The organism is Arthrobacter sp. P4_F11 (genome assembly GCF_056401395.1).
In genome coordinates this window covers 55,668-171,010 of the sequence record NZ_JBFUJK010000001.1, presented here as the reverse complement: position 1 = coordinate 171,010, position 115,343 = coordinate 55,668, and the positions used below count along the sequence as shown (strand labels likewise).

Annotated in this window: 101 protein-coding genes (1 of these 101 only partly in view); 36 read left to right on the top strand and 65 right to left on the bottom strand. The window is 67.5% G+C overall.

Translation table 11 applies throughout. The features are described 5' to 3' along the window. Positions 1-144 precede the first annotated feature (144 nt). A complete protein-coding gene (locus AC1DRO_RS00765) occupies positions 145-795 on the top strand; it encodes a hypothetical protein (protein ID WP_476949432.1) in 651 nt (216 codons plus the stop codon). Here AC1DRO_RS00765 and AC1DRO_RS00760 read toward each other — a convergent pair. From AC1DRO_RS00760 to leuS, 3 genes are all read right to left on the bottom strand, one after another. After that, positions 779-964, bottom strand: a complete 186-nt coding sequence (locus AC1DRO_RS00760; RefSeq protein WP_243177393.1) for a hypothetical protein — start codon at positions 962-964, stop codon at positions 779-781. The two genes, AC1DRO_RS00765 and AC1DRO_RS00760, sit on opposite strands and share 17 nt — an antisense overlap. 113 nt (positions 965-1,077) lie before the next feature. Next, positions 1,078-2,154, bottom strand: a complete 1,077-nt coding sequence (locus tag AC1DRO_RS00755; RefSeq protein WP_476949431.1) for a DegV family protein — start codon at positions 2,152-2,154, stop codon at positions 1,078-1,080. A 136-nt stretch (positions 2,155-2,290) separates the two neighbouring features. Next, on the bottom strand, positions 2,291-4,822 hold the full coding sequence (gene leuS / locus AC1DRO_RS00750; RefSeq protein WP_476949430.1) for a leucine--tRNA ligase: 2,532 nt from the start codon (positions 4,820-4,822) through the stop codon (positions 2,291-2,293). 877 nt (positions 4,823-5,699) lie between these two features. Between leuS and AC1DRO_RS00745 the strand changes: the two genes are divergently transcribed. Genes AC1DRO_RS00745 through AC1DRO_RS00730 form a run of 4 tightly spaced genes read left to right on the top strand, consistent with a single transcriptional unit; the run spans position 5,700 to position 13,422 of the window. Then, a complete protein-coding gene (locus AC1DRO_RS00745; RefSeq protein WP_476949429.1) occupies positions 5,700-8,849 on the top strand; it encodes an efflux RND transporter permease subunit in 3,150 nt (1,049 codons plus the stop codon). Beyond that, entirely contained in the window at positions 8,846-9,304 is a 459-nt protein-coding gene (locus tag AC1DRO_RS00740) for a hypothetical protein (RefSeq protein ID WP_028276449.1), read from the top strand. The genes AC1DRO_RS00745 and AC1DRO_RS00740 overlap by 4 nt, the downstream gene beginning before the upstream one ends. Before the next feature lies 1 nt (position 9,305). Beyond that, on the top strand, positions 9,306-12,452 hold the full coding sequence (locus AC1DRO_RS00735) for an efflux RND transporter permease subunit (protein ID WP_476949428.1): 3,147 nt from the start codon (positions 9,306-9,308) through the stop codon (positions 12,450-12,452). A 31-nt stretch (positions 12,453-12,483) separates the two neighbouring features. Then, positions 12,484-13,422, top strand: a complete 939-nt coding sequence (locus AC1DRO_RS00730) for a hypothetical protein (RefSeq protein WP_476949427.1) — start codon at positions 12,484-12,486, stop codon at positions 13,420-13,422. A 75-nt stretch (positions 13,423-13,497) separates the two neighbouring features. Here the strand turns inward: AC1DRO_RS00730 and glpK are convergent, their stop codons facing one another. The 3 genes from glpK to AC1DRO_RS00715 form a co-directional block, all read right to left on the bottom strand. Next, entirely contained in the window at positions 13,498-15,012 is a 1,515-nt protein-coding gene (glpK, locus tag AC1DRO_RS00725; protein ID WP_476949426.1) for a glycerol kinase GlpK, read from the bottom strand. 52 nt (positions 15,013-15,064) lie between these two features. After that, positions 15,065-15,817 carry an MIP/aquaporin family protein gene (locus AC1DRO_RS00720; protein WP_476949425.1) on the bottom strand — a complete coding sequence of 251 codons (753 nt, stop codon included), beginning with the start codon at positions 15,815-15,817 and terminating at the stop codon, positions 15,065-15,067. 156 nt (positions 15,818-15,973) lie between these two features. Next, positions 15,974-17,761, bottom strand: a complete 1,788-nt coding sequence (locus AC1DRO_RS00715) for a glycerol-3-phosphate dehydrogenase/oxidase (RefSeq protein ID WP_476949424.1) — start codon at positions 17,759-17,761, stop codon at positions 15,974-15,976. 123 nt (positions 17,762-17,884) lie between these two features. Between AC1DRO_RS00715 and AC1DRO_RS00710 the strand changes: the two genes are divergently transcribed. From AC1DRO_RS00710 to AC1DRO_RS00695, 4 genes are all read left to right on the top strand, one after another. Further along, on the top strand, positions 17,885-18,847 hold the full coding sequence (locus AC1DRO_RS00710) for a sugar-binding transcriptional regulator (protein ID WP_476949423.1): 963 nt from the start codon (positions 17,885-17,887) through the stop codon (positions 18,845-18,847). Positions 18,848-18,929: 82 nt separating this feature from the next. Then, positions 18,930-19,799 (top strand): aldo/keto reductase, encoded by an 870-nt coding sequence (locus AC1DRO_RS00705; RefSeq protein ID WP_476949422.1) that lies wholly within the window; start codon positions 18,930-18,932, stop codon positions 19,797-19,799. 11 nt (positions 19,800-19,810) lie between these two features. Then, on the top strand, positions 19,811-20,737 hold the full coding sequence (locus AC1DRO_RS00700; protein ID WP_476949421.1) for an alpha/beta fold hydrolase: 927 nt from the start codon (positions 19,811-19,813) through the stop codon (positions 20,735-20,737). Further along, positions 20,734-21,825, top strand: coding sequence for a glycosyltransferase family 4 protein (locus AC1DRO_RS00695; RefSeq protein ID WP_476949420.1), 1,092 nt, complete (start codon positions 20,734-20,736; stop codon positions 21,823-21,825). The genes AC1DRO_RS00700 and AC1DRO_RS00695 overlap by 4 nt, the downstream gene beginning before the upstream one ends. A gap of 58 nt (positions 21,826-21,883) precedes the next feature. On the opposite strand, the gene AC1DRO_RS00690 is transcribed toward AC1DRO_RS00695, so the two are convergent. The 13 genes from AC1DRO_RS00690 to pyrR form a co-directional block, all read right to left on the bottom strand. Continuing rightward, positions 21,884-24,073 (bottom strand): primosomal protein N', encoded by a 2,190-nt coding sequence (locus tag AC1DRO_RS00690; RefSeq protein WP_476949419.1) that lies wholly within the window; start codon positions 24,071-24,073, stop codon positions 21,884-21,886. A gap of 197 nt (positions 24,074-24,270) precedes the next feature. Further along, a complete protein-coding gene (metK, locus tag AC1DRO_RS00685; RefSeq protein ID WP_028276457.1) occupies positions 24,271-25,506 on the bottom strand; it encodes a methionine adenosyltransferase in 1,236 nt (411 codons plus the stop codon). Between the two features lie 77 nt (positions 25,507-25,583). Beyond that, the gene (locus tag AC1DRO_RS00680) at positions 25,584-26,888 is read right to left on the bottom strand and encodes a bifunctional phosphopantothenoylcysteine decarboxylase/phosphopantothenate synthase (RefSeq protein WP_476949418.1); all 1,305 of its coding nucleotides are present in this window, start codon (positions 26,886-26,888) and stop codon (positions 25,584-25,586) included. 51 nt (positions 26,889-26,939) lie between these two features. Beyond that, complete coding sequence (gene rpoZ, locus AC1DRO_RS00675) at positions 26,940-27,200, bottom strand: DNA-directed RNA polymerase subunit omega (RefSeq protein ID WP_018773134.1); 261 nt, start codon at positions 27,198-27,200, stop codon at positions 26,940-26,942. 39 nt (positions 27,201-27,239) lie between these two features. Further along, positions 27,240-27,812: a guanylate kinase gene (gene gmk / locus AC1DRO_RS00670; protein ID WP_028276459.1), complete on the bottom strand. Its 573-nt coding sequence runs from the start codon at positions 27,810-27,812 to the stop codon at positions 27,240-27,242. 40 nt (positions 27,813-27,852) lie between these two features. Continuing rightward, positions 27,853-28,170 carry an integration host factor, actinobacterial type gene (gene mihF / locus AC1DRO_RS00665; RefSeq protein ID WP_028276460.1) on the bottom strand — a complete coding sequence of 106 codons (318 nt, stop codon included), beginning with the start codon at positions 28,168-28,170 and terminating at the stop codon, positions 27,853-27,855. 189 nt (positions 28,171-28,359) lie between these two features. Continuing rightward, on the bottom strand, positions 28,360-29,226 hold the full coding sequence (pyrF, locus tag AC1DRO_RS00660; protein ID WP_476949417.1) for an orotidine-5'-phosphate decarboxylase: 867 nt from the start codon (positions 29,224-29,226) through the stop codon (positions 28,360-28,362). After that, positions 29,219-32,518: a carbamoyl-phosphate synthase large subunit gene (carB, locus tag AC1DRO_RS00655; RefSeq protein ID WP_476949416.1), complete on the bottom strand. Its 3,300-nt coding sequence runs from the start codon at positions 32,516-32,518 to the stop codon at positions 29,219-29,221. Before carB ends, pyrF begins: the two co-directional genes overlap by 8 nt. Then, the gene (carA, locus tag AC1DRO_RS00650; RefSeq protein ID WP_476949415.1) at positions 32,518-33,729 is read right to left on the bottom strand and encodes a glutamine-hydrolyzing carbamoyl-phosphate synthase small subunit; all 1,212 of its coding nucleotides are present in this window, start codon (positions 33,727-33,729) and stop codon (positions 32,518-32,520) included. Before carA ends, carB begins: the two co-directional genes overlap by 1 nt. Positions 33,730-33,796: 67 nt before the next feature. Continuing rightward, positions 33,797-34,318 (bottom strand): PH-like domain-containing protein, encoded by a 522-nt coding sequence (locus AC1DRO_RS00645; protein ID WP_243177376.1) that lies wholly within the window; start codon positions 34,316-34,318, stop codon positions 33,797-33,799. Then, entirely contained in the window at positions 34,315-35,703 is a 1,389-nt protein-coding gene (locus AC1DRO_RS00640) for a dihydroorotase (protein WP_476857077.1), read from the bottom strand. Before AC1DRO_RS00640 ends, AC1DRO_RS00645 begins: the two co-directional genes overlap by 4 nt. Continuing rightward, entirely contained in the window at positions 35,703-36,773 is a 1,071-nt protein-coding gene (locus tag AC1DRO_RS00635; RefSeq protein ID WP_223916685.1) for an aspartate carbamoyltransferase catalytic subunit, read from the bottom strand. The genes AC1DRO_RS00640 and AC1DRO_RS00635 overlap by 1 nt, the downstream gene beginning before the upstream one ends. After that, on the bottom strand, positions 36,770-37,381 hold the full coding sequence (gene pyrR, locus AC1DRO_RS00630) for a bifunctional pyr operon transcriptional regulator/uracil phosphoribosyltransferase PyrR (protein ID WP_476949414.1): 612 nt from the start codon (positions 37,379-37,381) through the stop codon (positions 36,770-36,772). Before pyrR ends, AC1DRO_RS00635 begins: the two co-directional genes overlap by 4 nt. A gap of 136 nt (positions 37,382-37,517) precedes the next feature. Here pyrR and AC1DRO_RS00625 point away from each other — a divergent pair, with 136 nt between their 5' ends. After that, positions 37,518-38,792 carry a PrsW family intramembrane metalloprotease gene (locus AC1DRO_RS00625; protein ID WP_476949413.1) on the top strand — a complete coding sequence of 425 codons (1,275 nt, stop codon included), beginning with the start codon at positions 37,518-37,520 and terminating at the stop codon, positions 38,790-38,792. Positions 38,793-38,893: 101 nt separating this feature from the next. Here AC1DRO_RS00625 and nusB read toward each other — a convergent pair whose 3' ends face one another. The 15 genes from nusB to AC1DRO_RS00550 all read right to left on the bottom strand — a co-directional run bounded on the left by nusB (position 38,894) and on the right by AC1DRO_RS00550 (position 53,396). Further along, positions 38,894-39,304, bottom strand: a complete 411-nt coding sequence (nusB, locus tag AC1DRO_RS00620) for a transcription antitermination factor NusB (RefSeq protein ID WP_476949412.1) — start codon at positions 39,302-39,304, stop codon at positions 38,894-38,896. Beyond that, the gene (efp, locus tag AC1DRO_RS00615; RefSeq protein WP_018773146.1) at positions 39,304-39,867 is read right to left on the bottom strand and encodes an elongation factor P; all 564 of its coding nucleotides are present in this window, start codon (positions 39,865-39,867) and stop codon (positions 39,304-39,306) included. The genes nusB and efp overlap by 1 nt, the downstream gene beginning before the upstream one ends. A gap of 153 nt (positions 39,868-40,020) precedes the next feature. Beyond that, on the bottom strand, positions 40,021-40,539 hold the full coding sequence (locus tag AC1DRO_RS00610) for a tetratricopeptide repeat protein (RefSeq protein WP_476949411.1): 519 nt from the start codon (positions 40,537-40,539) through the stop codon (positions 40,021-40,023). Beyond that, the gene (gene aroB / locus AC1DRO_RS00605; protein ID WP_079554549.1) at positions 40,539-41,630 is read right to left on the bottom strand and encodes a 3-dehydroquinate synthase; all 1,092 of its coding nucleotides are present in this window, start codon (positions 41,628-41,630) and stop codon (positions 40,539-40,541) included. Before aroB ends, AC1DRO_RS00610 begins: the two co-directional genes overlap by 1 nt. Further along, positions 41,630-42,184: a shikimate kinase gene (locus tag AC1DRO_RS00600; protein ID WP_476949410.1), complete on the bottom strand. Its 555-nt coding sequence runs from the start codon at positions 42,182-42,184 to the stop codon at positions 41,630-41,632. The genes aroB and AC1DRO_RS00600 overlap by 1 nt, the downstream gene beginning before the upstream one ends. 65 nt (positions 42,185-42,249) lie before the next feature. Continuing rightward, the gene (gene aroC / locus AC1DRO_RS00595; protein WP_028276469.1) at positions 42,250-43,449 is read right to left on the bottom strand and encodes a chorismate synthase; all 1,200 of its coding nucleotides are present in this window, start codon (positions 43,447-43,449) and stop codon (positions 42,250-42,252) included. Between the two features lie 26 nt (positions 43,450-43,475). After that, positions 43,476-44,387: a shikimate dehydrogenase gene (locus tag AC1DRO_RS00590; RefSeq protein ID WP_476949409.1), complete on the bottom strand. Its 912-nt coding sequence runs from the start codon at positions 44,385-44,387 to the stop codon at positions 43,476-43,478. Next, the gene (gene mltG / locus AC1DRO_RS00585; RefSeq protein ID WP_476949408.1) at positions 44,384-46,192 is read right to left on the bottom strand and encodes an endolytic transglycosylase MltG; all 1,809 of its coding nucleotides are present in this window, start codon (positions 46,190-46,192) and stop codon (positions 44,384-44,386) included. Before mltG ends, AC1DRO_RS00590 begins: the two co-directional genes overlap by 4 nt. After that, the gene (gene ruvX, locus AC1DRO_RS00580; protein ID WP_476949407.1) at positions 46,189-46,773 is read right to left on the bottom strand and encodes a Holliday junction resolvase RuvX; all 585 of its coding nucleotides are present in this window, start codon (positions 46,771-46,773) and stop codon (positions 46,189-46,191) included. The genes mltG and ruvX overlap by 4 nt, the downstream gene beginning before the upstream one ends. Positions 46,774-46,783: 10 nt before the next feature. Further along, a complete protein-coding gene (gene alaS, locus AC1DRO_RS00575) occupies positions 46,784-49,462 on the bottom strand; it encodes an alanine--tRNA ligase (RefSeq protein ID WP_243177366.1) in 2,679 nt (892 codons plus the stop codon). A gap of 175 nt (positions 49,463-49,637) precedes the next feature. Then, positions 49,638-49,904: a DUF6167 family protein gene (locus AC1DRO_RS00570; RefSeq protein ID WP_253906754.1), complete on the bottom strand. Its 267-nt coding sequence runs from the start codon at positions 49,902-49,904 to the stop codon at positions 49,638-49,640. Between the two features lie 20 nt (positions 49,905-49,924). After that, positions 49,925-50,299, bottom strand: a complete 375-nt coding sequence (locus AC1DRO_RS00565; RefSeq protein ID WP_476949406.1) for a DUF948 domain-containing protein — start codon at positions 50,297-50,299, stop codon at positions 49,925-49,927. A gap of 167 nt (positions 50,300-50,466) precedes the next feature. Continuing rightward, a complete protein-coding gene (gene rpsD / locus AC1DRO_RS00560; RefSeq protein WP_018773157.1) occupies positions 50,467-51,093 on the bottom strand; it encodes a 30S ribosomal protein S4 in 627 nt (208 codons plus the stop codon). A 186-nt stretch (positions 51,094-51,279) separates the two neighbouring features. Then, the gene (locus AC1DRO_RS00555; protein WP_476949405.1) at positions 51,280-51,678 is read right to left on the bottom strand and encodes a cupin domain-containing protein; all 399 of its coding nucleotides are present in this window, start codon (positions 51,676-51,678) and stop codon (positions 51,280-51,282) included. A 242-nt stretch (positions 51,679-51,920) separates the two neighbouring features. Continuing rightward, positions 51,921-53,396, bottom strand: a complete 1,476-nt coding sequence (locus AC1DRO_RS00550) for a replication-associated recombination protein A (RefSeq protein WP_476949404.1) — start codon at positions 53,394-53,396, stop codon at positions 51,921-51,923. A 64-nt stretch (positions 53,397-53,460) separates the two neighbouring features. On the opposite strand from AC1DRO_RS00550, the gene AC1DRO_RS00545 reads away from it, so the two are divergent. Then, positions 53,461-54,108, top strand: coding sequence for an acVLRF1 family peptidyl-tRNA hydrolase (locus tag AC1DRO_RS00545; protein WP_476949403.1), 648 nt, complete (start codon positions 53,461-53,463; stop codon positions 54,106-54,108). A gap of 61 nt (positions 54,109-54,169) precedes the next feature. Here AC1DRO_RS00545 and AC1DRO_RS00540 read toward each other — a convergent pair whose 3' ends face one another. The 3 genes from AC1DRO_RS00540 to aspS form a co-directional block, all read right to left on the bottom strand. Then, positions 54,170-55,915: an HNH endonuclease signature motif containing protein gene (locus AC1DRO_RS00540; RefSeq protein WP_476949761.1), complete on the bottom strand. Its 1,746-nt coding sequence runs from the start codon at positions 55,913-55,915 to the stop codon at positions 54,170-54,172. A gap of 135 nt (positions 55,916-56,050) precedes the next feature. Then, positions 56,051-56,893, bottom strand: coding sequence for a GNAT family N-acetyltransferase (locus AC1DRO_RS00535; RefSeq protein WP_476949402.1), 843 nt, complete (start codon positions 56,891-56,893; stop codon positions 56,051-56,053). Positions 56,894-56,988: 95 nt separating this feature from the next. Beyond that, positions 56,989-58,773: an aspartate--tRNA ligase gene (gene aspS / locus AC1DRO_RS00530; RefSeq protein WP_476949401.1), complete on the bottom strand. Its 1,785-nt coding sequence runs from the start codon at positions 58,771-58,773 to the stop codon at positions 56,989-56,991. A gap of 123 nt (positions 58,774-58,896) precedes the next feature. Here aspS and AC1DRO_RS00525 point away from each other — a divergent pair, with 123 nt between their 5' ends. Next, a complete protein-coding gene (locus tag AC1DRO_RS00525) occupies positions 58,897-60,312 on the top strand; it encodes an APC family permease (RefSeq protein WP_476949400.1) in 1,416 nt (471 codons plus the stop codon). Here AC1DRO_RS00525 and hisS read toward each other — a convergent pair. Next, the gene (gene hisS, locus AC1DRO_RS00520) at positions 60,309-61,649 is read right to left on the bottom strand and encodes a histidine--tRNA ligase (RefSeq protein ID WP_476949399.1); all 1,341 of its coding nucleotides are present in this window, start codon (positions 61,647-61,649) and stop codon (positions 60,309-60,311) included. The genes AC1DRO_RS00525 and hisS overlap by 4 nt on opposite strands. A 278-nt stretch (positions 61,650-61,927) precedes the next feature. On the opposite strand from hisS, the gene AC1DRO_RS00515 reads away from it, so the two are divergent. From AC1DRO_RS00515 to AC1DRO_RS00505, 3 genes are all read left to right on the top strand, one after another. Then, positions 61,928-62,734 carry a peptidylprolyl isomerase gene (locus AC1DRO_RS00515; protein WP_476949398.1) on the top strand — a complete coding sequence of 269 codons (807 nt, stop codon included), beginning with the start codon at positions 61,928-61,930 and terminating at the stop codon, positions 62,732-62,734. A gap of 61 nt (positions 62,735-62,795) precedes the next feature. Further along, positions 62,796-64,463: a DUF349 domain-containing protein gene (locus tag AC1DRO_RS00510; RefSeq protein WP_476949397.1), complete on the top strand. Its 1,668-nt coding sequence runs from the start codon at positions 62,796-62,798 to the stop codon at positions 64,461-64,463. Between the two features lie 95 nt (positions 64,464-64,558). Beyond that, positions 64,559-65,239 (top strand): hypothetical protein, encoded by a 681-nt coding sequence (locus AC1DRO_RS00505; protein WP_476949396.1) that lies wholly within the window; start codon positions 64,559-64,561, stop codon positions 65,237-65,239. Positions 65,240-65,280: 41 nt separating this feature from the next. Here AC1DRO_RS00505 and AC1DRO_RS00500 read toward each other — a convergent pair whose 3' ends face one another. From AC1DRO_RS00500 to pdxT, 9 genes are all read right to left on the bottom strand, one after another. Further along, the gene (locus AC1DRO_RS00500; RefSeq protein WP_476949760.1) at positions 65,281-67,599 is read right to left on the bottom strand and encodes a RelA/SpoT family protein; all 2,319 of its coding nucleotides are present in this window, start codon (positions 67,597-67,599) and stop codon (positions 65,281-65,283) included. A 215-nt stretch (positions 67,600-67,814) separates the two neighbouring features. Further along, positions 67,815-68,834 (bottom strand): protein translocase subunit SecF, encoded by a 1,020-nt coding sequence (gene secF, locus AC1DRO_RS00495; RefSeq protein ID WP_476949395.1) that lies wholly within the window; start codon positions 68,832-68,834, stop codon positions 67,815-67,817. Then, a complete protein-coding gene (gene secD / locus AC1DRO_RS00490) occupies positions 68,835-70,610 on the bottom strand; it encodes a protein translocase subunit SecD (protein ID WP_476949394.1) in 1,776 nt (591 codons plus the stop codon). Positions 70,611-70,713: 103 nt separating this feature from the next. Then, positions 70,714-71,136, bottom strand: a complete 423-nt coding sequence (gene yajC / locus AC1DRO_RS00485) for a preprotein translocase subunit YajC (RefSeq protein WP_476949393.1) — start codon at positions 71,134-71,136, stop codon at positions 70,714-70,716. 214 nt (positions 71,137-71,350) lie between these two features. Next, positions 71,351-72,475: a Holliday junction branch migration DNA helicase RuvB gene (gene ruvB / locus AC1DRO_RS00480; RefSeq protein ID WP_476949392.1), complete on the bottom strand. Its 1,125-nt coding sequence runs from the start codon at positions 72,473-72,475 to the stop codon at positions 71,351-71,353. Further along, positions 72,468-73,112, bottom strand: a complete 645-nt coding sequence (gene ruvA / locus AC1DRO_RS00475) for a Holliday junction branch migration protein RuvA (RefSeq protein WP_018773177.1) — start codon at positions 73,110-73,112, stop codon at positions 72,468-72,470. Before ruvA ends, ruvB begins: the two co-directional genes overlap by 8 nt. 125 nt (positions 73,113-73,237) lie before the next feature. Beyond that, the gene (gene ruvC, locus AC1DRO_RS00470; RefSeq protein WP_476949759.1) at positions 73,238-73,825 is read right to left on the bottom strand and encodes a crossover junction endodeoxyribonuclease RuvC; all 588 of its coding nucleotides are present in this window, start codon (positions 73,823-73,825) and stop codon (positions 73,238-73,240) included. 48 nt (positions 73,826-73,873) lie between these two features. Next, positions 73,874-74,629 (bottom strand): YebC/PmpR family DNA-binding transcriptional regulator, encoded by a 756-nt coding sequence (locus AC1DRO_RS00465; RefSeq protein WP_079554202.1) that lies wholly within the window; start codon positions 74,627-74,629, stop codon positions 73,874-73,876. A 3-nt stretch (positions 74,630-74,632) separates the two neighbouring features. After that, positions 74,633-75,343 carry a pyridoxal 5'-phosphate synthase glutaminase subunit PdxT gene (gene pdxT / locus AC1DRO_RS00460; protein WP_476949391.1) on the bottom strand — a complete coding sequence of 237 codons (711 nt, stop codon included), beginning with the start codon at positions 75,341-75,343 and terminating at the stop codon, positions 74,633-74,635. Between the two features lie 102 nt (positions 75,344-75,445). Between pdxT and AC1DRO_RS00455 the strand changes: the two genes are divergently transcribed. Genes AC1DRO_RS00455 through AC1DRO_RS00445 form a run of 3 tightly spaced genes read left to right on the top strand, consistent with a single transcriptional unit; the run spans position 75,446 to position 78,023 of the window. Continuing rightward, a complete protein-coding gene (locus AC1DRO_RS00455; protein ID WP_476949390.1) occupies positions 75,446-76,735 on the top strand; it encodes a MurT ligase domain-containing protein in 1,290 nt (429 codons plus the stop codon). Beyond that, complete coding sequence (locus AC1DRO_RS00450; protein WP_476949389.1) at positions 76,732-77,529, top strand: type 1 glutamine amidotransferase; 798 nt, start codon at positions 76,732-76,734, stop codon at positions 77,527-77,529. The genes AC1DRO_RS00455 and AC1DRO_RS00450 overlap by 4 nt, the downstream gene beginning before the upstream one ends. A gap of 5 nt (positions 77,530-77,534) precedes the next feature. Beyond that, positions 77,535-78,023, top strand: a complete 489-nt coding sequence (locus AC1DRO_RS00445; RefSeq protein ID WP_476871607.1) for a GNAT family N-acetyltransferase — start codon at positions 77,535-77,537, stop codon at positions 78,021-78,023. Between the two features lie 34 nt (positions 78,024-78,057). Here AC1DRO_RS00445 and AC1DRO_RS00440 read toward each other — a convergent pair whose 3' ends face one another. Genes AC1DRO_RS00440 through AC1DRO_RS00430 form a run of 3 tightly spaced genes read right to left on the bottom strand, consistent with a single transcriptional unit; the run spans position 78,058 to position 81,065 of the window. After that, positions 78,058-78,894, bottom strand: a complete 837-nt coding sequence (locus tag AC1DRO_RS00440; RefSeq protein ID WP_476949388.1) for an alpha/beta fold hydrolase — start codon at positions 78,892-78,894, stop codon at positions 78,058-78,060. A 9-nt stretch (positions 78,895-78,903) separates the two neighbouring features. Continuing rightward, positions 78,904-79,779 carry an alpha/beta fold hydrolase gene (locus AC1DRO_RS00435; protein ID WP_476949387.1) on the bottom strand — a complete coding sequence of 292 codons (876 nt, stop codon included), beginning with the start codon at positions 79,777-79,779 and terminating at the stop codon, positions 78,904-78,906. 11 nt (positions 79,780-79,790) lie between these two features. Next, positions 79,791-81,065, bottom strand: coding sequence for a CapA family protein (locus tag AC1DRO_RS00430; RefSeq protein ID WP_476949386.1), 1,275 nt, complete (start codon positions 81,063-81,065; stop codon positions 79,791-79,793). Positions 81,066-81,147: 82 nt separating this feature from the next. On the opposite strand from AC1DRO_RS00430, the gene AC1DRO_RS00425 reads away from it, so the two are divergent. Continuing rightward, positions 81,148-83,160: a M3 family metallopeptidase gene (locus AC1DRO_RS00425; RefSeq protein ID WP_476949385.1), complete on the top strand. Its 2,013-nt coding sequence runs from the start codon at positions 81,148-81,150 to the stop codon at positions 83,158-83,160. Between the two features lie 168 nt (positions 83,161-83,328). Here the strand turns inward: AC1DRO_RS00425 and pdxS are convergent, their stop codons facing one another. From pdxS to AC1DRO_RS00395, 6 genes are all read right to left on the bottom strand, one after another. Continuing rightward, a complete protein-coding gene (gene pdxS, locus AC1DRO_RS00420) occupies positions 83,329-84,255 on the bottom strand; it encodes a pyridoxal 5'-phosphate synthase lyase subunit PdxS (protein ID WP_476949384.1) in 927 nt (308 codons plus the stop codon). Positions 84,256-84,463: 208 nt separating this feature from the next. After that, complete coding sequence (gene pgsA, locus AC1DRO_RS00415; protein ID WP_243177342.1) at positions 84,464-85,102, bottom strand: phosphatidylinositol phosphate synthase; 639 nt, start codon at positions 85,100-85,102, stop codon at positions 84,464-84,466. Beyond that, the gene (locus AC1DRO_RS00410) at positions 85,095-85,715 is read right to left on the bottom strand and encodes an HIT family protein (protein WP_476849327.1); all 621 of its coding nucleotides are present in this window, start codon (positions 85,713-85,715) and stop codon (positions 85,095-85,097) included. Before AC1DRO_RS00410 ends, pgsA begins: the two co-directional genes overlap by 8 nt. 19 nt (positions 85,716-85,734) lie before the next feature. Continuing rightward, positions 85,735-87,744: a threonine--tRNA ligase gene (gene thrS / locus AC1DRO_RS00405; protein ID WP_476949383.1), complete on the bottom strand. Its 2,010-nt coding sequence runs from the start codon at positions 87,742-87,744 to the stop codon at positions 85,735-85,737. A 129-nt stretch (positions 87,745-87,873) separates the two neighbouring features. After that, positions 87,874-91,386, bottom strand: coding sequence for a DNA polymerase III subunit alpha (locus AC1DRO_RS00400; RefSeq protein ID WP_476949382.1), 3,513 nt, complete (start codon positions 91,384-91,386; stop codon positions 87,874-87,876). Next, entirely contained in the window at positions 91,383-91,718 is a 336-nt protein-coding gene (locus tag AC1DRO_RS00395; RefSeq protein ID WP_476949381.1) for a DUF6504 family protein, read from the bottom strand. The genes AC1DRO_RS00400 and AC1DRO_RS00395 overlap by 4 nt, the downstream gene beginning before the upstream one ends. Before the next feature lie 246 nt (positions 91,719-91,964). Between AC1DRO_RS00395 and AC1DRO_RS00390 the strand changes: the two genes are divergently transcribed. Next, positions 91,965-92,351, top strand: coding sequence for a hypothetical protein (locus AC1DRO_RS00390; RefSeq protein WP_018773194.1), 387 nt, complete (start codon positions 91,965-91,967; stop codon positions 92,349-92,351). 7 nt (positions 92,352-92,358) lie between these two features. Here the strand turns inward: AC1DRO_RS00390 and AC1DRO_RS00385 are convergent, their stop codons facing one another. Further along, complete coding sequence (locus AC1DRO_RS00385) at positions 92,359-92,685, bottom strand: chorismate mutase (RefSeq protein ID WP_028277548.1); 327 nt, start codon at positions 92,683-92,685, stop codon at positions 92,359-92,361. A gap of 14 nt (positions 92,686-92,699) precedes the next feature. Here AC1DRO_RS00385 and AC1DRO_RS00380 point away from each other — a divergent pair, with 14 nt between their 5' ends. Further along, complete coding sequence (locus AC1DRO_RS00380; RefSeq protein WP_476949380.1) at positions 92,700-93,122, top strand: VOC family protein; 423 nt, start codon at positions 92,700-92,702, stop codon at positions 93,120-93,122. Between the two features lie 70 nt (positions 93,123-93,192). Here AC1DRO_RS00380 and AC1DRO_RS00375 read toward each other — a convergent pair whose 3' ends face one another. After that, positions 93,193-93,939 carry an SOS response-associated peptidase gene (locus AC1DRO_RS00375; protein ID WP_459384961.1) on the bottom strand — a complete coding sequence of 249 codons (747 nt, stop codon included), beginning with the start codon at positions 93,937-93,939 and terminating at the stop codon, positions 93,193-93,195. A gap of 287 nt (positions 93,940-94,226) precedes the next feature. On the opposite strand from AC1DRO_RS00375, the gene AC1DRO_RS00370 reads away from it, so the two are divergent. From AC1DRO_RS00370 to AC1DRO_RS00345, 6 genes are all read left to right on the top strand, one after another. Continuing rightward, positions 94,227-94,484, top strand: a complete 258-nt coding sequence (locus tag AC1DRO_RS00370; protein WP_011692168.1) for a mycoredoxin — start codon at positions 94,227-94,229, stop codon at positions 94,482-94,484. Positions 94,485-94,623: 139 nt separating this feature from the next. Next, complete coding sequence (locus tag AC1DRO_RS00365; protein ID WP_476949379.1) at positions 94,624-95,709, top strand: S-(hydroxymethyl)mycothiol dehydrogenase; 1,086 nt, start codon at positions 94,624-94,626, stop codon at positions 95,707-95,709. Then, entirely contained in the window at positions 95,706-96,368 is a 663-nt protein-coding gene (locus tag AC1DRO_RS00360; protein ID WP_476949378.1) for an MBL fold metallo-hydrolase, read from the top strand. The genes AC1DRO_RS00365 and AC1DRO_RS00360 overlap by 4 nt, the downstream gene beginning before the upstream one ends. A gap of 67 nt (positions 96,369-96,435) precedes the next feature. After that, positions 96,436-96,936 carry a DinB family protein gene (locus tag AC1DRO_RS00355; protein ID WP_476949377.1) on the top strand — a complete coding sequence of 167 codons (501 nt, stop codon included), beginning with the start codon at positions 96,436-96,438 and terminating at the stop codon, positions 96,934-96,936. Positions 96,937-97,861: 925 nt separating this feature from the next. Beyond that, entirely contained in the window at positions 97,862-98,620 is a 759-nt protein-coding gene (locus AC1DRO_RS00350; protein WP_476949376.1) for a VOC family protein, read from the top strand. Between the two features lie 56 nt (positions 98,621-98,676). Beyond that, the gene (locus AC1DRO_RS00345) at positions 98,677-100,119 is read left to right on the top strand and encodes an AAA family ATPase (RefSeq protein ID WP_476949375.1); all 1,443 of its coding nucleotides are present in this window, start codon (positions 98,677-98,679) and stop codon (positions 100,117-100,119) included. A 28-nt stretch (positions 100,120-100,147) separates the two neighbouring features. On the opposite strand, the gene AC1DRO_RS00340 is transcribed toward AC1DRO_RS00345, so the two are convergent. Continuing rightward, a complete protein-coding gene (locus AC1DRO_RS00340) occupies positions 100,148-100,936 on the bottom strand; it encodes a GNAT family N-acetyltransferase (protein ID WP_476949374.1) in 789 nt (262 codons plus the stop codon). Positions 100,937-101,109: 173 nt separating this feature from the next. Here AC1DRO_RS00340 and AC1DRO_RS00335 point away from each other — a divergent pair, with 173 nt between their 5' ends. Both AC1DRO_RS00335 and AC1DRO_RS00330 read left to right on the top strand, forming a co-directional pair. Next, positions 101,110-102,741, top strand: a complete 1,632-nt coding sequence (locus AC1DRO_RS00335) for an FAD-dependent oxidoreductase (protein WP_476949373.1) — start codon at positions 101,110-101,112, stop codon at positions 102,739-102,741. A gap of 54 nt (positions 102,742-102,795) precedes the next feature. Further along, on the top strand, positions 102,796-104,136 hold the full coding sequence (locus AC1DRO_RS00330) for a cytochrome P450 (protein ID WP_476949372.1): 1,341 nt from the start codon (positions 102,796-102,798) through the stop codon (positions 104,134-104,136). 99 nt (positions 104,137-104,235) lie between these two features. Here AC1DRO_RS00330 and AC1DRO_RS00325 read toward each other — a convergent pair whose 3' ends face one another. Continuing rightward, the gene (locus AC1DRO_RS00325; protein ID WP_476943489.1) at positions 104,236-104,547 is read right to left on the bottom strand and encodes a hypothetical protein; all 312 of its coding nucleotides are present in this window, start codon (positions 104,545-104,547) and stop codon (positions 104,236-104,238) included. Positions 104,548-104,756: 209 nt separating this feature from the next. Then, the gene (locus tag AC1DRO_RS00320; protein WP_476949371.1) at positions 104,757-107,312 is read right to left on the bottom strand and encodes an AMP-binding protein; all 2,556 of its coding nucleotides are present in this window, start codon (positions 107,310-107,312) and stop codon (positions 104,757-104,759) included. A gap of 214 nt (positions 107,313-107,526) precedes the next feature. Here AC1DRO_RS00320 and efeO point away from each other — a divergent pair, with 214 nt between their 5' ends. From efeO to AC1DRO_RS00300, 4 genes are read left to right on the top strand one after another with little or no spacing between them, the layout of a single operon-like run. Then, positions 107,527-108,447: an iron uptake system protein EfeO gene (efeO, locus tag AC1DRO_RS00315; protein WP_476949370.1), complete on the top strand. Its 921-nt coding sequence runs from the start codon at positions 107,527-107,529 to the stop codon at positions 108,445-108,447. Beyond that, on the top strand, positions 108,444-109,856 hold the full coding sequence (gene efeB, locus AC1DRO_RS00310; protein ID WP_476949369.1) for an iron uptake transporter deferrochelatase/peroxidase subunit: 1,413 nt from the start codon (positions 108,444-108,446) through the stop codon (positions 109,854-109,856). The genes efeO and efeB overlap by 4 nt, the downstream gene beginning before the upstream one ends. Before the next feature lie 15 nt (positions 109,857-109,871). Then, positions 109,872-110,351 (top strand): metalloregulator ArsR/SmtB family transcription factor, encoded by a 480-nt coding sequence (locus tag AC1DRO_RS00305; RefSeq protein ID WP_476949368.1) that lies wholly within the window; start codon positions 109,872-109,874, stop codon positions 110,349-110,351. After that, on the top strand, positions 110,351-110,800 hold the full coding sequence (locus tag AC1DRO_RS00300; RefSeq protein ID WP_476949367.1) for an SRPBCC family protein: 450 nt from the start codon (positions 110,351-110,353) through the stop codon (positions 110,798-110,800). The genes AC1DRO_RS00305 and AC1DRO_RS00300 overlap by 1 nt, the downstream gene beginning before the upstream one ends. 90 nt (positions 110,801-110,890) lie before the next feature. On the opposite strand, the gene AC1DRO_RS00295 is transcribed toward AC1DRO_RS00300, so the two are convergent. Both AC1DRO_RS00295 and AC1DRO_RS00290 read right to left on the bottom strand, forming a co-directional pair. Beyond that, positions 110,891-111,424 (bottom strand): N-acetyltransferase family protein, encoded by a 534-nt coding sequence (locus AC1DRO_RS00295; protein ID WP_476949366.1) that lies wholly within the window; start codon positions 111,422-111,424, stop codon positions 110,891-110,893. 23 nt (positions 111,425-111,447) lie between these two features. Continuing rightward, positions 111,448-111,645 (bottom strand): hypothetical protein, encoded by a 198-nt coding sequence (locus AC1DRO_RS00290; RefSeq protein ID WP_476949365.1) that lies wholly within the window; start codon positions 111,643-111,645, stop codon positions 111,448-111,450. A gap of 244 nt (positions 111,646-111,889) precedes the next feature. Here AC1DRO_RS00290 and AC1DRO_RS00285 point away from each other — a divergent pair, with 244 nt between their 5' ends. The 3 genes from AC1DRO_RS00285 (at position 111,890) to AC1DRO_RS00275 (ending at position 113,452) form a co-directional block, all read left to right on the top strand. Next, a complete protein-coding gene (locus AC1DRO_RS00285; protein ID WP_476949364.1) occupies positions 111,890-112,147 on the top strand; it encodes a hypothetical protein in 258 nt (85 codons plus the stop codon). 256 nt (positions 112,148-112,403) lie between these two features. Continuing rightward, the gene (locus tag AC1DRO_RS00280) at positions 112,404-112,733 is read left to right on the top strand and encodes a GNAT family N-acetyltransferase (protein ID WP_476949758.1); all 330 of its coding nucleotides are present in this window, start codon (positions 112,404-112,406) and stop codon (positions 112,731-112,733) included. A 173-nt stretch (positions 112,734-112,906) separates the two neighbouring features. Then, on the top strand, positions 112,907-113,452 hold the full coding sequence (locus AC1DRO_RS00275; RefSeq protein WP_476949363.1) for a hypothetical protein: 546 nt from the start codon (positions 112,907-112,909) through the stop codon (positions 113,450-113,452). Positions 113,453-113,457: 5 nt separating this feature from the next. Here AC1DRO_RS00275 and AC1DRO_RS00270 read toward each other — a convergent pair whose 3' ends face one another. After that, positions 113,458-114,777, bottom strand: coding sequence for a carboxylesterase family protein (locus AC1DRO_RS00270; protein WP_476949362.1), 1,320 nt, complete (start codon positions 114,775-114,777; stop codon positions 113,458-113,460). A gap of 12 nt (positions 114,778-114,789) precedes the next feature. After that, positions 114,790-115,343 carry the 3' portion of a FadR/GntR family transcriptional regulator gene (locus AC1DRO_RS00265; protein ID WP_476949361.1) on the bottom strand. The gene runs 154 nt beyond the window's last position, so only the last 554 of its 708 coding nucleotides appear in the window; its start codon lies beyond the right edge, outside the window; it ends in the stop codon at positions 114,790-114,792.

Sequence of the window (115,343 nt, the reverse complement as noted above, 5' to 3'; positions counted from 1 at the left end):
CTGGACCACCCAAACGGCCGCCACCTCGATCCACGCAGTTCCGCCGCAGGGCGCCGTCGCCAATGTCACGATTGTCTACCACTGCAACGTGCAGGTGCTTTGGTGGCTGGAGCCCGGAAGTGCCCGCAGGGTGCAGGCCGCCCTGTGGGTCAACGGCTCAGGCCAGCAGCCCAGCTACACTATCGGGCCGAATCAGCCAGACCCCGGGCCAACGCCGCCGCCAACGACTCCGCCTCCAACGGCCCCGCCGGCCTCCCTAACGCCAACCACCCCACCAACGTCAGCGTCGCCACCCGCGCCCACGACGCCAACCGTCATACCGACCACCGTGCCAACGTCCGCGCCAGTCACCGTGCCGACGGTCCCGGCAACGTCCGCGCCGGCCGCGCCACCGACGGTCCCGGAAACGCCCGCCGCGCCAACGTCCGGGCCGGCCGCGCCACCGACGGTCCCGGAAACGCCCGCCGCGCCAACGTCCGGGCCGGCCGCCCCACCGACGGTCCCGGCAACGCCCGCCGCGCCAACGTCCGAGCCGGCCGCCCCACCGACGGTCCCGGCAACGCCCGCCGCGCCAACGTCCGAGCCGGCCGCCCCACCAACCATCCCGCCGACGTCCGTGCCGTCCGTCCCGCCAACGACCAGCCCACCAACCACCGTGCCAGCGACAACGCCAGAGACAGCGCCAACGGAAACAGACACTCCCGCGCTTACAGCATCGCCAACGCCCGGACGGACAACGCCCGTGCCTACCCCCTAAAACGCAGCTGCAGCCTGGGGTTCACTTCTGGTAGGTGATGTATGCCTCGTACTGAACCCGCCATTTGTCCGCGGCCTTGGGATCCGGGACCGTGGTGGTGAGGAATTGAACGCTGGTCACTTGGCCTTTGAGGTATTTCAGCCACTTGGTCACCTCTTCGGCAACGTCGCGATCGAGCTGGGCTACGTGGTGCACCTGCATTGCCATGGCGGCCTCCGGATTCGCTGGTTCTCTGGGTTCGGTGGAGTGACTTTACCGCCGCCGCCCGTTCACGGCCAGAGTCCAGCGCCGGCGCAGATAGAGCACATGGACCCGCCGCGTTAGTCGCCGGCTTCCGTCGCTTCGGCCTCCGCCCTGCCAGGGGGCGTTTCCCCGCTGTCCGGGTTGGCGATGTCCCCGGCGAAGGCATCGGGTTTCGCTGCAGCAGGGGTGCTGCCCTCCCCCACGATCACGGCGAGCACACCGAGCCCGGCGTGGGCCGCCAGGACTGCCGGGAGAGCGCTGATCTGGGCCGGCGGACATGCCGGCAATGCCACGGCCAGGCGCCGGGCAAGGTCTTCAGCTTCGGCCTGGTTGCCAAAGTGGTGCACAGCCAGCCGCGCCTGCCCGGCAGGGCGGCCGGAGGCATCCGCGGCCACGATTTCTTCCAGGCGTGCGATGGCCTTCGCCGCTGACCGGACTTTTTCCAGCGGGATGATCCGGCCGTCTTCCACCGCCAGGATGGGTTTGATGGAGAACATGGTCCCCCAGAGCGAGGCCGCCGCCCCGATCCGGCCGCCCCGGCGCAACTGCTCCAGGGTCGGGACATAGAAGTACACTTTGGTGCGGTCCAGCCGGTCCTGCGCGAAGGCCAAGACGCCGGCCGCGCTCCTGCCGTCGGCGGCCGCGACCACCGCGCCCTGCACGCCCATCCCCTGGGCCATTCCGACCGTCCGGGAGTCGAGGACCTCTACGGGTATGCCGACCCGTTGGGCTGCCAGGCGGGCGGCGTCGGCTGTCCCGGACAGCCCCGCGGAGATGTGAATGGAGACCACGGACTGGAAGCCACGCTCGCTGGCCTCCCGGTAGGCGTGTTCAAACTGCCCCGGTGACGGACGCGAGGTCTTGACGGGTTTGCCGCTGGCCAGGGCCACGGCGATGGTCTCCGCAATGTCGTCCTCACCCTCGCCGTAGATTTCGGCGCCGACCATCACGGGCATTGGGACCACGGTGAGCCGGCCATCAGCAGTGAAAGCCCGGACCCAGTCCGCGGGCAGCGCGGCGGCAGAGTCCGTGACCACCGCAACCTGCACGACGGCGGCGGGAGGCGCTTCCGGCATGCTGTCCCGGGAACCCTGCCGCAGGCGAACAAGCCGCTCGCGCAGCCATGGCCAGCCTGACGGCTCGCGGTGTGGCACGAAGGACCTCCTGCTGTGGGGACGCGTGGACTTTCTTCTCCGGCGGGGGCACTTGCGCCCGTCCCATTGTCTGCACTGGTTGTCTGCACTGGCCGCCGGGATCAGCCGGCGGCCAGTGTCAGGCTGGTACGTCCGGCTAGGCCGGGACGATGTTGACCAGTTTAGGCGCCCGTACGATCACCGTGCGCAGGGCACGGCCGTCGAGGGCGCGCTGGACATTTTCCGATGCCAGCGCCAGTTCGCGCAGGTCCTCCTCGGAGATGTCCGGGGAAACCTCCAGCCGATCCCGCACCTTGCCCTGCACCTGGACGACGGCAGTGACCGTGTCCTCCACAAGCAGTGCATCGTCGTGCGTGGGCCAGCCGGCGTTGGCGACCGATGCCGGGTGCCCCAGGACGTTCCACAGATCCTCGGCGGTATACGGCGCAAACAGGCTCAGGATGACGGCTACGGCTTCCACGGCCTCGCGGACTGCTGGGTCCGCACCGCCGGCACCGCTGGCTGCATCTATGGTCTTGCGGGTCGCGTTGACCAGTTCCATCAGCTTTGCCACAACCACGTTGAACTTGTTGTTGTCCAGCAGGGCCTGCGCATCGGCGATCGTGCGGTGGGTGACGGTGCGCAGCGCACGGTCACCGGTGGCGGCATCGACGCCGGGTGCGCTTGTGACGTCCTGGCCGAGGCGCCAGGCCCGGGCCAGGAACTTCGCGGAGCCCGACGGCGATACGTCCGCCCAGTCGACGTCGTCCTCCGGCGGGGAGGCGAAGATCATGGTCAGGCGGACAGCGTCCACGCCGAACTTGTCCAACTGCTCGCCGAGGTCGACACCGTTGCCCAGGGACTTGCTCATGGCCTTGCCGCCGTTGAGCACCTGCCCCTGGTTCAGCAGCGCGCTGAACGGCTCGTCCGCCTCAATCATGCCCAGGTCGTGGATGACCTTGGTGAAGAACCGCGCATAGAGCAGGTGCAGGATGGCGTGCTCCACGCCGCCCACGTACTGGCCGACCGGCATCCAGTCGTTGATCTTCTCCGGATCGAACGGACCGCCGGTGTACTGCGGGGAGACGAAGCGCAGGAAATACCAGGAGGAATCCACGAAGGTGTCCATCGTGTCCGTGTCCCGCTTGGCCGGGCCCTGGCAGTTGGGGCACTCGACATTGACCCAGCTTTCGACCGCGGCGAGCGGTGACGTGCCCTTCGGGGACAGGTCCTCGCCGCGCAGGTCCGCCGGCAGGGTCACGGGCAGCTGATCGTCCGGGACCGGGACCTCCCCGCAGGCCGGGCAGTGGATGATGGGGATCGGTGTGCCCCAGAACCGCTGCCGGCTGAGCAGCCAGTCACGCAACCGGAAGTTCACGAACTTCTCCCCGGTGCCCAACTCGCGCAGGATTTCGATGGCCGCCGGGATGGCCTCGGCCTTCGGCAGCCCGTCGAGGCCGCCGGAATTGATCAGGGTTCCCTCGCCGGTGGTGGCGATGCCCGTGGCAGCGGGGTCTTCCTCGCCCGTGTCCAGGACTGCCCGGACGGGCAGGTCAAAGGTCTTGGCGAAGTCGAGGTCGCGCTGGTCGTGGGCCGGGACGGCCATGATGGCGCCCGTGCCATAGTCGGCCAGGACATAATCGGCGGCCCAGACGGGCAGCTTTTCGCCGTTGAGCGGGTTGGTCGCGTAGCGTCCGGTGAAGACGCCGGTCTTTTCGCGCTCGGTGGACTGGCGCTCGATTTCGGAAAGCGCCTTGACCTGTTCCCGGTAGGCGTCCAGGGCGGCCGCGTGCTCGTCGGTGACCAGTTCGACGGCGAGCGGCGCGTCGGCGGCCACGACGAAGAACGTGGCGCCGTAGAGCGTGTCCGGGCGCGTCGTGAAGACGGTGACGTCCTTGGCGGCTTTGCCGCCGTCGGCCTCGATCACGAAGTTGACGTGGGCGCCCTCGGAACGGCCGATCCAGTTTTTCTGCATCGCGAGGACGCGTTCGGGCCAGTGCCCGCGCAGTTCGTCCATGTCATCGAGCAGGCGGTCGGCGTAGTCGGTGATCTTGAAGTACCACTGGTTCAGGGACTTCTTGGTCACGGGAGTGCCACACCGCTCGCAGGCGCCGTTGACCACCTGTTCGTTGGCCAGCACGGTCTGGTCCTTGGGGCACCAGTTGACCGGCGAATTCTTCCGGTAGGCCAGTCCCCGCTCGTAGAACCGCGTGAACAGCCACTGGGTCCAGCGGTAGTACTCCGGGTCCGAGGTGTGCAGCCGGCGGGACCAGTCCGCGGAGATTGCGTAGCGCTTGAATGACGCCGCCTGGGTGTCGATGTTGGCGTACGTCCACTCACTGGGGTGCGCGTTGCGTTTGATCGCCGCGTTTTCCGCGGGCAGGCCGAAGGAGTCCCAGCCGATCGGGTGCAGCACGTCGTAGCCCTGCTGGCGCAGGTAGCGCGCCACAACGTCGCCCATCGCGAACGCCTCGGCGTGGCCCATGTGAAGGTCACCGGACGGATACGGGAACATGTCCAGCACGTAGCGGCGTTCCTTTGAGCCGTCGTCGAGCGGCGTAAAGACCTTCAGGTCTTCCCAGACCTGCGGCCACTTGGCTTCCATTGCCGCGAAGCTGTAGGTACCTTCCTCAGGCCCCTCCGCCGCGGCTGATGGCGATCCGGTCTGTGTTTCCGGCTGAACGCTCACTGCTGGCCTCTTCTGTTCTGTGCGGCCTGTCACCCAGGCCTGTCTACCTTCAGGCCTGCCTGCCGCCAGGCCTGTTCACCATCAAGTCTGCACTGTCACCGCCGGCTGCCCGGCCCTGACTCCATACTGTCCGTACGTGGTACCCCTGCTGTTACTTCGTGCGTTTCGGACCGGAATGTACCCCGGACACACAAAAGCCCCTCGACATGGAGGGGCCGCCGCTCGGCAATCCGGGGACTCTTCGGAATCGAGGTCTCGCCGGGATGCCGGGCGGCTAGCTAAGCAGGAGCACGGCGCGCATAGGACCACTTTAGCCCCTCGGGCTGGTTCGCGCTGAACCGACGGGCCGGTTGCGGCCCGGTAGTCGCAGTCGCCTCGCGCTCCGGCGCCCTGCGCGGGCTGTTATGTCCGCAATTGTTACAAACGACATACCTATGGAATAGCGGTACTTACTGTCAATTGACCGAAGTATCAGGCACGTAACTACGACAGAAATTTGGGTAGCTCGGCACGGAAGACAGGGTAGAAAGACAGCAAGCACCCGGGTGGCCAGCCGCGGGCCTCGGTGCCCTTCCACGAAGTTTGTTCGGAGAGCGCATTGTGAGCCTCCAGGCTGGGAGAAACCCGTGAAAAGCCGGGAAGCAAACCTAAAATTTTGATCTTGCCAAACGATTCAAATGGGAACACTATTCGATAAAGATCAGCAGGAAATGGGATCTCTTGGGGGGATTCGCAAATGGTCTCGGGTTGAGGAGCCTGTCATGTATCACTTGCGCAATTATTCCGTGCACTTGCCGAAATCCACCGCCGGCCGCACCCGCGACGCCGGCTCCCTGGAACGGGGCTAGCCATGTTCGGCTGGATCACCCGTTTCAGTATGCAGTTCCGCATCCTGGTTCTCGCCATGGCGGCCGGACTCATTGCCTTCGGGGTAGTGAACATCCCCCACGTCGCCATCGACAGCATGCCCGAGTTCGCCCCGGCCCACGTCGAGATCCAGACCGAGGCCCTGGGCCTCTCAGCTGCCGAAGTTGAACAGCTCATCACTGCTCCGATGGAAGCCGACCTCCTTAACGGAGTGGCGTGGCTCGATGAAATCCGGTCCAAATCAGTTCCCGGCCTGTCCTCGATCGAGCTCGTGTTCGAGCCGGGCACCGACCTCCTGCGCGCGCGCCAGCTCGTGGCCGAACGCATGACCCAGGCCCACGCGCTGCCGAACGTCTCAGCGCCGCCGCTGATCATGCAGCCGTTGTCGTCAACCAGCCGCGTCCTTATGGTCCGGATGAGCTCCAAAGAGCTATCCGGGATCGAAATGTCGGTTCTGGCCCGGTGGAAGATCAAGCCGCGGCTGATCGGCATTCCCGGAGTCGCCAACGTTTCCATTTGGGGACAGCGCGAGCAGCAGCTCCAGGTAGAGGTGACCCCCACGCAGCTGCGTGACAAGGGCATCACGCTCGAACAGGTCATCAAGACCACCGGCAACGCAGTCTGGGTGTCGCCGCTGAGCTTCCTTGAGGCGTCCACCCCCGGCACGGGCGGGTTCGTGGAGTCGCCGAGCCAACGCCTGGGCATCCAGCACGTGCTGCCCATCCGAACGCCGGAGGACCTGGCCAAAGTCAGTGTCGAAGACGCCGGTTCTCCCATGCTCCTGGGTGACATTGCCCAGGTGAAGGAGGACCACCAGCCGCTGATCGGCGATGCCGTCGTCGGCCAGGATGCGGGCCTCCTGCTGGTCGTGGAGAAGTTCCCCGGAGCCAGCACGCTGCAGGTCACCAAGGACCTCGAGGCTGCGCTGAACGACATGCAGCCCGGGCTTTCCGGGATCCAGATGGATACGTCCGTCTTCCGGCCCGCCTCGTTCCTGCAGGATGCCGTGGACGGACTCGGCCTGGCGCTGCTCGTGAGCCTCCTGATCGCCGTGCTGCTCTTCTGGGCCCTGTTCCGCTCCTGGCGGGTGGCCGTGATCGCCCTCGTGGCGATCAGCACCACCGTCATGGCGGCGGGAGTGGTGCTCTACTTGCTCGACTCCACATTGAACATCTCGATCCTCGCCGGCATCTTGCTGGGCGTGTCTGTGATTGTCGGAGACATCGTGGAGGATGTGCAGGCGCAGCGGCGCCGGCCGCTGCGGACCACCGAGACCGAGACAGATGCCACCATCAGGTTCCGCATGGTCCAGCTTGTCCGCAGCGTCCGCACACCGCTATTCCACGGGTCCCTCATCATGGCCCTCGCGCTCGTACCGACGCTGTTCGTCACGGGAGTCGGCGGTGCGTTCTTCCAGCCCCTCTTCTGGTCCCTGGCGTTGGCGCTTGCCGTGTCAATGCTGGTGGGTTTGTCCGTGACCCCGGTCCTGGCGTATCTCCTGCTTCCCGGTGAGAAAGCCCGGCGGGCGGACTCGCCCGGTGTTGTCCGGGCCAGGTCCACCTACGACAGGGCACTCGAGGGGGCACGTTCCCGCCGCACCCTCGGCATTGTCGCTGTCGCCGTCGTTGGACTGCTGGGACTCGCCGCGGCATCGCAGCTGGTCGGGAACCGGGCGGTCGTGCCGACGATTCCGGACCGGACACTCCTGGTGCAGTGGGACTCGATGGCAGGCACGTCCAACGACGAGGTGCGTCGGGTGGCGTCCAAGGCGTCCGACGAACTGCGGACCCTGCCGGGTGTCTCGGGAGTTGGAGGCCACATCGGCCGCGCCATTTCCTCCGACCAGGTTGTCGGGAACAGTTCCGCGGAACTCTGGGTGTCCATCACCCCGGATGCCGACTTCAGCGAAACGGAGCAGGCGGTACGTGACGTCGTCCAGGGCTACCCCGGCATCGCCCACAACGTGGTGAATTACTCCCAGCAGCAGATCGGCCAGGAGCGCAGCAGCATGGATTCCGGATTCGCCGTCCGCGTCTACGGAACAGACTTGCCGGTCCTGCGCGAGAAGGCTGAAGAGGTCCGCAAGGCCATAGAAAAGGTCGACGGCGTGAAGAACCCGACGATCAACGCCAGCGCCATGACGCCCATCGTCGAAGTCGAGGTCAACCTCGAGGCGGCGCAGAAGGTCGGCATCAAACCCGGCGACGCACGCCGCGCTGCTGCCGCCCTGATGCAAGGCATCGTCGTCGGCAACCTCTTCGAACAGCAAAAGGTCTTCGAAGTGGTGGTGCGCGGCGCGGTGGACGTCCGGGATGACCTGACCAGCATCCGTGAGCTCCTGCTGGACACGCCAAGCGGCGGCCAGGTCCAGCTGGGCCAAATCGCCGACATCCGGCTCGTTCCCAATGAAGTCGTGATTCTGCACGATGACACCTCACGCCGGATCGACGTGGTGGCCGAGGTCAGCGGACGTCCGCTCGCGGATATCCAGCGCGACATCAACGCGGCGATCGAGCAGATCCAGTTCCCGCTGGAATACCACGCCGAAATCCCCACGAAGTACAGTGAACAGCTCGCCGGGGACGCCATGGTTCTGTGGATCGGCGCGGCTGCCCTCCTGGGAATCCTGCTCCTTCTCCAGACAGTGGTGCGGAGCTGGAAGCTGGCGCTTGCCATCTTCCTGTCCCTGCCGGCCGCGCTGGCCGGGGCCGCCGTGGCCGCGTGGATCGCGGGAGGCGCCATCACTGTGCTCGCGCTCACGGCCTTTGCCGCGGTGCTGGCCGTTGCCGCCCGCAACGCGGCGCTGCTCTCCGCCCGGACGGATGAACTGTGGCGGGCCGCCCCGCACGAATCCCCTGACAAGGTCATCATGATGGCGGCCCGGGACCGGGTCTCGCCCATCCTGAAGGCAGCCCTGATCACGGTGGCGATCCTGATCCCGCCGGGACTCTTCGGCGGCGCCGTCGGCGGGTCCTTCCTGGGCCCGATGGCCCTGATCATCGTCGGCGGACTCATCACGACAACTCTCATCGGGATCTTCGTACTCCCCCTGCTCGCACTCTGGTTCGGGCCCAGGTCCGCCCCGGAAGAGTGGGCCGAAGTGTACGAGGCCGAAGTTCCCGTCCAGCCCGTTACGCAGGAAAAGGTGGAAGCAAAATGACCAGCCAACAGCCCTCGCGGCGCCTGCCCCTGGCGGCCGCTGTATGCGCAGCACTTCTGTTCGCGTTGCCCGCATGTGCCCAGACGACGGCGGCGGCCCCCGCCGCCGTTTCGGCCAACGAACCCGCCAAGGTGGAAAAGAATGCCGCAACGGGCATCGCGAAACTGACGTTGACGGAGAAGGGAATCGAACGCCTCGACCTGAAGACCGACACCGTCAAGGCCGGAAAGGGTAAGGACGTCGTCGTGCCCTACTCAGCCCTGCTCTACGACGCCAGCGGAAAAACCTGGGTGTACACCAACCCGGCCCCGCGGGTCTACCAGCGGCAGCCGGTCACGGTAGCCAAGGTGGAGGACGGAGTGGTCACGGCCTCGGCCGGGCCCGCGGTCGGCACCGCAATCGTGACCGTCGGCGCGGCTGAACTCTTCGGCGCTGAATTCGATACGGCGCACTGACATGCGCCGGATTGTCGCTGCAAGCCTGAGGTTCCGGTCGATCATCATTGCGATGGCGGCCGCCCTCATGATCGTGGGCGGCGCGCAACTCAGCAGCGCTTCGGTGGATGTTTTCCCGGAGTTTGCACCGCCCCGTGTTGAGGTCCAGACGGCATGTCTGGGTCTCACTGCCTCCGAAGTCGAGGAACTCGTAACGGTTCCGATGGAGCAGGCCTTCAACGGCATAGACGGCCTGGACCAGATGCGGTCGAAGTCTGTGTCGCAGCTGTCCGCCATCGTGATGGAGTTCAAGCCCGGGACCGATCTGCTCACCGCCCGGCAGCTGGTGTCAGAGCGGATGGCAACGGTCATACCGACCCTGCCGACCTGGGCCGCGCCGCCGGTGATGCTCCAGCCGCTGTCCTCCACCAGCCGTGTCATGAAGATCGGGCTCTCCTCCGAGACCCGCTCCCTGATCGAAATGTCCATGGTTTCCTACTGGAACATCCGGGCACACCTGCTGCGGGTGCCGGGCGTGGCGAACGTCGCTATCTGGGGCGAACGCCTTCAGATGCTCCAGGTCCAGGTTGATCCGACCAAGCTGGCAGCCAACAACGTGACGCTGGACAACGTCATGAACTCCACGTCAGACGCCCTGGACGCCGGCCTGCTCAAGTACTCCCCCGGTGCCTTGATCGGCACCGGAGGGGCGCTGGAAACACCCAGCCAGAGCATGTCCATCAGGCACGTACAACCCATCACGTCTCCGGCGGACCTTGCCCAGGTGCCCCTGGAGGAACGCGAAGGGCTGCCTCCCCTGAAGCTCGCCGACGTGGCAACCGTCGTGGAGGACCACCAGCAACTGATCGGTGACGCGGTCATCAATGGCGGCCCCGGACTGATGCTGATCGTCGAAAAGCTGCCGTGGGGCAACACCCTCGAAGTCACCCGCGGGGTCGAGGAAGCGCTCAAGGAACTGCAGCCCGGCCTGACCGGAATCGCAGTCGACACCACCCTGTTCCGGCCCGCCTCGTTCATCGAGGAGTCGCTCGGCAACCTGAGCCTCGCACTGCTGCTGGGCTGCTTCCTGGTGGTCCTGGTGCTGAGCGTCTTCCTGTTCCAATGGCGGACAGCCCTGGTGAGCGTGACGGCGATCCCGTTGTCGCTGATGGCAGCGGCCCTGGTGCTGTATTGGACCGGAGGCACGATTAATACGATGGTGCTTGCGGGGCTGGTGATTGCCGTCGGGGTCGTGGTGGACGATGCCATCATCGACGTCGAGAACATCGTCAGGCGGCTCCGGCACCACCGCGCCAGCGGCGGGACCGAAAGCACCGCCCGCGTGGTCGTCAACGCCTCCCTGGAAGTCCGCGGCCCCATCGTCTACGCCACCCTGATTATCGTTGCCGCCACGGTGCCGATCTTCTTCCTGGACGGCCTGACGGGCGCCTTCTTCAGGCCCCTGGCGACCGCCTACACCCTGGCGGTGATGGCGTCCATGCTGGTGGCCCTCACGGTCACGCCGGCCATGGCGTACATCTTCCTGCGCAATGCCAAGCTGGAAGACCGCGATCCGCCGGTGGTCCGGGTTCTCAAACGCTGGTACGGCGCTGCCCTGCGTCCCATTGTGAAACGCCCGCTCCCGGGCTACCTCGCGGTGGCGGCACTCGGCGTCGTCGGAATAATAGCGGCCCCGCTCCTGGGCCAGTCACTGTTGCCCTCGTTCAAGGAACGTGACTTCCTCATGCACTGGGTCACGCAACCCGGCACCTCCAACGCCGAGGAAGTGCGCGTCAGCCAACTGGCCTGCCAGGAGCTGATGACCATTCCAGGCGTCAACAACTGCGGGTCCCACATCGGTCAGGCCTTCGCCGCCGATGAGGTGGTGGGAGTCAACTTTGGCGAGAACTGGATCAGCGTTGACCCCTCGGTCGACTACGACAAGACCCTGGCCTCCATCCAGCAGGTCGTGGACGGGTATCCCGGCATCCACCGGGACGTCCAGACCTACCTCAAGGAACGTGTCCGCGAGGTGCTCACCGGAACGGGCTACTCGATCGTGGTCCGCGTGTACGGCGACGACCTGGACACGCTGAAGAAGCAGGCGGACAAGGTCAAGACTGCCTTGGCCGGCATCGAGGGTGCCATCGGAGCCAAAGTCGCACTCCAGGTCAACGTTCCGCAGGTGGACGTCGAGGTGAACCTGGACGCCGCCAACCGCTACGGCCTGAAGCCCGGTGACGTCCGCCGTGCCGCAGCCACCCTGGTATCCGGCGAAGAGGTCGGCGACGTCTACCGGGACGGCAAGGCCTATGACGTCCAGGTCTGGAGTCCTCCGGCGATCCGGACCAGCGTCACAAGCATCGAGAACCTCCCGCTGGACACTCCCAGCGGGCAGAAGATCCGGGTGGCCGATGTCGCCAAGATCACGGTAAAGCCCACTCCCAACGTCATTGAGCGTTCGGAAGGGTCCCGCCGCCTCGATGTCAGCGCCAACGTCAAGGAAGGCGATCTGGCCAAAGTCGTCGAAAAGCTCGAATCCGATCTCAAGTCCGTGGAGTTCCCCACCGGATACAGCGCCGAGATCCTGGGCGAATACGCGGAGCGGCAGGCCGCTTCGCAACGGCTTCTCCTCTTCGCGATGGGCGCCCTGGTTGTGGTGTTCCTCCTGCTCCAGGCGGCATTCCGGAGCTGGCGGCTTGCCGTTCTGGGCATCCTGACGCTGCCGGTGGCACTGGTGGGCGGGGTGATCGCCGCGCACATGAGCGGCGGAATCCTGTCCCTCGGGTCGCTGGTCGGGTTCCTGACAGTGATGGGCATCGCCGCCCGCAACGGCATCCTGCTCATCAACCACTGCCAGCACCTGGAGCAGTTCGAAGGCGTGCCGTTCGGCCGGGACCTGGTCCTGCGGGGCGCAGCCGAACGCTTGTCACCAATCCTGATGACCACGCTCGCCACCGCCCTCGCCCTGGTCCCGCTGGTGGTGATGGGCAACCGGCCCGGCCATGAGATCGAGCACCCCATGGCCGTGGTGATCCTGGGCGGACTGGTGACATCGACACTGGTCAACCTGTTCATCGTTCCATCGCTCTACCTGCGGTTCGCCAAGAAGGGTCCGGCACGTCATGACCGTCAGCCCCGCGAGCCGGAACCTGTATCAGCCGTATAGCAACAACTACCAACAATGAGAGGCCAGTCAGATGACTCCACTATCTAAGAGATTTACCGCTTACGGATCCGCGGTCTTGCTGGTGGTGGCTTCGCTGACGGCGGCGACGGCGGCCGCGGCGACGGCAGCCACCGTGCCGGCGGCCGCCCGTTCCCAGGAACTGTGCGGCCCCGGCTCGGCGATCAAATTAGACCGCAACGCCTTCCCGTCCAGGCCGGAGATTGAGAACAAGTGGTTTCCCCTCGAACCCGGAATGCAGTACACCACCACCGGCAAAGTAGTCTCCCCGGACGGGACAATCACCCGCAAGGTTGTCAGCACGGTCACGGGGCTGACCAAGGTGATCGACGGGGTGAAGACCATCGCGATTTGGGACCGGGACTACTCCGACGGTGAGCTCGCGGAATCGGAACTTGCCTTCTTCGCCGAGACACGGAAGGGAGACGTGTGGCTCTTCGGCGAATATCCGGAGGAGTACGAGAACGGGAAGCTTGTGGGCGCGCCAAGTACGTTCATCAGCGGCATCGACAAGGCCCGGGCGGGCATCGCCATGCAGAGCCACCCGCGCCTGAAGACCCCCGCCTACCCCCAGGCCTACGCACCCAGCGTGGACTTCCTGGACTGCGGTGATGTGTTCGCGAAGGACCAACGCGTCTGCGTCGCCACGGGTTGCTACAGCGATGTGCTGGTCATCGATGAGTTCAACCCGCTGGACCCGCCAAGCGCCGGCCACCAGCGAAAGTTCTATTCCAGGCACACGGGTCTGATCAAGGTCACGGCCGTGGGCGGAGAGGACCAGGAGTTCCTGAATCTCGTCAAGATCAAGAAGCTCAGCCGCTCCGGGCTGAAGAGCGTCAACGAGCAGGCACTGCAGATCGACCGCCGGGGCTACACGGTCAGCAAGGACGTCTACGCGAAGACGCCGCGCGCTGAGGTGGCACGTGGCTACGATGGCCACCACTACCACTAAAGGCCCTGCCGCCCCAGGGCAATACACAAAGGAGCCCCGGCCGGGTTGTTCCCGGCCGGGGCTCCTTGTGCGCGCCTACTTCACGTCGTCGTCAACCCAGTCCATGGACTTGCTGACGGCCTTCTTCCAGAGACGCATCTGGCGTTCCCGCTCGACCTGGTCCATTTGCGGCTCCCACCGCTTGTCCTCGGCCCAGTTGGCCGAGCACTCGCCCAGGTCCTTCCAGAATCCGACCGCCAGGCCGGCCGCGTAGGCTGCGCCCAGCGCCGTCGTCTCGACCACCTTCGGACGGATGACCGGCACGCCGAGGATGTCCGCCTGGAACTGCATCAGGGCGTCGTTGGCGACCATGCCGCCGTCGACCTTCAGCTCCGTCAGCGGTACGCCGGAGTCGGCGTTGACGGCGTCCAGCACCTCACGGGTCTGGAAGGCGGTGGCCTCCAGCGCCGCGCGGGCGATATGGGCCTTAGTAACAAAGCGGGTCAGGCCCACAATGGCGCCACGGGCGTCCGAGCGCCAGTACGGCGCGAAGAGGCCGGAGAACGCCGGCACAATGTACACGCCGCCGTTGTCCTCCACCGAAGCCGCGAGGGTCTCGACCTCCGGGGCGCTGCTGATCATGCCGAGGTTGTCCCGCAACCACTGGATCAAGGAACCGGTGACGGCAATGGAGCCCTCCAGCGCGTAGTGCGGCGCCGCGTCGCCGAGCTTGTAGCCGACAGTGGTCAGCAGCCCGTTCTTAGAGTGGATAATCTCCTCGGCCGTGTTGAAGATCAGGAAACAGCCCGTGCCGTAGGTGTTCTTGGCTTCCCCGGCATCGAACGCCGCCTGCCCGAACGTGGCCGCCTGCTGGTCGCCCAGGATGCCGGCCACAGGAACCTCGCGCAGCAGCTGCGAGGTGTGGACTGTGCCGTAGACCTCGGAGGAGGATTTGATGGCCGGCATCATGGAGGCCGGGACGCCGAACGCATCCAGAATCTCCTGGTCCCACGACAGCGTCTCAAGGTCCATGAACATGGTCCGTGAGGCGTTGGTCACGTCGGTGACGTGCACTCCGCCGTCGGTCCCGCCGGTCAGGTTCCAGAGCACCCAGCAGTCGGTGTTGCCGAAGACGAGGTCGCCAGCCTCCGCCTTGGCCCGGGCGCCCTCGACGTTGTCCAGGATCCACTTGATCTTGGTGCCCGAAAAGTAGGTCGCCAGCGGCAGGCCCACCTTCTGCTTGAAGCGTTCTACGCCGCCGTCCTTCGCGAGTTCGTCCACGATCGGCTGGGTGCGGGTGTCCTGCCACACGATGGCGTTGTAGATCGCCTCGCCGGTGGTCTTGTCCCACACGACCGCTGTTTCGCGCTGGTTGGTGATGCCGACGGCGGCGATGTCGTGCCGGGTCAGGTTCGCCTTGGACAGGGCCGAGCCGATCACCTCGCGGGTGTTGTTCCAGATTTCAGCGGGGTTGTGCTCCACCCAGCCGGGCTGAGGGAAGATCTGCTCATGCTCCATCTGGCCGGAGGACACGATGCTGCCGCTGTGGTCGAACACGATGGCACGGGTGCTCGTGGTGCCTTGGTCGATGGCAACTACGTACTGGTTCATATTGACGTCCTTGTCTGTTTAGCGTGGCAGTTGAACTGGCAGTTAGTGACTGTTAGTGAGGGATGACGGGGATGATGAACGGCACGACTGCTGCCACGAGACCGCCGAGTCCGCCGCCGATGAGGGGTCCGACGACCGGGATCCAGGAGTAGCTCCAGTCGCTGGAGCCCTTGCCCTTGATGGGGAGCAGGGCGTGCGCGATGCGCGGGCCGAGGTCGCGGGCGGGGTTGATGGCGTAGCCGGTGGGGCCGCCGAGAGAAACACCGATGCCGACAACCAGCAGGGCGACCGCCAGTGGGCCGAGTCCGGAAGGCGTCCCGCCGAAGGTCAGGATGACGAACACGAGGACAAAGGTGCCGATGATTTCGGTGATCAGGTTCCACTGGTTGGAGCGGATTGCGGGGCCGGTGGAGAAGACGGCCAGCTTGCTGGCGGGCTCGGTTTCGGTATCGAAGTGCTGCTTGTGGGCCAGCCACATGACGACGGCGCCGAGGAAGGCACCGGTCAGTTCGCCGCCGAAGTACGTCAGGGTCGAGGCGAAGTCGACCGGGACACCGGGAGCGTACAACTTCTTGCCGTTGAGCAAAAAGCCAAAAGTCACGGCCGGGTTCAGGTGCGCTCCAGAGATGGAAGCAACATAGACACCGGAGAAGACGGCAATGCCCCATCCCCAGGTCACCATCAGGAACCCGCCGTTGTTGCCCTTGGTGCCTTTAAGCGCAACGTTGGCCACCACGCCGCAACCCAGCAGGGTCAGCATGGCGGTACCGAATAATTCGGATAGGAAAACAATTCCAAGAGACATCTTTGACTCCTCTATTTTCTGTTGTCGGCCTCCGCGAGTTTGGAAGCCGTTGGGCCGGCAGCATGTTCGTGCTGCCGGCCAGCCACTGCGCCGGCCGCCGGGGCGGACCGCGCAGTGCTTGCACCCGGGCTTCCCTGCCCGGGCACGCAAGCCGAATCAGGCGACCAGGCTGTGGACCCGGACACCGTGGAACCGCTGAAGCACCTCCTGTGCGTGGCTGATTTCTGTGGCCCGGCGTGCCGCATCCCAGCCGAGCGGGCCGGAAAGGATGTCCGCAACTTCATTCAGCAGTTCCCCGGTCACCAGGCCGCGAAAGGCCAGGGACGTGCGGCGGATGAGGACGTCCACGAGGTGCCCGATCTGCTCATGGGCGGCCATGAACTCCAGTTCCCGGGTGCTCAGCTCGCGGGTGGAATGCAGCAGCCTGTCCGGCTCGCCGGCCGCGGCCCCGTCCAGGTAGCGGATGACTTCTTCGGCGCGGGTCCCGTAGCGGGTCAGCAGCCCGGTGACGCGGGCGGCGTCGCGGCCGGCCGACATGTGGGCCTTGATCCAGCGCTGGACGCCGTCCTCGCTGTCCGGGAAGCCGGCGCCGCCGCCGATGGCGAGCTTCGCCGTCGAAACCTTCCGTTCCATACCGAGTTCGGCCAGGACGTCGTTGCTCAGGTGCTCGGCGAGGGCCCGGAACGTGGTCCACTTTCCGCCGACGAGGCTGAGAACGGCGCCGCCCGCCGCCGCACGGCGTTCGATCCGGTAGTCCCTGCTGACGAAGCCGGGCTGGGTCGCGTCGTGCTTCGGAAGCGGGCGAACACCGGAGAACGAGTAGACAATCTGGTCCCGGCCCACCGGGATGTCCGGGAACACGTGGCCGATCAGGTCAAAGAAGTAGTCGATTTCTGCCTCGGTGCACACGGCGTCCTGGGCCATGTCGGCGTCGACGTCGGTGGTGCCGACCAGGACGCGGTCCCCCATCGGGTAGATCAGCACGATCCGGCCGTCGGTGTGCTCGAAGAAGATTTCGCGGCCGTTGCACGCCGCGAGCAGCTCCGGATGGTCCAGCACGATGTGCGAACCCTTGGTTCCGCCCATAAACGACGACGCCGCCCCCATGGCCTCGTTGGTCAGGTCGACCCAGGCGCCGGTGGTGTTCACGACGACGTCGGCAGTGAAGTCGAAAACCTCACCGGTCAGTTCATCGCGCAGCTGGACAGTAGTTCCTGGAGTGCCGGGGGTTCCTGGGGTGCCGGAGGTTCCGGAGCCGCCCAGCGAGACCAGGGAGACGTAATTGCTGGCGCGGGCGTGGCTGTCCGCGCCGCCGGCTTTCTCGCCGTCCTGGAGCACGTCGAGGGTGAGTCGCTCGGGGTTGTGGACGGAGGCGTCGAAGTAAGTGGCCGCGTACTTGATCCCGGGGTGCAGCCGGGGCAGCTCGGCCAGCGCGCGCTTGCGTCCGCGGAACTGGTGGCGCGGCACCGAACCGCCGTCGCGGGAGAAGAAGTCGTACATGCTCAGCCCGAGCTTGATCAGGAACGCTCCGCGTTCGGTGTGCTTGCCCTGCTTGTGGGTCAGGAAGCGCATGGGGGCGGCCAGGACCCCGGAGAAGGTGCTGAAGATCGGGATCGTGGTCTGCAGCGGCTTGACGTAGTGCGGCGCGATCCGCAGAAGCCGGTTGCGTTCGGTCACCGACTCCTGGACAAGGCGGAACTCGCCGTTTTCGAGGTACCGGATGCCGCCGTGGATCATGTGGGAAGAGGCGCCGCTGGCACCCTGGCAGTAATCGCCGCGCTCAACGAGCGCCACATCCACGCCCTGCAGCGCCAGGTCACGGAACGTTCCGACCCCGTTGATTCCGCCTCCGATGATCAGAACCTGCGCGTGCCGCCGCGTCCGCAGCTTCTGCACCGAGGCGCGATCGTTCGCCGGTGTGCCGACTGAGTCCTTCTGTCCCAAAATTGCTCCCTTGGGTTTGATTCTGTGCGGCACGCCCGTGGCGCGGCGCCGTTCAACACTATTCTTTGGACTAATGGAAAATGGAGTCAAGCACTATGCACAAACGTGCAGATGGGAAATGTCATGATGCATTCACGCCAGTCCGACGCCCTCCGCGCGGCCCAGCTGTATTACCTGCAGGACCTGACCATGGACGCCATCGCCCGCGAGCTCCGGACGTCCCGGTCCACGGTTTCCCGGCTGTTGTCCGCGGCGCGCGATTCGGGTCTGGTGCAGATCCAGATCCGCAGCCCGCTGGACACCGGGCCCGAACTCGAGGGCATGATCCGCGCCGAATACAAGGTGGATGTCCATGTCGTTCCGGTGGTGGACACCCTCAATGAGGCGGAAACACTGGACCGTGTGGCCATGCAGGCCGCCCGAACGATCGGGCCGCTGGTGGACTCCAACGCCATCATCGGCGTCGCATGGGGCTCCACCCTGAGCGCGGTGAGCCGGCACCTGACGCGCAAGATCACCCACGACAGCGTGATCGTCCAGCTCAACGGCGCCGGGAATATGCAGACCACCGGCATCACGTATGCTTCGGACATCATGCGGCGGTTCGGCAGCGCCTACGGAGCACGGGTGGAACAGTTTCCCGTGCCGGCCTTCTTCGACCACGCCGCGACCAAAAGGGCCATGTGGAATGAGCGGAGTGTTCAGCGGATCCTGGAGCTGCAGGCCCGGATGAGCATCGCGATCTTTGGTGTCGGATCGGTCGATGCCGACTACCCCAGCCACGTCTACGCGGGAGGCTACCTCGATGAAGACGACTTGAACGTCCTGGCGAACTCCGATGTGGTGGGCGATGTTGCCACGGTGTTCTTCCGCGCCGACGGGTCCTCGGACGGCATCACGCTCAACGCGCGGTCCACCGGCCCGGACCTGGCCCAGCTCCGCCAGGTCCGGCGCCGCATCTGCGTGGTGTCCGGTGCTTCCAAAATCAACGGGCTCAGGGGCGCGCTGGCGGCAGGACTGGCCACCGACCTGATCCTGGACGAGGCCAGCGCCCGCAGGCTCGTCCGGTTCGACGGACTGGGCTGAGCGGCTGCGGGGCAGCATGACCGGTGCGGCGGCGGCAACGGCGGTCCGGCACTCGCCAGCGCCAGTGGGTAAAGTCTTTGTCATGAGACTCTCCCCCCGGCTGACCCTGAACAACGGCGTATTGATCGACCGGCTGGGGTTCGGGCTGTACAAGGTCCCCCCGGGCGACGCCGCCAGCCTGGTGACCATGGCGGTCGAGACCGGCTACCGGCACTTCGACACCGCCGCCATGTACGGCAACGAGACCGGCGTCGGCAAGGGAATCGGTGCCCTGTCCGGATTTGAGGGCACCGGAGGCGGGCCCGGGGAAACCGCACCCTACGTTTCCCGCGAGGACCTCTTCATCACCACCAAGGTCTGGAATGACGACCACGGCTACGACGCCACCATGCGTGCGTTCGACACCTCCATGTCCAACCTCGGCCTGGAATACATCGACCTCTACCTGATCCATTGGCCATGCGCGCGCCGTGGCCTCTTCCCGGAAACGTACCGGGCCCTGGAGACGCTGTACCGCGAGGGCAAGGTCCGCGCAATCGGCGTCTCCAACTTCCAGCCGCAGCACCTGGACCGGCTCCTGGAAACGGCCGAAGTGGTGCCCGCCGTTAACCAGATCGAACTTCATCCCTGGCTGCAGCAGGATGAACTGCGGGAAAAGCACGAGCTGCTGGGCATCCGCACCGAGGCGTGGAGTCCTTTGGGCCGCGGCCAGGTCCTGAAGGACCCGGTGATCCTGGCCCTGGCGGCCGAACACGACCGCACACCGGCACAGATCATCCTGCGCTGGCAACTGCAGCTGGGCAATATCGCCATCCCCAAGGCCAGCTCGTCCGGGCGGATCCGCGAGAACTTCGAGGTCTTCGACTTTGAGCTCTCCCCGCTGGACATGACGGAGGTCGGCGGCCTCGAACGCGGCCTCCGGACCGGCTCCCACCCCGACAACGTCGCATAGGATTCGAACAAATGGAACAAGTGGATACCGGGTCCTCACGCACGCCCCTCTTCAGCGGCGGACTCGACGCCCGCACCCGGGCCGCGTCCGTTGAGGTTGACGGGGCCCGGATCGCGTACTGGGTCTACGAACCCGCCGAGGTCACCACCGAAACGCGCACCATGCTGGTGGTGCACGGGTTCCGCGGCGACCACCACGGCCTGCTCCGGGTAGCCGACCAGCTGACGGACATGCGCCTGATCATGCCGGACCTGCCGGGCTTCGGCAGCTCGGCCGCCTTCGCGGGAACCGGGCACAGCGTTGCCGGCTACAGCCAGTTCCTTGGCGGTTTCATGGCTGCTCTGGGACTGGGCGCGGACACGGTCCTGCTGGGGCATTCGTTCGGTTCGATCATCGCCAGCCATTTCGTGGCGGCCAACCCGGGTGCCGTGGCCGAACTGATCCTGGTCAATCCCATCGCGGCGCCCGCCCTCGAAGGGCCCAAGGGCCTGATGACGAAGCTTGCGGTGCTCTACTACGAGGCCGCCGCACGCCTTCCCCAGCGGCTCGGGCTGGCCCTGCTGCGCAGCCAGGCGATCGTGCGGGTGATGAGCGTAACCATGGCCAAGACCGGGGACAAGGACATCCGCCGGTTCGTGCACGCCCAGCACAGTGCCTATTTTTCCTCCTTCGCGGACCGGGAGAGCCTGCTTCAGGCCTTCAAGGCCTCGGTGGGCAGCAACGTCACCGAGGTGGCCGGGGACCTGACGCTGCCGGTGCTGCTGATCGCGGGAGAGAAGGACGAGATCGCCATGCTGGCGGACCAGTACAAACTCGCGGCGCGGCTGCCGGACGGGAAGTTGGAGGTCATTCCCGGCGTCGGGCACCTGATCCACTACGAAACCCCCGAGCCCGCTGCCCGCTACATCCGACGCTTCCTAAAGGACCACGCCGCGTGAAAATTCTCATTGATGCCCGCTTCACCCGGCTGGACCACCACGACGGCATCAGCCGCTACGGCGCCAGCCTGATCGCGGCGGCCGCCAGGATCGCCGACGTCTCGATGCTGATCAGCGACACCCGCCAGCTCGCGCTCCTGCCCGACGTTCCGTACACCCTGATCAACAGCCCGCTCTCCCCGGCCGAACTCTTCGTGGCGGCCAAGGTCAACAAGCTGGGCGCCGACGTGGTGGTATGCCCCATGCAGACCATGGGCAGCTGGGGCCGGAAGTACGCCCTGGTGCTCACCCTGCACGACCTCATCTACTACGAGCACCCCACCCCTCCCGGATTCCTGCCGGCCCCCGTCAGGGTCCTGTGGCGCCTGTACCACAAGGCCTTCTGGCCCCAGCGGCTCCTGCTGAACCGGGCGGACATCGTGGCGACGATCAGCTCCACCACGGCGGCCCTGATGGCGAAGTACCGGCTCACCCGGCGTCCGGTCAGGATTGTCGGCAACGCCCCCCAGCACGGCCACACCCCGCGCGATCCCGGGGCGGGAGCCGACAAGACGCTGCTCTACATGGGTTCCTTCATGCCCTACAAGAACGTGGAGACCATGGTCCGCGGCATGGCGGAACTCCCGGAGATGACCCTGCATCTGCTCAGCCGCATCACGCCCGAGCGGCGGGCCGAGCTCGAGGCCCTGGCTCCGGACGGCGCAAGCATCGTCTTCCACAACGGGGTGACCGACGCCGAGTATGAGGCCCTCCTGGCACGCACCACCGCCCTGGTCAGCCTGTCCCGGGCCGAGGGCTACGGACTGCCGCTCGTCGAGGCCATGTCCCACGGCACGCCGGTGATCGCCAGCGACATCCCGATCTTCCGGGAGGTCGGTGACGACGCCGTCAGCTACGTGCATCCGGACTCCCCGGCGGAGTTTGCCGAGGCGGTGCGCACGCTCGAGGACCCCGCCCTGTGGAAGGCACGGTCCCGCCGTTCAGTGGAGCGGGCCGCAGACTTCAGCTGGGATGAGTCGGCGCGGCGGCTCGTGGCCGTCGCCGAAGAGGCCGTCGCGCTCCGGGACCGGCCCCGCGACCGGAAATAGCCGGAACGGCTGTAAGTCCGGTGGGGCCACGTGAGCCGCGGGGACGCAATGGAATGTCCTACAGGACGTCGACGCCGTCCAGGCGCAGTTGCACCGGGTCGTCGCTGCGCTTGGCTGCGGCCGCCGCCTTGACGGCCCGCATGGCGGCCGTGGCAGCCGCGGCCTGGGCGTAGGGGATGAACAGCAGGGTCCGGACCTCCTCGCCGGAGTCCCGCGGCACAGCATCCCGTGGCACAGCATCCCGCGGCGGCGTGCGGCCGGCCCCCGCGGCCGCCGGCAGAATGACGGGCGCGGGCCCGGCGGTCCTGAGGACGGTTCCCTGCGCCGCCAGCCGCTGCTGAATGGCATCCGTGAAATGGCCGACGGCGGTCCTGCCGCCGGTGACGGAGGCGACCCGCACGGCGGGCGGCAGCTGCAGCTCCTGCCGCAGTGCCAGTTCCCGGCTGGCGTATCCGGCGGGATCCCAGCGCAGCAGGGCGCCAACCCCGGCGGCGTCGTCGGCCGTGATGACTACCAGGCCGCCCTCGGAAGCGGGCCGGACCAGGGCCGCGGCGTTGAACCAGCGGCGGACCGCGTCCTCCCCCGCCCTCAGGTTTTCCCGGCGCAGCAGCGAGTCGCCGTCGAGCAGCAGGGCTGCGGCGTACCCGCCGAAGGCCACCGGTTCGGCACCGACGGTGGCCACCACGAGAGCCGCGGTCTCCGCAACAGTGGCCTTGATCTGGTCCCCGGAGGAGGTGATGACCGGTTTCCCCGGAAACGCACGGCCCAGCTCCTCCGCGGTGCGGAGGGCTCCCGTGGCGCCGCGCCTTAGCCTGGCGCCGTTGCACGTGCCGCAGCGCCAGGCCGGGGCCGGGGCCGAGCACCAGCGGCATTGCGGCACGGCGCTACTCCCGGCCGGGCCGGCGATCGCCAGGGGGCCGCTGCAGGCGGTGCAGCGGGCCGGTTCACGACAGGTGTCGCACACCAGCGAGGGGGCGTAGCCGGCGCGGGCCACCTGGACCAGGACCGGACCCCGTTCCAGGCCCTCCTTGGCGGCCCGCCAGGCCGCACCGGGGAGCCTGGCGATCCGGGCGAGCGGGTCATGCTCGAGTTCGTAGCTGTCGGCTGTGTTCAGGACCCGCGGGACCGTCCGCCGCACGACGGCCCGGTCAGCTTCCACGGCCTGGGCCCAGCCGGAGGCGACCAGCCGCTCCGTTTCGGTGCTGCGCGAATGGGCCGCGAGCAGGCACGCGGCCCCTTCCTGGCCGGCCCGGAGCAGGAGGACTTCGCGGGTGTGCGCGTACGGGGAGCGCTGCTCGATGTGGAGGTCGTCGCCGTCGTCCCAGCAGATGACGAGCCCGAGGTTCGGCACCGGTGCGTAGGCCGCGGACCGCGTGCCCACGGCGACCCCGGCGGCGCCGCTGAGCACGCGCAGGAAGCTGCGGTAGCGCGGCGTCTGGCCGTCGTCCGCGGTGAGCCGGGCGACGTCGCCGGCGGGAAGCAGTTCCAGCAGGGCAGATTCCACGCGGTCAAGGTCCCGGTAGTCGGGCACCACCACGACGGCGCCGCGGCCGGAGATCCGTACCGCGGCCACGGCTTCGGCGATCATCCGCGGCCAGCCGGCGGGCCCGTACCCCTGCAGGGCTGTCAGCACGGCCCGGGGCGACTCCCCCGCGGCGAGGTGGGCGAGGAATGCCGGACCGTTGCGGTACCGGGTCCAGACGCTGCCGGCGGCCGGCGACGGAAGCGACACGTCGGTCGCCAGACCGAACGTCTCCGTGCCGAACAGCGCGGGATCGAGCCGGCCGTCCGGGGCGAATTCCTTTTCCAGCTTGGCCATGCGCGGCGGCACGGCAACGCGCAGGACATCGCTGACCGTTCCGGCGTAGCGCGAGGCGATCCGGCCGGCGAGCTCGGCCACTGCTGGGGTCAGGACCGGGACGGCGGAGAGCACCTTGTGCAGCGGCACCAGGGGGTGGCCGGCGTCGGATCCGGCGGTGCGCTCCAGCAGGTATCCGGCCAGTTCCTGCCCGTTGAATTTGACCTTGACCCGGACTCCGGGCATGGCGTCGGCGTCGAGGGCGGCGGGGACGCTGTAGTCGAAAGGCCTGTCCAGGTGGGGCAGCGAGGACTCGATCAGCACCCGTGCCACCGGCAGGTGGGTCGCAAGGGCGGGGCCGGACGCTTCCGCGGCGGAGGCGGGAAAACCCTGGAGCAGGGACAGCTGCTGGGGTTCACCGGGCGCGCCGCCGGCAGGATTGGGACTCACGGCTCGCACCTCCCCTGAGGATCGTTCGACACATGCACTGTTTTCCGAAATGCACTGATTTCCGAAATGCACTGTATTCCCTAATGCACTGTAGCCAGGCCACCGGAGGGCGGCCTGGCTACAGTGCATCACGCAGGACTGACAAACTCACTGTCACAACAAACCGACAAGACAGCATCGGACGGTTTGGCCGGGCCTTAGGCGTTAAAGAACGCCTTCAGCTCGTCCACCCGGTCCAGGCGTTCCCACGTGAAGTCCGGGTCTTCGCGGCCGAAGTGTCCGTGGGCGGCGGTCTTGGCGTAGATCGGGCGCTTGAGGTCGAGGGCGTCGATGATGGCCCGCGGGCGCAGGTCGAAGATCTCGGCGATCGCGGCGCTGATACGGGCCGGGTCCACGGTTTCGGTTCCGAATGTCTCAACGTAGGTTCCCACCGGGCGGGCCTGGCCGATCGCGTAGGCGATCTGGATTTCGGCCCGCTTGGCGAGGCCGGCGGCCACCACATTCTTGGCGACCCAGCGCATGGCGTAGGCGGCCGAGCGGTCCACCTTCGACGGGTCCTTGCCGGAGAACGCGCCGCCGCCATGGCGGGCCATGCCGCCGTAGGTGTCGACGATGATCTTGCGGCCGGTGAGGCCGGCGTCGCCCACCGGGCCGCCAATCACAAAGGCGCCCGCGGGGTTGAGGATGTTGCGGGTCCGTGAGGTGTCCAGGTTGGACAGGGCCATGACCGGTCCCACCACGTGCTCGGCGAGGTCGGCCCGGAGCTGGTCCAGGCTGGTGCCTTCGGCGTGCTGGCTGGAGATGACGACGGTTTCGACCGAGACCGGGCGGTCGCCGTCGTAGCCCACGGTGACCTGGGTCTTGCCGTCCGGGCGCAGGTAGGCGAGTTCGCCGTTCTTGCGGACCTCGGTCAGGCGCTCGGAGAGCCGGTGCGCGAGCCAGATCGGCACGGGCATGTAGGACGGCGTTTCGTCGCTGGCGTAGCCGAACATGAGTCCCTGGTCGCCGGCTCCCTGGAGGTCGTAGTCGTCCTCCTGGCGGCCCTCACGCGCTTCGAGGGAGTTGAACACGCCGCCGGCGATGTCGTTCGACTGCTGGCCGATGGATACCGAGACGCCGCACCGGGCGCCGTCGAAGCCGTTGGCCGAAGAATCGTACCCGATGCCCAGGATGGTCTCCCGGACAATCTGGGGGATCTCGACGTAGGCGTCGGTGGTGACCTCGCCCGCGACGTGGACCAGCCCGGTGGTGGCCAGCGTCTCCACGGCTACCCGGGACTCGGGGTCTTTGTCGAGCAGTGCGTCGAGGATCGCATCGCTGATCTGGTCACAGATCTTGTCGGGGTGGCCCTCCGTCACCGACTCGGACGTGAAGAGCCGGAGCGCGGCGGGCGTGGACCCGTGGAAGGCGGGGATGTGCAGCGGTAAAGTCACTCAACTACCTTACTGGTTGGATAACGGACGTCCGGCGGCGTGTGTCCCCGTGCTAAGGAGATGTTGGTTACGCCGGGCTACGCCGGCGGTACAGCCCGGCTCAGCTCGGCGCTGATCCGGTCGATCACGGCAGCCGCGACGTCGGATTTGGAACCCGACGCCTCTTGGGGTTCGGAGCCGTCACGGGAAAGGATGACTACTGTGTTCGTGTCCTCGCCAAAGACCAGGTCCCGGCCCACCTGGTTGACGACCAGCAGGTCGCAGGCTTTCCGGTGCAGCTTGGCCCGGGCATAGTCCAGGACATCGCCGTCGGCATCGCCCGTCTCGGCGGCGAAGCCGACGATCAGCTGATTCCGGGACGCGGCGTCGCGGACTTCGACGAGTTCGCGCAGGATGTCGGGGTTGCGCACCAGGTTGATCACGGGATCGGCGACGTCGTCGCGCTTCTTGATCTTGGTCCCGGCGACGTCCGCCGGCCGGAAGTCCGCGACCGCGGCAGCCATGATGACGACGTCGGAGTCGGCGGCCGCGTGCAGCGCCGCCTCCCGCAGTTCCAGGGCAGTTTCGACCGGGACGAGTTCGACGCCGGCGGGCGCCGGGACTTCCATGTGGGCGGCCAGGAGGCGGACGCGGGCGCCGGCTGCGCGGGCGGCCGCGGCCAGGGCCACGCCCTGCTTGCCGGAGGAGCGGTTGCCGAGGAACCGCACGGGGTCCAGCGGTTCCCGGGTGCCGCCGGCACTGATGGTCACCGTCAGTCCGGCCAACGGCGTAAGCGCCGCTGCCGGCGCGGCAGCCAGGGCAGTGGTCACGTCCGGATCAACGGCCGGCATCGCCTCAGAAGCGGCGGCTGCGCCGGCGCCGGCGAGGGCCATGGCGGCGGTGAAGATCGCCTCGGGCTCGGGCAGGCGGCCGGGCCCGGAGTCGGCGCCGGTCAGCCGCCCGCTCGCGGGTTCCAGCACCGTGACGCCGCGGCTGCGCAGGGTTTCGACGTTGGCTTCGGTGGCGGGGTGTTGCCACATTTCGGTGTGCATGGCCGGGGCCATGAGCACCGGACAGTCGCCGGCCATCAGCAGGGTATTGGTGAGGAGGTCATCGGCCTGGCCGCTGGCCGCACGGGCCAGGAGATCGGCCGTGGCCGGGGCCACGACGATCAGTTCGGCCTCGTGGCCGAGCCGGACATGGTTGACCGTGTGGACGGCGTCGAACACGCTGTTGCTCACCGGGTGCCCGGACAGGGCCTCCCACGTGGCGACGCCGACGAAGCGGGTGGCCGCCTCGGTGGGGATGACCGTGACGTCATGCCCGGCTTCAGTAAAAAGCCGGAGGAGCGATGCCACCTTGTAGGCGGCAATCCCTCCCCCGACTCCGAGGACTATGCGCACGTGATCTCCGTCAGCAGGCAGTCTGTTTACTTGGCTCTTCCCGCGGGGGAATTACTCTGCGGTTTCGATCGGCGTGGAGACGAGCTTGCCTTCGTTGATCTCGCGCAGGGCGATCGACAGGGACTTCTCGTTCAGCTTGGTGTCGACCAGAGGGCCAACGTACTCAAACAGGCCCTCATGCAGCTGGGCGTAGTACGCGTTGATCTGGCGTGCGCGCTTGGCACCAAAAATCACCAGTCCGTACTTCGAGTCGGCGGCCTTCAGCAGCTCGTCGATCGGCGGGTTGATGATGCCTTCAAGGTTCGTGGACACGAATTCTCCAAATTCTAACGGGCCGGTACGTCCCGGCGCCTAGCGCGGGTTCGGGGTCAGCCCCATGAGTGAAACAAGCTCGTCCGCTGCCCGACGAACGTCATCATTGATGACGGTGTGGTCGAACTCCGGTTCAGCGGCAAGTTCTAGTTTAGCGGTTTCCAGCCTCTGCTGCTGTTCTTCGGCGCTTTCCGTGCCGCGGCCAACCAGCCGGCGGACCATTTCGTCCCAGCTCGGGGGCGCCAGGAACACAAACTGGGCATCCGGGACGGCCTGCTTGACCTGCCGGGCGCCCTGCAGATCGATCTCCAGCAGCACCGAGCGGCCCTCGGCGATGGCGGCGTCAACCGTGCTGCGCAGCGTGCCGTAGCGGTTCCGGCCGTGGACGACGGCCCACTCCAGCAGTTCGCCGTTTTCGACCAGGGAATCGAATTCCTCGGCCGATTTGAAGAAGTAGTGGATCCCGTCCTGCTCCCCCGGCCGCGGCGGGCGCGTGGTGGCCGACACGGAGAGCCAGACGCCGGGGTAGTTGTCCCGGATGTAGGTGGACACGGTGCCTTTGCCAACAGCCGTCGGGCCGGCGAGGACTGTCAGTCCCGGTTTCTTGCTCACATATTCCTTTGGGCGGTGGTGGGCAGCTCGGCGGACCGGGCTACTTGTCGTCAATAAAATCTACCAGCGCCCGGCGCTGGTGGATTCCCAGGCCGCGGACCCGTCGGGATTGTGCGATGCCGAGTTGGTCCATGATGGCCGCCGCCCGGACCCGGCCGATCCCGGGCAGGGCCTCGAGCAGCTCCACGATTCTCATGCGGGCAATGGCGTCGTCGGATTCGCCGGCACTGATGACATTGGCGATGGTCAGCTCGCCCGTCTTGAGCCGCTCCTTTGCCTCGGCCCTGGTGGCCCTTGCGGCAGCGGCCTTGCGAAGGGCGTCGGAACGCTCCTGAGGAGTGAGTGGTCTCAAACTCACGGAAGGCCTCCCTGCATGGCGGGACGGGGCACTCATGCCCTTGCCCCGAACCTACGCTCAGGCGGCGGCAGAAATCAATGGAAATCTGCGCGGCGGCCGGTTCGGGATCGGGAAGAGCGCAATCCCGAACGGAACAGCCCCTGGCCCGGGTCCGGCAGCTCCGGTCCCGGGCCGGCGAGGCGGCTGCCGCTAGGCCTCGAGGAGTTCGTCGAGGGTGCGCCGCGCGGCATCCCGGAGGGACTGCAGCTGCGGTCCGGCGCCGAGGATGTCCCGGCTCGAGGTGCCCAGGACCTGGGGATAGGCCGCACCGAACGTGCGGCGCAGGTCCGCGGCGGTGGCGCCCTGCGCGCCCAGCCCGGGGGCCAGGATGGGCCCGCGGACCGCCGCCAGATCGAGATCCAGTGCGGAGAGGGCCGAGCCCACTGTCGCACCGACCACCAGTCCCACGGAACCGAGCGAACCGTCATAGCGGCGGTTCTCCACCGCGGCAGCTTCCGTGATCCGCCGCGCGACGGAATCGGCCCCGCCGACGTGCTGGACCGAGGCGCCCTCCGGGTTCGAGGTCAACGCGAGGACGAACACCCCGCGCCCGGTCTCGGCCGCCAGGTCCAGGGCGGGCCGGAGCGACTCAAAGCCCAGATACGGGCTCAACGTCACCGAATCCGCGGCCAGGGCCGAGCCGTCCCGCAGCCAGGCATCCGCGTAGGCGGCCATGGTGGAGCCGATGTCGCCGCGTTTGGCGTCCGCGATGGTCAGCACGGACGCTTCTGCCGCCGCGGCCAGGGTGCGTTCGAGCACGGCGATTCCAGCCGATCCTTGACGCTCGTACAGGGCCACCTGCGGTTTCACCGCGGCAGCGAGGGAGCCCACGGCCTCCAGGACGGTCAGCGAGAAGCGTTCCAGCCCGGCGGCGTCGTCAGTGAGCCCCCAGCGCTGCAGCAGCGCCGGGTGCGGGTCGATGCCGACGCACAGCGGGCCGCGGTCCGCCATGGCCCGCCCCAGCCGGGAGCCGAAGGTCTCCCGGCCGGCCGCCGGGGCGGTGGATGCCTCAGGCATCCTGGAGCGCCTTCAGGTTCGCGGCGTGTTCCTGCAGGCTCGTGACCGACCATTCGTAGGTGCGCAGCGCCTCGATGGCCTGGACGGCGGCGTTGAACTCGGCCACGGTGGTGATGCACGGGATCCCGATCGACGTCGCGGCGGCACGGAGTTCGTAGCCGTCGCTGCGGGCCTCGCCGCCGGAGGGGGTGTTGAAGACCATGTCGATCTCGCCGGCGATGATGAGGTCGGCGATGGTGCCTTCGCCTTCGGCGCTGGAGCCTTCGGCGACTTTCCGGACCGGGGTGGCCTGGATCCCGTTGCGGCGCAGCACGTCGGCCGTGCCGCCGGTGGAGACGATCTCGAAGCCGAGGTCCGAAAGCCGCTTGACGCCCATGATGACCGAGCGCTTGTCCCGGTTCGCCACCGAGACGAAGATCTTGCCCTCGGTGGGCAGCGCGTTGTTCGCGGCCGCCTGGCTCTTGGCGAAGGCCGTGTCGAAGTGCTTGTCGATGCCCATGACCTCGCCCGTGGAGCGCATTTCCGGGCCGAGCAGGGAGTCGACCACCTTGCCCTCGGGGGTGCGGAAGCGGCTGAACGGCAGCACGGCTTCCTTGACCGAGACCGGCGCGTCCAGCGGCAGGGAGGAGCCGTCGCCGGTCTCCGGCAGCATCTTGTAGGCGCTGCGGAGCTGGTTGATGGTGACGCCGGTGCCGATCAGGGCCGCGGCCTTCGCCATCTGCACACCGGTGGCCTTGGACACGAACGGGACGGTGCGGGACGCGCGCGGGTTGGCTTCGAGGACGTAGAGCACGTCGGAGGCCAGGGCGAACTGGATGTTGATCAGGCCGCGGACGCCCACGCCCTCGGCGATCGCCAAAGTGGCGGTCCGCACCCGTTCCAGCACGTTGCCGCCCAGGGTGATGGGCGGCAGGACGCAGGCCGAGTCGCCGGAGTGGATGCCGGCCTCCTCGATGTGTTCCATGATGCCGCCGAGGTACATCTCTGTGCCGTCGTAGAGGGCGTCGACGTCGATCTCGACGGCGTCCTCGAGGAAGCGGTCAATCAGCACAGGGTGGTCGGGGGTGATCTCGGTGGCGTTGGCAATGTAGCGGGAGAGGTTGGGCTCGTCGTAGACGATCTCCATGCCGCGTCCGCCGAGGACGTAGGAGGGCCGGACCAGGACCGGGTAGCCGATCTCGTCGGCGATCTTCTTGGCGTCCTCGAAGGACACGGCGGTGCCGTTCTTCGGCGAGACGAGCCCGGCCTTGTCGAGGACGCGGGAGAAGGCGCCGCGGTGTTCGGCGAGGTCGATTGCCTCCGGCGAGGTGCCGAGGATCGGCACGCCGGCGTCGGCGAGCTGCTGGGCGAGCTTGAGCGGGGTCTGGCCGCCGAGCTGGACGAAGACGCCCATGACCCCGCCGGTGCGCTCCTCGGCCGCGATGACCTCGAGGACGTCCTCCAGGGTGAGCGGCTCGAAGTAGAGCCGGGTGGAAACGTCGTAGTCCGTGGAGACGGTTTCCGGGTTGCAGTTGACCATCACGGTCTCGTAGCCGGCCTTGCGCAGCGCCATCGAGGCGTGCACGCAGGAGTAGTCGAACTCGATGCCCTGGCCGATCCGGTTGGGGCCGGACCCGAGGATGATGATGGACGGCTTGGCGTGCAGCGCAACCTCGTCCTCCTCGTCATAGGAGGAGTAGTGGTACGGGGTGTAGGCGGCGAACTCGGCCGCGCAGGTGTCCACGGTCTTGTAGACGGGACGGATGCCCAGGGCCTGCCGGACCCCGCGGACGACGTCCTCGGAGTTATGGGTCAGCGCACCGATCTGTTCGTCGGAGAAGCCGTGGCGCTTGGCGCGGGTCAGCATCTCCGGCGTCAGCGCCGCGGCCTGGCGGATTTCGAGCGAGATCTCGTTCAGCAGCTGGAGCTGGTCCAGGTACCAGGGGTCGATCTTGGTCGCCTCGAAGAGCTGTTCCACGGTGGCGCCGCCGAGCATGGCGCGCTGCACCTGGTGCAGGCGCTCGGTGGTGGGACGCTTGGCCTTCTCGATCAGCTCCGCGACTTCCCATTCCGGGACGTGGCTGAAGTCCAGCTGGGAGCCCTTCTGCTCCAGGGAGCGCAGGGCCTTCTGCAGCGCCTCGGTGAAGTTCCGGCCCATGGCCATGGCCTCGCCCACCGACTTCATGGTGGTGGTCAGGGTGGGGTCCGCGGCCGGGAACTTCTCGAAAGCGAAGCGCGGGACCTTCACCACCACGTAGTCCAGGGTCGGTTCGAAGGACGCCGGGGTCTTCTGGGTGATGTCGTTCGGGATCTCGTCCAGGGTGTAGCCAAGGGACAGCTTCGTGGCGATCTTGGCGATCGCGAAGCCGGTGGCCTTGGACGCGAGGGCGGAGGAACGGGAGACGCGGGGGTTCATTTCAATCACGACGACGCGCCCGGTGTCCGGCTCGACGGCGAACTGGATGTTGCAGCCGCCGGTGTCGACGCCGACCTCACGGATGACCGCGATGGAGATGTCGCGCAGCCGCTGGTATTCGCGGTCCGTCAGGGTCAGCGCCGGGGCGACGGTGATCGAGTCGCCGGTGTGCACGCCGACCGGGTCGAAGTTCTCGATGGAACAGACCACCACGACGTTGTCGTTCTTGTCCCGCATCATCTCGAGCTCGTACTCCTTCCAGCCGAGGATGCTCTCTTCGAGCAGCACCTCGGACGTGGGGCTGTACTGCAGGCCCTGGCCGACAATCCGGCGCAGGTCCCCCTCGTCGTAGGCCAGTCCGGAGCCCAGGCCGCCCATCGTGAAGGAGGGCCGGACAACCATGGGGTAACCGAGGTCACCGGCCGCGGCGAGTGCCTCGTCCATGGTGTGGATGATGTGGCTGCGGGCCGACTCAGCGCCGCAGCGCTCGACGACGCCCTTGAACTTCTCGCGGTCCTCGCCCAGCTCAATCGCGGCGATATTGGCGCCGATCAGCTCGACGTTGTACTTCTCCAGGACGCCGTTCTTATCCAGCGCGATGGCCGTGTTGAGGGCCGTCTGGCCGCCGAGGGTCGGCAGGAGCGCGTCGGGGCGTTCCTTGGCGATGATTTTCTCCACCACTTCGGGGGTGATCGGCTCGATGTAGGTCGCGTCCGCGAACTCGGGGTCCGTCATGATGGTGGCCGGGTTGGAGTTGACGAGGATGACCCGCAGGCCTTCCTCCTTGAGGACGCGCAGCGCCTGGGTGCCGGAGTAATCGAATTCGGCCGCCTGGCCGATCACGATCGGGCCGGACCCGATGACCATGACGCTCTTGAGGTCAGTTCTCTTGGGCATTACTTCGTGTCCTCAGTCTTGGAATCGGTGGCAGTCTTTGTGCCGGTCTCTGTCTTTGAAGAAGCGTCCGCCATCAGCTCGATGAAGCGGTCGAAGAGGTAGGCGGCGTCGTGCGGGCCGGCGGCCGCTTCGGGGTGGTACTGCACGGAGAAGGCCGGAATGTCGAGGCAGGACAGTCCTTCGACGACGTCGTCGTTGAGGCTCACGTGGCTGACCTCGACGCGGCCGAAGCGCTCCTCGGGGGCCTGGGTGGCGCCGTTGAGCGGGGCGTCGACGGCGAAGCCGTGGTTCTGCGAAGTGATTTCGACCTTGCCGGTGCGGCGGTCCATCACGGGCTGGTTCAGGCCGCGGTGGCCGTAGCGGAGCTTGTAGGTGCCGAACCCGAGGGCCCGGCCGAGGATCTGGTTGCCGAAGCAGATGCCGAAGTACGGGATCTTCTCATCAAGCACGGAGCGCAGCAGCGCCACCTGGTTGTCCGCGGTGGCGGGGTCGCCGGGGCCGTTGGACATGAAAAAGCCGTCCGGGTTGACGGCCTGGACGTCGGCGAGGGTTGCCGTGGCAGGCAGCACGTGCACCCGGACCCCGCGCTCGGCGAACCGGACCGGGGTCATGCGCTTGATGCCTAAGTCGATAGCGGCAATGCTGAACCGCGGCTCGCCGTCCCAGCCGAAGTCCTTGGGCTCCACCGTGTAGGCGGCGTCCACGCTGACTTCCTCGGCGAGCCGTGAGCCTTCCATCGGCGCGCTGGCCAGGACGGCGCCGGTCAGTTCCTTGTCCGTGGCGCGGGCGGCGTCGCCGGAGAAGATGCCGGCGCGCATGGTCTTGTGTTCGCGCAGGTGGCGGGTGATGGCGCGGGTGTCGACGCCCTGGATGCCGACGATCCCCTGCTCGACGAGCTCGTCGTCGAGGGGACGTTCGGAACGCCAGTTGGAGGGCCGGCGCGCGGCGTCGCGGACGATGTAGCCGGCCACCCAGATGCGGCGGGACTCGGCGTCGTCGGTGTTGACGCCGGTGTTGCCAATGTGCGGCGCGGTCTGGACCACGAGCTGGCGAGCGTAGGAGGGGTCGGTGATGGTCTCCTGGTAGCCGGTCATGCCGGTCGCGAAGACTGCCTCGCCGAGGGCCGTTCCGGTGGCGCCGTAGCTGGTGCCGCGGAAAATCCGGCCGTCCTCGAGCACGAGAACTGCGGGGGTGGATGCTGCTGCTGTCACTGTTTTTTCTGTCACTGTCTCTTCTGACACTGTTTTCTCTGACACTTCGTTGGATTCCGTCACGTCGTTACTTTCCACTATCGGCTTCTGCCTGAGGGGCTGCGGAGATCAAATCTTGGAGGGTGGTGAGGAGCACGGCTTTGTCCTCGGCGCGGCGCGTCCGGTAGCCGGTGTCGAGTTCGTGGGAACCGAGCATCCAGCTGAGCACCAGCAGGCCGTCCTTTTCCACGAACTTTCCGGCCATGCCGCTTTCCTGCCGCACACCGGTCAGGCGTCCGGCCGGGATGAACACCGGGCCGGCGCCGGCGCGCTCGAACAGCACGCCTTCGGGGTGCACGGAGAGCTTGGCGTTGGTGCGGATGCCCAGATTGTGTACGGCGATCCGGTCCAGCCAGTCGCCGGCGGTGGTGGAGGCGACGTACTGGCCGTCGGCGGCGGCCAGCGGAGCGCCGAGTTCGGCGGGAACCTCGGGGAGGGGCTCGACGTCGGACTGGCGGCGCAGGCGGTTACGCCAGCCGACGGCGATGAGGGCAAGCGCGACGCCGATCAGGACGAGCGTGAAGAGCAGGGAGAGGTCCTTGACACTCACGGGCGGCGGCCCGCCGGTCCTGCGTCGAGCGCTTCGGCCGGCCACCGGTACGGGGTGTTGAGTTTTCCGTCGAGAACGGTCGGGTGGCCCTTGAAGAACGTCGCCACTACCTTCCCCGGCAGTTCCCGGCCGGCAAACGGAGAGTTACGGCCCATGGTTGCCATCTTAGAAGGGTCCACGGTCCAGCGCGCAGCCGGGTCCACGAGTATGACGTTGGCAGGCTCCCCGGCCTCGAGCGGGCGGCCCTGGTCCTGGACCCGGCCGATGGCGGCCGGCGCCGTGGAGGTCACGCGGGCAAAATCCTCCCAGCCCATCAGGCCTGTTTCGATCATGGTGTGCTGGACCACGGAGAGCGCGGTTTCCAGCCCGGTCATGCCCATGGCCGCCTGCGCCCACTCGCATTCTTTGTGTTCGCTCGGGTGCGGGGCGTGGTCGGTGCCGACGACGTCGATCGTGCCGTCGGCCAGGGCGGCCCGGAGGGCCTGGACATCGGCGTCCGTGCGCAGCGGCGGGTTGACCTTGTAGACGGGGTCGTAGCTGCGGGCGAGCTCATCCGTGAGCCAGAGGTGGTGCGGGGTGACCTCGGCCGTGACGTTGACGCCGCGGGACTTGGCCCAGCGGATGATCTCCACGGACCCGGCCGTGGAGACGTGGCAGACGTGCAGGCGGGACCCGACGTGCTGGGCCAGCAGCACGTCCCGGGCGATAATGCTCTCTTCGGCGACGGCCGGCCAGCCGGCCAGGCCGAGGACGGCGGAGACCTCGCCCTCGTTCATCTGGGCGCCGGCGGTGAGGCGGGGTTCCTGCGCGTGCTGGGCCACGACGCCGTCGAATGCCTTGACGTATTCGAGCGCGCGGCGCATCAGCACCGGATCGTGGACGCAGATGCCGTCGTCGGAGAACACCCGCACGTGGGCGCGGGAGTCGGCCATGGCGCCGAGCTCGGCGAGCTGCTCCCCCGCGAGGCCCACGGTGACTGCTCCCACCGGGCGGACGTCCACCCAGCCGGCGGTCCGGCCAAGGGTGAGGACTTGCTCCACGACGCCGGCGGTGTCCGCCACCGGGGTGCTGTTGGCCATGGCGTGCACGGCCGTGTAGCCGCCCAGGGCGGCGGCCCGGGTGCCGGTTTCGACGGTTTCGGCGTCTTCGCGGCCGGGTTCGCGCAGGTGGGTGTGGATGTCCACCATGCCCGGGAGCGCGACGAGGCCCGCGGCGTCAATTACTGTTGCGTCCCGCACCCCGGCGCCGTCGGCGTCCAGCTGACGGCCGCGGGCGGCGATCACGCCGTCCCGGATCAGGAGGTCCTCGGCTGCTCCGCCCAGGATCGAGGCCCCCCGGATGAGGTAGGCGCCGCTGTTGTCTGCGTTCTGGTGCTGATCGGCCATCAGTGGCTCTCCTGGTGGGAATAAGTGAGGTTCGGAATGGCGGCGTGCGCCGCGGACGCGGCCGCAGAGGCAGAGGCGGCGGCAGAAACTGGTGCGGCGGCCGGCTCGCGGTTCTCCCCGGACAGCAGCAGGTACAGTGCCGCCATCCGGACCGAGACGCCGTTGCGTACCTGCGCGAGCACGGTGGAGCGGGGCGAGTCGGCCGCGGCCGCGGAGATTTCCAGGCCGCGGTTCATGGGACCGGGGTGCATGATGATGGTGTCCTTGAGCCCCAGGCTGTCGAGGGCGCGGAGCCGGTTGTCGTCGAAGCCCCAGCGCCGCGAATATTCGCGGGTGGTGGGGAAGAAGGAGGCATTCATCCGTTCGCCCTGGACACGGAGCATCATCATGGCGTCCACGCCCTGCGCGAGGGTCTCGTCGAGGTCGAAGCTGACGGCGCACGGCCATTTTTCGACGCCGATGGGGAGCAGCGTGGGCGGCGCGACGAGGGTGACCTCGGCGCCGAGGGTGCGCAGCAGCCAGACGTTGGAGCGGGCAACGCGCGAGTGCAGGACGTCACCGGCGATGGCGACGCGCATGCCTTTGAGGTCGGCGCCGGCCGACGGCGTGCCGGCCAGCTTCGACCAGTGCCGGCGCATCGTGAACGCGTCCAGCAGCGCCTGGGTGGGGTGTTCGTGGGTGCCGTCGCCGGCGTTGATGACGGCGGCGTCGATCCAGTCGGTCGCGGCGAGCCGGTGCGGGGCACCGGAGGCCCAGTGCCGGATGACCACGGCGTCGGCGCCCATCGCGGCGAGGGTCTGGGCGGTGTCCTTCAGCGACTCGCCCTTGGAGACGGACGAGCCCTTCGCGGCGAAGTTGATGACGTCGGCGGAGAGCCGCTTGGCGGCGGCTTCGAAGGAGATCCGGGTACGGGTGGAGTCCTCGAAGAAGAGGTTGACCACGGTGCGTCCCCGCAGGGCTGGGAGCTTTTTGACCTCGCGCTCCCCCACCGCAGCCATTTCCTCGGCGGTGTCAAGGATGCGGATGGCGTTGTGCAGGCTCAGGTCTTCGGTGGAGAGCAGGTGCCTCATGCGGTGGCCTCGATGACGACTTCATTTACGGGGGCGCCGTCGGGGGTGCCGTCCACGGAGTCGGTTTCCTCGAGCCGGACCCGGACCTTCTCCGATGAGGAGGTAGGCAGGTTCTTGCCGACATGGTCGGCGCGGATGGGCAATTCCCGGTGGCCGCGGTCGATCAGCACGGCGAGGCGGACAATCCGCGGCCGTCCGAGGTCGATGATGGCGTCCAGTGCTGCCCGGATGGTGCGCCCGGAATAGAGGACGTCGTCGATCAGCACCACAACTTTGTTGTCGATGCCGGTGCGCGGCAGCTGGGTGGGGTACGGCGGCCTGGTGGGCTGGTGCGAGAGGTCGTCGCGGAACATCGTGACGTCGAGTTGACCGACAATGGCGGCGGCGTCCACGGTGGGATCCGCGGCGGCGATCTTGGCGGCGAGGCGGACGGCGAGGGGATAGCCCCGGCGCGGGATGCCCAGCAGGACGAGGTCCTGGGAGCCCTTGTTGGCCTCAAGAATTTCATGGGCGATACGAGTGAGCGCGCGGTCGATGTCAGCCTGGTTGAGGACAACCCGGGTGAGCACCACCTGCGCCGGACCCGGTGCTGAAGGCACGGAAGTCAAAGCTCGTCTCCCCTTTCCCCGCCTCACGGGACGGAATTAAAAAAGGATTATTTGCTCTTTCAAATTACCACAACGGCACTGCCGCCCCGTCGCTGCCGGAATGCGTTTAACCTCACACCGACATAGGCTCGGTTCCATGACGATGAACGGACCGCGGCCGGGGCATGAGCACCCCGGCGGCCCGCGCCAGGGGCCGTTGCCCCGGCAGGCCAACCCGACGTGGCTGGGGCGGGTCCAGCCAGCGAATTACCAGCGGGCCCCGGCCAACGACGGCGGGCAGTTGCAGCCGGCACTGCCTCCCGCCGGGCCGGCGGGAGGCAGCCCGCGCTGGAAGAACGGCCGCGGTTCCGGCGTTTTTGGCCTCGTGATGGCCGGCGGATTCCTCGCGGTCCTCTGCCTCTTCCTGGTGGTGCCCTTCGTGCTGGAAAGGACCGGAATCACCGGCTTTGCCATTGGTTTCGTGGCCTCGCTGGTTCCCCTGGGGACCGTGTTGCTGACGGTGCGCTTCATCGACCGGTGGGAACCCGAGCCGAAACCCCTGCTGCTTTTCGCGTTTGCCTGGGGAGCCGTCGTCTCGATCGCGGTGACGATGCTGATCCAGCCCTATTTCTCACTGATGGCCGGGCCTGCCTCGGGACTGGACTATACGACGTTCGCCGTGACGGTCCAGGCGCCGGTGGTGGAGGAATTCGCCAAGTCCCTGGGGCTGCTGTTGCTCGTGCTCTTTGCCCCGAAACACTTCAACGGACCGGTCGACGGTGTGGTGTTCGCCGTCACGATCGCGGCGGGCTTCGCGTTCACCGAGAACATCCTCTACTTCGGCCGCGCCATCGCCGAATCCAGCGACCCCGGCACGGACCTCGCGGTGGTCTTCTTTCTCCGCGGGGTCCTCTCACCCTTCGCCCACGCCATTTTCACGGGTACGACCGGTCTGGTGATGGGTTTCGCCGCCGGCCGCGGGAACACCGGGCTGTCCGTGCTGGCGTTCTTCGCCGGCCTCGTCCCCGCGATGCTGCTGCACAGCGCCTGGAACAGCATGGGCAGGGACTTCCTGGGCCGATACGTGATGGTGCAGGTGCCGATCTTCCTGTTGGCGGTGCTGGTGATCGTGCTGCTGCGGGTGGCTGAGCGCAGGCTCACCCGTCAGCGGCTAACGGAATACGCGGCCGCGGGCTGGTTTACCGCGGCCGAGGTCGACATGCTGGCCACCGCCGCCGGCCGCCGTTCCGCGCTGCGCTGGGCCAGGTCCACGGGGCGGGGCGTGCAGATGAAGGCGCTGCTTGATGCCGCCACCCAGCTCGCCCTCACCCGGCAACGGATTCTCGGCGGCCGGGACGTGCCGGCACATCAGCGCGATGAGCACCAGCAGCTCGCCGAGATCGCTGCGCTCCGGGCCGCCGTCATCGGCTAGGGACCGGGGAACCCAGTGGGGCAACCCAGCGTGGGCAACCGGGGCAAAGAAAGAACCCCGGCCAGGATGTCCTGGCCGGGGTACTTCGGGGCGCTGGGAGCTTACGCCAGCAGCGAGGGCTTGAGCTGCTGCAGCCGGCCCAGCAGGCCGTTGATGAACGACGGCGACTCGTCCGTGGAGAGCGTCTTGGCCAAGGCCACGGCCTCGCTGACCGCCACGCCGTCCGGGACGTCGTCGTTGTAGAGCAGTTCCCACGTGCCGATCCGCAGGATGATGCGGTCGACGGAGGGCATGCGCTCCAGGGACCAGCCCTGCGAATAGGTCTCCAGGAATTCGTCGATGGCCACCTGGTGCGAGACCACGCCTTCGACGATTTCGAGGGTGTAGGGGTTGACGATCTGGTCTGTCTGCTCGCGGCGGGACTTCAGCACGTCGAACGCGGAGGCTGAGCGCTGCTCGGCCTCAAAGAGCACATCGAGGGCCCGGTTCCGGGCCTTACCGCGCGCACTCACTAGTCGTTGACCCGGCCGAGGTAGCTGCCGTCGCGGGTGTCGACCTTGACCTTGGTGTTGTTCTCGACGAACAGCGGCACCTGGATCTCGTATCCGGTTTCGAGGGTGGCGGGCTTGGTGCCGGCCGAAGAGCGGTCGCCCTGCAGGCCCGGCTCGGTGTAGGTGATTTCGAGGACGACGCTCGGGGGCAGCTCGATGTAGAGCGGGTTGCCCTCGTGGATGGCGATGTTGACCATCTGGTTCTCGAGCATGAAGTTGGTGGCGTCGCCGACGGTGGCGGCGGAAACGGTGAGCTGGTCGAAGTCCGAGGTGTCCATGAAGACGAAGTCGGCGCCGTCCTGGTACAGGTACTGGTAGTCGCGGCGGTCCACCGTGGCGGTCTCAATCTTCAGTCCGGCGTTGAAGGTCTTGTCGACCACCTTGCCGGACATCACGTTGCGCATCTTGGTGCGCACGAACGCGCCACCCTTGCCGGGCTTGACGTGCTGGAACTCGATGATGTTCCAAAGCTGGCCCTCAAGCTTAAGGACGGTTCCGTTCTTGATGTCGTTAGTGGTTGCCACAGTATCCTCTTAGTTTCTCGATGGTTCCATTCGACCGGTGCTAGCGGTCGGACGCTTATGCCGGGCCGGCATGCCAAGTGGCCGCCAACGCGTGTTTGTCAAAAATCCAAGTTCTATTCTACCGGTTCCGGCGGACAGCTGGCTGACGCGGGCTCAGGACTGCTGTTCCAGCACGTCCCGGGCGCGCTGCAGCGCCACCGTGGAGGCGTAGATGAGGGCCGCGTCGGCGGACCCGGCCACGCGCAAATCCAGTGCCTTGGCGAAGGACTCTACGGCGCCGCCGACGTTCCCGCCGGCGAAGTAGGCCCTGCCGAGGTGCTGGCGGACCGCGGCCTCCTCCAGGGTGCCCTGGGTCTCGGCGAGGAGTTGGCGGAACACCTCCACCGCCCGGTCGAACCGGTTCGAGACCCGGAGCACGTCCGCCTCGAAGATCCGCAGCCGGAGCGAGCCGGGGTCCTTGTAGCGGGCCTCGGCGAGGAGCTCGGCAGCTTCGGCCGCATGCCCTTCTACGAGCCGGACCAGGATCAGATCCCCGGGGTCCGTCGAGGCCGCCAGCGCCTCGGCCATGACCTCGTCATTGACGATCTGGGGCATCAGGGACTGCGGGTTGATCCGGATCCCGGGAAATCCCGCGTCCGGCCACTCGCTCGTGCCGCCCTTGACCATGTGCATCAGGAGGCAATCTCCTGGTACGCGGCAAACAGCAGGGACGTGTCCGGGACATCGAGGATGCCGGGGCGGCCGACGCCGTCGAGCACCACGAACCGCAACAGGTCACCGCGGGATTTCTTGTCCCGGCGCATGCCGTCCAGGAGGGCCTGCCAGCGGTCGCGGCGGTACGTGATGGGAAGCCCGAGGCTTTCCAGGATGCTCCGGTGCCTGTCGGCGTCGGCGTCGCTGAGCCGGCCGACGCTGCGGGCGAGCTCGGCGGCGAACATCATGCCCACGGAGACGGCGGCGCCGTGCCGCCAGGAGTAGCGCTCGGCGAGTTCGATCGCGTGGCCCAGGGTGTGGCCGTAGTTCAGGATCTCGCGCTGACCGGTTTCCTTCAGGTCCTCGGACACCACCCGGGCCTTGACGCTGATGGCGCGTTCGATCAGTTCGCGCAGGATGTCCGAGCGCGGATCGGAAACCGCGGACGGGTCCTTCTCGATCAGGTCCAGGATGGCCGGGTCGGCGATGAAGCCGCACTTGATGACCTCGGCCATGCCGGAGATGATCTCGTTCTTCGGCAGCGTCTCCAGCGTGTCGAGGTCCGCGAGGACACCGGCCGGCGGGTGGAACGCGCCCACCAGGTTCTTGCCCTCGGCGGTGTTGATGCCGGTCTTGCCGCCGACCGAGGCGTCCACCATGCCCAGCAGGCTCGTGGGCATGTGGATGACCTTCACGCCGCGCAGCCAGGTCGCGGCGACAAAGCCGGCCAGGTCGGTGACGGCGCCGCCGCCGACGGCGACGATGGCATCGGAGCGGGTGAAGTCGTTCTGCCCCAGCACCTGCCAGCAGAACGAGGCGACCTCGATGTGTTTGCCCTCTTCGGCGTCGGGGATTTCTGCGGTCAGCGCGGTGAACCCGGCGGCGGCCAGCTCTTCCCGGACGGTGTCCCCGGTCAACCGCAGCGCACGGGGGTGGATGACCAGGACGCGCTTGACGCGCTCACCCAGCAGGCCCGGCAGGCTTGCCAGGAGGCCGCGGCCCACTACGACGTCGTAGTTCTCACCCGGCGTTTGTCCGGTGACTTTGATGACGGTTGATTCGGTACTCACTATTCAACTTCCTTTGTCGACGCCGGAGTGGGCACCGCCGCGGCCTTAGCCGCGGCGCGCTCCCCCAGCGCATCTTCCAGCCGGTGAGCCAGCTCCGGAACGCTGCCGCGCCGGACATCGAGGACGAGGTCGGCGAGCCGTTCGTAGACCGGCTGCCGGGTGGCGAACAAGGTCCGCCACCGGCCCATGGCGTCGCCGGCCAGGAGCGGCCGGCCCGAATTTCTGGCGATGCGTTCCGCCACAGTCTCGGCGTCGCATTCGAGGTAAACAACGGTACAGCGGCCCAGGAGCTGCTGGGTACCGGAATCAAGGACGGCCCCGCCGCCGAGCGAAATGACGGCGGTGCCGCCCTGTGCCTCTTCGATGGCCTGGGCCACGGCCCGGGCCTCCATTTCGCGGAAGGCGTGCTCGCCCCGGCTGGCGAAGATCTCGGCGATCGTCCCGTGCTGGGCCACCACCAGGGCGTCGGTGTCCATGAAGGCGCACCCCAAGTGCTCGGCGAGCTGCTGTCCGATCGCCGATTTGCCCACGGCCATCGGTCCGATCAGGACCACCGGGCCAACGCTATTTGCCGCGGGCGGCGCCGCAGCGGAGGGCCCGTCGGTTTTCCCGGCCGGCACTAGTGGCCGATCGAGTCCAGGGACGCCGGAATGCTGTCCAGGTAACCCTTGATGTTGCGCGCGGTCTCCTGCACGGAGTCACCGCCGAATTTTTCCGCAACCGCTTCGGCGATCACGAGGGCCACCATGGCCTCGGCCACCACACCGGCGGCCGGCACGGCACAGACGTCGGAGCGCTGGTGGTGGGCCTTGGCGGCCTCCCCGGTGCTGACGTCGACCGTCCTGAGCGCGCGGGGCACGGTGGCGATCGGTTTCATGGCGGCACGGACGCGCAGGACATCGCCAATGCTCATGCCGCCCTCGATCCCGCCTGCGCGGTTGGAGGTACGGATGATCTTGCCGTCCGCGTCCTTGACGATCTCGTCGTGGGCGGCGGAGCCGCGGCGCGCGGCGGTCAGGAAGCCGTCGCCTACTTCAACGCCCTTGATGGCCTGGATGCCCATGAGGGCCGCCGCCAGACGCGAGTCGAGGCGCCGGTCCCAGTGCACGTAGCTGCCGAGTCCCGGCGGGAGGCCGTAGGCAAGCACTTCGACGACGCCGCCGAGGGTTTCGCCTTCCTTGTGCGCGACGTCGACCTCGGCCACCATGGCGTCCGAGGTTTCGCGGTCGAAGCAGCGCAGCGGGTCGGCATCCAGGGCGAGCACGTTCCCCGGCACCGGCAGCGGCCGGCCCTCCGGCACGGCGACGCTGGCGATGGATACGGTGTGGGAGACGAGCTCGATGCCGAGCTGCTTGAGGAAGGCCGCGGCGACCGTGCCGAGCGCCACCCTCGTGGCCGTCTCGCGGGCGCTGGCGCGCTCCAGGACCGGGCGGGCCTCATCGAAGCCGTATTTCTGCATGCCGGTGAAGTCTGCGTGGCCGGGCCGCGGGCGCGTCAGCGGGGCGTTCCGGGCCTGGTCGGCCAGGATTTCGGGCTCCACGGGATCGGAGGACATGATCTGTTCCCACTTGGGCCATTCGGTGTTGCCGACCTGGATGGCGACGGGGCCGCCCTGGGTCAGGCCGTGGCGGACTCCGCCGAGGATCGTGACCACGTCCTGCTCGAATTTCATCCGGGCGCCGCGGCCATAGCCGAGCCGGCGGCGGGCCAGCGCCTCGCTGATGTGGGCGCTGGTGAGTTCCACACCGGCGGGCACGCCTTCAATTATTCCGACCAGTGCCGGGCCATGGGATTCTCCGGCAGTCAACCAACGCAACATACATTCCATCCTGCCATGTCGGGCGGTTAGAACACCCGTCGGGGCGCCCCGACTGCGTCACACATCACATCTGTGACACCGGCAGGGAGGGCCTCGCCCAGCCCGGTGAAGTGCCGTACCTGCTCCACGGCCTGGTAGATCAGCATTTCCAGTCCGGGGACCACCGTCCCGCCGGCGTCTTGCCAGACCGCGGCGATCCGGCTGGGCCATGGATCATAGGCGACGTCGAGGAGGACGCCAGGGCTGCCATGCGGAGGCAGTTCTCCTGGCCGTTTCGCCGCCAGCTCTTCGGCCAGTTCCCCGGCCAGTGCGTCTGCAGCGCGGGGCGGCAGCGTGGAGATGACGACGTCGGCCGCGGCGACGGCGGCTGCCGCCCCGGCGAGGGGAAGCACCCGGATGGGGACGCCTACGGCGGCGGAGGCCGCGCGGGCCTCTGCCGCACGGCTGACATCGCGGACGAACACGTCGGCGGACACCGCCCCCAGTTCCTTGAGCGCCGCGATGGCTGCTGCCGCGGTCCCGCCCCCGCCGAGGATCACGGCGGTGGGCGCCGCGGCTGCCCCCGCGTGCCGGAGCGCGTTGACGATCCCGGTGACGTCGGTGTTGTACGCGACCAATCGCGTGTGGCCAGCACTGCCGCCGTCGGATTCGAACGCAACCGTGTTGACGACCCCGAGTACGCGCCCGATGCCCCGGACGTCGTCCACTTCCGCCACCATGGCCGATTTGAGCGGCATGGTGACCGACAGGCCGCGCCAGGAACCGTCAGCGCGCGCCTCGTCCCTGACCTGCCGCATGAAATCGGGCAGGGCGGCCTCGGTCACGTCAATGGCGGAGTAGGCGATATCCACGCCCAGGTGGGCGTACGCGGCCCGGTGCAGCGCGGGCGACTTCGAATGGCTGATGGGATGCCCGAGGACGGCCGCCCGCAGCGTCATACGCAGCGTCCCGGGTTGGCCTCGCACCAGGCGTTGTACTGCGCCACGTAGCCGTTGTGTTCCGCCAGCGTCTTGGAGAACTTGGTCTCCTTGGTGTCCAGGTTGATGGTGACCCAGTAGAGGAAGCTGTTGGACTTGGGCTTGGCGGCGGCGTCAATGGCCGTCTTGCCGGGGGAACCGATGGGTCCGGCGGGCAGCCCCTGGTTGGCGTAGGTGTTGTAAGGGTTCGACTTGTCAGCCTTCTGGGCCTCGTCGATGTGGAAGCTGCGGATGCCCAGGCCGTAGGTGACGGTGGCATCGGACTGGATGAGCCCGTTGGTCTCGGTGTTGTTGGGCTTGAGGCGGTTGTAGATGGCGCCGGCGACGTCACCATATTCGGCCTGGCCGCCTTCGGCCTGGACGATGCTGGCCACCGTCACGACGTCGTACTGTTTCGCGGGATCGGTAACGCCCTGGGCCTTGAGTTCATCCTGGGTACTGCCGACGAGCTTCTGCAAAATGTCCTTGGCGGAGGAACCCAAGGGGAAGCGGTACTCCCCCGGCGCCAGGTAGCCCTCGAGGTTCTTGGCTTTGGCCGGGACGCCAAACTGCGCGGGCGCATCGCTGAGCGCTTTCAGGTCCTGAACAGGAATCCCGGTGCCCTCGGAAATCGCCTGCAGGGATTCGCCGATCCGCAGCCCGGCGCTGAGCGCAAAGTACATGACCTTGCTCTGGCCCTTGTTGAGCAGGACATCCACGGCATCGGAGTTCTTCATTTCCTGGCGCATCGAGAACGTGCCGGGGTTCAGGGCACCGCCGGAGGCGGTGAACTCCTTGAGGAAGGTGTCCGCGTTGGCGACGACCTTTTTCGACTGAAGTTCGGTGGCCACGGACCGCGTTCCGGTGCCGGGTTCGATCGTGATGGTGACCTCACCGGTTCCGGGGCCGGGGTAGTCGGCCATGGTGTCCCCGCCGAGGAGGGGCTTGAGGAACTGTGCGCCGACGGCGATTGCGACGACGAAGACCGTCAGGGTCAGCACCAGGGCCAGGAAGCGGCGCCGGCGGCGGACCTTCCTGGACGGTCCCTTGTCGTAGCGGGCCGCTCCGGCCATCAGCTCCTCGCCCGGGTCGCCGTGGTATTCGGCTTCCGGGTGCGGCTGCGGCTGTGCCTGGGGGTCACCGGAGTTGTCGTAGAGATGGTGGGCCTCGTCGTGGGGGTGCGGAGCGTAGCCATCGTGGACGCCGGCGTCATGGGCAGCCGCATCGTGGCTGGATCCGTAGCCGAGCCCGCCCGCTGACGCATAGACGACGTCCTCGTGGCCGGCGTCTTCGCGGACGGGCTCGTCGCGGGAAGGTACTTCGTGGACAGGTACATCGCGGACAGGGATCAGCTGCGTGAAGTCTTCTTGCACGGGCTCTTCACGCACAAGCTCTTCATGCACCGGCTCTTCGCGCACCGGCTCTTCGCGCACGGGCTCTTCGTGCACGGCTTCTTCATGCACCGGCTCGTCGCGCGCGGGCTCTTCACGCACGGGCTCTTCCCGAGCAGCTTCTTCGTGCACGGGCTCTTCCCGAACGGCTTCTTCGTGCACGGTCGGTGCCGCGTCGGGAAGTTCCGGTGCGGACCGCGGCAGTTCGCTGTCCTGTGCCGGTGCCGTTGCCGGCGTGGGGACGTCCGGTCCCGTCTCAAAAGCCTGCGGCGGGATCACGTTGTGGCCCTGGGTGGCCAGGAGCTTTTCCCGGGCCCGGATTTCTTTGCGCGTCAGCGGTCGGCCGGTGCCACCAAGGGCGTCACCGGAGGAGTCATCACTGTTGACCGGGCTCACTGTAGCCTTCCATGTTCTGAAGAGTGCGTCTGTACTGCCGGGCCGGTCTGTGCGCCGCCTCCGGTCGGCCCCGGCGCAGACTCCGCGTACACGCGGTTTCCGACCTCCGTTCCCCTGGCCTTTTGCATATCAATCGCATGTTGCAGAATACCTGCCGCCGCAACCTGATCAACAACTGTACGGTGATTCCTGCTGCTCATGCCAGCTTCGTGCAGGTTGCGGTGGGCGCTCACGGTGCTGAGCCGCTCGTCAACCAGGCGCACGGGCACCTCGGATCCGGCGTCCTGCAGGGCCAGTACCAGCAGCTGTGCGTACTCGGTCGCCATCCTGGCGGAGGCGTGCTCTTCGCCCTTCATGGTGCGCGGCAGCCCCACGAAAATCTCCACGGCGCCCAGCTCCGCGGCCAGGGCGGCCAGGATTCGCACGTCGGTGTTCTTTTTCACGTTCCGAGCCAGCGTGCGCAGCGGCGTCGCCAGGATTCCGTCGGGGTCGCAGACGGCCACCCCCACACGGACGGTGCCGACGTCCACCCCGAGCTTCACGCCCCGGGGATAGACGCCGGCCACAGTAGCTTCAGACACGTGGGATCCGCTATCGCCTGGTAATGGCGTCCACGACGGCGCCGAGCGCAGCACCGACCTTGGCGGCGTCGGTCCCGCCGCCCTGGGCGACGTCGTCCTTGCCGCCACCGCCGCCGCCGAGGATGCCTGCGGCGAGGCGCACCAGGGCACCGGCCTTGACTCCGGCCGCGCGGGCGGCTTCGTTGGTGGCAATCAGGATCACGGGACGGTCGTTGCTGACACCGGCCACCGCGACGGCGGCGGGCTCGGACCCGAGACGCGTCCGCAGGTCCAGGGCCAGGCCGCGCAGGTCGTCCGCGCCGCTGACCTGGCCGGCGTCGTGCGCGATGACCTTGACGCCGGCGGCATCCTGGGCGGTGCCGACCAGCTGGGCTGCGGCGGCGGTGAGCTGCTCCTTGCGCAGCCGCTCGAGTTCCTTCTCGGCCGTCTTGAGCTTGGTCAGGGTGCTGGAAATCCGGTCCGCGAGCAGCCCGGACGGAACCTTGAGCATTTCCGTGAGCTCGGTGACAAGCGCCCGCTCCGCGGCCAGGTGCCGGAACGCGTCCATGCCCACGAAGGCTTCGACACGGCGGTTTCCTGAGCCGACCGACTGTTCGCCGAGCAGGGACAGGCTGCCGATCAGCGAGGTGTTCCCGACGTGGGTGCCGCCGCAGAGTTCCCGGGACCAGGCGCCGTCGATTTCCACGACGCGGACCTCGTTGCCGTAGTTCTCGCCGAACAGTGCCATGGCGCCGAGCGCCTTGGCCTCGGCGAGCCCCATGATCTTGGTCTCCACCCGGAAGTTGTTGCGGATGGCGATGTTGGAGACTTCCTCGATCTCGGACCGGGTGGCGGCGCTCAGGCCCTCACCCCAGGCGAAGTCGAAGCGCAAGTAGCCGGCCTTGTTGAAGGAGCCGCGCTGCAGGGCTTCCGGGCCGAGGATCTGGTGCAGGGCAGCGTGCACAATGTGCGTGCCGGTGTGGGCCTGCTCCGCAGCGTGGCGGCGTTCCCGGTCCACGGCAGCCTGAACCAGCGAGTCGGCACCGATTTCGCCTTCGCGGACGATTGCCTTGTGGACGCTGAGGCCCTTGACGGGGCGCTGGACATCCAGGACCTCGACGACGAATCCGTCGCCGGTGATCAGCCCGGTGTCGGCAGCCTGGCCGCCGGCTTCGGCGTAGAACGGCGTCTCGGCCAGGACCAGTTCGATTTCATCGCCGGTGGAGGCCTGGGCGACCTTCCGGCCGCCGGAGAGGATGCCGCGGACCTTGGACTCGCCCTGAAGCTCGGTGTAGCCGGTGAAGACTGTCTCGCCGGCGGACAGCAGCTCCTGGAACGCGCTGAGGTCAGCGTGCGACCCCTTCTTGCCCTTGGCGTCGGCCTGGGCGCGCTGGCGCTGCTCGAGCATGAGCTTGCGGAACTCGGGCTCGTCGACTTTCAGCCCGGCCTCTTCGGCCATTTCCAGGGTCAGGTCGATCGGGAAGCCGTAGGTGTCATGCAGGGCAAAGGCGTCGGCGCCGGAGAGCGGCTGGTTGGCGGCCTTGGATTCCTTGACGGCGTCCTCGAGGCGGGCGGTGCCGGAGGCGATGGTGCGCAGGAACGCCTTCTCTTCGGCGTAGGCAATCCGGCTGATGCGTTCGAAGTCGGTCTCGACGATCGGGTAGACACCCTTCATGGCGTCCCGCGATGCGGGCAGCAGTTCCGGCAGGCAGGCCTTTTCGACGCCGAGCAGGCGCATGGAGCGGACGGCCCGGCGGATCAGGCGGCGCAGCACGTAGCCGCGGCCCTCGTTGGAGGGGGTCACGCCGTCGGCGATCAGCATGAGGGCCGAGCGGATGTGGTCGGCAACGACGCGCATGCGGACGTCGTCCGTGTGGTGCGGGTCCTCGGCGGACTCCGCGGAGGTGTACTCCCGGCCGGAAAGGGCCGCGGCCCGGTCGATCACGGGGCGGACCTGGTCCGTCTCGTACATGTTCTCGACGTCCTGGAGGATCATCGCGAGGCGCTCCATGCCCAGGCCCGTGTCGATGTTCTTCTTGGGCAGCTCTCCGGTGATGTCGAAATCCACCTTCGAGCGGACGTTGTCGATCTGGTACTGCATGAACACGAGGTTCCAGATCTCGACGTAGCGGTTTTCATCGGCGATGGGGCCGCCCTCGACGCCGTAGGACGGGCCGCGGTCGTAGTAGATCTCCGAGCAGGGACCGGCGGGGCCGGGCTGGCCGGTGGACCAGTAGTTGTCGGACTTGCCCATGCGCTGGATCCGCTCGGCCGGCATGCCGGTGTTCTTCAGCCACAGCTGCTCGGCCTCGTCGTCCTCTTCATAGACGGTGACCCAGAGCCGCTCCGGCGGCAGTCCGTACCCGCCGTCGTCCACGCTGGTGGTCAGGAGCTCCCACGCGAACTTGATGGCGTCTTCCTTGAAGTAGTCGCCAAAGGAGAAGTTGCCGCACATCTGGAAGAACGTGCCGTGGCGGGCGGTTTTGCCCACTTCCTCGATGTCACCGGTCCGGATGCACTTCTGCACACTGGTGGCCCGCTGGTAGGGGGCCTCCTCACGGGCGGTCAGGTACGGGATGAACGGGACCATGCCGGCCACCGTAAACAGCAGGGACGGGTCGCTGGAGACCAGGGAGGCGGAGGGCACAGCGGTGTGCCCCTTACTGACAAAAAAGTCGATCCAGCGCTTGGTGATCTCCTGCGACTTCATGAGCTGTTTTCTTACCCTTCAATATTCACTGCGTTAGGTGGCCCGCGTCTGTGCTGCGCGGGACAAGCTGAGGACCGGCACTGATCCGGGCCCGTCAATCTGGTGCCCGACACCGGGGCGTCGGCACGCCGTCGCCCCCCGGTGACGGGCACCTTGCTTACTAATTCTCTCCCGGCTAGCGCCGGACCGCATCCCGGCGGGCGACAGTGCCGCCAGCAGCGAGGTCCGTTGCCGTCTCGATCCCGAGGGCCGTACGGAGTTCTGACTCCCGCTCGCCCATGCCATCGCGGACGGCATCGGCGAAGTCGAGCAGGCCGTCCGTCAGCCGTCCCACGGCCCGGTTCAGGCCCTCGGGGCCGAGGGCGGACTGCGCTTCGGTGACTTTGCGGAAGGCGATAACGCCGATCGCGACGCCGATTCCCATCCAGATAATTCTGTTCATGTCAGGTGCTCCTGGAGGATTTAGCGGCTACGGCGGCCGGTGGCGGGCTTTTTGCTGGTGCTGAAGGCAGAGCGCACGCCATAGCTGAAGGCTGCGACCTTGATCAGCGGCGAGCCCACGGTGGCTGCCATGAGCGAGGACAGCGCCGAGATGTTGGCGGAGGCGTCCGAGACGTTGGAGGAAATGCCGTCAACCTTCTTCAGCTGCTCGTTGGTGGTGGTCACCGTGGCGGTGACCTCGTCCATGAGCGGGGTGGCGCCGTCGCTGATGGAGCGGATGGTGGTCCGCATTTCGTCGAACACTCCCCCAAGTTTCAGGATGGGCACGGCGAGCAGCAGGACCAGCAGTGCAAACACTCCAGCCGCGATCAGGCCGGCAATATCGCCACCAGACATAGACACTCATCTCCTTGAAGTGCAGGGGATACCTGCTTGTTGCGTCGGGTTCCGACGGTTTCAACCGTTGGGCAGAACCGGCTCCCGGGGAACTCCCCCAAGTACCTTACATACAAAGAAGCCCGCGGCGCTTGCCACGGGCTTCTTTGTAGGTGATGCCTTTTGAATTAGCGTGCGTAGAATTCCACGACGAGCTGCTCTTCGCAGGTCACGGGGATCTCGGAACGCTTGGGGCGGCGCACCAGGCGGGCCTGCAGGGCGTCAAGCTTGACGTCCAGGTAGGCCGGAACGATCGGCAGGACGTCGCGGTGAGCGCCGGCTGCTGCAACCTGGAACGGAGGCATGGTCTCGCTGCGGCTGTGAACGTGGACCAGCTGGCCCTCGCCGACGCGGAAAGACGGGCGGTCAACGCGGATGCCGTCAACGAGGATGTGGCGGTGCACAACCAGCTGGCGGGCCTGGGCGATGGTGCGGGCGAAGCCGGCACGCAGCACGAGGGCGTCGAGACGCATTTCGAGCAGTTCGATCAGGTTTTCACCGGTCAGGCCCTTGGTGCGGCGTGCTTCTTCGAAGGCACGGGTCATCTGGGCTTCGCGGATGCCGTACTGGGCGCGCAGACGCTGCTTTTCGCGCAGACGTACGGCGTAGTCGGAGTCCTGCTTCTTGCGGGCACGGCCATGCTCACCGGGGCCGTACGGGCGGCGCTCCATGTACTTGGCGGCCTTGGGGGTCAGAGCGATGCCGAGTGCACGCGAAAGGCGTGCGGTACGGCGAGCACGAGTGTTGTTAGCCACTTGTGTCCTTCCAATATCTGCGGTGTGTCAGTGTTACTGGCCTCCACGATGGAGAGCATCGGCCAACCGCTGCCTTTTGCTACTGGGCACAGGGCAACCCTCATCGAACCGAAGTTTCCATGGATTGTGCGTCCGTGCCTTGCCAGACAACGGTCCAGCCTACCAGATCCGGCCGGCGGACCGAAGTCAGATTCTGGCGTGCGCTCCCCGGACACCGCTGCGCCCGAAGGACGCCGCGCCCAGGAATTCCACGGCCACGAACGGTTTCGAGCCCACCACCCATTCGTCGTGTCCCGGCGGAATCGCGTAGGTGTCGTTGGCGTGGATCGTGGAGCGCAGCCCTTCGGCCGTTTCGACTTCCATTTCACCGGAGATGCAGAAGCCGAGATGGTGGTGCAGGCAGACGTCGGTCCGCTCGTAGGGTCTGGTGTTCTCCGACCACCGCCAGCCCGGTCCCAGGATCAGCCGGGCCACCGAGTAGTCGTTCACTGTGCAGAGGTCGAATTCGGCCTTGTCCGGGCACCGTTTCTTGTCCGGCACATCGAAGGACTTCACTGCCATGGCTGTCACGAAGTTAATACTCATGGGGCACCTGCTGGGGACGGGGCGGGAACGCTCGCGGTGGATGACCTGGGATGGAGCGAAGCCGGCTGCCGTTCCGGGCTCCGGGTAGCGGGAGCCGGCATGTGACCGCGCTGTCCCCTGCGCCGCACGGACGGTCAGCAGATCCATGCTGCCGTAATTCCACGTTAGACCTCTTGGCCCCTATGTCAACGGCGGATTCCGGCGCAACGGACCGCTGTCGACCAGCCGCAGGTCATGGGCGTTCACTTGCCGCGGATGATCTTCCGAAGCCGCTCGAGCCGGGTGGCGATGTCGCGTTCGGCCCCGTTGCCGGTGGGTTCGTAGTAGTTGCGGCCGACGAGGTCGTCCGGCGGGTACTGCTGGGTGGCAACGGCATGCGGGGCATCGTGGGCGTATTTGTAGCCTTTGCCGTGACCCAGCTGTTTCGAGCCCGGGTAGTGGGCATCGCGCAGGTGGGCCGGGATGCCGTTCCCGAGCCCGGCGCGGACGTCGGCGATCGCCTGGTTGATCCCCATGTACGCGGCGTTGGACTTCGGCGCAGTGGCCAGATGCACCACGGCCTCGGCGAGGATGATGCGGCCTTCCGGCATGCCGATCATCTGTACGGCCTGGGCAGCCGCGACGGCGGTCTGCAGCGCCGTCGGGTCCGCCATGCCGACGTCCTCGGCCGCCGAGATCACGATCCGGCGGGCAACGAACCGGGGGTCCTCGCCCGCCTCCAGCATCCGGGCAAGGTAGTGCAGCGCCGCGTCGACGTCGGAACCCCGGATCGACTTGATGAACGCGCTGGCGACGTCGTAATGCTGGTCCCCGGCCCGGTCGTAGCGGACTGAGGCGACGTCCAGGGCGCGCTCCGTGTGCTTGAGCTCGATCTTCACCGGGGCCGTCTCGGGCGCCCCGCTGGCTGTGCCGGCTACGACTGCGTCAGTGTCGTCCGCGTCCCCGAACGCGACACCGGCCGCCGCCTCAAGCGCGGTCAGCGCGCGGCGGGCGTCCCCGCCGGAGAGCCGGACGAGGTGTGCCAGGGCATCGTCGCTGAGTTCCGCTTTGCCGCCGAGCCCGCGGTCATCCGTTGCGGCCCGCAGGAGAAGGCCCTCGACATCGGCGTCGGTGAGCGGTTTGAGCGTCAACAGCAGGGAGCGCGATAGCAGCGGGGAAACGACGGAGAAGGAGGGGTTTTCGGTGGTCGCGGCGACCAGGACCACCCAGCGGTTCTCGACGCCGGGCAACAGGGCGTCCTGCTGGGCCTTGTTGAAGCGGTGGATCTCATCCAGGAACAGCACAGTGGTGGTTTTGAACAGGTCACGGGCGGTGAGGGCTTCGTCCATGACACGGCGGACGTCCTTGACGCCGGCGGTGATGGCGGAGAGCTCGACGAACTTCCGCCCTGGGCCCTTGGCGATGACGTGCGCGAGCGTGGTTTTGCCGGTACCCGGAGGGCCCCAGAGGATCAGTGAACTGGGACCCGCGGGGCCGGTGGCGTCCGTGCCGGCGGCGAGCTGGCGCAGCGGCGAGCCTTGGCCGAGGAGGTGCTGCTGGCCCACCACGTCATCAAGTGTCCGAGGCCGCATCCGGACGGCGAGCGGGCTGCGCGGGGAGACCCGGCGGCTCTCGCCGGTCTGGCCAGCGTCGCCGGAATCGTCGGCGGCACCGTCCGCTGCGCCGAAGTCGTCGCTTCCGTCGGCGTTGTCCCGCCCTGCACCAAAGAGATCATCCACATAGATAGGCTACTTGTAGTTCCTGACGCCTTCTCACCCTCATCCCAGCAACGGAGTACCTGCCATGTCCAGCCCCGACACCCGTGTGGCCTTCGTCTCCGGCGACCGGCTGCCGGGCTGGGTGGACCGCTTCGCCGCGAGCCACGGCGCACTGGTGGAGGAGGAGCTCGACGCCGGTCTGCAGCTGCGCGCCGCCGACGGCGCCGTAGCCCTGCTCCAGGCGCCGTGGCCGGCGGACGGCCGGCCCGGGAGCGGCGGCGACGCCGTCGCCCGCCTCGCTTCCCTGGCGTCCCAGTCGCGGAGCATCGGCACCGTGCTGGTCCGCCGCGGCGGATATTCGGTTGCTGTGGTCAGCGCCGGCACCGTGCTGGCGTCCAAGACCGGCACGCGCCACGTCCAGTCGCGGACGGCTGCCGGCGGCTGGTCCCAGCAACGTTTTGCCCGGCGGCGCGCCAACCAGGCCGATGCCCTGGTGGAGGCCGTCGCCGAGCACGCCGGGCGGATTTTCGCGGAGCACCCGATCGAGTATCTGGCTCCCGGCGGCGACCGGCCCCTTGCCGAGCAGGTCCTCGCCGAACCGGTTCTGAAGCAGTACGCGGCACGGCCGCGGCTGGCGTTCCTCGACGTCCCGGATCCGCGCGCCGCAGTGCTGAAGAAGGCTGCCGCGGAGCTGTGCTCGGTGCGCATCCTGGTAACGGATCAGCAGGCGTAGCAGTTGCCCGATTGGCCGCAGCTGCTCTTCGGGCGCCAACGTAAGTGTGACCGGGGGTAGATCACACACAGTGGAACAGGCCGCCGTCCGCGGAAAGACCGTCCGCGCGTGCTGGCCAGCCCGGATCGTCCGCTTCCGTGTCGGCAAATGGGTGTCCAGCGGTGAATTGATGCCAGTCCGGGAACGGGTCCGGAGGCAGTTCAATTTCGGGCTCCGGGACGGGATTCTGGCCGGGATGGCAGTCCGGGAACGGTTCCGGTTCGCAACGATGTCCTGGATACGCGGGCAAGCCTTGATCCGGGCCCGTGTCGGGGTCGGGTTCCGGGCGTGTGTCCGTGGCCTCGGTGTGGGGCAGCCAGTCCTCGGGCCAGTGGGGTGGTTCCCAGTCCTGGTGTTCGCTGGGATAGTGCCGTCCGGACGGTGAGGTCCAGCCGGGCGGGTGGTCTTTGCTGGCCCGGTCCGGTGTCCAGGCGGAGGCGTGTTTGAGCCGGTGGTGTTTCGGGCAGGGCTGGCCGAGGTTGGAGATCCCGGTGGTGCCGCCGTCGGCCCAGGCCAGGAGGTGGTCTGCCTCGTTGTCCAGGGAGTGGTTGCCGCAGCCGGGGAAGGGACACCGGCCGTCGCGGAGCCGGAGCCAGTGGCGCTGGGCCGTCGTGAGGCGGTAGCTGGTCCGGCCGATTTCCAGCGGGGCACCGTCCCGGGGGTCGGTCAGGACCCGGTGGAAGGAGCCGGCGCCGTCGGCGATCAGGCGGCGGGCCATCGACGGCGGGATCGGACCGTATCCGTCCAGGATGGCGGGTTCGTCGGTGGCGCCGAGCAGGGACAGGACCGGGACGGTGACCAGGACCTGCGCCCGCGGGACCGGAACAAACGCCCCCGCACGAGCTCCCGCCCCCGTACCSGTGCCGGCGCCGGTGCCGCCGTCGGCCGATCCACCGGTGCCGCCGTCGTCCGTTCCCGCACCCGTGCCGGTGCCGGTGGTGAGGAGCCAGGTGGCGGTGATGTCGGCGCGGAGCTGGGCCAGGGTCCGTGACTCGTCCGGGCCCTGGAGGGCGCGGGCCGCCGCTGTGGTCCGGTCCCAGATCCCGGCGGCGGTGTCGGCCGGAAGGTGGGCGGAGAGCCAGGCCATGCCGTCCCGGTCCGGGGTGTACTCGACCCGCCGGTCCGCGGCGCTCCTGGTGTGGCGTTCCTCGATGCCGGCCGGGTGGTGGCGTTCGCGCCAGGCGCGGGCCTTGGCCCGGAACCGGGACGGAACGAGCTCCCCGGCCGGGCAGCCGCGGGCCGGGTTCGGCGCACCTGGGTCCAGGAAGTGCGCCTCGAGCGCGGCCGCCCCGGCCGCATCCAGGGACGCGGTTTCGTCCACGAGGATCCGGGCGTGGGCCCAGGAGATCGCCCCGGACCCAAGGGCGGCCAGGGTCAGCGGCAGCGCCGTCGTCAGGGCCCGGGCTTCGGCGAGGAGGGCCGCGGCGGTGCGTTCGCTGACGGTCAGGACACAGGCGACCTCGGCCACCAAGGCCATCTCCTGAACGGCACGATCCCGCGGGGACGGCGCCGGCGGCGCCAAAAGCCTCGTTGCGTGCGCGTAGTCGGCGGCCAGCCGCACCCTCAACGCGGCCATCCGGGCCTCCATCCGGGCGACCTCGGCGAGCCCGTCCAGGCAACCGTCCGCCAGCCGCCGCAACGGATCGCCGTCTCCCACCGGGTCGGCAGCAGGCGCATCGGCGCTAGCGGCCGATCCGGCCAAGGCAGCCAGCGCGGCAACAGAGGCGGCGACGGCCTCCACGGCCGCCCCGCTCTCCGCACTCAACACTGTCCTGCTCTCCACACTCAGATCATCTCAGGAGGCACCGACAGAAATAGCGACATAGGCTGTCCTCGAGCGTGAGCATTGAGCCGAGGGACATCCCGCGACACCGGAGTGACCTGAACGGCGGTGCCGGAATCCTTAGCAGCCGGTCAAATGCCGCTTGGGCCTGTCCTGACGGTAGAGGTAGCCGCCGGCCTCGCGGAAGCCGGCGCCGGCGTACAGCTCACGGGCACCGGCGTTGGAGGCCATGACCAGCAGCCAGTACCCCGCCAGGCCGCGGGCCCCGCCCTCGTGCAGCAGCGCCCGGACCACCCGGCCGCCATAGCCCCGACGCCGCGCATCCGGACGCGTGGCCATGCAGTACAGCCCGCCCCACCCGTGCCCGGACGGGCCGGCGTTGGGCAAGGCGAGGCGTGCGACGGCGGCCGGTGCGCCGCCGTCGTCCCGCACCAGAGCGTACAGCGAGGGGCACCCTTCGAGAATGCCGCGGGCCACGGCGAGCTCGTCCGCTCCCCCGCGGCCGTCGACTCTCCACCACAGTTCCAGCCATTCCGCCGACGGCTGGGCCGAAATTTCCACGGCAGGTTCGGGGCCGCCGGAGTCCGCGCCGGACTCCGGTCCGGGCTCAGCACCGGGAACATGGACGAGCACCAGGGTTTCGGACTGCCGGGTGAACCCTTCGGCGTCGAGCACCGCGTTGAGCGCCGCATGGCGTGGGCCCTCAAAAATTTGGAAGATGAGCGGAAGCCGCCGGCTGCGGTACCAAAGCCGGGCGTCGCGGACTGCGGCGAGCTGCCGGTGCGGATCCTCGCCGGGGTCCCTCGGCCAGACCGAGTTCGCCCGCTGGGTCACCCCTGATGCCGCCCGCAGCACCCACCCGCCGGATTCCTCGCGCTCCACGGCAGGCCACGCTGCATCCATCAGCGTCTCCAGCCCGGGGATGGATCCAAGTATCAGCCCGGGGTGCGGGTCCAGGTTCATTGAGCTACTCCGTCCGGGACGAATGCGGGCAACAAATGACAGACGGCAGGGGCTCCCCGGCTGCCCGGGGAGCCCCTGCCGCTGAAGCTCGCAGGCTAGTCCCTACCGTCCTCAGGCTTCTTGGGCTGCGGCTTGAAGTCGACGCCGGCTTCCTTGCGCTGCTGCGCCGTAATGGGAGCGGGAGCCTGGGTCAGCGGATCGAAGCCGCCGCCGGACTTCGGGAACGCGATGACGTCGCGGATGGACTCCACGCCGGCCAGCAGGGCAACGACGCGGTCCCAGCCGAAGGCGATGCCGCCGTGCGGAGGGGCTCCGAACTTGAAGCCCTCCAGCAGGAAGCCGAACTTGGTCTGGGCGTCTTCCTTGTCCAGGCCCATGAGCTCGAAGACGCGTTCCTGGACGTCGCGCTCGTGGATACGGATCGAGCCGCCGCCAATTTCGTTGCCGTTGCAGACGATGTCGTAGGCGTAGGACAGCGCCGATTCGGGATCGGTGTCGAAGGAGTCCATGAACTCGGGCTTGGGCGAGGTGAACGCGTGGTGGACGGCGGTCCACTTGCCTGCGCCGACGGCGACGTCGCCGGAGGCGACCGCGGCGGCGGCCGGCTCGAACATCGGCGCGTCCACGACCCAGCAGAAGGCCCAGTCAGTGGGGTTGATGAGCCCGGTACGGTGGCCGATCTCGACGCGGGCAGCGCCGAGGAGCGCGCGGGACGGGGTCTTCTCGCCGGCTGCGAAGAAGATGCAGTCACCGGGCTTGGCGCCGACGGCGTCGGCGAGGCCCGCCCGCTCGGCCTCGGTGAGGTTCTTGGCGACGGGACCGGCGAGTTCGCCGTCCTCCTTGTACAGGACGTACGCCAGGCCCTTGGCGCCGCGCTGCTTGGCCCACTCCTGCCAGGCGTCGAGGGCCCGGCGGGCCTGGGAGGCGCCGCCGGGCATGACGACGGCGCCGACGTAAGGCGCCTTGAAGACACCGAAATTGGTGTCCTTGAAGAATTCGGTCAGCTCGGTGAGCTCCTGGCCGAAGCGCAGGTCCGGCTTGTCCGAGCCGTAGCGGGCCATGGCGTCATGGTAGGTGATGCGCTGGATCGGCGTCGGGATCTCGACATCGATCAGCTTCCACAGGGCCTTGACGATGTTCTCGCCCAGACGGATGATGTCGTCCTGTTCCACGAAGCTGGCCTCGATGTCCAGCTGGGTGAATTCCGGCTGGCGGTCCGCGCGGAAGTCTTCATCGCGGTAGCAACGGGCGATCTGGTAGTACTTTTCGAAGCCGCCCACCTGAAGGAGCTGCTTGAACAGCTGCGGGGACTGCGGCAGCGCGTACCAGGAACCCGGCGCCAGGCGGGCGGGAACCACAAAGTCGCGGGCGCCTTCCGGCGTCGAACGGGTCAGCGTGGGGGTTTCGATCTCCACGTAGCCGTCCTGGTGGAGCAGTTCGCGGGCCACCCGGTTGGCTTCCGAACGCAGGCGCAGGTTACGGGCGGGGCCGGGGCGGCGCAGGTCCAGGTAGCGGTGCTTCAGGCGTGCTTCCTCGCCCACCTCAACGTGTTCGTCGATCTGGAACGGCAGCGGGTCCGAGGTGTTGAGGATCGTTACCTTCTCGGCCATGACCTCGATCTCGCCGGTGGGAAGCGCCGGGTTCTCGTTGCCTTCGGGACGCTGGGAGACGGTGCCGACGATCTGCAGCACATACTCGTTGCGCAGTCCGTGGAAGACCTCTTCTTCGCGGACCACAACCTGGGCGACGCCGGACGCGTCGCGCAGGTCAACGAATGCGACACCACCGTGGTCACGACGCCGGCCGACCCAGCCGGCGAGGGTTACGGTTTGTCCAATGTGCTCGGAGCGAAGTGATCCGAGGTCATGTGTGCGCAGCACAGCACGCCTTTCTGAAGAAGACAGAGGGAAAATCAAAAGCGATATCAAAACAATGACGTTCTAATAGGATCGCTACGGGAACGATCCCGTTCGAGTTTACCCGTTGGAAAGGCCCCTTTTGCCATGGCAACCCGGCACAACGGAACCCAGCCCGGTGACCAGCCCCCCGGCCAGCCCGGTGACCAGCCCCCCGGCCAGTCCGGTGACCAGCCCCGCGATCAGCCCGGCGGCCGCCCCGGCCCGCAGCGGCCACCCCAGCGGCTGCAGCGCCGCCTCGGCGTGTTCGATTCCACGGCAATTGGCCTGGGTTCGATGCTGGGCGCCGGCGTGTTCGTCGTGTTCTCCCCCGCCGCAGCCCTGGCCGGGCCGCTGCTGACACTTGCCGTGGCCGTGGCCGGCGTCATCGCCTACTGCAATGCCGTCGCGTCGGCGCAGTTGGCGGCGAGGTACCCCGACAGCGGGGGAACTTACGTGTACGGGCGCCGGCAGCTCGGCCAGTGGCCGGGCTTCATTGCTGGCTGGGGTTTCATCACGGGTAAGACGGCGTCCTGCGCGGCGATGGCGCTGACGTTCGGGCACTACGTGGCGCCGGCCTATGCCACGCCGCTGGCGGTCGCCGGCGTCGTCGTCCTCACGGGAGTTAATCTGCTCGGCATCACGCGGACCGCAGTGCTGACCAGGATCCTGCTGGCCGTCGTGTTGGCCACGCTCGTCTTCGTCGCCGTGGCCTCCCTGCTCGGTCCGCACCCGGAGGGCGCCCCCGCCGTGTCGGCGGCGCCGGCCTATCCCGCGCCGCCCTCCGGCGGCTGGGGCGTCCTTCCCGCGGCGGGGCTGATGTTCTTCGCCTTCGCGGGTTATGCGCGGATCGCCACCCTCGGCGAGGAGGTCAAGGATCCCGCCCGTACCATCCCGCGGGCCATCCTGGCCGCACTGGCCGGGGCCTTCGTGATCTACCTTGGCCTGGCCGCGCTGCTGCAGTGGCACCTGCCCCCGCAGCAGCTGGCGGGTTCGACGGCGCCGCTGCTGGACGCGGTGGCGGTCTCCCGCCTCGGCGCCGGCGTCCCGTTCGTCCAGGCCGGAGCGGCGGCGGCCTGCCTCGGCGCGCTGCTGGCCCTGATCACCGGGGTCGGCCGGACCACGTTGGCGATGGCGCGGGAACGGGACCTGCCCGCCCCGCTGGCCAGGGTGGGCCGCGCCCGCACCGTCCCGTTCACGGCGGAACTGGCCGTCGCGGCCGCCGTCGTGGTCCTGCTGCTGAGCACCGACGTGATGACCGTGGTCGGATTTTCCAGCTTCGGCGTGCTGGTCTATTACGCCGTGACGAACGCCGCGGCTTTCACGCTGGCCGGCCGCCCCTGGCATGCGCCGCGCTGGCTCAACGTGCTGGGTTTCATCGGCTGCCTGGTCCTGGCCGTCACCCTGCCGCCGGCCTCCGTGCTGTTCATGGCGGCGGTGCTGGCGGCAGGGGTGGCCGGGCGGTTCCTCGTCCTGCTGGTGCGCAGGACGCGGGACACTAACGGGCCTGCCCGGAAGACCTAGCTCGCGGCGATTACGCGCACGTGCAGGTCCTCCCCGGAGGGCGTCCACGAGTCCGGGTCGGCGTCGTACTGCTCGCCCGTACGGATGTCTTTGACCTGGTGCTTGCCGTCGTCGTCAGTGAACCAGACAAACGGAATGCCGCGACGGTCGGCGAACTTGATCTGCTTGCCGAACTTCTCGGCCTTCGCGGCGACCTCCGTGGCGATGCCCCGGCTGCGCAGCTGCGCCGCGACATCCTGTGCGGCGGCCCAGCTGTCGTCGTTGTTCAGCGTCACCAGCACGGCGGTCGGCACGGAGCGCGTGGCCTTGGCCAGGTCCTGGCTCAGGATCCGCGACACCAGCCGGGTCACGCCGATGGAGAGTCCGACGCCGGGGAACTTGCGGTTGCCCTTGCTCGCCAGCGCGTCGTAGCGGCCGCCGGAGCAGATCGAGCCCAGCTGCTCGTGCCCCACCAGGACGGTTTCCACCACGGTGCCGGTGTAGTAATCGAGGCCGCGGGCGATGCTGAGATCGGCGACGACCCGACCCGGCGCGTGCTGGACAGCGGCCGCAATGACCTGCTCCAGCTCGTTCAGGCCTTCCTCCAACAGCTCGTTGGTGACGCCCAGCGCCCGGACCTGCTCCACAAAGGACGTGTCCGTGGTGCGGATGCCCGCGAGCTTCAGGGCAGCCTGCGCCTGATCGTCAGTGGCGCCGAGTTCCTCCTTGAGCAACTCGGCCACCTTCGCCGGCCCGACCTTCTCGAGTTTGTCGATGCTGCGCAGGACGCCCGCGGTGTCCGTGAGGCCGATCCCGGTGTAGAAGCCCTCGGCCAGCTTGCGGTTGTTGATCCGCAGCAGGAAGTCGGGGATGGGCAGCGCGTTGAGCGCCTCCGCAATCACCAGCGCGATTTCGACGTCGTACCGGAACGGCAGTTCGCCGTCGCCGACGACGTCGATGTCCGCCTGGGTGAACTCGCGGGCCCGTCCCTCCTGGGGACGTTCGCCGCGCCAGACCTTCTGGATCTGGTAGCGGCGGAACGGGAACGCCAGGTAGCCGGCGTTTTCCACGACGTACCGGGCGAAGGGCACGGTGAGGTCGAAGTGCAGGGCAAGGGCGTGCGGGTCGAACTTGGCCGCGGAGTCCTCATCGTCCTGGAGCCGGCTGAGGCCGTAGACCTCTTTGTCGATTTCGCCCTTGCGCAGCAACTGGCCCACCGTCTCCACGGCGCGGGTCTCGATCGAGGAGAAACCATGGAGTTCGAAGGTCCGGCGCAGCGTGTCCAGCACATGGAGTTCCACCAGCCGCTCCTCGGGAAGCCACTCGGGGAATCCTGACAGGGAGGCTGTGCGTGCCATGGTGAAATTTCTCCTCTGGTTACCACTGCGGTATCTCGTTGCTACTGCAGTATCTTCGGGCGCGGGCGTCAGGCGGCATTCTCTCTGTCGAAACGTAACGAAGATAAGCGGCAGACCGGCCAGTCGTGCATAAACTGTGTGCGGCAGTCAGTTTATGCGTTCGGCGCCTGCTTCTTCCAACGGAGCCGGACCCGGCGGGACTGCCGGCAGCTTGCTGCTGCTACCGCGACGGCGCCTACGGCCCCGTCATGGTGGCGGCCATACAACCAGGAGGACCTTTGGCGGCCAGTTCACGCAGCGCACGCGAGGCGAAGCGGCGCGTCCAGCAGATGGAGGCCAGGCGCGGCCTGCGCCGGGACCAGGACAAGCGCCGCAAGCGCGACAACGTCTTCGCCATCAGCGCTGGCACGGCAGCAATTGGCCTGGCCTTGGTGCTTCAGCTGACCGCCTTCGCCTCAAACCCGACCGAAGAGGAATTCGCGGCCGCGCAGGAGGGACTGAACAGCCCGTCGGCATCCGCCTCACCCACAGCGGCCCCGACGAACGGCGCGAACATCCCCAAGCCGGAGACCGCCGCGGGTAAGACGTTCACGGGCGAGCTCAAGCTGAACCGCGGCACGCTCGGCGTCGAACTCGACGGCACGAAGGCCCCCCAGGCCGCGGCGGTCTTCAAATCCCTTGCCGACCAAAAGTTCTACGACGGCGTCAGCTGCCACCGGCTGACCACGGCCGAGAACTTCGGCGTACTCCAGTGCGGTTCCAAGGCCGGCGACGGCAGCAGCGACCCGAGCTACACCTGGGGCCCGCTGGAAAACACCCCGACGGACAACAAGTACCCCGCCGGAACCATCGCAGTGGCCCGGACCGGCGGGAACGCCAACGGCAACGGCACCCAATTCTTCATTGTGTACAAGGACACCGTCATTCCAGCGGATGCCGCCGGGGGCTATACGGTGGTGGGCAAGGTGACCTCTGGACTCGACGTGGTGGGCGGTATTGCCGCCGCCGGACTGAAGCCCGGCGACAACGCCACCGACGGCGCACCTGTGGAACCAGTCACGATAGACTCGTTCTCACTGAAGTAACCAGCCGCGGCCCTCAAGGCCCTGGTCCCGGTATTTCCCTCCAAGCGAAAGACTTCTAGCGGTGACAGACAGTCAGAAATCCGACGAAACATTGGCAACAGCAGCTGCCAACGAAACCGAAACCGAGGCAACCCCCGCCGAGAGTGCAGGCGCTGCCGTAGACGCCGACGGCGAGACTGCGGCACCCGAGGCACCAGCCGCGGCCGGCGAGGAACCCGCCGCAGCCGGTGAGGAACTTACCGAGGCATCCGAGCCCACTGTGCCCACCGTTCCGGCAGAACCTGCCGAGCCGGCGGAACCCGCCGAGCCGGCGGCGAAGGCGGAGCCTGTTGACCAAGCCGAAGCCACCGCCGCCCCGGTTCCCGCGCCGGCCGCCCGTCCCGCACCGAGCCCGGCAGCGTTTGCCGGCCGGCCGAAGGCCAAGCCGTCTACGGCCGCACCGGCTCCGGCCCCGGCGGCCGTGTCCTCCGCAGCCTCACTGGCCGAAGCGGCCCGCTGGGGCCGTGTTGAAGGCGACGGCCACGTCTTCCTGACCGTTGACGGCACGGAATACCCCGTAGGCCAGTACCCGGGGGTCAGCGAGGATGAGGCCCTGGGCTACTTCGCCCGGAAGTTCGAGGACGTTGTGGCCCAGATCGTCCTGCTGGAACAGCGGGTGAGCTCCAAGGCGCCCACCGCGGACATGCAGAAGACCGTCACGCACCTGCGCGAGCAGCTCGCCGAGCGGAACATGGTGGGCGACATCCGCTCCGCCGAGGCCCGACTGGACGCTCTGGTGACACAGATCGGCGAGCTGGAAAAGGCTGAGAAGGCCGAGCACGACGCTGTCCGCGCCGCTGAGCTTGCCGCCCGCGAGGCCATCGTGGCCGAGGCCGAGGAAATTGCCGGCCACGATCCGGCGCAGATCCAGTGGAAGACCTCCAGCGCGCGGATGAACGAACTCTTCGAGAGCTGGAAGACCGCCCAGAAGAGCGGCGTCCGGCTCGGCCGCAGCAATGAGGACGCACTGTGGAAGCGGTTCCGCGCCGCCCGCACGGTGTTTGACCGGCACCGCCGCGCGTACTTCTCCCAGCTGGACAGCAACAATTCGGCGGCCAAGGCCGCAAAGGAGAAGCTGATCACCGAGGCCGAGGCCCTTTCGTCCTCGACCGACTGGGGTTTTGCCGCCGGCGAGTACCGCCGCCTGATGGATGAGTGGAAAGCCTCACCCCGCGCCAGCCGCAAGGACGACGACGCGCTGTGGGCCCGCTTCCGCGCCGCACAGGACGTCTTCTTCACCAACCGCCAGGCAGCCAACGACGAGATCGACCAGGAATACGGTGCGAACCTGGTGGTAAAGGAAGCGCTCCTGGTGGAAGCCAACGAGCTCCTGCCGATCAAGGATCTCGCGGCAGCCAAGAGGGCACTGCAGTCCATCCGGGACCGCTGGGAAGAAGCCGGCAAGGTGCCGCGTGCCGACATGGGCCGCATCGAGGCCGGCCTGCGGAAGGTGGAGGACGCTGTCCGCCACGCCGAGGACGAAAACTGGAAGCGCTCCAACCCGGAGACGAAGGCGCGCACCAACAGCGCCCTCACCCAGCTCGAGGCCGCCATCGCCGGCCTCAAGGAAGATCTGGCCAAGGCGGAGAAGGCCGGCGACGAGCGCAAGATCAAGGCCGCCCGGGAAGCCCTCGAGGCACGCCAGGCCTGGCTGGAGCAGCTCGAGCGCTCAGCGAGCGAACTCTCCTAGCCGCATCCAGGACGCCAGTCCGGGCCCCGTTTCGGTTATCCACATGACCGGTACGGGGCCTGTTCTATGTCCGGGGAAACGGGAACGATGGCGGAATGGTAATCATGCCCCGCGCTCCCACCGCTCCGCCGGTTCCGGGCCGGCACGCCCTGGTGCCGGGAGATCCGGTGCCGGCGGCTCCAAGTCCAGGTGCGGGGCCGGATCACTGCGAGCTCTACTCCCCCGGCGCGCTGTTCTCCTGGCCGGAGCTGCAGGCCATGGCCGCCGACGGCGTGCTGACGCAGCTGTATCAGCGCGGCTACCTGCCGCCCGGGTCCCATGCCAGTCCGCAGCTTCGTGCGCGGGCCGCGTCCCTGATGGTGGCCCCGGCGATCCGGCAGCGGGTCGTGGCGGGCCGGATGACCGCGGCATGGATCTATGGGTGTGCCACGGAGCCGGACCGCCTGGCGCTGCTGGTTGACGCCAACCGGCGGATCTCCAGTCTGCGGTCCGTGCGCGGCTGCACCTTCCACGAAGTTCGGCTGGGGCCGTACGACGTCGTGAGCATGGGAGGCATGATGGTGTCCAGCCCGCTGCGCACGGCCGTGGACGTGGCGATGCACGTGGACGCGGAGCGGGCCGTGCCGGCCCTCAGTGCGCTGTTGGCTCGTCCCGGGCTGGGCGTCCGCCTGCGGCTGCTCAGGCTCGCCGTGGAGGCGAGTCCGCGCGTTCCGCATAAGCGGGCGGCCCTGGCGAAGCTCGCCGCCCTAGCGGCAGAGCTTGCGGCGCCAGATTGATCCCGTGCAGAAAGCGGTGGACCGAGGCCTGAACTGCCGGGTCAGCTGCGGCGGCGGTTTCCGGTGGTGCGGTACACGTCGAAGACGCCGTCGATCCTGCGGACCGCGCTGAGCACGTGGCTGAGGTACTTCGGGTCGCCCATCTCGAAGGCAAACTTGGAGATTGCCACCCGGTCCGTGGACGTGTGCACGCTCGCCGCCAGAATGTTGACGTGGTTTTCCGAGAGCACCCGGGTGACGTCGGAGAGCAGCGATTTGCGGTCCAGCGCCTCGACCTGGATTTCCACCAGGAACACGCTGGACTGTGTGGGGGCCCAGTCAACCTCCACGATCCTGTCCGGCTGGTCCATCAGGCCGCTCACGTTGGTGCAGTCGGTCCGGTGCACGGAGACCCCGGAGCCACGCGTGACGAAGCCCAGGATCGGATCCGGCGGGACCGGCGTGCAGCACCGGGCAAGCTTGACCCAGACGTCGTCCACACCGCGGACAACGACGCCGGAATCGGAGAACCGGGCCTTGCTGACCTGGGTGGGGATGGAGACCTCGGTGAGGGCATCATCCGGATGCTCGTTCCCGCCAAGGCTCTCCACCAGGCGTTCCATCACGGACTGGGCGGAGGTGTGGCCGTCGCCCACGCCGGCGTAGAGCCCGGAGATGTCCGCGTATTTGAAGTCCTCGGCGATCGCCGCGAGGGCGTCGTGGGTCATGAGCCGCTGCAGCGGGAGGTTTTGCTTCCGCATCGCTTTGGTCAGCAGGTCCTTGCCGCGGTCAATCGCTTCCTCGCGGCGTTCCTTGCTGAACCATTGCCTGATCTTGTTCCGGGCCCGGGCACTCTTGACGAAGTGCTGCCAGTCCTGGCTGGGGCCGGCGCCTTCGGCCTTCGAGGTGAAGATCTCGACCCAGTCGCCGTGGTTCAGTTCGCTGTTGAGCGGAACGAGCTTGCCGTTGACGCGTGCGCCGATAGTCCGGTGGCCCACCTCGGTGTGCACGGCGTACGCGAAGTCGACGGGCGTGGACCCGGCGGGGAGGGCCATGACCTCGCCCTTCGGGGTGAAGACGAAAACTTCCCGGGCGTTGATTTCAAAGCGCAGGGAGTCAAGGAATTCGCCGGGGTCCGACGTTTCCTGCTGCCAGTCCACGAGGGAACGCAGCCAGCCCATGTCGCCGTCGCGCGGGCTGCCGGGGCCGGCCGCCGTCCGGTTCGGCTGGTCCTTGTACTTCCAGTGCGCGGCGACGCCGTACTCGGCCCGGCGGTGCATCTCGTGGGTGCGGATCTGGATTTCCACCGGCTTGCCGCCGGGGCCGATCACCGTGGTGTGCAGCGACTGGTACATGTTGAATTTGGGCATCGCGATGTAGTCCTTGAACCGCCCGGGCAGGGGGTTCCAGCGCGAGTGCATCGCGCCCAGGGCCGCGTAACAGTCCCGGACAGAATCGACCAGGACTCGCACGCCCATGAGGTCGTTGATGTCGTCGAAGTCTTTGTCGCGGACGATCATCTTCTGGTAGATCGAGTAGTAGTGCTTTGGCCGCCCGGTGATCGTGGCCTTGATCTTCGCGGCCCTGAGGTCCTCGGTGATCTGGTTGCGGATGACCGACAGGTTCTTTTCGCGTTCCGGGGTCCGGTCCCCCACCATGCGCACGATTTCCTCGTACACCTTGGGATAGAGGGCAGCGAAGGACAGGTCCTCCAGCTCCCATTTGATGGTGTTCATGCCAAGCCGGTGGGCCAGCGGCGCGAAGATTTCCAGCGTTTCCCGGGCCTTGCGGGCCGAGGACTCAGCAGAGACAAAACGCCACGTGCGGGCGTTGTGGAGCCGGTCAGCGAGTTTGATCATCAGGACGCGGATGTCCTTGGCCATGGCGACGACCATTTTGCGCACGGTCTCGGACTGGGCCGCCTCACCGAAGCTGACCTTGTCCAGCTTCGTGACGCCGTCCACCAGCATGGCCACTTCCGGGCCGAACTCGGTCTTGAGGTCGGCGAGGGTGTAGGACGTGTCTTCGACGGTGTCGTGCAGCAGTGCGGCGGCCAGCGTGGTGCCGCTGAGGCCGAGTTCGGCGAGGATGGTGGCCACTGCGACGGGGTGGGTGATGTACGGGTCGCCGCTCTTGCGCTTCTGGCCCCGGTGGCAGCGCTCGGCGACCACGAAGGCGCGCTGGATGAGATCGAAATCCTCTTTGGGGTTGTTGGCGCGCACAGTGCGCAGCAACGGCTCCAAAATCGGCGAGTAGGCCGGAGCACCACGACCCGTCAGCCGGGCAAGGCGGGACCTCGTGCGCTCGCGCCGGCCGGGAAAAGTGGGCCGGGCACCGGAATTGTCCACCGGCACGGGAACATCGGGGCGTCCGGGAACCACCAGGCCAGTCTGTGAACCCTGGCCTTGGCCCTTGTCCGCAGGTGCCTCCGGCACCGGCGTCGAACGTTCTTCCAATGGAGCACCTCTCGCGACCGGTTAATTATTCAAGTGTATTCCCGCAGCAGGATACTTCGATAACCGGCGGGGATACGGCGACGGGCCGGAGGCCGTCGAAAACGACGGTCTCCGGCCCGTTTATGGCCGCTTGGGACGGTTCAGGCGGTGGCGGGCGACGCCGGCGACTCGGCCTTGGCTGCCGCGTCAACACGCCTCTGTTCCACCCGTTTTGCCTGCTTTACCAGATCGGGTTCGCCCTGCCGCAGCGCGGCGTACAGCGGAGCCGCGATGAAGATCGTGGCGGCGGTGCCCACCAGGATGCCCACGAACAGCGCCAGGGACAGGTCCCGCAGCGTTCCGGCACCGAGCAACCCGGCCCCGATGAAGAGGATCGCGCCAACCGGCAGGATGGCCACCACCATGGTGTTGATGGACCGCACCAGGGTCTGGTTGATGGCGAGGTTGACCTCTTCGGCGAAGGTCCGCCGGGTGGAGGCCTGCATGTCCGAGGTGTTCTCCCGGATCTTGTCGAACACCACCACGGTGTCGTACAGCGAGTAGCTGAGCACCGTGAGGAAGCCGATGATGGCCGACGGCGTCACTTCGAAGTCGCTGAGGCCGTAAACACCGGCGGTCACGAACATCGTGACGGCCATGCCGACAAGTGCCGAGAGCGACATCTTCCAGGTTCGGAAGTAGAGCGCCATCAGGACGGCAGCCAGGCCCACAAAGATTGCCAGGCCCATCAGCGCCTGCTTTGTGACGTCCGCACCCCAGGTGGGGCCGACGAAGGTCGAGGTGACTTCGTTATCCGTCACGCCGTAGGCCTTGGTGAGGCCCTCCTTGATCTGCAGCGTCTCGTCGTCGCTGAGCTTGTCCATCTGGATACGCATGGTGGTGCCGGCGACATTCGCCACGCGCGGCACGGACCCCGCCACGACGTCCTTGACGGCCTTCTCGCCGAGGGAGGCCTCAGTGGTCTTGACGTTGGAGACCGTGAACTCGGAGCCGCCGCGGAACTCGATGCCGAGGTTGAACCCACCCTTGGCGACCGGGATCAGGATGGAGAGGGCGACGGCGATTCCGGCGATCAGGAACCACAGCTTCCTGTAGCCGACGAAATCGTACGAGCGCTTGCCCGTGTACAGCTCATTGCCGAATGTTGAGAAGTTGACCATTTACTTGCCCTCCTTGGACGCGCTCTTGGAGGTACCGGCGAGCTGTGCCTGTTGTGCCTGATCCTGCTTTTCGGCGAGGCGGCGTTCTGCAATGGTCATCCGGCGTTCTGCCTCGGCGGCGGCGCCGGTGTTCTTCGCCCGCACGACTGCCACGGGCTTGTCCTCCGGGGTACGGACCCGGCCTGCACCGCGGTACAGCGGGACGGCGCCGAGGCGCTTCGGGTCCAGGCCCGAGAACCGGTGGCCTTCGCCGAAGAACTTGGTGCGGGCCAGCAACTGCAGGGTGGGGTGGGTGAACATGAAGACGACAATGAGGTCGGCGATCGCGGTGAGGCCGAGGGTGAACGCGAAGCCGCGGACGTTGCCCACTGCCACGAAGAACAGCACGACGGCGGCGAGCAGGTTCACGGCCTTGGACGCGAGGATGGTGCGCTTGGCCCGCTTCCAGCCGTTTTCCACGGCCGAGACCAGGCCGCGGCCTTCGCGGAGCTCATCGCGGATGCGTTCGAAGTAGACGATGAACGAGTCGGCTGTCTGGCCGATGGCCACGATCAGGCCCGCGACGCCGGCGAGCGAAAGCCGGTAGTTTTCGGTCCAGCCGAGGATGGCAATGGCCAGGAACGTCAGCACCCCGGCGATCACGAGGGATGCCACGGTCACGAGGCCAAGAGCCCGGTACTGGAACAGCGAGTAGACAAACACCAACAGGAGGCCGATCACGCCGGCGAGCATACCCATGCGGAGCTGCTCACCGCCGAGGGTTGCCGAGATCTGCTGTTCGCTCTGGATTTCGAAGCTGATCGGCAGGGCACCGAAACGGAGCTGGTCGGAGAGTGCCTTGGCCGACTCCTCGGTGAATCCGCCGGTGATCTGCGGCCGGCCGTCGGTGATGACGGCGAGGGAGCGCGGGGCGGAGATGACCTGGTCGTCCAGGACGATCGCGAACTGGGATTTCGGATCCGAGCCGGTCTGGCCGCCGCCGGCGGCGTAGAACTGGTACAGGCGCTCGGTGATTTCCTTGAACTTGGCGGTGCCCGCGTCATCGAACTGGATGTTGACGGCCCATTCATTAGTCACGGCACCCTGGGCGCCGCGCTGCAGCTGGAAGGAGGAGGACTTGATGTTCGAGCCCTTCACCTCCACCGGACCGAGGATGTACTTGATGGCCGGCGACTTGGCCGAGGCGGGCTCGCAGGTCACCAACGGCTTGGTCGGGTCGGAGCGCTGCTGCTTGTCCTGGGAGGGGTTGTCGCAGTCGAGGGCCTCGAACTGCTTGTAGATCTCGGGGGTAATCCAGTTCTCGTCGCTGCTGTTGGCGGGGGCGGCTGTCGGTTTCGGCAGCTGGGCATCCGGGGTCCTGGAGGCGGCGGGAACTGCTGCGCCGGGGCCGGTCTGGATGACCGGGCGGAAGTTCATGTCGGCGGAAGCCTGGATCAGCGCACGGGTTTCCTTGGCAGGGGTTCCCGGGAGGCTGACGACGACGTTGCGGCCGGACTGCGTGCTGATTTCCGCTTCCGCGACGCCCGAGCCGTCCACGCGCTGGCGAATGATCGCCACGGCCTGGTTGAGCTGGTCTTCGGTGATACCCGAACCGCCCTCAACCTTGGGCGCCAGGATCATCTGGGTGCCACCTTCAAGGTCCAGTGCGAGCTTTGGAGCCCAACCCGCCTGGCCGGCCATCGTGCCGCCCGCCAGGACAGCCGTCATGACGGCGATGATTACGCCAAGCCAGACCAGCATCCTGATGGCTGAGTTTTTGGGGCCAGTTCGTGCCATTGTCGATCTTTCTATTATTTACGGCGGATCCGCCGGCGCGGGCTCTGGGCCCGCCGACGGATGCCCGCAACCGTTGCTTCGCGGGATAGCTCAGGTAGGCAGACTAGCTGTCTTTTTTGCCCTCGTCGTTGAGGCGGCGCAGGGTTTCCTCGGGCGTTTCGGCGCGCGGTGCGTCGTGGACGGGGGCGCTGGCGTCGGTCCCCTCAGCACCCAGCTTCTCGGTGGTCAGCGAGGACGCGTCGTCGGGAACGACCGTGGGCTCCTCGGCGGCGACAACCGGCTCCACAATTTTGGTGACGGCCTGGCGGTGCACCGTGGCCGTGTTGCCCGGGGAAAGCTCAAGCGTGACCTTGTTCTCCGCTTCGTCAATGTCGACGATCCGGCCGAACAGCCCGAAACTCGTCATGACCTCGACGCCGGGGCCGAACTTCGACTGGAGCTGCGCCTGCTGCTGCTGCGTTTTCTTGTTGCGGCGGAACATCATGAAGACGAACACGCCAAGCATCACGAACAGGAGAATTGTCATTGGATCCAAGGGGAAAGTTCCGTTCTGTACTTGCATAGCTGTTTTTCAGCAACGTCCGTCTGCTCCTGGCGGCGCGGGCAGGGGTCTGCGCAGCAAACTGGCAGCGAGACCGTCCCCCAGACCGCCGGCGGCGACCTGCTCTCCGCCCACGGAAACAAAACCCGGACGTGCCGAGCGTCATACCAGTCTAAAGGGAAAAGCTGAAAGAACGGTGCTAGCGGCTGTTTCGGATCCACTGAGGATCGGTTTCTTCGCCGAGATCCCCGCCGGACCCGACGATCGGGCTCTCGCCCAGTTCGTCGGCCTGGAACAGTTCCAGCGGGTCCTGGCCGAAGGCGCCGGCCGGAATGGCAAAGCCCAGGTGCGTCCATGCCGGCGCCAGGGCTATCCGGCCGCGCGGCGTCCGGCCCAGGAGTCCTTCCCGCACCAGATAGGGCTCGGCGACCGTTTCCACGGTCTCCGTTTCCTCGCCGACGGCGATCGCGAGCGTGGACAGGCCTACCGGCCCGCCGCCGAACTTGGTGATGAGGGCCTCGAGAACGGCACGGTCCAGCCGGTCCAGGCCCCGCTTGTCCACCTCGTACATGTCCAGGGCCGCGGAGGCCGCCCGCGCGTCGATTTGCTCGATGCCGTGCACGAGCGCCCAGTCCCGGACCCGGCGCAGGAGCCGGTTGGCGATGCGTGGCGTGCCCCGGGACCGGCCGGCAATCTCGCTGAATCCGGCGGAGTTGACCTTGAGGTCAAGCAGACCGGCGGAGCGGCGCAGGACCAGTTCCAGCTCCTCGACGGAGTAAAACTCGAGGTGGCCGGTGAAACCGAACCGGTCCCGCAGCGGGCCGGGAAGAAGGCCGGCCCGCGTGGTGGCGCCGACCAGGGTGAAGGGCGGCAGCTCCAGCGGAATGGCCGTGGCACCGGCGCCCTTGCCGACGACGATATCGACGCGGAAATCCTCCATCGCCATGTACAGCATTTCCTCGGCCGGCCGGGACATACGGTGGATTTCATCCAGGAACAGGACCTCGCCCTCAGAGAGCGAGGACAGGATGGCCGCAAGGTCGCCCGCGTGCTGGATGGCCGGGCCGCTGCTGATCCGCAGCGGGACGTTCATTTCGGCGGCGATGATCATGGACAGCGTGGTCTTGCCCAGGCCGGGAGGGCCCGAGAGCAGCACGTGGTCCGCGCTGCGCCCACGCATACGCGAGGCCTCCAACACGAGGGAGAGCTGCTTGCGGACCCGGTGCTGGCCCACGAAGTCGTGCAGGTTCTTGGGCCGCAGGGCGGCTTCGATGACCCGCTCCTCCGGTTCCTCTCCCCCGGCGACGATCGACGGCTCAGCCACGCGCGCCTACCCGGTTCCCGGCGCGGGCGCCGTCCTGGCCCAGCCAGCGCAGCGTCGCGCGGAGAATCTCCGCCACATTGCCGTTCGCGGCCAGGTCCGGGGAATCGGCCAGGGACTTGTCGATGCTGGCCGTGGCATCCTTTTCGGACCAGCCCAGGCTGGTCATCGCGGCCACCACCTGCGGCTTCCAGACGGATTCCGCGGAAACGGCCGCGACAGGCGCGCCGGCGGTGCCGTGCGGCACAAGCTTGCCGGCGAGTTCGAGCACGATCCGGCCGGCCACCTTCGGTCCGATGCCCGGGACCTTCGTGAAGGCCTTGCCGTCGCCGGAGTGGGCGGCCACCCGGATGGCTTCCGGCTCGTGGACGGCCAGCACGGCCAGGGCGAGGCGGGGACCGACGCCGCTGACGCTGAGGAGCACATCAAACACCTCGCGTTCGTCATCGCTGGCGAAGCCGAACAGGGTCAGCGAGTCTTCCCGCACGATCAGGGACGTGAACAGCTTCCCCTCCTCACCCACCCGGAGGCCGCTGAGGGTCTGCGGTGTGGCATTGACGCTCATGCCGGCCCCGTTGAGGTCGATCACGGCGGAGGACAGGCCAACATGCGCAACGGTTCCGCGAAGAAAACTGATCAAGGCCGGGCTCCTGGTCTAACTGACGTCTACAACTGGGTGATGAAAGAACGTACAGCCGGGCACGCCGGCTATCCGAACATATCTACGAATACCCTACCAAGCCCCGCGGCTTCACAGCCGGACATTCAGCGCGCACGGCGCGCTTTTGCCTCCGCGTCCGCCCACGCCCGCTGCGCCGGAGTGAGGGACTGGCTGCCCGGCCCCGTCGTCACTGCATCCTTGGTGGAAGTGCCGCCGCCGGACCGCCAGGCGTGGGTGATGGCCAACGCGAGGGCGTCGGCGGCGTCGGCCGGGCGCGGAGGCGCATCCAGCCGAAGGATCTTGGTCACCAGCTTGGTGACCGCGTCCTTGTTCGAGGTCCCGCTTCCCGTCACGGCGGCCTTGACCTCGGACGGGGTGTGCAGCGCCACCGGGATGCCACGGCGCGCGGCGGCCGCAATAACCACACCGGAGGCCTGCGCCACCCCCATGACCGTGCTGACGTTGAGCTGGGAAAAGACCCTCTCCACGGCGAGGACCTGGGGTTCGTAGCGGTCCAGCCACTCGTCGATGGACGTGGCGATGACCAGCAGCCGCTGGTCCAGGCTCTCCTCGGGAGACGTGCCCACAACACCGAAGGCCACCAAAGTGGCCCGCCGGTTCCGCTCGACGTCGACAACGCCGATCCCGCACCGGGTGAGGCCCGGGTCGACCCCCAACACGCGCAGCGTCACGGTTGGGCCGTCAAGACCGGGCCCCAAAGTCACGTTTGGGTGAGTGCGTCACTCGGCTTCCAGTGCGGCCTGCACTTCGTCGCTGAGGTCGGCGTTGCTGTACACGTTCTGGACGTCGTCGAGCTCTTCCAGGGCATCCACCAGCTTCATGAACTTCTTGGCGGCATCGAGGTCCAGCGGCACCTGCATGGACGGCACAAACTCGGCCTCGTCGGTGTCGTACTCGATGCCGGCTTCCTTGAGGGCATCGCGGATGGCCTGGAGGTCGGTCGGCTCGGAGTGGATCTCGAAGCTGTCGCCGTTGTCCTTGACTTCCTCGGCCCCGGCATCCAGCACGGCCATCAGGACGTCGTCCTCGGTCAGGCCGTTCTTCGGCAGCGAGACGACGCCCTTGCGGGAGAAGAGGTAGCTGACGGAGCCGGGATCGGCGATCGTGCCGCCGTTGCGGGAGATGGCGAGCCGGACCTCGGAGGCGGCACGGTTCTTGTTGTCCGTGAGGCACTCGATCAGCAGGGCGGAACCCTGCGGGCCGCGGCACTCGTACATGATTTCGGTGTAGTCGACGACTTCGCCGGTGAGCCCGGCGCCGCGCTTGATGGCGCGGTCGATATTGTCGGCGGGCACCGACGTCTTTTTCGCCTTGGTGACGGCCAGTTCCAGGCTGGGGTTGCCGGAGAGGTCGGGGCCGCCCATGCGCGCGGCGACTTCGATGTTCTTGATCAGCTTGGCGAACGACTTGGCCCGGCGGCTGTCAAGGATGGCCTTCTTATGCTTGGTCGTCGCCCATTTGGAGTGGCCTGACATGCTTTACGCTTCTCCTCTGATCATTCGAATAAACAGTTCATGCACGCGCTTCTCCCCCGTCACTTCCGGGTGGAAGGAGGTGGCCAGCAGCTTGCCGGAACGCACTGCAACAATTCTAGCCGTCCCGTCCAGGACAGCGGCATGCGAGGCATGCTCCGGGTCCGCGGGTTCCGCCTGCGCCAGGACCTCCACCCCTGGACCCACACGCTCCACCCATGGGCCGCGGATGAACACCGCATGGACGGGAGCCACGCCGGAGCCGGTGTCGCTAAAGCCCAGTCCCTTGAAGTCCAGGTCCGTCTCGAAGGACTCGCGCTGCCGGCCGAAGGCGTTGCGGCGCACGGTGATGTCGAGTCCGCCGAACGTCTGCTGCGGGTTTCCGGCCAGGTCCTTCGCCGGGTCCGCGATCTCGTCCGCCAGCAGGATCATCCCGGCGCACGAGCCGTAGACGGGCAGGCCGGCCTGGATGCGTTCGCGCAGCGGATCCCGGAGCCCGAAGATCCGGGAGAGCTTGTCGATCGTGGTCGATTCGCCGCCGGGGATGATGAGTCCGTCCAGGCCGTCGAGTTCGGCGGGACGCCGGATCCCGACGCCGGCGGCTCCGGCGGCTTCCACGGCATGCAGATGCTCCCGGAAATCGCCCTGCAGCGCCAGGACGCCGATCCGGAGCCCCGTTCCCGCGCGGGATTCAGGGGAAAAAGAGGGGGTGGTCATCCCCACAGCATAATGCTCTGCGCTGCACAGTACGCACGGAAGACGCATGCAGCGGCACCGGGCGTCCGGGTTCCATGCCGCTGCTGGGATATATTACAGAGCATGCTTTACTTCAGCGTTCCGCTCGGCAAGTTCGTCCGCCGGGTCTCCCGGCTCAGGGGCGGAGGCTCGGCCCTCCCCGGGCTCGTGGTCGAAAAAATCGACCCCGATTTCATGCGGCGGACGCTGTCCACGCTGCCGCTGGGGGTCGCCGTCGTCAGTGGCACGAACGGGAAGACCACCACCACCAAGATGGTCGTGGAACTGCTCGAGAGCCAGGGACTGAAGGTCTTCACCAACCGCACTGGCAGCAACTTCACCCGAGGCGTGGCCGCGGCCCTCCTGGGCGAGGTCGACTGGCGGGGCCGGCTCGATGCCGACGTCGCGGTCCTGGAACTGGATGAGGCGCATGCCGTCCACTTCGTCAACAAGGTCCCGCCGCGGTACAGCCTCCTGCTCAATGTCCTCCGCGACCAGTTGGACCGGTTCGGCGAGATCGACAAGACCGCCGAACTGCTCCAGCACATCGCGTCCAAGACCACCGGGACCGTGGTCCTGAACCGGGAAGACCCGCGCGTTGCCCGGATCGCCCAGACCCTGGACGGGCCGGAGGTGCTCTACTTCGGGCTCGACGATTCGCTGCTGAGCACCTTCCCCAACGACGACGACATGCGCGCCGCCCCGGGCAGCCCGGTGCCGGCCGCCCCCGCCCGGGCCGCCGCCGACGTCGTGTTGCGCCGAGTGGGCGCCGACGACGCCGATTTCGAGTACGACGGCGCGACGGTCACCACGGGGATGAAACTGCGCGGCGTCTACAACATCTTCAATGCCGCCGCCGCGCTGACCCTGGCCCGCGGCGTCTCCGGCGCCCGCGGCACCGGGACCGACCAGGCCGGCCTGCTCACGGCGCTGTCCAAGGTGGCGCCGGCGTTCGGCCGCGGCGAAAGCCTCGTGGTCGATGGCCTGCCGCTGGAACTGGTGCTGGTCAAGAACCCCAGCGGTTTCCGGCTCGGCCTCAAGTCGTTCCCGGCCGGGGGGTACGCCACGATGATCGCGATCAACGACAACTACGCAGACGGCCGGGACATGTCCTGGCTGTGGGACGTCGAATTCGACACGCTCCGCGCCAGCGGCGTGGACCAGCTCACGGGCTCCCGCGCGTATGACATGGCGCTGCGGCTCCAGTACGACGACGTCGCGATCGGCGCCGTCGACACGGACATTGCGCCGGCACTGGCAGCGTTCATCCGCGGCGGCGAGGGCAAGCCGAAGAGGATCTTTTGCACCTACACGGCCATGCTGGCTATCCGCCGCGAGCTGTCCAAAATCACCACAGTGGAGGTGGTCTCATGACCCCCGGGTCCCCCGAAACCCCGAACGAGCTGTCCTTTGGGCACGAACTTCCGCCCGAAGATTCCGCGGCCCCCAGCAAGGGAACCATCCGGGTCCTGCAGCTCTACCCGCGGGACATGAACATTTACGGCGACTGGGGCAACGCCCTGGTCCTCGCGCAGCGCTTGCGCTGGCACGGCTACACGCCGGAACTGCTCGAGTACAACGTTGGTGACCCGTTCCCTGCAGACGTGGACCTGATCGTCGGTGGCGGCGGCCAGGACAGCGGACAGCTCGTCATCCAGGACGACCTCCTCTCGCGCGAGTCCACCCTGAAGCAGATGGCCGACGAGGGCACCCCGATGCTCGTGATCTGCGGGCTGTACCAGCTGTTCGGGAAATTCTTCAAGACCCGGCTCGGGTCCGTCCTTCCGGGAATCGGCATCCTGGACGTGGAAACCCACGGCACCGACGAGCGCCTGATCGGCAACGTCACGGTCTCCTCCCCCGAATTCGGCAGCATCCTCGGCTACGAAAACCACAGCGGCCAGACCACTCTGGGACCGGGCGTCGAACCGCTCGGGACGACGGCCAAAGGCACCGGCAACAACAGCACGGACGGTCAGGAGGGCGCCCGCTACCGCAACATCGTGGCGAGCTACCTGCACGGCTCGCTGCTGCCCAAGAACCCGGCTCTCGCGGATTTCCTGATCCGGACCGCCGTCGAACGTAAATACGGCAGCTTCACCCCGGGCACGCCGGATGACTCCTACGCGGTGCTGGCGCGGGAACACGCCGCCCGCCGGCCCCGCTGACCCGGGTGGCCGGCGCCGAGGGCGGCACGGTCCGGATTGGGCGCGACACCCCGGAGCGCGAGGACGTCCTGCGGCTCCTGGGCGAACACCTCGCCGACATGTACGCGACCTCCCCGCCGGAAAGCGTCCACGCCCTTGATCCCGCCGCGCTGGCCGGACCCGGCATCAGCTTCTGGACCGCCCGGCAGGACTCCCGGCTCCTGGGCTGCGCGGCGCTGAAACACCTGGCTCCCGGCGACGCCGAGATCAAGTCGATGCGCACCGCGAATGCAGCCCGCGGGCGCGGCGTTGCGTCGGCGCTGCTCCGCCACCTCCTGGCCGAGGCCCGGCACAGTGGCTACGAACGCCTGTTCCTGGAGACGGGGAGCCAGGAGTTCTTCGCCCCCGCGCGGCGGCTGTACGAGCGGCACGGTTTCACGGACTGCCCGCCGTTTGCCGGCTACGAAGCCGACCCCAACAGCGTCTTCATGTCCCTGCTTCTGGACGCCGGGTAGCTGCCGGGCAGCTTTCCATCGGCCCCGCCTGCCCTCATCGGCTCCGGACGAAGGCCAGGACGTCGCGCGGCACCCGCCGGCTCGATCCCGCCCGGATATGGCCCCATCGTTCGTAGACGATCAGGGTGCAGTCTGGAATCAATTGCGCGGTCTCCTCCGCAACCGTCCTCGGGAAGAACGCGTCCCGGCCGCCGCAGAGCAGCAGGACGGGCGGACGAATGAGCGGCAGTACCGCCCGCGCATCGAACGTGAACTCGGCCCGCGCCTCCGTCAGCACGTCCGCGGCGGGGCATCCGGAGGGGTCCAGCACGCGCCGGCCGACGACAGGTCCCAGCAGTTCCCGCAGCCAGCGGGTCCGCGGCCCCGGGAAGAGGTACTCGGCCAGGACCGTCCCGGCGCGGCCTGCGTCTCCGGCAGCGACGGCGGCGGCCATCCGCTCGTCCACGTCTTTGCCCCACGCGCTCAGTTCGGCCGCCGTGACCACCATCGCGATGTGCCCGAAGGACTGGGGATGGCGGGCGGCCAGGTACTGCCCGATCATCCCGCCGAATGACTCGGCCACCACCAGGCCGACCCGGCCGCCGAACTCCTCGGCGATCAGCCGGGCGTAGTCGTCCGCCATGTCGGCGCTGGTGTGCGACGCCGGCATGTTCCGCCGGCGGGTGACAATCCAGATGGCGTACCCGGCCTCCTGATAGGCGGCAAACTCCCGCCGGAACAGTCCGCGCAGCACCCCCTGGGGCACGAAGCTCCCCGGTCCGCCCTGGACGAACAAGAGCGTCTTCGGGCCCCGGCCCCACGTCAGGTATTCCATCCCGTTGCTGAACGTCCCGCTCCGGGATTCCCGATCCCGCCGGTTTGCCCGGGCCATGACGCCGGCCTACGGTGTTATCTGCGTCGTCGGCTGCGGCATCGGCTGCGGCTGCCGGAGCAGCTCCGCGAACTCCGCCGGCCGGGATGCCGGCCACCAGTGGCCGCTGTCCACCCGGATCACCGTGAGATCATCCACCCAGGAATCCAGTCCGTCCACGAGGTCCGGCGACAGGAAGGAATCCTTCAGCGGCACCACCACCTGGACGGGCAGCGTCACGCGGCCGCCGGCCGGCCAGTTCACCGCCGAGAAGAAATTTGCGCGGTAAAGGGCCAGGCCGCGGATGGGATCATCGCCGACGTCGCGCTTGGCCGTCTGCCCGTAGCGTTTCGTGAGGAAGAGGCGCCAGGCGGCCTCCGGCAGCTTCGGTACAAGGAACGCGGCGATGTACCAACTGCGGGCCAATTGTCCGGCCAGCTGCGGCCACGCCCGGGGACGTGCATACCGGCTCCGCACCCAGCGGGAGAAGTGCCGCAGGTCGGGGCCCGAGATGGACGTGTACCGGCCGATCAGGCCCGCGGCCCGGGGGTCCTGGACGGCGGCCCAGCCCTGGATCGAGCCCCAGTCATGGCCCACAAGATGGACATCCGCGGCTCCGACGGTGGCCAGCACGGCGAACATGTCATCCACGAGCGTCTTCAGGGTGAAGTCCCCGGGGAGGCCCGTGACGACGGACGCGCCCGCGTTCCGGGTGTCGTAGGCGACTACGTGGTAGCTTCGGGCCAGATCACGGATGGCCGGCAGGAAGACCTGATGATCGTCCGGATAGCCGTGTACCAGCAGCAACGTGGGCACTTCGGGACCCGGCTCCCTGCCATACTCGAAGACGGCAAGCTCGGCCCCGCTGGACGCGACGGTGCGCCGCCGTTCGTTGATCATCTCCATGCCGCCCAAGCTTAGGGCCCCGGGGTGAGAATCAGCTCATGGGCGCCCGCCGCCGCGGCGCCCATCGACTCCAGCACGGCCGTGGTGCGCCGGCGCGTGGCCGCGTCCGCCGCCGTTCCGGCGCAACGGCCCTGCGGCGCGTCGGCCGCCACCGAACACCAGCGGTAGGGTCCGCGGACTATTACCGACGGCGCCCAGGCCAGGTCCGAGGCGGCCCAGGACCCGGCCGCGTCCTGGCTGAACTGCACCCGGACCAACAGGCCCTCGTTGTTGACCACGAACGAGGGCGAGAGCTCGGTGATGCCGTTGCCGAGCCCGTACACAATCCAGGTTCCCTTGTACTTCTCGATCGGCAGCACCGAGTGGCTGTGGTGGCCGTAGACCAGGCTGAACAGGCCGCTGTCCACGAGCGCATGAGCGACGTCGCGCTGCTGGGTGTTGGGCTCGGCTAAGTACTCTTCCCCGGCGTGCATGACCCCCAGCACGATGTCCGCGCCCAAAGCCCGGGCCTTGCGTGCCTTGGAAATCATGGCATCGGGATCGAGCAGGTCGACCTGCCAGGGCTGCTCGGCGCGCAGCCCGTTGAGGCCGTATGTGGCATCAATGACGGCGATTTTGGCCGCGGCGGTCTGCAGGATCAGGATGCCCTGGGACTCTACCTCGGTTCGGTACGAGCCCGTGTGCCGGAGTCCGGCGGCGTCGAGGACGTCCAGGGTGCGGATGAGTCCCGCGGTGCCGCGGTCAACGGTGTGATTGCTGGCGGTCGTGCAGGCCTGATAGCCCACGCCCCGCACGGCGGTGATGATCTGCGGCGGAACGTTGAAGGAGGGATACCCGGAGAACGGTCCGCCCGGGCCGGCCACCGGGGTCTCCAGATGGCAGATCGCCACGTCGCTCTGCTCGATGTAGCGCCGCTGGCCCTCCAGCAGCGGCCCGAAGTCCAGCCCCGCGGCGCCGGCGGCGCGGGCGTCCTCGCGGGCCTGCTGCCAGAGCTGGGGGTGGACCAGCATGTCCCCGGTGACGAGGACGGAAGTGCACCGGGCGGCCGCACAGCCTGGACCCTTCCCGGGCGTCGGCGTCGGTGTGGGTGTCGGTGTCGGTGTGGGCGTCGGGGTGCCCGACGGCGGCTGGGCAACGTCGGATGTTCCGCCGGTACCGCCTGCCGTGGGACCCGGGGGGTTATCCGGCCCGGCGAGGAGTCCGCAGGATGCCAGCAACGACGCGAGAACAACGGCCGTTGCTGCGGTCAGGATCCGGCCCCGCGGCCCCGCGGTCGTGTTCTCCATGCCGCTCATCCTATGGTGGGCGGCATCACAACACACGGAGGCGATCGTTGAGAAGCGGCCGCCTGCATGAAAGAGTCATTTCATGACCAATCCCCTCCTGAGCCCCAGCACCCTGCCCTATGGACTGCCGCCGTTCGCGGATATCGACGACGCGCACTACGCCGAGGCCGTCGAGACCGGCCTGGCCGAGCACCTTGCCGAAATCCAGGCCATCGTGGACACCCCGGCGGCCCCGACCTTCGAAAACACGGCCCTCGCCATGGAACGCTCCGGCCGGCTCCTGGACCGGGCCGCCGCGTCCTTTTTCACGCTGGTGTCCGCAGACGCCTCAGACACCATCCGCGACCTCGAGACCCGTCTGTCCCCGCTCTTTGCCGCCCACCAGGACGCCGTCTATCTCAACCGCGGGCTCTACGAGCGCTTCGCGGCGCTGGACGCAGCGGTCCTGGACGCGGAGTCCGCCCGGCTCGTGGAGGAATACCTCAAGGAGTTCCGGGCCTCCGGCATCCAGCTCGACGACGCCGGCCAGGAGCGCCTCAAGGAGGTCAACGCCGAACTTTCCCGGCTCGGCACCGAGTTCGGCCAGCGCGTCAAGGAGGGCATGAAGTCCGCTGCCCTGCTGCTGGATGACGCCGCCGACCTCGCAGGCCTGCCCGCCGACGACGTCGCCAGCGCCGCCGAGGCCGCCCGGACCGCCGGGCACGAGGGAAAGTTCCTGCTGACCCTGATCCAGCCGAGCAACCAGCCTGCCATGGCCGCGCTGGCGAACCGGGAGATCCGCCGTCGCCTCTACGAGGCCTCCATCGGCCGCGGCAGCGACGGCGGCAGCTTCGATGTGCTCGACCTGGTCAAGGACATGGTCCGGCTCCGCGCCGAGAAGGCCAGCCTTCTCGGGTTCGCGAACTTCGCCGAACTTAGCGTGGACCGGCAGACGGCACCGGACTTCCAGGCCGTTCAGGCAATGATGAGCCGGCTGGCCCCGGCCGCCGTCCGCAATGCCGACGCAGAGGCCGAGGCACTGGCCGGGGCCGCCGGCCACCCCCTCGAGGCCTGGGACTGGGCGTATTACTCTGCCAAGGTCAAGCGGGAGCGGTATGCCGTGGACGAACAGGCCCTGCGCCCCTACTTCGAGCTGGACCGGGTTTTGAATGATGGTGTGTTCTTCGCGGCGAACGCCCTGTACGGCGTCACCTTCCACGAACGCGCCGACCTCGCCGGCTACCACCCGGACGTGCGCGTCTGGGAGGTGAAGAATTCCGACGGCACGGACCTGGGCCTGTTCCTCGGCGATTACTACACACGGGAGACGAAGCGCGGGGGCGCGTGGATGAATTCCCTCGTGGAGCAGTCAGGGCTCTTGAACACCCGACCCGTGGTGATCAACAACCTCAACATCTCCAAGCCGCCGGCCGGCGAACCCACCCTGCTGACGCTGGACGAGCTCCGCACCACCTTCCACGAGTTCGGCCACGCCCTGCACGGCCTGTTTTCCGCCGTCACCTATCCTCGGTTCTCCGGCACGAACGTGCCGCGGGACTTTGTGGAATACCCTTCGCAGGTCAACGAAATGTGGATCATGTGGCCCGAGGTCCTGGCCAACTATGCCCGGCACCACGCCACCGGTGAGCCCCTGCCGCAGGAGACAGTGGACAAACTCAACGCCGCCCAGCTCTGGGGCGAAGGCTTCGGCACCACCGAATACCTCGGCGCTGCCCTGCTGGACCTGGCGTGGCATGTCCTGGACGGCTCCGACATCCCGGATGACGCCGTCGAGTTTGAAGCGAAGGCGCTGGCCGCGGCCGGCGTGGCGCACAGCCTGATCCCGCCGCGCTACCGGACCGGCTACTTCCAGCACATCTTCGCGGGAGGCTGGTATGCCGCCGGCTACTACTCCTACATCTGGAGCGAGGTCCTGGACGCTGACACCGTGGAATGGTTCAAGGAAAACGGCGGCCTCAGCCGCGCCAACGGCAATTTCTTCCGCGCCGAACTGCTTTCCCGCGGCAACAGCCGGGATCCGCTGGAGTCCTTCCGCGCCTTCCGCGGCCGGGACTCGGATCTCGCGCCGCTGCTGAAGCGCCGCGGCCTCGACTGACCCCTCACAGAGCGAAGGCGGCCGGCCACCTAAGAAGGTGACCGGCCGGCGTCGTACTTAATACTTTGGCGACAATTGCGCCCGACTCTCTTGGCCTAATAAGAGAGACTGCAGAGGCTCCATGGACGAGGCGCCTTGGCGCCGAGTCTGTGGAGAATCAGTCGAACGTTACCAGCCGCGCTCGGCGAGGCGGTGCGGCTGCGGGATCTCGTCGACGTTGATGCCGACCATGGCCTCGCCCAGGCCCCGGGAGGCCTTGGCGATCTCGTCCGGGTCGTCGTAGAACGTGGTGGCCTTCACGACGGCGGCGGCACGCTGGGCCGGGTTGCCGGACTTGAAGATGCCGGAGCCGACAAACACGCCGTCGGCGCCGAGCTGCATCATCATCGCGGCGTCGGCCGGGGTGGCGATGCCGCCGGCGGTGAACAGCACCACCGGGAGCTTGCCGGTCGCGGCAACTTCCTTGACCAGTTCGTACGGGGCCTGCAGCTCCTTGGCCGCGACGTAGAGCTCGTCCTCGGCCATGCCGGCGAGCTTCTTGATCTCGGCGCGGATCTGGCGCATGTGCGTGGTGGCGTTGGAGACGTCGCCGGTGCCGGCCTCGCCCTTGGACCGGATCATCGCCGCGCCCTCGTTGATCCGGCGCAGGGCCTCACCGAGGTTGGTGGCACCGCAGACGAACGGAACGGTGAAGTTCCACTTGTCGATGTGGTTGGTGTAGTCSGCCGGGGTCAGGACCTCGGACTCGTCGATGTAGTCCACGCCGAGGGACTGCAGTACCTGCGCCTCGACGAAGTGGCCGATCCGGGCCTTGGCCATGACGGGCACGGACACGGACGCGATGATCTTGTCGATCATGTCGGGATCGGACATGCGGGACACGCCGCCCTGGGCGCGGATATCGGCCGGAACGCGTTCCAGCGCCATCACGGCCACGGCACCGGCGTCTTCGGCGATGCGGGCCTGCTCGGCGTTGACGACGTCCATGATGACGCCGCCCTTGAGCATCTCAGCCATGCCGCGCTTGACGCGGCTGCTGCCCGTGACGTTCTTCGCGGACGCGCCGGCTTCGCTGCTTACATCAGGTGTAGACACAAAAACCCCTATGGGTAGATAGATGACCTCGCCGGGGCGCGGACGGCACGTTCATGCCGCGTCTCGCACACACCGGATTACCGGATCCATTGGCCGGTAAAGCTAATACTATCCCCCGGCCGGGGCGCGGCAGAATTCGGGTTACAGCAGTCGAATCTCGCGCGGGGACTGGGATTCGGCGCGGCCGCCGGGGTGCCGTGTGGCGCCGTCAGGCGGGACGTTCCGTGGCGGTACCTTCGGGTTCCGCCAGCGACTGGCGGTGCACTGTCACGATGCGCTGGATCACCGTCACCAGGCTCGCTGTCGCGAGCAGGCACAGCGTCACGAAGAGCACCACCGGGGTCAGGCCCAGTCCGGTGAGCCCCGTGACCACCAGCACGGACACGAGGCGCTCGGCGCGCTCGGCGATGCCCACGTTGGCGTGGAAGCCCAGGGCCTCGGCCTTGGCCCGCGCATAGGAGACCACCATGCCGAGCACCAGGCAGAGAATGGCGGCGACGGCGATGGCCGGGTTGGCGCCGCCGGTGAAGAACCAGACGGCGACGCCGGCGAACAGGGCGCCGTCGGCCACGCGGTCAAGGGTGGAGTCCAGGAAATTGCCCCACCGGCCGCCGCGCTGCTGCATCCGGGCCATGATGCCGTCAATAACGTCGGAGAAAATGAACGCCGTGATGAACACGGTCCCCCAGAAGAGCTGCCCGAGCGGGTAAAACACGAGAGCGCCGATCACGACGCCGAGCGTGCCGACCACGGTCACGGCGTCGGGAGAGACCCCGATCCTCAGCAGCCAGCGGGCAACCGGGGAAAACAGGGCGGTGAAGAAGCCCCGGGCGTGCCTGTTAAGCATCCTTCTCCCCGGCTGTGTCCTGCGGCGCGGGCATTTCCTGCGGCCATGCGTCGGCGACCTGCTGACGGACCTCACCGAGGGTCTGCGTGACCGCCTTGGTCTGGGCAATGATGGGGAAGAAATTTCCGTCACCGCCCCAGCGCGGCACCACGTGCTGGTGCAGGTGGCCGGCGATGCCCGCCCCGCCGGTGACGCCCTGGTTCATGCCCAGGTTGAAACCGGAAGGGTTGGCGACTTTGCGCAGCACCCGCATGGCCGTCTGGGTCAGTTCGGCAAATTCCGCCGTTTCCTCGACCGTGAGGTCCGTGTAGTCCGGGATGTGCCGGTAGGGGCAGACCAGCAGGTGGCCCGGGTTGTACGGAAAGAGGTTCAGCACCACGTAGCTCGTCCTTCCCCGGTAGACGATCAGGGAGTCCTCATCGCCCCGCTCGGGCGCGGCGCAGAACGGGCAGTCGTCCGGGTTCTTGAACTGGTGCTGGCCGCCCTTAATGTACGCCATCCGGTGCGGGGTCCACAGGCGCTGGAAAGCGTCCGGGACCCCGGCCAGGCTGAAGTCGTCCGTCACGGCGTGGTCGCCCGGATACTCCGGCCCGGCCCCTGTGGTTTCCTGCACGCGCTGCCCTTCCGTCTTCCTAGCTGGTCCGGTTTCGGACAGCGTCGACGATCCGCTGCACGGCCTCGGACACGGGCACGCCGTTGTCCTGGCTGCCGTCGCGGAAGCGGAAGGACACGGCACCGGCCTCGGCGTCGTCCCCGCCGGCGATCAGCACGAACGGGATCTTGTCCTTGCTGGCCGTGCGGATCTTCTTCGGGAAACGGTCCGAGGAGATGTCCACCTCGGCGCGGATACCGGCCGCTTTGAGCTGGTCCACGACGTCGAACATGTAGTCGTTGAATGCCTCCGCCACCGGGATTCCCACCACCTGGACCGGTGCCAGCCAGGCGGGGAAGGCACCGGCGTAGTGCTCGGTGAGCACGCCCATGAAGCGCTCCACCGAGCCGAACAAGGCGCGGTGGATCATCACGGGCCGCTGCCGGGTGCCGTCGGCGGCCTGGAACTCGAGTTCGAACCGCTCGGGCAGGTTGAAGTCCAGCTGGATGGTGGACATCTGCCAGGTCCGGCCGAGCGCATCCTTGGCCTGGACGGAAATCTTGGGGCCGTAGAATGCGGCTCCGCCCGGATCCGGGATGAGCTCGAGCCCGGAGGCTTCGGCCACCTCGGCGAGGGTGCGGGTGGCTTCGTCCCATGTGGCGTCGTCGCCGACAAACTTGTCCTCGTTCTTGGTGGAGAGCTCGAGGTAGAAGTCGTCCAGGCCGTAGTCCTTGAGCAGGCCCAGGACGAAGTTCAGCGTGCTGGTGAGCTCATCCTTCATCTGCTCGCGGGTGCAGTAGATGTGGGCGTCGTCCTGGGTCATGCCCCGGACGCGGGTCAGGCCGTGCACCACGCCGGACTTCTCGTAGCGGTAGACCGAGCCGAACTCGAAGAGCCGCAGCGGCAGTTCGCGGTAGGAGCGGCCGCGGGACCGGAAGATCAGGTTGTGCATGGGGCAGTTCATCGGCTTGAGGTAGTAGTCCTGGCCGGGCTTGCGCACGGTGCCGTCCTCGTTCAGTTCCGCGTCGATGTGCATCGCCGGGAACATGCCCTCGCGGTACCAGTCCAGGTGGCCGGAGACCTCGTAGAGGTGGCCCTTGGTGATGTGCGGGGTGTAGACGAAGTCGTAGCCGGCATCGACGTGGCGCTGGCGGGAGTAGTCCTCCATGGCCTTGCGGATAATGCCGCCCTTGGGGTGGAAGACCGGCAGACCGGAGCCGAGCTCGTCCGGGAAGGAGAACAGGTCCAGTTCCGCGCCGAGCTTGCGGTGGTCGCGGCGCTCGGCCTCGGCAATGCGCTCCTGGTAGGCCTTGAGCGCGTCCTTGGTGGGCCAGGCGGTGCCGTAGATGCGCTGCAGCTGCTGGTTGTTCTGGTTGCCCAGCCAGTAGGCGGCCGAGGAACGGGTCAGGGCAAAGGCGTTGGAGATCAGCTTGGTGTTCGGCAGGTGCGGGCCGCGGCACAGATCGCACCAGACGCTGTCGCCGCTCTTGCGGTCCACGTTGTCGTAAATGGTGATGTCGCCGGCGCCGACCTCAACGTTGACGCCTTCTCCGGCCTCGGCGGCGTCATTCTTCCTGCCCAGCAGTTCGAGCTTGTAGGGCTCGTCCTTCATCGCTTCGCGGGCCTCGTCCTCGGACACCACGCGGCGCACGAACTTCTGGTTCTGGTTGATGATCTTCTGCATCATCTTTTCGAGCTGGCGGAGGTCTTCCGGGGTGAACGGTTCCGCGACGTCGAAGTCGAAGTAGAAGCCGTCCGTGATGTAGGGGCCGATGCCGAGCTTGGCGTCGGGGCGCAGCTGCTGCACGGCCTGGGCCATGACGTGGGCCGTGGAGTGGCGCAGGACGTTGAGCCCGTCCGGGGAATCAATGGTGACGGCCTCGACATTGGCGTCCTCGGGAAGGGGCTGGTCCAGGTCCTTCAACTCGCCGTTAACGCGGGCCACAACGACGTCGCGGCGCTCAAAGAAGAGTTCCGCGCCGGTGGTCCCGGTAGTCACCTTGGTCTCTTCGCCGTCGACGAGAAGGGTGATCTGCTGGGCATCTGACACGGGTGTCTCCTATTCAAAGTTAAGGCTTCGTAGCTTGTGGCGTACGGGGACCACAGCCAGCCTCGTCCATGCTATCGGTTTCTCCAGAGGCCAACCAACGCGCCACGAGCGAGCCGCACCGCCGTCCGGTCAGCCGCCCAGCCCGGTGATGGCGAGGTTCCTGCTGATCCCGTCCAGGGGGCCGGGCAGGGGGCCGGACAGGTAAGGCTCCTGCCGGCCGGCGGCGCTGGGAGCCGATGCCGGGAACGGGAGGGTCTCCGGGCGGCTGAGGTCCCAGGCCATGGAGGCGCTGATGCTGATCCCCCGCGGCCCGGTCCGGCGGGTGGTGCCGCGGATCAGGAGCAGGCGGGTGCCGAACAGCAAGGGTCCGGACTGCTCCTGTGCCTCGTGGAAGAACACCGAATCCACGCAGCCCGTGCCGTCGTCGACGCTGATGAACACCACCCGCCGGCCACCCCTCATGGGCGGGGTCTGGGTGGCCACCCGGACCCCGGCAACCAGCACCTCCGTGCCATTGCGCAGTCCCAGCAGCTTGTCCGCGGTGGTGACGCCCAGCCGGTCCAGCAGCGGGCGGTGGCTGGTCATGAGGTGCTCGCTGACGTCCACGGCCATCAGGTCCAGTTCCGCCCGGACGTTATCCACCATGCTGGGCGCGGGCAGTGCCGCCTTGAGGTTCGTCAGCTCCACGTCCCCCAGCGGCAACGCCAGCTGGCCCTCAATGACTTCCACGCCCTTCCGGAAGGGGCGGGCCTGGAGTTTCTGCAGGTGCTGGACCAGGTCCGCCCGGTTGGCGTCTCCCCCGGACGCCCGGTGCAGCGAATCGAAGGCGCCCAGCTGGGCCAGGCGCTGGATGCTGGGCCGGCTGAGCCGCGACCTCGCCCGCAGGTCCGCCAGCGAGTCGTAGGGCTGGCCGGCCACAATCCGTTTCAGCTCGGCGCCGGAGAGCCCGAAGATGCCGTTCAGGCTCAGCCGGATGCCCAGCCTGCCCCGGTCCGGCCCGGATTCCACCCGCTCCACCCGGTACTCGGCCTGGCTCCGGTTGATGTCGAGGGGAAGGATGGGGATCCCCAGCCGGCGGGCCTCGGCCACGAGCAGGCGTTTGGGGTACATTCCGGGGTCGTGTTCCCAGAGCCCGGCGAGGAACGCCTCCGGGTGGTGTGCCTTCAGCCAGGCAGACTGGTAGGTGGGCACGGCGAAGGCGGCTCCGTGGGCCTTGCAGAACCCGAAGCTGCCAAAGGCCTTGAGCGTGCCCCAGACCTTGTCCACCACCTCGGGACTGTAGTTCCGGGCACGCGCCTCCTTCCGGAAGAACTCCTCCACCCTGGCTTCAAGCACGTCATTGCCGAGGGCACGGCGGAATTCGTCGGCCCGCGCCAGCCCGCACCCGGTCATGACGTCGAAGGTCTTGAGGATTTGTTCGTGGAAGACCGTGACCCCGTGGGTCTCTTTCAGGACAGGCTTGAGGTCGGGATGCGGGTAGACCTCGGGGGCGAAGCCGTGCCGGTGCTCCAGGAAGGGCCGGACCATGTCGGATTTCATCGGCCCCGGGCGGAACAGCGAGATGTCAATGATGAGATCGTTGAATTCCCGGGGGGCCAACTTGCCGATCAGTTCGCGCTGGCCCGGGGATTCGATCTGGAAGCAGCCCAGGGTGTGGGTGCTCCTGATCAGCTCATAGGTGGGCTCGTCATCGAGCGGGACCGCGTTGAGGTCGATGTGCCCGTCCCCTGAGATGTAATCCGGGCCCGTCCCGTCCGGGCCGGCCGGATGCGCGCCGGCGGCCACCACCTCGGCCTTGGAGGGATGCAGACGGATCACTTCCCGGACGGCGAAGGCCATCGCGCTCTGCATCCGGACGCCAAGGACGTCGAGTTTCAGCATGCCCATGGGGTCCATGTCGTGCTTGTCGAACTGGCTCATGGGCAGGCCCAGGCCACTGGGCTGCACGGGGGTGCGGTCCAGCAGGGTGGCGTCGCCGAGGATGACCCCGCACGGGTGCATGGAGATGTGGCGGGGCAGCCGGTCCAGCCGCTCCGTGAGGTCCACCAGCAGGTCCAGCTGCTGGTTCTCGGAGAAGCCGCGCTGCTCCACCCGGTCCGCGAATTCCTTCAGCTCGGGTTTCTCCACAAGGGCTTCGCGGAAGTGCCGGGCCGAGAACCGCCACAGCTGCTTGGCGATTTCCCCGACCTCGCCGTCGTCCATGCCCAGGGCCAGGCCGGCGTCGCGCACGGCACCGCGAGCGCGGTAACCGTTCTGCATGCTCATCAGCGTGACGCGCTCGGCGCCGAAGCGCTCAAAGATCTTCCGGTAGACGTTGTGCCGTTCGGCGCTTTCGACGTCGATGTCGATGTCCGGCAGCGTGGCACGGTCGCGGGAGAGGAAGCGTTCAAAGATGAGGTCGTGCTGGAGCGGGTTCACCTGGCTGATGTCGATCAGGTAGTTGACCAGGCTGGAGGCGCCCGAACCGCGCGCGGCGGCCCGGACGCCCAGGGCCAGGATCATCCGGGAGACCTCTGCGACGGTCAGGAAGTACGAGGCGAAGCCCAGCGAGTCGATGATCCGGAGCTCGTGCTCCAGCCTGGTCCGCAGCTGCTGTTCCCGCTGCCCGGAAATGCCCGGGAAGCGGCGGCCGATGCCGGCCTCACACCGCAGGGTCAGTTCGGCGAGCGCGTCGCCGTCGATCCCGATCACGGATGCCTCCGGGACCACGGGCTGTTTCCAGCCCATGTCGGCTTCCGGATCCATGCGGCAGCGGTCCGCGAGCGCCTCTGTCTGGGCCAGGAGCCGTTTGAGGTCCGCTGTGCCGTAGCCGGCGGCGTGGATGATCTCCTTGCCCAGCTGCAGCATCCGGGCCGCCGATTTGAGCCAGCCCTGCCCGTTGGGCTGCAGCAGCGGGGCGGCGGAGAGCTCGGGGAGGGATTTCAGCGTCCGGGCCGAGTCCAGCACATCGGCGGTGGCCGCGCCGTCCTCAGCCACGTACCGCACGGCGTTGCTCAGCACGGCGGGCACCCCGTGTTCTGCGGCGAGTTTGAGCATGCGCACCGCGTGGGCGGTGCTCAGCGGTTCCCCGGGCGGGCTGAGCTGGGACACAACCTCTGCCGCCAGCGTTCCGGGGGGCATGGCGTCCAGCCAGCGTTTGAACAGGGTGCGGGGCCGCAGGTAGCGCCGGCCGCCCATGGCCCGGCCGACGTCGGAGTCCGGGCCGATCAGCACTGTCAGGACCGGCTTCAGGGTGTCCGGGTGCAGGGTGCGGGAGGCCAGTTCCGCACGGGTGACGGCCACCGGCACTATTCCCTGCGCCTTGCCCGTGGTGCGGGCGTGGGCGTCGGAGATCAGCCGGCACAGCGCCCGGTAGCCGGCACCGTTGTTGTGTCCGTGCGCCAGCACGAGGACGCGGCCACCAAGCTGGGTGCGGTGGTCGCCGTCGTCGTCAAAGACCGCAAGGTCCACCCCGACGATTGCATCCAGCCCGGCTGCCATGCACGCCTTCAGGTGCTTGACGGTTCCGTACAAGCCGTCGCGGTCCGTGCAGGCCAGCGCGGTGGCACCGTCAGCGGCGGCCGCGGCGGCAAGTTCATCCGGCCAGGAGACGCCATAGTGGGCGCTGAACGCGGTGGAGACGTGCAGATGGGTGAAGCTCATGCTGATTCGGGCTTCCGGAGGGGCTGCAGGGCGTCGTGGATCTTCAGGAGCCGCCACCGGCCGCTGCCGACATGCCGGGTCAGGTCAAGGGTGAGCGAGGAATCCGCGGCGTGATCCCCGGCCGCACGCACCTGGACCCGCCAGATCTCATGATCCACCAGGCCCGGCCCGCTTCCCAGTGGCGCCCGGCGTTCCTCGGCCCACCACTGGCGGCGTTCGTACCAGCGGACGGGGTCAGCGCAGACCGTGTAGCGCCGGCCGGCCCAGTCGAGGCGCAGGGGCTGGCCGGAGGGCGTGCAGACGACATCCACGGACTCGCTGAAAATACCCACGTTGCCTCCCGACCCAGTCCGGGCTGGAGCCGGCCCAGTCCCCGCTTCGACTTCCTACGTCCATTCCGCTTCCGGCGCCTTCTGTGTCAACGCCCTCTACTTCAATGCCCTCTGTTTCAACGCCTTCTACTTCAACGCTCTGTATTTATTCGAACATATCTTCGAATAAATACAGTCTACGTCGCGGAGCCGACAAAACCCAGATCGGGGGTGGACGGACGATTGCACAGGTAGCAGGATTGAGCCATGAGCTCCCATATCGCACTCCTGAAGCACGTAAAGATCGCCGCCAAGAATTCAACCTTGGTGGCGACCTTCGATATAGACGGAAATATCCCGGGGCAAGGCGCCTACGTGGTGGGCCTGCTGGCGGCCGGGCCGGACTACTCCCATCAGCGCAGACTGGGCATTGAGTTCATGAACGGTGAGGCCGTGTCCTTCTACTACTTCAACCATGACGGCACGGAAGAGAACTTCGACCTCAAAGGCGTGGAACACTCAGGAAACACCATCACGGGAAACTTCCCCATCGCGACTGTGCTTGGCCTGCCCAAGGGCCATCTCATGACGGCCTTCAGCGATTGTGACGGCCGGGACTACCAGGCCAACGTGCCTGTCGAAGAAGCCCTCTAGGCACCTTCTAGGAGCTGGACTTGTACACTTCCAGCTCGAGCGTGATGAAGGCATCGATCATCGCCCGGTAGGTCTTCTCGACAAGCTCGACGTCGATGTCCTTCTTTTCCGCCGTGGCGCGGACGTGTTCGATGACCCGCTCCACACGCCCGGGCGCGCGGACCTCGGCGCTGTCCGCCTTGAGGGTCCCGGCGATCCGGATCAGCCGTTCCCGGCGCCCGATCAAGGACACGATCTGCTCGTCCACCTCGTCAACAGCCACCCGCACGGCGGCGAGCTGTTCGCGGTCGGCCTGGGCGGCCTTGTCGTCTGCGTGATTTGTGGGCATGTGCATGACAGTATCGAAAGATGCAGCCACGAGTCGACTTCATATCGCTAGGTGTCCGCAGTGTTGACGCCTCACGCCGCTTCTACGTCGATGGCCTCGGATGGCCGGTCCACCGGGAAGTCCCCGGGGAGGTGCTCTTCATCCAGGTCAACCACGGCCTCATCCTCTCGCTCTGGGACGCGGGTCAAATGCAGTCCGAGGCGGCCACCGATCCCCCTGCCGGCATTGCGTGCATCACGCTCAGCCACAACCTGGCCGGCACGGCGGACGTCGACCGGGTGATGGCCGAAGCCGGGACCGCGGGAGCCCGCATCGTTGCGGTACCGAAGACCCAGCCCTGGGGCGGCTACACCGGCTACTTCGCCGATCCCGACGGCTACCGCTGGGAGGTCGCGTTCAACCCCGACTGGTCGGTCGACGGCGGCGGCAAAGTCACGCTCTGACCTCAGGTGACCACTACCGCCCCGTGCCTTGGCAGCCGGCGGGCAGCCGCCAGACAGGGCAGCGCACCCGCTAGAACAGGCTCCCCACCGGCTGGATGAGTTCCGGTGAGTCATTCCTGACGTTCCCGACGGCGGTGCCGACGGCGTCGATCGTCCAGCCTTCCGCGACGTCGTGCGCCCCGGCCCGGACCAGATCCACGAGCCCGGCCGCATCATCGGCCTGGGGGTCCAGCCACGTCTGCATGGTCTCGCGGTTCATGGGCAGCGGAACCCTGTCATGCAACGCGGTCAGCTCGGCCAGCATTCCCCCGGCGTAGCCCTCCGGCGGCGAGTCGGTGGTCATGATCGAGGTCGAGAGCATCCAGCGCTCCGGGTCGCCCTCTTCCTTGGACGGGTCCCGCCACCATTCATAGAGTCCCGCGAAGACAAGGGGGCGTCCGTCCTTGGGATGGACGTAGTAGGGCTGCTTGGTGCGGCCCTCACCCTTCCACTCGTAGTAGCCGTCAGCCGGGACGGCGCAGCGACGGGCGCGGGTCGCTTTCCGGAAGGCGGGCTTCTCCAGCACGGTCTCGCTGCGGGCATTGATCATCTTGGACCCGATGCCCGGGTCCTTGGCCCAGGACGGCACTAAACCCCAGCGCGCAATGTGCAGTTGGCGGACCGGTTCTCCCTCCACCAGCCGTTCGAGCAGGATCGGCACATCCGCCGTCGGGGCCACGTTCCACGACGGCGGAATCGCGATCTCATCTTCCAGCCCGGCATCGAATTCGGCCAGCAGGTCTCCGACGGCCCGGGCCATCACGTAGCGTCCACACATGGCACCAGCATGCCACCGCACCCATCCCATGTCATCCGCCCGGCCGCCGTCGCGCATTCTTCGGGAAGACCATCCTGGGCCCGCCGAGGTCGCCGGAAACCTGCGAACTCGCCGGAACTTTCCGGCGACTTCGCATCTTTACCGCGAATTCGCGTCCGACGGCATAGGTGGCAGCGCTCTCTGCGGGAATAGCGGGCTGCGGGGTACGGTTGTTGGCAGTAACGTACGACTTCAGTGGGCGCCCGGCCCGACATGCCGGACCCAACCACTTACTTGAGGAGAACTTCGTGGACTTCACCCCCGAATCCGGCACCATCACCATGTTTTCGACCACGTGGTGCGGCTACTGCAACCGGCTGAAGAAGCAGCTGGACGCGCAGGGCATCGGGTACACCGAGATCAACATCGAGGAAGTCGAAGGCACGGCCGATCTCGTCGAGCAGCTCAACGGAGGCAACCGCACCGTCCCCACCGTGCTGTTCCCGGACGGCACCGCCGCCACCAACCCCTCCGCAGCTGAGGTCAAGAGCCGGCTCGCCGCCTAGGCCCTTCCTGCATCCAAGGACACCACCAAACCACGACGGCGCGGCCTCCCAAGGGCCGCGCCGTCGCCCGTTGTGCCAGTAACCAGTAACCAGTAAGTTGTGCCAGCAATCCGCGTTCCAGAGCAAAGGAGCTTGTTTCATGGTCCATAAAGTCAAAGCCGCAGTAGTCCGGTCCAAGAATGCCGACGTCACCCTGGAGACGATCCTGGTGCCGGACCCCGGCCCCGGCGAGGCCCTCGTGGACATCCTCACCTGCGGTGTCTGCCACACCGATCTGCACTACAAGCAGGGTGCCATCAACGACGACTTCCCCTTCCTGCTCGGCCATGAGGCCACCGGCGTTGTCAGTGCCGTGGGACCGGACGTCACCGAGGTCGTCCCCGGGGACCGCGTGGTGCTGAACTGGCGGGCCGTCTGCGGCGAGTGCCGCGCCTGCCGCCGGGGCCAGCCGCAGTACTGCTTCAATACCCACAACGCCACCCAGAAAATGACGCTGGAGGACGGCACCGAGCTGACGGCCGCGCTGGGCATCGGTGCCTTCGCTGAAAAGACCCTCGTAGCGGCCGGCCAGTGCACCAAGGTGGACGACGACGCCGATCCCGCGGCCGTCGGTTTGCTCGGCTGCGGCGTCATGGCAGGCATCGGCGCGGCGATCAACACCGGAAACGTCCAGCGCGGCGATTCGGTCGCCGTGATCGGCTGCGGCGGAGTCGGCACGGCGGCCGTCGCCGGCGCGGCGCTCGCCGGCGCCACCACCGTGATCGCCGTCGACATCGATGCCAAAAAGCTCCAGCGCGCCAAGGATCTCGGCGCCACCCACACGGTGGACTCCTCCGCCGTCGACCCCGTCGAAGCGATCCGCGAACTGACCGGCGGTTTCGGCGCCGATGTGGTGATCGACGCCGTCGGCCGCCCGGAAACGTATAAGCAGGCCTTCTACGCCCGGGACCTCGCCGGCACGGTGGTCCTGGTGGGTGTGCCGAGCCCCGAGATGACCCTGGAACTGCCGCTGCTGGATGTGTTCGGCCGCGGCGGCTCGCTGAAGTCCTCCTGGTACGGCGACTGCCTGCCTTCGCGCGACTTCCCCACGCTCATCAGCCTCTACCGGCAGGGCAAGCTGGACCTGGACGCCTTCGTGACGGAGCGGATCACGATTGACCAGATCGAGGAAGCCTTCACGAAGATGCACGCCGGCGCCGTGCTGCGCTCGGTGGTGGAGCTGTGAACGCCGGCCCAGTGAGCATCCGGATCGACCGGCTGGTGACCTCCGGGACGTTTTCCCTCGATGGCGGCACTTGGGATGTTGAGAACAACGTCTGGATCCTCGGGGACGACGCCGAATGCGTCATCATCGACCCGGCCCACGATCCCGCTGCCGTGGCCGCGGCCGTCTCGGGCAGGAAGGTCACGGCAATCCTGCTCACGCACGGCCACGATGACCACATCAGCGCCGTGGGCGAGGTCCGGACGCTCGTGAACGCGCCCGTGTACCTGCACCGGGACGACTGGATGTTGTGGGAGCGGGTGTTCCCCGGCACCGAGCCGGACCACGCCATTGCCGACGGCAACACGTTCGGCGTCGCAGGGGCAAGGCTCGTGGCACTGCACACCCCCGGCCACTCGCCCGGGTCCGTGTGCTTCCTTCTCGAAAGCGAAGGCACCGTGCTTAGCGAACAAACAGTGTTCAGCGGGGACACGCTGTTCCAGGGTGGCCCCGGGGCGACGGGCCGTTCCTTCAGCGATTTCCCGACCATCATCGAGTCCATCCGAACCCGGCTCCTGCCGCTTCCGGCCGACACGACGGTCCGGACCGGCCACGGGGATCCCACAACGATCGGCGCCGAAGCACCGCACCTTGAGGAATGGATCGCCCGCGGCCACTGACCGCGTCCGCGGAAAGGCCCGGTCCGCTGCTTCCGGACCGGGCCTTTCCGCCATAGGATGTGGGGCCATGAGCTCTCGCCCCAGCATGGATCCGGCAACACTGGCCGCGGACCTGCGTACCCAGTTCGATGCATTCCTCGATGAGCATCGTGCGGACCTGCACGCCTGTCTGGACGGGCTCACCGAAGAGGAGTCCCGGGCCTCGCTGGTGCCGTCGCGGACCACCCTCCTCGGGCTGGTCAAGCACGCCGCCTTCGTGGAGAAGGTCTGGTTTGACGAGGCCATCACGTGCCGGCCCCGGGCGGAGATCGGCATTCCGGCCACCCCCGACGAATCGTTCATCCTGGCGGATGACGACACCATCGCGGGCCTCCAGGCCGCCTACCTCCAGGCCTGCGAGGACTCACGCCGTCGGGCCGCTTCGCTCGGCCTTGACGACCTTGTCAGAGGAAACCGGCGCGGCCCGCTGCCGCTGCGGTGGGTCTACCTGCACATGCTCAGGGAACTCGCCCAGCACTGCGGCCACGCGGATATTCTGCGCGAGCAGATCCTCGCTGCGCGCACTTGACGGAACGGCCGCCCGGATCAAGGTTCTAAACCAGAAGAGCGGCATTGAACAATGGATGCTGGTGAGCGCGGATGCGGCCACCCCCGATTGGTTTTAACAGGGCCGCATCCGCGCTGGTCTAGGGAAGCCCGGGTTCAGGCTCTGGTCCCGCGTGCCGGCGGCGTAATCGCGCCCCGATCAGCTCAGACACCACAGCGGGGGCGCGCAAGGAACCAGGCCGGCCGGATGTCGTGCCCCATCTAAAGCCGAACGCCGTGAACGGGATTACGGCACTTCCGGGGACAACGACTCTGGTGGCCATGAGATAAGAACTCCCGCAACGAAGTTTGCAGCCTCTGCCTGACCAAATTCAGAATAGCAATTGCATTTGCCGTACAAAAGGAAAAGAGAGTAACAATTAATATGCGGCTTTTCCGGTCGGTGTCCCCCGTGGTCCGCCGCTCACCGTCTCCAGGGCCCACGGTTTTTGTCAGAACCACCCGTCCAGACAGATGTGGGATGCGGATGAGGTCAACCGGCCGTTGCGCTGGCCGTCATTTCGTGGACGGGGCGTATTCCGGGTAGTAGCGCTGGATCTCTTGAACGGTCTTGCCGGCCCTCACCATTCGCTCAACGGACATCATGCTCCGGACTTCCTCGTCCGAGGACCGGGTGCTGTTCCACGGTCCGATCGTTCGGTAGCAGAAGTCATTCGGATCGTTCAGCCTGGCGGGTTTTCATTCCTTTATTCATGGTTCCGCAATTGGCCAGAAATATGTTGGCGAGCCTACCGCACGGGTGCCAGGTTTCCCGAGCGACGGTGATTTCCCCTCGGTCGTGGAGGTTCGGCAGTTTGCCTCGCCGGAATCGCAGTTGGGTCTTGCTCCACTCCGCGGTCTTGGGAAACAATGTTCGCGGCGTAACGGGCCCCGGAGAAAGGGTTTCAATGACAGCGCGGGATACCTCCTCAGTCGGTGCTCCGTGCTGGGTCGACACCTGGCAGCCCGACCCCAAGGAGGCCAAGGACTTCTACGGTCCGCTCTTCGGCTGGACTTTCGACGACCCCGTTCCGATGCCGCCCGGGCTCGACGGCTTCTACTACGCTGCGCGCCTCCGCGGTCAACTGGTTGCCGGAATCGGACAGGCGCCGCCGCAATCGCCGCCGGGGTGGATCACCCACGTGCGTGTCGTAAACGTCGGGGAAGCCTTGGTTCGTGCCGAGCGGGCGGGGGGCAAGCGCCTGGCGCCGTTTGGTGCCGGCCCGGATGACCGTATTGCTGTGCTCGCCGATGCCACCGGCATCCCGTTCTGCCTGCGGCGGGCAGGAGGGAACGACGGCGCCCAGCTGGCCAATGAGCCGAATTCCTGGGCCATGAGCTCGCTGCACACCACAGATGTCGGGCGGGCCCAGGCGTTTTACGGTGCAATGTTCGACTGGGAACTCGAACCCGTCCCGGACGCCCCCTTCTCGCGGTGGCTCCGTTCCGGCCGGGTAGTGGCGGTGGTGGCAGCCACGGATGGCGTCGCGGTCCCGCCGCATTGGAGCGTCAATTTCGCAGTCCGCGACGCGGACGCCATTGCCCGGCAGGCCGTAACACTGGGTGGCAGCCTCCTGATGGCGCCAATGGACTCGCCGGGATTTCGCAGCGCCGTGATCAGGGACCCCCAGGGCGGCACCATCGCGGTCAGCGCAACCACCGGCTGACGCTTGCTGGAGAGCATGAGCGCCACACCGTTTTGCGGCGCTGGTAGGGTCAGCCCATGGATGAAATTTTGGGGAAGTTCATCGACGATTTCGCGCGGCTCGTGGAGCTTGCGCAGTCCGGGCAGCGTCGGGGGCAACCGGGAACCCAGCTGCTGACTACGCTCACCGAGCATTTGGCGGTCCGGGCCGAATCAGTGTCGGTAGTGGTTGAGGAGATTCCGCCGCACCGTTTCGTGGACGCAGACATCCTCATGGAAGAGCTCGCCGCAGAGGATCCTGAGTTCCGGCTCGTGGGCATCGGCGGTGGCGACCAACGCCACCATCACTCGCTGAGCGACATGCTGCAGCAGTCCCAGCTATATCCGCAGTTCCCCCTGTCCCAGCCCGACTACGCCAACCTCGCTGTCGGGCCGGACGAACAACGGCAGGCCGTGGCACTGGGGCTCTGGCTATTCAGCCATGGAGGCAGTCCCATCGCCGTGCTGCAGCGGGACGCCAACCCCCGGTATGGCCGGCAGTCAGCGTCCCTTGAGGTTTTGGCCGACGCTACAGATAAGGCCGCACGCTTCCTCTCGGAGTTCCGCAATCGGATGCAGCACCGCAGCGTGCTCAAGGGACAGGTCATTTCCCTGGCGATGGGAGAGTATGGTCCCAGCGCGGCCGGGGTGACGTTCCATGCACGGCCCGTCCTTGCCGCGTCGGATGTCATCCTGCCGGATGGCCTGCTGGAGAAAGTGTCGGACCACGCCTTAGGTATCGCCGAGCACCGTGAGTCTCTGATCAGGTACGGCCAACACCTCAAACGCGGCGTCCTGCTCTATGGCAAGCCGGGGACGGGCAAGACCCATACGGTGCGTTATTTGTTGAGCCGGAGCGTAGGTGTCACAGCAATCCTTCTTTCGGGAGGATCGCTCGCCAGGATCTCAGAAGCCGCCACCATGGCCAGGGCGCTCCAGCCCTCCATCGTGGTCCTTGAGGACTGCGACCTCATCGCCGAGGACCGCAGCTTCGGGCACGGACCCCAGCCGCTGCTATTCGAGGTGCTGGACGCCATGGACGGTTTGGCCAGCGACGCCGACGTCGCGTTCGTCCTCACCACCAACCGCGTGGACATGTTGGAACGCGCCCTGGCACAGCGTCCCGGCCGTGTGGACCTGGCGGTGGATATTCCTATGCCTGCCCAGGCGGAGCGGGTTGCGCTGATCAAACTGTATGCCCGCGGTATTCCCCTCAGCCCGAACGCGATTGAAAACGCCGCCGCCCGCACCGAAGGAACCACCGCCTCGTTCGCACGCGAACTCGTCCGCCGTGCGGTCGTTGCCGGCGCATTGGAAGGCGTGCCGGTGGCGGACCATCATCTTCAGAAGGCTGTGGATGACCTGATGGCCGACAGCGCCGCGCTCACCCGAAGCCTCCTCGGCAGCGGCGCCGGAGGCGACTCTGAGGGCATGGGCGGACCGTTCCCCGGACCGCCGGCGGCCTTCCATCCCGGGGGCTAGGACGCACCGCGCCAGTGCGCTTGTGCCCTCAGCGCCGCCACCGGTACGGGGTGGTCGTTGAGACTCGCAGCAATCCATAGCGTTCCAGGATCGGTCGCGAATATTCAGTCGAGTCACTGTGGATGAGTTTCTTCCCGAGCGCCAGCGCGGCCCGGGCCCGGGCGGCGGTGAGGGCACGGTAGATACCCTGACCACGCCATTCTGGCCGCGTCGCCCCGCCCCAGATGCCCGCGAATTCCGTACCCGGCACCGGCTCGAGGCGGCCCGCGCTCACGATCAGTCCTTCGTGTTCGGCTACCCACAGTTCCATGCCGTCATCGCGCGCCATGCGTTGCAGGATTGCGTCGGCGTTGCCGTCGGAGTCGTCAACGCCGAAAACCTCGTCCTGCATCGCGCTCATGGCGCGGATGTCCCGTTCTGCGCTCACCGGCCGCAGGCTGACGCCGGGCGGGAGCTGGACGTCCACCGTCAAGGCGTTTGCCGGTCCGATCATGATCGACTCGGTCTCATTAGGCTCAAATCCGTTGTCGAGCAGTGCCGCGTGGAGTCCGGGCGCATGATCATGACCACGGGTTTTCCACTCGACCCGCACGATTGCGGGATCGCTGCGGTAAAACGCGAGCGCTTCGGCCACCCACTGCGCGATCGTCAGGGCGTTGGCCCCATCGAGGTTCTGATAGGTCACGAAGCCCCTGCCGCCTGCGAAGGTCACCAGCCGCAGCGGACCCAGCCGTTCCACGCCGCTGGCACTGGGCGTCTCTGCAGCTGTCCGGAGTTGCTGGTCGTACGCCACAAGAAGTTCTTCAGAAAGAGTCATCGGCGTCCACCCTACAGCCACACCGGACACCGGACAGGACATAGGACACGCGGCGCTCAAGTTCCCTCGCCGAGAGCCTCCGCAGCCTCGTCGTACCCGGCCGCAGGCCTCTTCCGCGGCCAGCCCGCGAGACTTAGACTCGATTGGCTTGAGCAAACAGGGAGAAGTTCGGCATGAGGCTCGTCGTCGATCTCACTAAGTGTCAGGGTTACGCACAATGCGCCTTCCTCGCCCCTGAGGTCTTCACGATCCAGGGGGACGAGGCACTCACCTACGACCCGGACCCGGACGAGGCGCAGCGCACGAGGATCCGGCGGGCCGCCGCGGCCTGTCCCGTCCAGGCCATCCGACTCGACCAGCTTGAGGAGCCGCACAGGCCGCGGCCTCCCGTAGAAGCCCCGGGAACGGCCGCTGCCGCCGGGGGCAACGGGGGCACGTTCCTTCGATCCGGCAGGATTGTCATCGTGGGCACGTCACTGACCGGGCTGCGCGCGGCGGAGCGGCTGCGCGAGGAAGGGTTCACGGGCTCGCTGACTCTCATTGGTGAGGAAACGCACGAGCCGTATGACCGGCCGCCGCTGTCGAAACAGGTCCTGGCCGGGTCGGTGCGGTCCGATGACACGTCGCTGCCGCGCCGCCGGGCAATCGACGCCGACTGGCGTCTGGGCGTCGCGGCCACGGGTCTGGATCTCGCCGCCAGGCAGGTGCATCTCGCCGACGGCGGCCGGATCGGATTCGACAAGTTGTTGATCGCCACTGGCGTGCGGGCCCGGTCCTGGCCAAACGCGGCGGAGGCCGCTCTGGCAGGCGTGCTGACCTTGCGGACCCGGGAGGACGCGGCAACGCTTCGGCAGCTCCTGGCCGCGCGCCCCCGCCGGGTTCTGGTCATTGGGGCCGGGTTCATCGGCTGCGAGGTCGCTTCGGTGTGCCGCGAACTTGGCCTGCCGGTCACTGTGGCGGAGGCGGGCCCGGCACCGCTCGGCGCGGCGCTCGGCAGCGTGATCGGTGCAATTGCCGGAGAGCTGCAGATCGAGAACAGCGTGGATCTGCGCTGCGGCGTCAGGGTCGTTTCACTGGAAGGCGATGCCGGCGGACAGCTGCGCCGCGCCCGCCTCTCCGATGGCACAACACTTGACGTGGACATCGCCGTCGCCGCGCTCGGGACCGTTCGTAGCGGTGATTGGCTCGCCGGCTCCGGATTGGCGAGCGGCGTGTGGGGTGTCGCGTGCGACGCCGGCTGCCGGGCTTTCGACGTCAACGGGCTGGTCACCGATGACGTCTTCGTCGCCGGCGACGTATCCCGCGCCCCGCAGCCGATGTTCGGCTACCAGTTCCTCGCCGTCGAGCACTGGGGCAACGCGATCTCCCAGGCCGAGGTTGCAGCGCATAACATGGTCAGCGGCGAAACGGAACGGTGGCCGCACCTGGCTGTGCCCAAATTCTGGTCCGTCCAGTTCGGCACCGAAATCAAGAGCGTGGGCGTGCCCTCGGTCGCCGATGAGGTCGCCATCGTGCAAGGATCGGTCGGATCTCGGCGGTTCCTGGCCGTTTATGGCTACAAGGGCCGCATCGTGGCTGCAGTGGCGTTCAACCAGAACAAATGGCTTGATTTCTATGAACCGCTGATTGACCAGGCGGCGTCATTCCCGCCGTCGTTCCACCATATTGACGAGCCCGGGGATGCGCAGCCCGTGCCGGCCGGGTTCCAGCCCGCCGCCAACCCCACCCAGGATGCGACCGTCGTCGTGACCGGTCACTATCCCAATGAGCGTCGCGCCAGATTGACTGACCGCCGCCTCCCGTAAAGCGCCGCACCGGAGACCGGCAGCGACCGGCGCACGACCCAAGGAGCCTTCGCCATGGCCGAGCCCAGCACCTGGGAGCAGATCCTCGACTACACCAACCGGGCTAACCCCTACCCGTTCTACGACGAACTCCGCAAGACCCCCGTGAGACGACTTCCGGACGGAAGCTATCTCGTGAGCACCTACGCGGAGATCGCCGCCCTGTTGCACGATCCACGGGTCAGCTCCGACATAACCCGCAACCCGGCTGCCGCCGCGGCGGGCGCCACCATTGGTGAGGACGGGGACGGCGCTGGCATGACGCCGACTTTCCTCAGCATGGATCCCCCCGATCACGACAAGTTCCGGCGGATCACCATGCGGCACTTCGGGCCGCCCATGACGCCTGGCAGGGTGGCCGGGATGGAGGCGCGGATGGCGGAAATTGTCACCGATCTGGTCGACAACATGGCGGACCGCAGCCGGATCGACGTCGTCGATGATCTGGCTTATCCCCTGCCCGTCACGGTGATCTGCGAACTTCTCGGTGTGCCCCCTGGCGATGAACAGCGCTTCCGGGTCTGGGTGGACCTCGCCCTGCAGTCCACCGATCCCGGACTCGATCCCGAAACCCAGCAAAAGAAGAGGATTGAGGCCGGCACGGAACTGCGCGCGTTCATGCAAGAGCTGGTCGACGCCCACCGGCTGGCCCCGGGGAATGACCTGCTTTCAGCGATGGCCACCGATGATGGCCCGGAGGGCCGCATGCCGGACGAACAACTGGTGAGCACCGGGCTCCTCCTGCTCATCGCCGGACATGAAACCACCGTGAACCTCATCTCCAACGGCGTACTGACGTTGCTCCGCCACCCGGCCGAACTCCACAGGCTGCGCGCTGACCCCGGCCTGGCCATCCCGATGGTCGAGGAGCTGCTCCGCTACGAGCCGCCCGTGCATTTCGTCCCGTTCCGCACCGCCCTCGACGACATCGACATCGCCGGCACCACCATCCCGGCAGGCGCCTCCCTCACCCTGGTCCTTGCTGCGGGCAACCGCGACCCCGCCCACGTCGCTGACCCCGGGCTCTTCATCCCTGACCGGGCCAACAACCAGCACCTCGGTTTTGGCGGCGGGGTTCATCTTTGCTTCGGTGCGCCCCTGGCCCGGCTGGAAGCGCAGATCGCACTCATCGAATTCGCCACCAGGCTGGAGAACCCGCGGCTCGTTTCGGACCCACCGCCGTACCGGCCGAGCCCGTTCCTGCGCGGCCCCTCCCACCTCCGGGTAGACATCGACGGCGTACTCGCCCTTGGCCGGGCAGCCGACGGGCTAGCTGCACGCGGCGGCGATCAACTGCCGCGCCAGGGCGAGGCCCTGCCTGGCCGGGCCTTCATCCCCCAGCACGGCGGCCGTTGACAGCGTGCCGTTGAGGACCAGCAGGAGCTGCTCTGCCAAGATCCTCACCCGGGACCTCAGCGGGTAAGCCCCTGCCGACCGTCGCCCGGAAAATGCACTTCAGCGGGTGACGGTCAGCGGCTTCATCGGCATCACGCAGGACACCCGTTCGAGGCGGACGTCGCCAGCGCCCGCCACGCGGTTGTTCCTGCCGGTGTCATCGCACCAGTCAATGTTGTAGGGCACCGCGGTTACGGCGGCATCCCCCGCGGCTGTCCGGGCGGGCACGACAAACGTGTAGGTGAACCCGCCGGCGTCGTTCATGGCGCTGGTGGTATTCACGACTTCCACCCCGGTTGCGTCGGTGACGCTTACCTGGATGCGCGCGTTGTTGCCGTAACGGGGGTTGCAGCCAGCGTCCGGGGCTGCCACCGTCACGCTTTGCCCCGGTGCGGCCGTCGTCGGGGTCAGCGAATAGGTGGGCGGAAAGCATGGCGGCTCCCCGCCCGTGGAGGACGAGCACCCCGATATCAAGGCAGTCAGTACCAATGCGCCAACCGTGGCACGGATCGCGGAGCGCCGCCCGCTGTCTTGCAGACAAGAAACCATGCCGTCAGTGTCGCTGGTACAGCAGTCGGCGCCTACTGTTGTGCTGAATTCGTACCCGGATCGTTGCCGGCGCCTGCCCGCCGTCGGCCAACTACACTGACCACCCGCAGGCAGAGCGCCCAGTAGGCTACCCCCGCGGCCAGCGAGCCTGCCACGGCCAAGGCGGGGCTGATCCCGGCCAGCGGCGGATAGACCACCCAGTGGACAAGGTATGCGTAGAGGGAGGCGCTGGCGAGTACCACCAGGAGGCGGCGGAGGACCTGCGGCACCGGAATGCTGGGGAGCCAGATGAGCAGCAGGATCCCGGCGAGGAGCGTGGCCTCCCGGCCGGGGTTCTCGAAGAATCCTGGAACGGTCAGGACTGCAATGACCGAGACCAGGCCACGCTGTGCGACGGTCCGGGACCGTGCGATAGCCCAGCCCAATGCGAAGAGCCAGAGCGCGGGCGCCGTGTGCGGCACGCCCGGGTTGACCAGCTCATACCGGGTCAGGAGCCCCACGCCGGTCAGCGCCAGCGGAAAGAGCAGGGGGAAGCGCCGCTCGGCCCGGTCCGCCCACGGAATGGCCAGAAGCGCCGTCGCCGCGAGAAGCAGGTAGACGAGAATTTCGATGAACCAGAAGTGCCACTGGGTGCTCACCCCCTCCGGCCCGAGGAAGGCGTTGAGCAGCACGATATTGGCGGGCGCGTAGTTGTCGGTGATCAGGAAGGCCACCGCGATGAACGCCATGCTCGGCACGATGATTCTTGCCACGCTGGACAGCTGCCTCCGCAGCCGCGGGATCCGCTTCCCAGAGAGCTGGAAGCGTGCGAAGTTGTAGCCTGCCACCGCCATGAGCACGTGGGCCGCACCCTGCCAGCTGAACAGCCCAACGTGCGTGCTGACGATCAGGACGATCCCGACGGCCCGCAGCACGATGCTCGTTTCCACGGGCGCAAAGAAGCGTCGACGCGTCCGGCCCGGTGCAGTTCGCGGCGGCACCAGGGCCCGGACCGGGGTCACGTGCCAATCCGGCGGGAGATGGCCCAGCGCCTGTTCCAGCCGTACCGATGCGGCCACGTAGGACAGTGAGTCCCCGCCCAGGGACACGAACGTGTCGCTGTCCGCGATGTCGGCGCACTCCAGCACGTCCTGGAAAATCTTCCGAACGCTGTCCGGAGCATTATTGTCCGGCGCGGCGGTTTCCGTCGCGGGGGCGGGTGCTGGCCCTGGTTTCGGCGCGGACAGGGCCAGGACGCCCCTGTAGTCGAGCTTGCCCGTGGCCAGGCGCGGGAGATGTTCGACGGCGTGGACCTCGAGGGCGGCTCGCGGCAGCCCCATGCCCTGGGCGAGGACCTTGCCCAGCAGGTGCGCGTCGTGGTCGCCTTCAACGGCGACGACGACGCCGTCGTCCGTCCCGGCGCTGGCCGCCTGCACACCGAGGTCCGCCAGGAGCCGCTCCACCTGCCCCAGGTCAACGCGCAGCCCGACGATCTTGACGAACCGGCTGCGCCGGCCCACCACTTCGTAGACGCCCGCCGGGTGCCGCCGGGCAAGGTCGCCGGTGCGGAGTTCCGTAACGGTCCGGCCCGCGGCGAGGTCCGCCGGGCATTCGGCATAGCCAAGCATGACGTTGGCGCCGCTGTAGACAAGTTCGCCGTGCTCCAGCCCCGGCACGGGGTCGATCCGGAACGAGCCGCCGGGCACCGGGATACCCACCGCGCCCGGCACCTCGGCCGCCAGTTCAGGAGGCAGGTATGCCATCCGTGCCGTCGCTTCGGTCTGGCCGTACATCACGAAAAATTCCCAGCCGCTGCGGCGGCCGAGTTCGGCGTATTTCCGCACCGATTCCGGCCCCAGCCGGCCCCCGGCCTGGGTGACGTAGCGCAGGCCGGGCAGATCCATGTCCGCAAACCCGCCCCGTTCCAGCAGTTCAAAGGTATATGGAACGGCCGCGAAGGACGTGGCTCCCCGGCGTCGGAAGAGCTCCCAGAAGCACGGATCAACCACGGAAAGGCCGGTCAGGACCAGCCCGGCGCCCCGGAGCAGGTGGCTGTTGATCACGGACAACCCGTAACAGTAGGACATCGGCAAAGTCGTCACGGCCCGGTCGTCGGGCCCGATGTTCAGGTACTGGGCAATCGACTCGGCGTTGGCCTGCAGGTTCGCATGCGAGAGCCGCACGAGCTTGGGCGAGCCCGTGGATCCGGACGTGCTGAGCAGGAGCGCGAGGTCCGGGTGAAGCTCATGGCGGGTGCCGGTCCGGCGTTCGTCCAGCAGGAGCTGACCGTTGCCGGATTGGACAACGACGTCGGGGTCGTAGGCCGCAACGAGGGATTCCAGGGCGGCCGGCTTGTCCTCCGGCAGGAGGATCAGCGGGTGGCCGCCGGCCAGGGCCGCCAGATAGACCACCAGAGAGTCGACGTCGTTGGCTGCGGCGAGCGCCACGAGGCGCCGCGTGGCGCCAAGCCGGCGGGCGAAGGCATCGACCCGCTCCGCCAGCTCCCGGTACGTCATTGCCAGGGTGTCAGTAAGGATGGCTGGGCTGTCCCCGTAGCTCGCAAGATCGGCGGCAAAGGGCACCCGCATGAAGTCAAGCTGCGTGGTCACCCGGACGATGTTATTAGATTAGGCTTACCTAATCCAAATTAGGGTACGAAAGGTTTGCGTAATCGCCGCGAATCGGTATCCTCCTTACTTAGGTGTACCTAAGTCGGGTCTGCCTCGGCGATGTTGCCGGGACAGCCCACACGGTCCCGCACCCCTGCCTCCGCTCCCCCACACCGCACCGCACCGCTCCACCCCACCGATCCAAGGAAACACCATGCCCAGCATCCCCCTGCCCAAAAACGCCCCCCGGTTCCGGAAGACGCTTGCCCTGTTGGCCGCGGCAACCACCGTTCCGCTGGCCCTGGCCGGCTGCATGGGCACCCCAAAGAACCCGGGCGCCGCCGGACCCATCCAGGTCACGAGCAGTCCCGCCGTCGACGCCCACCTTCAGGGCCTGCTGGACACCGGCACCCGGCAATACTCCGCTTTCGTCGTGGATCAGACCGATCAGCTGGTTACCGGCACGAGGGCATTCGCGGCGGCTTACGCCGCCGGCGATGCGACGAAGGCCCGCGGGCTCTATGCCGCCACGCGCACGCACTGGGAGCGCATCGAGCCGGTCGCCGAGTCGTTCGGGGACCTGGACCCCAAGCTCGATGCCCGTGAAGCCGACCTCGAACCCCGCCAGGAATGGACCGGCTGGCACCGGGCCGAGAAGGACCTGTTCCCGCCGGCCGGCTACACGCCCCTCGCACCGGCGGAGCGTGCCGCCATCGCCACGCAGCTTGTTGCCGACACCGAGGACCTGGCCCAGCGGACCCGCACTGTGGAACTCTCCGCGGACAAGATCGGCAACGGCGCCAAGGAGCTCCTGGACGAGGTGGCCACCGGCAAAGTTACCGGGGAAGAAGAAATCTGGTCCCACACCGATCTCTGGGACTTCCAGGCCAACATTGACGGAGCCCGGACCGCCTTCGAGAGCCTGTTGCCTGCGCTGCAGCAGAAGGACCCGGACCTGGCCGAAGCGCTCGAGGCCAAGTTCGCTGCCTTGCAGGCCGGGCTCAAGCAGCATTCCACCGGCGCAGGCTTCGCCTACTACAACGACCTCAGCCAGGACCAGGTGCAGCAGCTCGCCTCCCTGGTTGATGCCCTGGGCGAGCCCCTGGCCAAGCTCACTTCGGCAGTAGCCCCGTGACCGGCTGCCCCTTCGGCGCCAACCCCCGCCGGGCCCCCGACGGCGGTGCCCCCGAATCAGCTTGCGCACCGGAACCAGCCAAGGCGCCGGGAGCCGCCGCCATGCCCGCGCCGCCGGCAGCCCCCGGTTCGGGAAAGGGCGGGCTGTCCCGCCGCGGGCTCCTGTCCCTGGCAGGAGCCGGCGGCGCGGGCGCCGTCGCCGGTCTGGCGGCTGGCTTCCTCAGCCACGACGCCGTCGAGGCCGCGGCAGTCCCAGTGGCAGAGCCCGGCGACATCATCGCCTTCCACGGTGACCGGCAGGCCGGCATCGTCACGCCGGCCCAGGACCGCCTTCACATTGCAGCCTTCGACCTCATCACGGAGGACCGTGCAGAGCTCACCCGGCTCCTGAAAGACTGGACGGCCGCCGCCGCGGCGATGACCGAGGGTCGCAGCACGGGCGGCAGCGGCGCCGTCGATGGCCCCTACGACGCCCCGCCCGAGGACACGGGTGAGGCCCTGGACCTCGGGGCCGGCAGACTCACCCTCACCTTCGGGTTTGGCCCCGGCCTGTTCGAGAAGGACGGCAAAGCCCGCTTCGGACTCGAGGGGCGCCGCCCGGACGCCCTGATCGACCTGCCACACTTCCCAGGCGACGACCTCCAGCCGGGACGCACCGGCGGCGACATCGTAGTGCAGGCCTGCGCCGACGACCCCCAGGTGGCCGTCCACGCGATCCGCAACCTTGCCCGCATCGGCTTCGGGCTGACGCGCGTCCGCTGGTCCCAACTCGGCTTCGGGCGGACGTCCTCCACGTCGAGGTCACAGGCCACCCCGCGGAACCTCTTCGGCTTCAAGGACGGCACCAACAACCTCAAGGCCGAGGACACCGCTTTGCTCGAGGAGCATGTGTGGGCAGGCCAGGGAACGCGCCCGGAAGAGGGCTGGATGGCCGGCGGCACGTACGTCGTGGCGCGTCGGATCCGGATGCACATCGAAATCTGGGACCGCACCTCACTGCGGGAACAGGAAGCGCTGATCGGGCGCACCAAGGGCGCAGGGGCCCCGCTCTCCGGCGGCGAGGAATTCACCGCCCCCGACTTCCAGATCCAGGGTCACGGCGGGGAACCACTGATCCCGCTGGACGCCCACGTCAGGCTCGCGCACTCGAGCCAGAACGACGGCGTCAAGATGCTCCGGCGCGGCTACAACTACACCGACGGCTCGGACGGCTTGGGGCACCTCGACGCCGGACTGTTCTTCATCGCGTTCGTCACGGACCCCAGGACCCACTATGTGCCCATGCAGCTGGCCATGGCGAAGGAGGACACGCTGGCCCTGGAATACCTCAAGCACACCGGCTCGGGCCTGTTCGCGGTTCCGCCTGGCATCCGGGCGGGAGGCTTCATCGGCGAAGGTCTCTTCGCATGATGGCGGCAGTCACCGGTGCGGCATGCCGCCGGGCCCAGCCGAACCCGGCGAACTCCACGGCCCCGATCTTCCGGACCCCAGCACCAGCGGACCCGGCAGGCTGACAGGCAGCCAGAAAACTTGACCCGTAGGAAATATCCTACCTATTATTGGTCCGTGCCCGTCAGAACGAAGGATTCTCCCGCTGACCTTCTCTTCGGAGCGTTGGCTAACCCCACCAGGCGGGACATTCTGACGCTCCTCCTGGAGGGGCCACGAACCGCTGGCGAGATTGCCGAACGATATGACATGGCCCGACCAAGCGTGTCCGAGCATTTGAGGGTGCTGCTCGATCGGAACCTCGTCTCGGAGGAGCGGAGGGGACGGACAATTCGATATTTACTGACACCCGAGCCTCTTGCCGACGTTGCCTCGTGGCTGTCGCCTTTCGAGAAGTTCTGGCGCGCCCGCCTAAAAGACCTGAACCATACTCTCGAAAACCTGAAGGACACCTGATGTCATTGACGTTGACGGCCATAGAGCTCGACGAATTTCTCCCCCACCCGCCCGCAAAGGTGTGGAGGGCGCTCACGGAACCGGCCCTGATCGCGGCGTGGCTGATGGAAAACGACTTTGAACCCGTCGTTGGGCACCGCTACACCATGCGCGGGACTCCTGTCCCGGCCGTAGGCTTCAGCGGTCTTGTCGCCAGTGAAGTTCTTGAAATTGACCCCGAACGGCTCCTGCGGATCTCCTGGCGGGACGCAGAAGCGGGCAACGACCTGAACAGCACAGTCACGTGGACCCTGGTCCCCGAGGGGGCAGGGACACGACTGTTCCTCATCCACGAAGGATTCGACCCGGAAGAGCCGAGCCATGTGATCGCTCACCGCATTATGGGTGGCGGCTGGCGCGGACAGATCCTCAAGAAGCTGACGGAAACGTTGGCCCAGATCGGGGAGTAAGGACCAGATCGGGGAGTAAGGACTCGTCAGGTTGAGGCGCTGGCTCTGAACACGGCGCTGGACGGGAGCCTGACGCCGGGGAGTCCTCGGCTAGCGCCCGGCGGGGAGGATCCGGCTGTGGCGCTTCTCGGCCACCGCCGGATCGAATCTCGTATCTTCCAGAGCCCCTCCGTCGTCGAGCCAACGGCGGTTGGTGTAGAAGCTGATAGCCCGATCGTTGCCCTTCTCCACCCAGAGAAATGCCCGGTCATAGCCGAGTTCGATCAACTGTTGTTCCGCGGCCGCGAACAGGACGGAACCTACGCCCTGCGCCCACCAGTCCGGATGCACGTTGATCGCGTGGAGCTGACCGGTTCCCGGGTCCGGGTCGCCGGCAGCAGGGCCGAGGATGGCGAACCCTGCAACCGCATCGGCGCTTTGGACGACGAGGTGAATGGTCCCTTGCCTGGGTTCGAGGATGTTTCGGCGCCAGGCGGATGCCGCGCGGTCGACGTCGAGACCGTCCAGGTACTCATCGGTCATGACGCCGCGGTAAGTGGCCCGCCAGGCCGCGATGTGGATCTCGGCCAGCCGTGCGGCGTCGTGCACGGTTGCGGCCCTGACACTGATGTCCGGTGTGGTCATGGTCCGGAATCTATCAACTGCGGTCACCGGTGCCGGGCGGCGCGCGCGAGGCGGCGGGCAAGGTAGCCGATGACGAGGATGCTGGCTGCGGCGAGGAGCCACGTGCCCGCGGATCCAAGGGCCGGGCCGCTCGTGCAGGTGCTGGCGGCGCCGGATTCCGCCGTGTAGTCGATGCACTCGCCTGTCCGAAAGCCGAGAAGCAAGGCGTCGACGGCGATCACCAACAGGATGGCCCAAGCCCAAGGCCACGTCTTGGGCGGCCGGGGCTGGGACGCTTCCTCCCCGATTCCTCCTCCGCAATCGCAACGGCAGCCCCGGCCGGTCGAGCACTTGGCTGACATCACACTAGGGCCGATTCCGTCAGCGCGGTACCCTGCATTAACACCGTGTCGGCCTCCACCGGCCACGTCGCCCGCTGCGGACCGGGCCGGCCGAACGGAACCGTTTTCTGGAAAGGTCCACGCAATGTCAGAATCTGATCTTTCGGCACTCCGGGAGCGGGCTGCCCGCGGTGACAACGACGCCATCGGCGAGCTCATCGAGCTGGCCGCGGAGCGGGAAGACTTCGACGAGCTGCGGCGCCTCTCCGACGGCGGCAGCCGCGACGCTGAGGATCAGCTGGTTGAACTCGCAGCTGAGAAGGAAGATCTGGATGAGCTTCGGCGTCTGGCATCTGCGGGCAATACGGACGCGGCCGAAGTTCTGGCCGAGCTCACTGAGTAAGCACTCCCGTATTGCGGCCGGGTCACCGCAGCTGAAATTGACTATGTCAATAGTCGCTGCAGCCTCTATGCTGCGCTGAGTCGCAAACGCGGCATCAACTCTGGGGGTTTGAAATTGGACCTTAGTCTGCTTGTTGCGGCTCTTTACTGGGCCTTTCCGGTGGCGGCGGTATTCGTCCTGGCGCGAACCGTATTCCGGCTGAACACGTATCTGAAGCTGCGGATCGCACAGCTTCCATAGCCGTTTCGCCCGGTTCCTGGCCGACGCCTCATGGTGCCTCCCGGTGGCTCCGGCACGCACCCGGCTGCTCGGCTATGGCCTCGCTCAGGATTTCGGGCCAGGCCTGCGGGCTGACTTCACGACGGGCCGGGTCCATGACGTCTTTGTAGACCCCGACACGCGTCTGGCCGGCACCGGCCGGGCCCTCATGAACTTCATCTTCGACTGGTCACGGGCCCGGCCACAGCCAATGATCCGGGACTGGCAGGCAAGTCCCTCCGCCATCGGCTTTTACGAGGCACTTGGCTTCACCCCCGATCGTGTGGGCGACTTTCCCGAGTTTCCGGGTTTCACCCTTGACCACTGATCCGGACACGGCGTGCGATACATTTCTCTCAACCCGGCGACGGCCGGGGCGATGGAGGGGGACCATTGAAAGCGTCAAAAGAGAACGTGCACTCGCCGCAGACGGACTGCCGAGCGTCCCATCAGCGGTCCGCGCGGCGAGCCCGGACGCACCGCTCGGCGTCGGGCCGGCCCGTGGCCGCAACCGTATGGACCGGTGCCGCCGGCACACTGTACTGGCTGGCGGCCAGCGGAGAAACCAGGGCCGTGATGGACGCCGCACCCTGGCTGGTTCTGGTGTCCTGGTTCGCCTATGCAGCCCAGTGGCGCCCGTGCCTCCGCGTTGAGGGCGACGGGTTTGTGTTGATCAACGGACTGCGCGACCACTGGATACCCTTCGATACGGTCGAAGACATCGAGGTCGGCTATGCCCTCGCTGTCAAGGCCGCCGGCAAGAAGTACGTGAGCTGGGGCGCTCCCACCCCGCCCGGCAGTTTCAGTTCCGGCTTTGAGCATGTCAGCGATCTGAAGAGCCGGCCGCACAGCATGCTCCCAAGCAATGAGCGCATCCGGCAGCCGGAGGTGACCGCCGGCCGGGACGAGATCGCCAAGGCATGGCATGACGCCCGCGCCGCCGGACTCCACTCCTCCGGCGGAACGGTGACCACAACGTGGAACCGCTCATTGATCGCCGTCGGCATCGCGGCGCTCCTGTGGGTAGTCGCTGCGGTCCTGTTCTAGCCGAATCAGACCGAGCGGTACCGGAGCGAGCCGGGAATCTCTCCCCGGGATCCGAGGCCTTCCCCGTAGGCGAACCGTGCCCACAGCGCCCGCATCGCCCGGCCGTGGGCATTGATCTCGTCCCACGTCGCCCCCGCCAGGAGTCCGGCACCTTCCCACGTCCGTTGGTGGCCGAACAGCAGGGGCAGGTCGACTGTGTGCGCGGCGCCGTAGAGATTTCCCGGTGCGCGCCAGGACAGCACGTAGCTGTGGGCCCGGCCGCCCGCACGTACATGCCGCCTGGCAAACCGTCTGGCCGCTTTGCCGTACACGAGTTCCGTAACCACCCATGTGACCGCCTTGAGCACTGCGCTGCCGACCACGGGAATCCTCGCCACCCGGCCCAGGAGCGGGCTGCGCGGCAGAAACAGCCGGGCTTCCTCCGCTGTGTAGCCGATCAGGATGTCGATCGCCGGGGCAGCGGCATTCCAGGCCCGGTCAAGCCCGGATTCCTCGGGCAGGGGTGAATGCCCGTACTGGATCCCGAACGGCATGGCAGCCATCAGACCGAACCTCCTCGCCGCCCGCGCCACGTCCTCTTCAATAGCGACGACGTCCATCGGCGGAGTCGCGGCGGTAACCGCCTCCGCGGCCACCCCCATGGCGGCGGTCATCCTTTCCCGCCCCCGGGTAATGCCCAGCGGCGCACTTTGAATGATGGCGCGCTGGAAGAGCGACGCCGCGTCAGGGGTCGCCATGAGGTGCGCGACGGCGTCGCCGCCCGCGGATTGCCCGAACGCGGTGACGCGGCCCGGATCGCCGCCAAAGGATCCGATGTTGCGCTGCACCCACCGGAAGGCCTCGATCTGGTCCAGCAGGCCGAGGTTGGCGGGACGGCCGGTTCTCGTGGACAAATATCCGAAGAGGCCCAGCCGGTAGGTCACCGAAACGACGATCACCCGGGTTTCGGCAACCAGCGCTGCCGGGTCGAAGATCGCCAGATCCCCGGAACCGGACGTGTAGGACCCGCCGTGCAACCACACCATTACTGGCAGCCGTTCACCGTCGTGGAGATCGGCAGGCAGGGTGATGGTCAGGCGCTGGCAATCCTCGCTGCCCGGAAGTTCGCCGTAGCGGGTGCCGAGCACGTCATCCAGGAAGGGCACCGCCGCCTGCGGGCACGCCGGAGACAGGGATGTCGCCGCGAACGTCTCGGACCAGTCGGGTGCCGGCGCGGGCGGCTGAAAGCGTTCCGCGGTGGCGTAGGGAATGCCGGCGGCACGCACGACGGCGCCGTCGCGCCATCCGGTGATCGGGCCACACGGCGGATCGAAGGAAAGGTTCACGTTTATTCCGGTCTAGCTGTTCTTCAGGAGGGCAACGTCGGAGACAAGATCAATGTGCTCCAGCATCGCCGCCGCGGCGGCCGCCGAGTCCCGGGACCTGATCGCGTCAGCGATCTTGCGGTGGGAGGCGAGCGACTGCTCCGGCCGGCCGGGCTGTCCGAGCGATTCGAGGCGCGTTTCCAGGACCATGCCGGCAATGAAGGTCATGAGCTGGGCCAGGACCGCCGAGTGGGCCGCGGCGGTGACGGCCTGGTGGAACAGCTCGTCGCCGCGTGCGCCGCGGTCTCCCCAGGCGACCTCTGCCGCCATGGCTTCGAGGGCGTGATCGATCGCGTCCATGTCCTGCTCCGTGCGGCGGGCCGCGGCCAGTTCGGCCAGCTTGACCTCCAGCGTGCTCCGCGCCTCAACGATCTCGGGCAGACGGCTCCGATGTTCGCGGAGGCCTTTGATCACGGATGGAACGTTCGGCCGGTAGACCAGCACCGCTCCGGTGCCGTGCTGGACGTCGATCACGCCAAGCACTTCGAGGGCCACCAGGGCCTGCGCCAGGGTGGCACGCGACACAC

Excerpts from the sequence above, each read along its gene's own strand:
- carB (WP_476949416.1), bottom strand. The coding sequence starts at position 32,518 with ATGCCCAAGAGAACTGACCTCAAGAGCGTCATGGTCATCGGGTCCGGC.
- AC1DRO_RS00380 (WP_476949380.1), top strand. The coding sequence starts at position 92,700 with ATGCAGCCACGAGTCGACTTCATATCGCTAGGTGTCCGCAGTGTTGAC.
- pgsA (WP_243177342.1), bottom strand. The coding sequence starts at position 85,102 with ATGCTTAACAGGCACGCCCGGGGCTTCTTCACCGCCCTGTTTTCCCCG.
- AC1DRO_RS00390 (WP_018773194.1), top strand. The coding sequence starts at position 91,965 with ATGAGCTCCCATATCGCACTCCTGAAGCACGTAAAGATCGCCGCCAAG.
- AC1DRO_RS00745 (WP_476949429.1), top strand. The coding sequence starts at position 5,700 with ATGCAGTTCCGCATCCTGGTTCTCGCCATGGCGGCCGGACTCATTGCC.
- aroC (WP_028276469.1), bottom strand. The coding sequence starts at position 43,449 with ATGTTGCGTTGGTTGACTGCCGGAGAATCCCATGGCCCGGCACTGGTC.
- AC1DRO_RS00375 (WP_459384961.1), bottom strand. The coding sequence starts at position 93,939 with ATGTGTGGACGCTACGTGATGGCCCGGGCCGTCGGAGACCTGCTGGCC.
- AC1DRO_RS00430 (WP_476949386.1), bottom strand. The coding sequence starts at position 81,065 with ATGGAGAACACGACCGCGGGGCCGCGGGGCCGGATCCTGACCGCAGCA.
- secD (WP_476949394.1), bottom strand. The coding sequence starts at position 70,610 with ATGGCACGAACTGGCCCCAAAAACTCAGCCATCAGGATGCTGGTCTGG.
- alaS (WP_243177366.1), bottom strand. The coding sequence starts at position 49,462 with ATGAAGTCGCAGGAGATCACCAAGCGCTGGATCGACTTTTTTGTCAGT.
- efeO (WP_476949370.1), top strand. The coding sequence starts at position 107,527 with ATGCCCAGCATCCCCCTGCCCAAAAACGCCCCCCGGTTCCGGAAGACG.
- AC1DRO_RS00760 (WP_243177393.1), bottom strand. The coding sequence starts at position 964 with ATGGCAATGCAGGTGCACCACGTAGCCCAGCTCGATCGCGACGTTGCC.
- AC1DRO_RS00340 (WP_476949374.1), bottom strand. The coding sequence starts at position 100,936 with ATGACTCTTTCTGAAGAACTTCTTGTGGCGTACGACCAGCAACTCCGG.
- AC1DRO_RS00300 (WP_476949367.1), top strand. The coding sequence starts at position 110,351 with ATGTCATTGACGTTGACGGCCATAGAGCTCGACGAATTTCTCCCCCAC.
- AC1DRO_RS00440 (WP_476949388.1), bottom strand. The coding sequence starts at position 78,894 with ATGGCCCGGGCAAACCGGCGGGATCGGGAATCCCGGAGCGGGACGTTC.
- AC1DRO_RS00545 (WP_476949403.1), top strand. The coding sequence starts at position 53,461 with ATGTCCAGCCCCGACACCCGTGTGGCCTTCGTCTCCGGCGACCGGCTG.
- AC1DRO_RS00705 (WP_476949422.1), top strand. The coding sequence starts at position 18,930 with ATGAGACTCTCCCCCCGGCTGACCCTGAACAACGGCGTATTGATCGAC.
- AC1DRO_RS00400 (WP_476949382.1), bottom strand. The coding sequence starts at position 91,386 with ATGAGCTTCACCCATCTGCACGTCTCCACCGCGTTCAGCGCCCACTAT.
- AC1DRO_RS00450 (WP_476949389.1), top strand. The coding sequence starts at position 76,732 with ATGACCCCCGGGTCCCCCGAAACCCCGAACGAGCTGTCCTTTGGGCAC.
- AC1DRO_RS00635 (WP_223916685.1), bottom strand. The coding sequence starts at position 36,773 with ATGAGGCACCTGCTCTCCACCGAAGACCTGAGCCTGCACAACGCCATC.
- AC1DRO_RS00335 (WP_476949373.1), top strand. The coding sequence starts at position 101,110 with ATGAGGCTCGTCGTCGATCTCACTAAGTGTCAGGGTTACGCACAATGC.
- pyrF (WP_476949417.1), bottom strand. The coding sequence starts at position 29,226 with ATGCCTGAGGCATCCACCGCCCCGGCGGCCGGCCGGGAGACCTTCGGC.
- AC1DRO_RS00345 (WP_476949375.1), top strand. The coding sequence starts at position 98,677 with ATGGATGAAATTTTGGGGAAGTTCATCGACGATTTCGCGCGGCTCGTG.
- yajC (WP_476949393.1), bottom strand. The coding sequence starts at position 71,136 with ATGACAATTCTCCTGTTCGTGATGCTTGGCGTGTTCGTCTTCATGATG.
- AC1DRO_RS00535 (WP_476949402.1), bottom strand. The coding sequence starts at position 56,893 with ATGAACCTGGACCCGCACCCCGGGCTGATACTTGGATCCATCCCCGGG.
- AC1DRO_RS00285 (WP_476949364.1), top strand. The coding sequence starts at position 111,890 with ATGTCAGAATCTGATCTTTCGGCACTCCGGGAGCGGGCTGCCCGCGGT.
- secF (WP_476949395.1), bottom strand. The coding sequence starts at position 68,834 with ATGGTCAACTTCTCAACATTCGGCAATGAGCTGTACACGGGCAAGCGC.
- hisS (WP_476949399.1), bottom strand. The coding sequence starts at position 61,649 with ATGGCACGCACAGCCTCCCTGTCAGGATTCCCCGAGTGGCTTCCCGAG.
- AC1DRO_RS00455 (WP_476949390.1), top strand. The coding sequence starts at position 75,446 with ATGCTTTACTTCAGCGTTCCGCTCGGCAAGTTCGTCCGCCGGGTCTCC.
- AC1DRO_RS00365 (WP_476949379.1), top strand. The coding sequence starts at position 94,624 with ATGGTCCATAAAGTCAAAGCCGCAGTAGTCCGGTCCAAGAATGCCGAC.
- AC1DRO_RS00640 (WP_476857077.1), bottom strand. The coding sequence starts at position 35,703 with ATGGCCGATCAGCACCAGAACGCAGACAACAGCGGCGCCTACCTCATC.
- AC1DRO_RS00610 (WP_476949411.1), bottom strand. The coding sequence starts at position 40,539 with ATGCACATGGTCAAGGGCGGCACGAGCGAGTGGCCGGACGCGGGATTT.
- AC1DRO_RS00735 (WP_476949428.1), top strand. The coding sequence starts at position 9,306 with ATGCGCCGGATTGTCGCTGCAAGCCTGAGGTTCCGGTCGATCATCATT.
- AC1DRO_RS00350 (WP_476949376.1), top strand. The coding sequence starts at position 97,862 with ATGACAGCGCGGGATACCTCCTCAGTCGGTGCTCCGTGCTGGGTCGAC.
- AC1DRO_RS00435 (WP_476949387.1), bottom strand. The coding sequence starts at position 79,779 with ATGGAGATGATCAACGAACGGCGGCGCACCGTCGCGTCCAGCGGGGCC.
- AC1DRO_RS00590 (WP_476949409.1), bottom strand. The coding sequence starts at position 44,387 with ATGACGCTGCGGGCGGCCGTCCTCGGGCATCCCATCAGCCATTCGAAG.
- AC1DRO_RS00625 (WP_476949413.1), top strand. The coding sequence starts at position 37,518 with ATGACGATGAACGGACCGCGGCCGGGGCATGAGCACCCCGGCGGCCCG.
- AC1DRO_RS00465 (WP_079554202.1), bottom strand. The coding sequence starts at position 74,629 with ATGTCAGGCCACTCCAAATGGGCGACGACCAAGCATAAGAAGGCCATC.
- glpK (WP_476949426.1), bottom strand. The coding sequence starts at position 15,012 with ATGAACCAGTACGTAGTTGCCATCGACCAAGGCACCACGAGCACCCGT.
- AC1DRO_RS00385 (WP_028277548.1), bottom strand. The coding sequence starts at position 92,685 with ATGCACATGCCCACAAATCACGCAGACGACAAGGCCGCCCAGGCCGAC.
- AC1DRO_RS00425 (WP_476949385.1), top strand. The coding sequence starts at position 81,148 with ATGACCAATCCCCTCCTGAGCCCCAGCACCCTGCCCTATGGACTGCCG.
- AC1DRO_RS00555 (WP_476949405.1), bottom strand. The coding sequence starts at position 51,678 with ATGAGTATTAACTTCGTGACAGCCATGGCAGTGAAGTCCTTCGATGTG.
- AC1DRO_RS00565 (WP_476949406.1), bottom strand. The coding sequence starts at position 50,299 with ATGTCTGGTGGCGATATTGCCGGCCTGATCGCGGCTGGAGTGTTTGCA.
- AC1DRO_RS00740 (WP_028276449.1), top strand. The coding sequence starts at position 8,846 with ATGACCAGCCAACAGCCCTCGCGGCGCCTGCCCCTGGCGGCCGCTGTA.
- AC1DRO_RS00710 (WP_476949423.1), top strand. The coding sequence starts at position 17,885 with ATGATGCATTCACGCCAGTCCGACGCCCTCCGCGCGGCCCAGCTGTAT.
- AC1DRO_RS00355 (WP_476949377.1), top strand. The coding sequence starts at position 96,436 with ATGAGCTCTCGCCCCAGCATGGATCCGGCAACACTGGCCGCGGACCTG.
- AC1DRO_RS00525 (WP_476949400.1), top strand. The coding sequence starts at position 58,897 with ATGGCAACCCGGCACAACGGAACCCAGCCCGGTGACCAGCCCCCCGGC.
- pdxT (WP_476949391.1), bottom strand. The coding sequence starts at position 75,343 with ATGACCACCCCCTCTTTTTCCCCTGAATCCCGCGCGGGAACGGGGCTC.
- AC1DRO_RS00700 (WP_476949421.1), top strand. The coding sequence starts at position 19,811 with ATGGAACAAGTGGATACCGGGTCCTCACGCACGCCCCTCTTCAGCGGC.
- AC1DRO_RS00295 (WP_476949366.1), bottom strand. The coding sequence starts at position 111,424 with ATGACCACACCGGACATCAGTGTCAGGGCCGCAACCGTGCACGACGCC.
- AC1DRO_RS00505 (WP_476949396.1), top strand. The coding sequence starts at position 64,559 with ATGGTAATCATGCCCCGCGCTCCCACCGCTCCGCCGGTTCCGGGCCGG.
- AC1DRO_RS00720 (WP_476949425.1), bottom strand. The coding sequence starts at position 15,817 with ATGTCTCTTGGAATTGTTTTCCTATCCGAATTATTCGGTACCGCCATG.
- AC1DRO_RS00330 (WP_476949372.1), top strand. The coding sequence starts at position 102,796 with ATGGCCGAGCCCAGCACCTGGGAGCAGATCCTCGACTACACCAACCGG.
- AC1DRO_RS00730 (WP_476949427.1), top strand. The coding sequence starts at position 12,484 with ATGACTCCACTATCTAAGAGATTTACCGCTTACGGATCCGCGGTCTTG.
- AC1DRO_RS00570 (WP_253906754.1), bottom strand. The coding sequence starts at position 49,904 with ATGAACAGAATTATCTGGATGGGAATCGGCGTCGCGATCGGCGTTATC.